The 114186-nt window shown below is 68.1% G+C and carries 105 protein-coding genes and 3 tRNA genes (2 of these 108 cut by a window edge); 68 read left to right on the top strand and 40 right to left on the bottom strand.

What is annotated here, in order from left to right; genetic code table 11:
• The 9 genes from uvrC to ACWA14_RS09360 form a co-directional block, all read left to right on the top strand.
• Positions 1–517, top strand: the end of a protein-coding gene (gene uvrC / locus ACWA14_RS09400) for an excinuclease ABC subunit UvrC (protein ID WP_463792734.1). Its footprint begins 1469 nt before the window's first position; only the last 517 of its 1986 coding nucleotides appear in the window; its start codon lies off the left edge, out of view; its stop codon occupies positions 515–517.
• 35 nt (positions 518–552) lie between these two features.
• Positions 553–1428, top strand: coding sequence for an RNase adapter RapZ (gene rapZ / locus ACWA14_RS09395; RefSeq protein WP_463792733.1), 876 nt, complete (start codon positions 553–555; stop codon positions 1426–1428).
• 68 nt (positions 1429–1496) lie between these two features.
• Entirely contained in the window at positions 1497–2474 is a 978-nt protein-coding gene (gene whiA / locus ACWA14_RS09390; RefSeq protein ID WP_463792731.1) for a DNA-binding protein WhiA, read from the top strand.
• Positions 2475–2658: 184 nt separating this feature from the next.
• Positions 2659–3285, top strand: a complete 627-nt coding sequence (locus ACWA14_RS09385) for a superoxide dismutase (RefSeq protein WP_463792729.1) — start codon at positions 2659–2661, stop codon at positions 3283–3285.
• A gap of 116 nt (positions 3286–3401) precedes the next feature.
• Positions 3402–4412 (top strand): type I glyceraldehyde-3-phosphate dehydrogenase, encoded by a 1011-nt coding sequence (gene gap, locus ACWA14_RS09380; protein WP_463792726.1) that lies wholly within the window; start codon positions 3402–3404, stop codon positions 4410–4412.
• A 10-nt stretch (positions 4413–4422) separates the two neighbouring features.
• Positions 4423–5637: a phosphoglycerate kinase gene (locus tag ACWA14_RS09375; RefSeq protein WP_463792725.1), complete on the top strand. Its 1215-nt coding sequence runs from the start codon at positions 4423–4425 to the stop codon at positions 5635–5637.
• Positions 5628–6419: a triose-phosphate isomerase gene (gene tpiA / locus ACWA14_RS09370; protein ID WP_463792722.1), complete on the top strand. Its 792-nt coding sequence runs from the start codon at positions 5628–5630 to the stop codon at positions 6417–6419. Before ACWA14_RS09375 ends, tpiA begins: the two co-directional genes overlap by 10 nt.
• 81 nt (positions 6420–6500) lie before the next feature.
• The gene (gene secG, locus ACWA14_RS09365) at positions 6501–6749 is read left to right on the top strand and encodes a preprotein translocase subunit SecG (protein ID WP_247630445.1); all 249 of its coding nucleotides are present in this window, start codon (positions 6501–6503) and stop codon (positions 6747–6749) included.
• Positions 6749–7102 (top strand): RNA polymerase-binding protein RbpA, encoded by a 354-nt coding sequence (locus ACWA14_RS09360; protein ID WP_463792719.1) that lies wholly within the window; start codon positions 6749–6751, stop codon positions 7100–7102. The genes secG and ACWA14_RS09360 overlap by 1 nt, the downstream gene beginning before the upstream one ends.
• 71 nt (positions 7103–7173) lie before the next feature.
• Here the strand turns inward: ACWA14_RS09360 and ACWA14_RS09355 are convergent, their stop codons facing one another.
• Together ACWA14_RS09355 and ACWA14_RS09350 are read right to left on the bottom strand one after the other, a co-directional pair.
• On the bottom strand, positions 7174–8388 hold the full coding sequence (locus ACWA14_RS09355; protein WP_463792716.1) for a hypothetical protein: 1215 nt from the start codon (positions 8386–8388) through the stop codon (positions 7174–7176).
• 136 nt (positions 8389–8524) lie between these two features.
• Positions 8525–8598: transfer RNA gene (locus tag ACWA14_RS09350), tRNA-Gly, on the bottom strand.
• A gap of 110 nt (positions 8599–8708) precedes the next feature.
• On the opposite strand from ACWA14_RS09350, the gene ACWA14_RS09345 reads away from it, so the two are divergent.
• The 10 genes from ACWA14_RS09345 to clpX all read left to right on the top strand — a co-directional run bounded on the left by ACWA14_RS09345 (position 8709) and on the right by clpX (position 18087).
• A tRNA-Pro gene (locus ACWA14_RS09345) sits at positions 8709–8782 on the top strand.
• 62 nt (positions 8783–8844) lie between these two features.
• Complete coding sequence (gene tig / locus ACWA14_RS09340) at positions 8845–10377, top strand: trigger factor (protein ID WP_463792713.1); 1533 nt, start codon at positions 8845–8847, stop codon at positions 10375–10377.
• Positions 10378–10449: 72 nt separating this feature from the next.
• On the top strand, positions 10450–10932 hold the full coding sequence (locus tag ACWA14_RS09335) for a tetratricopeptide repeat protein (RefSeq protein ID WP_463792712.1): 483 nt from the start codon (positions 10450–10452) through the stop codon (positions 10930–10932).
• A gap of 79 nt (positions 10933–11011) precedes the next feature.
• Positions 11012–11608, top strand: coding sequence for an ATP-dependent Clp protease proteolytic subunit (locus tag ACWA14_RS09330; RefSeq protein WP_463792709.1), 597 nt, complete (start codon positions 11012–11014; stop codon positions 11606–11608).
• A 20-nt stretch (positions 11609–11628) separates the two neighbouring features.
• Positions 11629–12270, top strand: coding sequence for an ATP-dependent Clp protease proteolytic subunit (locus ACWA14_RS09325; protein WP_463792707.1), 642 nt, complete (start codon positions 11629–11631; stop codon positions 12268–12270).
• 155 nt (positions 12271–12425) lie between these two features.
• On the top strand, positions 12426–13364 hold the full coding sequence (locus tag ACWA14_RS09320) for a sugar-binding transcriptional regulator (protein ID WP_463792705.1): 939 nt from the start codon (positions 12426–12428) through the stop codon (positions 13362–13364).
• Positions 13361–14362: a deoxyribose-phosphate aldolase gene (deoC, locus tag ACWA14_RS09315; RefSeq protein ID WP_463792703.1), complete on the top strand. Its 1002-nt coding sequence runs from the start codon at positions 13361–13363 to the stop codon at positions 14360–14362. Before ACWA14_RS09320 ends, deoC begins: the two co-directional genes overlap by 4 nt.
• Before the next feature lie 10 nt (positions 14363–14372).
• A complete protein-coding gene (locus ACWA14_RS09310; RefSeq protein ID WP_463792700.1) occupies positions 14373–15815 on the top strand; it encodes an aldehyde dehydrogenase family protein in 1443 nt (480 codons plus the stop codon).
• The gene (locus ACWA14_RS09305) at positions 15812–16663 is read left to right on the top strand and encodes an aldehyde dehydrogenase family protein (RefSeq protein WP_463792698.1); all 852 of its coding nucleotides are present in this window, start codon (positions 15812–15814) and stop codon (positions 16661–16663) included. The genes ACWA14_RS09310 and ACWA14_RS09305 overlap by 4 nt, the downstream gene beginning before the upstream one ends.
• A gap of 155 nt (positions 16664–16818) precedes the next feature.
• A complete protein-coding gene (gene clpX / locus ACWA14_RS09300) occupies positions 16819–18087 on the top strand; it encodes an ATP-dependent Clp protease ATP-binding subunit ClpX (protein ID WP_463792696.1) in 1269 nt (422 codons plus the stop codon).
• A 66-nt stretch (positions 18088–18153) separates the two neighbouring features.
• Here clpX and ACWA14_RS09295 read toward each other — a convergent pair whose 3' ends face one another.
• The 3 genes from ACWA14_RS09295 to valS all read right to left on the bottom strand — a co-directional run bounded on the left by ACWA14_RS09295 (position 18154) and on the right by valS (position 23092).
• Positions 18154–20220: a M3 family metallopeptidase gene (locus ACWA14_RS09295; protein ID WP_463792694.1), complete on the bottom strand. Its 2067-nt coding sequence runs from the start codon at positions 20218–20220 to the stop codon at positions 18154–18156.
• A gap of 62 nt (positions 20221–20282) precedes the next feature.
• Positions 20283–20498: a hypothetical protein gene (locus ACWA14_RS09290; RefSeq protein WP_463792692.1), complete on the bottom strand. Its 216-nt coding sequence runs from the start codon at positions 20496–20498 to the stop codon at positions 20283–20285.
• Positions 20498–23092: a valine--tRNA ligase gene (valS, locus tag ACWA14_RS09285; RefSeq protein ID WP_463792691.1), complete on the bottom strand. Its 2595-nt coding sequence runs from the start codon at positions 23090–23092 to the stop codon at positions 20498–20500. Before valS ends, ACWA14_RS09290 begins: the two co-directional genes overlap by 1 nt.
• A 168-nt stretch (positions 23093–23260) precedes the next feature.
• Between valS and ACWA14_RS09280 the strand changes: the two genes are divergently transcribed.
• Genes ACWA14_RS09280 through ACWA14_RS09265 form a run of 4 tightly spaced genes read left to right on the top strand, consistent with a single transcriptional unit; the run spans position 23261 to position 28245 of the window.
• Complete coding sequence (locus ACWA14_RS09280) at positions 23261–24874, top strand: ABC transporter substrate-binding protein (RefSeq protein WP_463792689.1); 1614 nt, start codon at positions 23261–23263, stop codon at positions 24872–24874.
• A 34-nt stretch (positions 24875–24908) separates the two neighbouring features.
• Positions 24909–25913: an ABC transporter permease gene (locus tag ACWA14_RS09275; RefSeq protein WP_463792688.1), complete on the top strand. Its 1005-nt coding sequence runs from the start codon at positions 24909–24911 to the stop codon at positions 25911–25913.
• Positions 25910–26722, top strand: a complete 813-nt coding sequence (locus tag ACWA14_RS09270) for an ABC transporter permease (RefSeq protein WP_463792686.1) — start codon at positions 25910–25912, stop codon at positions 26720–26722. Before ACWA14_RS09275 ends, ACWA14_RS09270 begins: the two co-directional genes overlap by 4 nt.
• Entirely contained in the window at positions 26719–28245 is a 1527-nt protein-coding gene (locus ACWA14_RS09265; protein ID WP_463792683.1) for an ATP-binding cassette domain-containing protein, read from the top strand. Before ACWA14_RS09270 ends, ACWA14_RS09265 begins: the two co-directional genes overlap by 4 nt.
• Positions 28246–28248: 3 nt before the next feature.
• Here the strand turns inward: ACWA14_RS09265 and ACWA14_RS09260 are convergent, their stop codons facing one another.
• Positions 28249–28899, bottom strand: a complete 651-nt coding sequence (locus ACWA14_RS09260; protein WP_463792682.1) for a pentapeptide repeat-containing protein — start codon at positions 28897–28899, stop codon at positions 28249–28251.
• Between the two features lie 698 nt (positions 28900–29597).
• Between ACWA14_RS09260 and ileS the strand changes: the two genes are divergently transcribed.
• From ileS to ndk, 4 genes are read left to right on the top strand one after another with little or no spacing between them, the layout of a single operon-like run.
• On the top strand, positions 29598–33017 hold the full coding sequence (ileS, locus tag ACWA14_RS09255; RefSeq protein ID WP_463792680.1) for an isoleucine--tRNA ligase: 3420 nt from the start codon (positions 29598–29600) through the stop codon (positions 33015–33017).
• Positions 33014–34366 (top strand): bifunctional folylpolyglutamate synthase/dihydrofolate synthase, encoded by a 1353-nt coding sequence (locus ACWA14_RS09250; protein ID WP_463792677.1) that lies wholly within the window; start codon positions 33014–33016, stop codon positions 34364–34366. Before ileS ends, ACWA14_RS09250 begins: the two co-directional genes overlap by 4 nt.
• On the top strand, positions 34363–34776 hold the full coding sequence (locus ACWA14_RS09245) for a DUF4233 domain-containing protein (protein WP_463792676.1): 414 nt from the start codon (positions 34363–34365) through the stop codon (positions 34774–34776). Before ACWA14_RS09250 ends, ACWA14_RS09245 begins: the two co-directional genes overlap by 4 nt.
• A gap of 1 nt (position 34777) precedes the next feature.
• Complete coding sequence (gene ndk, locus ACWA14_RS09240; RefSeq protein ID WP_463792674.1) at positions 34778–35194, top strand: nucleoside-diphosphate kinase; 417 nt, start codon at positions 34778–34780, stop codon at positions 35192–35194.
• Positions 35195–35293: 99 nt separating this feature from the next.
• Here ndk and ACWA14_RS09235 read toward each other — a convergent pair whose 3' ends face one another.
• Positions 35294–35911, bottom strand: coding sequence for a vitamin K epoxide reductase family protein (locus ACWA14_RS09235; protein ID WP_463792672.1), 618 nt, complete (start codon positions 35909–35911; stop codon positions 35294–35296).
• A gap of 283 nt (positions 35912–36194) precedes the next feature.
• On the opposite strand from ACWA14_RS09235, the gene ACWA14_RS09230 reads away from it, so the two are divergent.
• Positions 36195–38681, top strand: a complete 2487-nt coding sequence (locus ACWA14_RS09230) for an Rne/Rng family ribonuclease (protein WP_463792670.1) — start codon at positions 36195–36197, stop codon at positions 38679–38681.
• On the opposite strand, the gene ACWA14_RS09225 is transcribed toward ACWA14_RS09230, so the two are convergent.
• Positions 38646–38912: a DUF4031 domain-containing protein gene (locus ACWA14_RS09225; RefSeq protein WP_463792669.1), complete on the bottom strand. Its 267-nt coding sequence runs from the start codon at positions 38910–38912 to the stop codon at positions 38646–38648. The genes ACWA14_RS09230 and ACWA14_RS09225 overlap by 36 nt on opposite strands.
• A gap of 211 nt (positions 38913–39123) precedes the next feature.
• On the opposite strand from ACWA14_RS09225, the gene rplU reads away from it, so the two are divergent.
• The 9 genes from rplU (at position 39124) to rsfS (ending at position 45905) form a co-directional block, all read left to right on the top strand.
• Positions 39124–39432 carry a 50S ribosomal protein L21 gene (rplU, locus tag ACWA14_RS09220; RefSeq protein ID WP_463792668.1) on the top strand — a complete coding sequence of 103 codons (309 nt, stop codon included), beginning with the start codon at positions 39124–39126 and terminating at the stop codon, positions 39430–39432.
• 18 nt (positions 39433–39450) lie between these two features.
• The gene (gene rpmA, locus ACWA14_RS09215; RefSeq protein WP_045280029.1) at positions 39451–39708 is read left to right on the top strand and encodes a 50S ribosomal protein L27; all 258 of its coding nucleotides are present in this window, start codon (positions 39451–39453) and stop codon (positions 39706–39708) included.
• 99 nt (positions 39709–39807) lie between these two features.
• Complete coding sequence (gene obgE, locus ACWA14_RS09210) at positions 39808–41304, top strand: GTPase ObgE (protein ID WP_463792665.1); 1497 nt, start codon at positions 39808–39810, stop codon at positions 41302–41304.
• Entirely contained in the window at positions 41301–42083 is a 783-nt protein-coding gene (gene proB / locus ACWA14_RS09205) for a glutamate 5-kinase (protein WP_463792664.1), read from the top strand. Before obgE ends, proB begins: the two co-directional genes overlap by 4 nt.
• A gap of 70 nt (positions 42084–42153) precedes the next feature.
• Positions 42154–43407, top strand: coding sequence for a glutamate-5-semialdehyde dehydrogenase (locus ACWA14_RS09200; protein WP_463792663.1), 1254 nt, complete (start codon positions 42154–42156; stop codon positions 43405–43407).
• 51 nt (positions 43408–43458) lie between these two features.
• Positions 43459–43683, top strand: a complete 225-nt coding sequence (locus tag ACWA14_RS09195; protein ID WP_463792661.1) for a hypothetical protein — start codon at positions 43459–43461, stop codon at positions 43681–43683.
• A 7-nt stretch (positions 43684–43690) separates the two neighbouring features.
• A complete protein-coding gene (nadD, locus tag ACWA14_RS09190) occupies positions 43691–44293 on the top strand; it encodes a nicotinate-nucleotide adenylyltransferase (protein WP_463792660.1) in 603 nt (200 codons plus the stop codon).
• Positions 44290–45525: a hypothetical protein gene (locus tag ACWA14_RS09185; protein ID WP_463792658.1), complete on the top strand. Its 1236-nt coding sequence runs from the start codon at positions 44290–44292 to the stop codon at positions 45523–45525. The genes nadD and ACWA14_RS09185 overlap by 4 nt, the downstream gene beginning before the upstream one ends.
• Positions 45525–45905 carry a ribosome silencing factor gene (gene rsfS / locus ACWA14_RS09180; RefSeq protein WP_463792655.1) on the top strand — a complete coding sequence of 127 codons (381 nt, stop codon included), beginning with the start codon at positions 45525–45527 and terminating at the stop codon, positions 45903–45905. Before ACWA14_RS09185 ends, rsfS begins: the two co-directional genes overlap by 1 nt.
• Positions 45906–46009: 104 nt before the next feature.
• On the opposite strand, the gene ACWA14_RS09175 is transcribed toward rsfS, so the two are convergent.
• On the bottom strand, positions 46010–47665 hold the full coding sequence (locus tag ACWA14_RS09175; RefSeq protein WP_463792653.1) for a dipeptide ABC transporter ATP-binding protein: 1656 nt from the start codon (positions 47663–47665) through the stop codon (positions 46010–46012).
• 170 nt (positions 47666–47835) lie between these two features.
• Between ACWA14_RS09175 and ACWA14_RS09170 the strand changes: the two genes are divergently transcribed.
• The 8 genes from ACWA14_RS09170 to ACWA14_RS09135 all read left to right on the top strand — a co-directional run bounded on the left by ACWA14_RS09170 (position 47836) and on the right by ACWA14_RS09135 (position 56167).
• The gene (locus ACWA14_RS09170) at positions 47836–49044 is read left to right on the top strand and encodes a dipeptidase (protein WP_463792651.1); all 1209 of its coding nucleotides are present in this window, start codon (positions 47836–47838) and stop codon (positions 49042–49044) included.
• Positions 49044–50663 carry an ABC transporter substrate-binding protein gene (locus tag ACWA14_RS09165; RefSeq protein WP_463792648.1) on the top strand — a complete coding sequence of 540 codons (1620 nt, stop codon included), beginning with the start codon at positions 49044–49046 and terminating at the stop codon, positions 50661–50663. The genes ACWA14_RS09170 and ACWA14_RS09165 overlap by 1 nt, the downstream gene beginning before the upstream one ends.
• A 31-nt stretch (positions 50664–50694) precedes the next feature.
• Positions 50695–51657, top strand: a complete 963-nt coding sequence (locus ACWA14_RS09160; protein WP_463792647.1) for an ABC transporter permease — start codon at positions 50695–50697, stop codon at positions 51655–51657.
• Positions 51654–52553, top strand: coding sequence for an ABC transporter permease (locus tag ACWA14_RS09155; RefSeq protein ID WP_463792645.1), 900 nt, complete (start codon positions 51654–51656; stop codon positions 52551–52553). Before ACWA14_RS09160 ends, ACWA14_RS09155 begins: the two co-directional genes overlap by 4 nt.
• Before the next feature lie 9 nt (positions 52554–52562).
• Complete coding sequence (locus tag ACWA14_RS09150) at positions 52563–53741, top strand: M24 family metallopeptidase (protein ID WP_463792643.1); 1179 nt, start codon at positions 52563–52565, stop codon at positions 53739–53741.
• A gap of 79 nt (positions 53742–53820) precedes the next feature.
• A complete protein-coding gene (locus ACWA14_RS09145; RefSeq protein ID WP_463792642.1) occupies positions 53821–54720 on the top strand; it encodes an alpha/beta fold hydrolase in 900 nt (299 codons plus the stop codon).
• A gap of 23 nt (positions 54721–54743) precedes the next feature.
• On the top strand, positions 54744–55772 hold the full coding sequence (locus ACWA14_RS09140) for an Lrp/AsnC family transcriptional regulator (RefSeq protein ID WP_463792641.1): 1029 nt from the start codon (positions 54744–54746) through the stop codon (positions 55770–55772).
• A 197-nt stretch (positions 55773–55969) separates the two neighbouring features.
• Positions 55970–56167, top strand: a complete 198-nt coding sequence (locus ACWA14_RS09135) for a hypothetical protein (RefSeq protein WP_463792639.1) — start codon at positions 55970–55972, stop codon at positions 56165–56167.
• A 70-nt stretch (positions 56168–56237) separates the two neighbouring features.
• Here the strand turns inward: ACWA14_RS09135 and ACWA14_RS09130 are convergent, their stop codons facing one another.
• The 3 genes from ACWA14_RS09130 to ACWA14_RS09120 form a co-directional block, all read right to left on the bottom strand.
• Positions 56238–56423 (bottom strand): hypothetical protein, encoded by a 186-nt coding sequence (locus ACWA14_RS09130; protein ID WP_463792636.1) that lies wholly within the window; start codon positions 56421–56423, stop codon positions 56238–56240.
• Positions 56424–56507: 84 nt separating this feature from the next.
• Entirely contained in the window at positions 56508–56960 is a 453-nt protein-coding gene (locus ACWA14_RS09125; RefSeq protein WP_463792635.1) for a ribosomal maturation YjgA family protein, read from the bottom strand.
• Between the two features lie 227 nt (positions 56961–57187).
• Entirely contained in the window at positions 57188–57445 is a 258-nt protein-coding gene (locus ACWA14_RS09120) for a helix-turn-helix domain-containing protein (protein WP_463797415.1), read from the bottom strand.
• Positions 57446–57489: 44 nt separating this feature from the next.
• Between ACWA14_RS09120 and ACWA14_RS09115 the strand changes: the two genes are divergently transcribed.
• Entirely contained in the window at positions 57490–58302 is an 813-nt protein-coding gene (locus tag ACWA14_RS09115) for a hypothetical protein (RefSeq protein WP_463792633.1), read from the top strand.
• Positions 58303–58880: 578 nt separating this feature from the next.
• Positions 58881–59882, top strand: coding sequence for a DUF3644 domain-containing protein (locus ACWA14_RS09110; RefSeq protein ID WP_463792632.1), 1002 nt, complete (start codon positions 58881–58883; stop codon positions 59880–59882).
• 352 nt (positions 59883–60234) lie between these two features.
• Here ACWA14_RS09110 and ACWA14_RS09105 read toward each other — a convergent pair.
• A tRNA-Ala gene (locus ACWA14_RS09105) sits at positions 60235–60307 on the bottom strand.
• A 74-nt stretch (positions 60308–60381) separates the two neighbouring features.
• On the opposite strand from ACWA14_RS09105, the gene ACWA14_RS09100 reads away from it, so the two are divergent.
• Genes ACWA14_RS09100 through ACWA14_RS09080 form a run of 5 tightly spaced genes read left to right on the top strand, consistent with a single transcriptional unit; the run spans position 60382 to position 64756 of the window.
• Positions 60382–61527: an NAD(P)-binding domain-containing protein gene (locus ACWA14_RS09100; RefSeq protein ID WP_463792631.1), complete on the top strand. Its 1146-nt coding sequence runs from the start codon at positions 60382–60384 to the stop codon at positions 61525–61527.
• Positions 61524–62315 (top strand): hypothetical protein, encoded by a 792-nt coding sequence (locus ACWA14_RS09095; RefSeq protein ID WP_463792630.1) that lies wholly within the window; start codon positions 61524–61526, stop codon positions 62313–62315. Before ACWA14_RS09100 ends, ACWA14_RS09095 begins: the two co-directional genes overlap by 4 nt.
• Positions 62312–62842 carry a hypothetical protein gene (locus ACWA14_RS09090; RefSeq protein ID WP_463792628.1) on the top strand — a complete coding sequence of 177 codons (531 nt, stop codon included), beginning with the start codon at positions 62312–62314 and terminating at the stop codon, positions 62840–62842. The genes ACWA14_RS09095 and ACWA14_RS09090 overlap by 4 nt, the downstream gene beginning before the upstream one ends.
• Positions 62843–62874: 32 nt before the next feature.
• Positions 62875–63531: an SDR family oxidoreductase gene (locus ACWA14_RS09085; RefSeq protein ID WP_463792625.1), complete on the top strand. Its 657-nt coding sequence runs from the start codon at positions 62875–62877 to the stop codon at positions 63529–63531.
• 58 nt (positions 63532–63589) lie between these two features.
• On the top strand, positions 63590–64756 hold the full coding sequence (locus ACWA14_RS09080; RefSeq protein WP_463792623.1) for a glycoside hydrolase family 3 N-terminal domain-containing protein: 1167 nt from the start codon (positions 63590–63592) through the stop codon (positions 64754–64756).
• Positions 64757–64760: 4 nt separating this feature from the next.
• On the opposite strand, the gene ACWA14_RS09075 is transcribed toward ACWA14_RS09080, so the two are convergent.
• Genes ACWA14_RS09075 through ACWA14_RS09065 form a run of 3 tightly spaced genes read right to left on the bottom strand, consistent with a single transcriptional unit; the run spans position 64761 to position 67330 of the window.
• Complete coding sequence (locus ACWA14_RS09075; RefSeq protein ID WP_463792622.1) at positions 64761–65627, bottom strand: 3-methyladenine DNA glycosylase; 867 nt, start codon at positions 65625–65627, stop codon at positions 64761–64763.
• A 1-nt stretch (position 65628) separates the two neighbouring features.
• Positions 65629–66654 carry an App1 family protein gene (locus tag ACWA14_RS09070; protein ID WP_463792620.1) on the bottom strand — a complete coding sequence of 342 codons (1026 nt, stop codon included), beginning with the start codon at positions 66652–66654 and terminating at the stop codon, positions 65629–65631.
• A gap of 4 nt (positions 66655–66658) precedes the next feature.
• A complete protein-coding gene (locus tag ACWA14_RS09065) occupies positions 66659–67330 on the bottom strand; it encodes a DedA family protein (protein WP_463792618.1) in 672 nt (223 codons plus the stop codon).
• Positions 67331–67371: 41 nt separating this feature from the next.
• On the opposite strand from ACWA14_RS09065, the gene ACWA14_RS09060 reads away from it, so the two are divergent.
• Positions 67372–68700: an anthranilate synthase component I family protein gene (locus tag ACWA14_RS09060; RefSeq protein ID WP_463792616.1), complete on the top strand. Its 1329-nt coding sequence runs from the start codon at positions 67372–67374 to the stop codon at positions 68698–68700.
• Between the two features lie 34 nt (positions 68701–68734).
• The gene (leuS, locus tag ACWA14_RS09055; RefSeq protein ID WP_463792614.1) at positions 68735–71311 is read left to right on the top strand and encodes a leucine--tRNA ligase; all 2577 of its coding nucleotides are present in this window, start codon (positions 68735–68737) and stop codon (positions 71309–71311) included.
• A 39-nt stretch (positions 71312–71350) separates the two neighbouring features.
• Here the strand turns inward: leuS and ACWA14_RS09050 are convergent, their stop codons facing one another.
• Positions 71351–72028, bottom strand: a complete 678-nt coding sequence (locus ACWA14_RS09050) for a response regulator transcription factor (RefSeq protein ID WP_463792611.1) — start codon at positions 72026–72028, stop codon at positions 71351–71353.
• Positions 72025–73248 (bottom strand): sensor histidine kinase, encoded by a 1224-nt coding sequence (locus ACWA14_RS09045; RefSeq protein WP_463792609.1) that lies wholly within the window; start codon positions 73246–73248, stop codon positions 72025–72027. Before ACWA14_RS09045 ends, ACWA14_RS09050 begins: the two co-directional genes overlap by 4 nt.
• Positions 73249–73420: 172 nt before the next feature.
• Between ACWA14_RS09045 and ACWA14_RS09040 the strand changes: the two genes are divergently transcribed.
• The 3 genes from ACWA14_RS09040 to ACWA14_RS09030 all read left to right on the top strand — a co-directional run bounded on the left by ACWA14_RS09040 (position 73421) and on the right by ACWA14_RS09030 (position 76130).
• Positions 73421–74119 carry an ABC transporter ATP-binding protein gene (locus ACWA14_RS09040; protein WP_463792607.1) on the top strand — a complete coding sequence of 233 codons (699 nt, stop codon included), beginning with the start codon at positions 73421–73423 and terminating at the stop codon, positions 74117–74119.
• Positions 74116–75426: an ABC transporter permease gene (locus ACWA14_RS09035; protein ID WP_463792605.1), complete on the top strand. Its 1311-nt coding sequence runs from the start codon at positions 74116–74118 to the stop codon at positions 75424–75426. Before ACWA14_RS09040 ends, ACWA14_RS09035 begins: the two co-directional genes overlap by 4 nt.
• A gap of 92 nt (positions 75427–75518) precedes the next feature.
• Entirely contained in the window at positions 75519–76130 is a 612-nt protein-coding gene (locus ACWA14_RS09030; RefSeq protein WP_463792603.1) for a helix-hairpin-helix domain-containing protein, read from the top strand.
• Between the two features lies 1 nt (position 76131).
• On the opposite strand, the gene ACWA14_RS09025 is transcribed toward ACWA14_RS09030, so the two are convergent.
• The 10 genes from ACWA14_RS09025 to ACWA14_RS08980 all read right to left on the bottom strand — a co-directional run bounded on the left by ACWA14_RS09025 (position 76132) and on the right by ACWA14_RS08980 (position 88665).
• Entirely contained in the window at positions 76132–76428 is a 297-nt protein-coding gene (locus ACWA14_RS09025; RefSeq protein WP_463792600.1) for a hypothetical protein, read from the bottom strand.
• A 36-nt stretch (positions 76429–76464) separates the two neighbouring features.
• Positions 76465–78699, bottom strand: coding sequence for a glycoside hydrolase family 3 N-terminal domain-containing protein (locus ACWA14_RS09020; RefSeq protein ID WP_463792598.1), 2235 nt, complete (start codon positions 78697–78699; stop codon positions 76465–76467).
• Complete coding sequence (locus tag ACWA14_RS09015) at positions 78696–81182, bottom strand: glycoside hydrolase family 2 protein (protein ID WP_463792596.1); 2487 nt, start codon at positions 81180–81182, stop codon at positions 78696–78698. The genes ACWA14_RS09020 and ACWA14_RS09015 overlap by 4 nt, the downstream gene beginning before the upstream one ends.
• Positions 81179–82435, bottom strand: coding sequence for an alpha-L-fucosidase (locus tag ACWA14_RS09010; protein WP_463792594.1), 1257 nt, complete (start codon positions 82433–82435; stop codon positions 81179–81181). Before ACWA14_RS09010 ends, ACWA14_RS09015 begins: the two co-directional genes overlap by 4 nt.
• Positions 82432–83292 (bottom strand): carbohydrate ABC transporter permease, encoded by an 861-nt coding sequence (locus tag ACWA14_RS09005; protein WP_463792592.1) that lies wholly within the window; start codon positions 83290–83292, stop codon positions 82432–82434. Before ACWA14_RS09005 ends, ACWA14_RS09010 begins: the two co-directional genes overlap by 4 nt.
• Positions 83289–84236 (bottom strand): carbohydrate ABC transporter permease, encoded by a 948-nt coding sequence (locus ACWA14_RS09000; RefSeq protein ID WP_463792590.1) that lies wholly within the window; start codon positions 84234–84236, stop codon positions 83289–83291. Before ACWA14_RS09000 ends, ACWA14_RS09005 begins: the two co-directional genes overlap by 4 nt.
• 11 nt (positions 84237–84247) lie before the next feature.
• Entirely contained in the window at positions 84248–85609 is a 1362-nt protein-coding gene (locus tag ACWA14_RS08995) for an extracellular solute-binding protein (RefSeq protein WP_463792588.1), read from the bottom strand.
• Positions 85606–86676: an ROK family transcriptional regulator gene (locus tag ACWA14_RS08990; protein ID WP_463792586.1), complete on the bottom strand. Its 1071-nt coding sequence runs from the start codon at positions 86674–86676 to the stop codon at positions 85606–85608. Before ACWA14_RS08990 ends, ACWA14_RS08995 begins: the two co-directional genes overlap by 4 nt.
• 79 nt (positions 86677–86755) lie before the next feature.
• On the bottom strand, positions 86756–88084 hold the full coding sequence (locus tag ACWA14_RS08985) for a glycoside hydrolase family 125 protein (protein ID WP_463792584.1): 1329 nt from the start codon (positions 88082–88084) through the stop codon (positions 86756–86758).
• 80 nt (positions 88085–88164) lie between these two features.
• Positions 88165–88665, bottom strand: a complete 501-nt coding sequence (locus tag ACWA14_RS08980; protein ID WP_463792583.1) for a hypothetical protein — start codon at positions 88663–88665, stop codon at positions 88165–88167.
• Positions 88666–88890: 225 nt separating this feature from the next.
• On the opposite strand from ACWA14_RS08980, the gene ACWA14_RS08975 reads away from it, so the two are divergent.
• Positions 88891–89505: a P-loop nucleotide/nucleoside kinase family protein gene (locus ACWA14_RS08975; protein WP_463792579.1), complete on the top strand. Its 615-nt coding sequence runs from the start codon at positions 88891–88893 to the stop codon at positions 89503–89505.
• A gap of 42 nt (positions 89506–89547) precedes the next feature.
• On the opposite strand, the gene ACWA14_RS08970 is transcribed toward ACWA14_RS08975, so the two are convergent.
• Positions 89548–90171, bottom strand: a complete 624-nt coding sequence (locus ACWA14_RS08970) for a hypothetical protein (RefSeq protein ID WP_463792577.1) — start codon at positions 90169–90171, stop codon at positions 89548–89550.
• A gap of 668 nt (positions 90172–90839) precedes the next feature.
• Here ACWA14_RS08970 and ACWA14_RS08965 point away from each other — a divergent pair.
• From ACWA14_RS08965 to ACWA14_RS08950, 4 genes are all read left to right on the top strand, one after another.
• On the top strand, positions 90840–91085 hold the full coding sequence (locus ACWA14_RS08965) for a hypothetical protein (RefSeq protein WP_463792576.1): 246 nt from the start codon (positions 90840–90842) through the stop codon (positions 91083–91085).
• 117 nt (positions 91086–91202) lie between these two features.
• A complete protein-coding gene (locus ACWA14_RS08960) occupies positions 91203–92795 on the top strand; it encodes a hypothetical protein (protein ID WP_463792573.1) in 1593 nt (530 codons plus the stop codon).
• Between the two features lie 304 nt (positions 92796–93099).
• Positions 93100–93411 carry a hypothetical protein gene (locus ACWA14_RS08955; RefSeq protein WP_463792571.1) on the top strand — a complete coding sequence of 104 codons (312 nt, stop codon included), beginning with the start codon at positions 93100–93102 and terminating at the stop codon, positions 93409–93411.
• Positions 93412–93742: 331 nt separating this feature from the next.
• Entirely contained in the window at positions 93743–94156 is a 414-nt protein-coding gene (locus ACWA14_RS08950) for a hypothetical protein (RefSeq protein ID WP_463792569.1), read from the top strand.
• A 279-nt stretch (positions 94157–94435) separates the two neighbouring features.
• Here ACWA14_RS08950 and ACWA14_RS08945 read toward each other — a convergent pair whose 3' ends face one another.
• From ACWA14_RS08945 to ACWA14_RS08925, 5 genes are all read right to left on the bottom strand, one after another.
• Complete coding sequence (locus tag ACWA14_RS08945) at positions 94436–94765, bottom strand: hypothetical protein (RefSeq protein ID WP_463792567.1); 330 nt, start codon at positions 94763–94765, stop codon at positions 94436–94438.
• A gap of 217 nt (positions 94766–94982) precedes the next feature.
• A complete protein-coding gene (locus ACWA14_RS08940) occupies positions 94983–96224 on the bottom strand; it encodes a Fic family protein (protein ID WP_463792566.1) in 1242 nt (413 codons plus the stop codon).
• Between the two features lie 253 nt (positions 96225–96477).
• Positions 96478–97599, bottom strand: coding sequence for a GIY-YIG nuclease family protein (locus tag ACWA14_RS08935; RefSeq protein WP_463792563.1), 1122 nt, complete (start codon positions 97597–97599; stop codon positions 96478–96480).
• Between the two features lie 13 nt (positions 97600–97612).
• A complete protein-coding gene (locus tag ACWA14_RS08930; RefSeq protein WP_463792561.1) occupies positions 97613–98374 on the bottom strand; it encodes a hypothetical protein in 762 nt (253 codons plus the stop codon).
• A complete protein-coding gene (locus ACWA14_RS08925; RefSeq protein ID WP_463792559.1) occupies positions 98371–98751 on the bottom strand; it encodes a hypothetical protein in 381 nt (126 codons plus the stop codon). The genes ACWA14_RS08930 and ACWA14_RS08925 overlap by 4 nt, the downstream gene beginning before the upstream one ends.
• Before the next feature lie 621 nt (positions 98752–99372).
• On the opposite strand from ACWA14_RS08925, the gene ACWA14_RS08920 reads away from it, so the two are divergent.
• Both ACWA14_RS08920 and holA read left to right on the top strand, forming a co-directional pair.
• Positions 99373–101697, top strand: a complete 2325-nt coding sequence (locus tag ACWA14_RS08920; protein ID WP_463792556.1) for a ComEC/Rec2 family competence protein — start codon at positions 99373–99375, stop codon at positions 101695–101697.
• A gap of 9 nt (positions 101698–101706) precedes the next feature.
• Complete coding sequence (gene holA, locus ACWA14_RS08915) at positions 101707–102753, top strand: DNA polymerase III subunit delta (RefSeq protein ID WP_463792554.1); 1047 nt, start codon at positions 101707–101709, stop codon at positions 102751–102753.
• Positions 102754–102853: 100 nt separating this feature from the next.
• On the opposite strand, the gene rpsT is transcribed toward holA, so the two are convergent.
• The 6 genes from rpsT to ACWA14_RS08885 all read right to left on the bottom strand — a co-directional run bounded on the left by rpsT (position 102854) and on the right by ACWA14_RS08885 (position 109775).
• A complete protein-coding gene (gene rpsT, locus ACWA14_RS08910) occupies positions 102854–103114 on the bottom strand; it encodes a 30S ribosomal protein S20 (RefSeq protein WP_463792553.1) in 261 nt (86 codons plus the stop codon).
• Positions 103115–103279: 165 nt separating this feature from the next.
• The gene (locus ACWA14_RS08905; RefSeq protein ID WP_463792551.1) at positions 103280–104020 is read right to left on the bottom strand and encodes an alpha/beta fold hydrolase; all 741 of its coding nucleotides are present in this window, start codon (positions 104018–104020) and stop codon (positions 103280–103282) included.
• A 67-nt stretch (positions 104021–104087) separates the two neighbouring features.
• Positions 104088–105800: an ABC transporter family substrate-binding protein gene (locus tag ACWA14_RS08900; protein WP_463792550.1), complete on the bottom strand. Its 1713-nt coding sequence runs from the start codon at positions 105798–105800 to the stop codon at positions 104088–104090.
• A gap of 117 nt (positions 105801–105917) precedes the next feature.
• Entirely contained in the window at positions 105918–107861 is a 1944-nt protein-coding gene (locus tag ACWA14_RS08895; RefSeq protein WP_463792548.1) for an ABC transporter ATP-binding protein, read from the bottom strand.
• Positions 107858–108790 (bottom strand): ABC transporter permease, encoded by a 933-nt coding sequence (locus tag ACWA14_RS08890; RefSeq protein ID WP_463792547.1) that lies wholly within the window; start codon positions 108788–108790, stop codon positions 107858–107860. The genes ACWA14_RS08895 and ACWA14_RS08890 overlap by 4 nt, the downstream gene beginning before the upstream one ends.
• Position 108791: 1 nt before the next feature.
• Positions 108792–109775: an ABC transporter permease gene (locus ACWA14_RS08885; protein WP_463792545.1), complete on the bottom strand. Its 984-nt coding sequence runs from the start codon at positions 109773–109775 to the stop codon at positions 108792–108794.
• Between the two features lie 239 nt (positions 109776–110014).
• On the opposite strand from ACWA14_RS08885, the gene lepA reads away from it, so the two are divergent.
• The 4 genes from lepA to hrcA all read left to right on the top strand — a co-directional run.
• Positions 110015–111883, top strand: a complete 1869-nt coding sequence (lepA, locus tag ACWA14_RS08880) for a translation elongation factor 4 (protein ID WP_463792543.1) — start codon at positions 110015–110017, stop codon at positions 111881–111883.
• Positions 111884–111955: 72 nt separating this feature from the next.
• A complete protein-coding gene (locus tag ACWA14_RS08875; RefSeq protein ID WP_463792540.1) occupies positions 111956–112609 on the top strand; it encodes a DUF1990 family protein in 654 nt (217 codons plus the stop codon).
• The gene (hemW, locus tag ACWA14_RS08870) at positions 112609–113844 is read left to right on the top strand and encodes a radical SAM family heme chaperone HemW (RefSeq protein WP_463792539.1); all 1236 of its coding nucleotides are present in this window, start codon (positions 112609–112611) and stop codon (positions 113842–113844) included. The genes ACWA14_RS08875 and hemW overlap by 1 nt, the downstream gene beginning before the upstream one ends.
• 58 nt (positions 113845–113902) lie before the next feature.
• A protein-coding gene (gene hrcA / locus ACWA14_RS08865) for a heat-inducible transcriptional repressor HrcA (protein ID WP_463792536.1) crosses the window boundary here: on the top strand, positions 113903–114186 show its start. It continues 748 nt past the right edge of the window; the window shows 284 of its 1032 coding nt (coding positions 1–284); it begins with the start codon at positions 113903–113905; its stop codon lies off the right edge, out of view.

Raw genomic sequence — 114186 nt, 5'->3', positions numbered from 1 at the left:
TGATCAGACGACGATGCCCGACTCGGCGGTCGTCGCTCTGGAGGACGCCGGAGAGGCGACGGGCAAGCGCAAGCCGCGCTTCGCCTACCCGCCGCAGCTGCTGCTCGTCGATGGTGGCAAGCCGCAGGTGGAAGCCGCGGCACGTGCGTTGAAGGACGCCGGACATCCGGAGATCGCGATCTGCGGCATCGCCAAGCGGCTGGAAGAGGTGTGGTTGCCGGGAGACGACTTCCCCGTCATCCTTCCGCGCACGAGCGAATCGCTCTACCTTCTGCAGCGCCTGCGCGATGAGGCGCATCGCTTCGCGATCACGCACCAGCGCAAGAAGCGTCGCAACGACATCAGCACTGTGCTGGAGGAGATCCCGGGTCTCGGAGCGGCACGCATCAAAGTGCTCTTGAAGCACTTCGGCTCGGTCTCCCGGCTCCGCTCGGCGCAGCCGGGAGAGATCGAGGAAGTGCAGGGCATCGGCCCCGTCCTCGCGCAGAACATCCACGCGCATCTCTCCACTCGATAGGCTGGGGTCCGCGGGGGAGAAGGAGCAGGAAAGCGATGACTGACAGCAGTGACAAGGGCCAGTTCCTCATTGTCACCGGTATGTCCGGAGCCGGCAGGACGACCGCCGCGAACGCACTGGAAGACCTCGGCTGGTACGTGGTCGACAACCTCCCCCCGCAGATCCTCCGGCCGTTGCTCGACCTCACCGACATGGGCGGCAAAGCGCTTCCGAAGGTGGCCGCCGTCGTGGACGTCCGCGGACGCAACCTGTTCGACGACTTCCCCGGTGTCGCTCGTGCGCTGCGCTCCCGCGGCTCCGTGCGCGTGCTGTTCCTCGACGCGGCAGACGACGTGCTCGTCCGCCGCTTCGAGGCGGTGAGACGACCGCAGCCTCTGCAGGGTGATGGCACGCTGCTCGACGGCATCCGCATCGAGCGCGCCAAGCTCGCACCGATCCGCGAGGCCGCGGATCTGGTGATCGACACCTCCGCCCTCAACATCCATCAGCTCGCCACCCAGGTGTCCGACCTCTTCTCCGAGGAGGGCGATGCGAGGCACCGCGTGACCCTGCTGAGCTTCGGATTCAAGTACGGCCTGCCCACCGATGTGGACCTGGTCGCCGACATGCGCTTCCTGCCGAATCCGTTCTGGAACGAAGATCTCCGCGGCCTCACCGGTCAGGACGACCCGGTCCGCGACTACGTGCTGTCCCGCGAAGGTGCGTCCGAGTTCCTCGACGCCTACGCGGCGGCGCTGGTGCCCGTGCTCGAGGGCTACCAACGGGAGAACAAGAGCCATTCCACCGTCGCCATCGGGTGCACCGGTGGCAAACATCGCTCTGTGGCGATGTCCGAGGAGCTCGCCCGCCGGCTTTCGGCGATCCCGGGCGTCGCTGTGAACGTGCGTCACCGCGACCTCGGCAGGGAGTGAGCACGTCACCTGGCCGAGTAGGCTGGAGGTTTGCGTCGCGACCCGGCGCGTGAACAAAGAGGAGTGTCGTGGCACTAACCACTGACGTCAAGGCTGAGCTCGTCAGCATCCGCAACGCACCCCCGACGGTGCGCGTCGCAGAGGTGACGGCGATCCTCCGGTTCGCCGGCGGACTGCACTCGATCGCCGGTCGAGTGGCCGTCGAAGCGGAAGTCGACGCCGAGACGCTGGCGCGTCGCGTCGCCCGCGACCTCGCCGAGATCTACGGCGTGCGACCCGAGATCGCTCAGGTGCAGTCGAGCACCGCCAACGAAGGAGCACGCTGGGCAGTCCGCGTGATCGGTGCAGGCGAGACGCTCGCCCGCCAGACGGGACTCCTCGACCAGCGTCGACGTCCCGTCCGCGGTCTGCCGAACCGCCTCACCACCGGGTCCCGTGCCGAGATCGCCGGACTGTGGCGGGGGGCGTTCCTCGCCGCCGGCACCCTGAGCGAGCCGGGCCGTTCCGCGATGCTCGAGGTCGTCTGCCCGACGTCGGAGGCGGCGATGGCGCTCGTCGGTGCGGCTCACCGTCTGGGCGTCGCGGCCAAGGCGCGTGAGGTGCGCGGCATGCCGCGCGTCGTCGTGCGCGAGGGTGAGGCCATCCGCACGGTCCTCGCCGAGATGGGCGCGCACAAGACGGCCGTCGCCTGGGAGGAGCTGCGTCAGCGCCGCGAGGTGCGCGCGGGCGTCAACCGCCTCGTGAACTTCGATGACGCCAACCTCCGGCGCTCCGCACAGGCCGCTGTCGCCGCATGCGCACGCGTCGAGCGTGCCCTCGAGATCCTCGCCGACGAGGTGCCGGATCACCTTCGCGTCGCCGGGGAGCTGCGTCTGGCGCATCGCGACGCGAGCCTCGACGAACTCGGGCACCACGCCGACCCGCCGCTGACGAAGGACGCCGTGGCCGGACGCATCCGCCGCCTGCTCGCGATGGCGGACAAGCGCGCCCAGCAGGAAGGGATCCCGGGCACGGAGGCTGCTGTGCCTGCGGGTCTCGACGCCTGATCCACCCCGTCATCTCGGAAGCCGACCCTCCCGGAGGGTCGGCTTTCGGCGTCATAAGGGGGAAGGATCCCATCCGTCATGACGTTGTCGTCACTAGGATGAGTTAAGTCCGCTCTGCGTCGCACATCGGCGGTGCAGAGGATCGGCAAGCGCCGCGGCGCGGCGCGGATTGGATGAAAGCGACATGGCGACCTACACGCTCCCCGACCTTCCCTACGATTTCGCAGCTCTCGAGCCGCACATCAGCGGCAAGATCATGGAACTGCACCATGACAAGCACCACGCGACCTACGTCGCCGGCGCGAACACCGCCCTCGAGCAGCTCGCCGAGGCGCGCGACAGCGGCAACCTGGCGAACGTCAACAAGCTCGAGAAGGACCTCGCGTTCAATCTCGGCGGTCACGTGAACCACTCGATCTTCTGGACGAACCTCTCCCCGAACGGCGGAGGCGAGCCCGAGGGCGAGCTGAAGGCCGCGATCGACGAGTACTTCGGCTCGTTCGCGAAGTTCCAGGCGCACTTCACGGCTGCCGCGACCGGCATCCAGGGCTCCGGCTGGGCCGTCCTCAGCTGGGACTCGATCGGATCGCGTCTGATCATCCAGCAGCTGTTCGACCAGCAGTCGAACACGGCTCAGGGCACGATCCCGCTGTTCCAGTTGGACATGTGGGAGCACGCCTTCTACCTGGACTACCTGAACGTGAAGGCCGACTACGTCAAGGCCGCATGGAACATCGCCAACTGGGAGAACGTCGCCCAGCGCCTCGACGTCGCCCGTAAGCAGACCAACGGCCTGCTGGTACTGTCGTAATCGGGTTGCGCCCCGGCGAGTTCACGCTCGCCGGGGCGCCATCTCAGCCAAAAACCCCCCGCGCTTCGCGTATGCAGGAATGCTGCGTGCGGTGCACGAGAAACAGGGAGACCTGAGTGTCTGTCAAGATCGGTATCAACGGCTTCGGCCGTATCGGACGCAACTACTTCCGCGCGGCTCTCGCGCAGGGAGCGGACATCGAGATCGTCGCTGTCAACGACCTCACCGACAACAAGACCCTTGCCCACCTGCTGAAGTACGACTCCGTGGGCGGTGTCCTCGACGCGAAGATCAGCTACGACGACGAGAGCATCACGGTCGACGGCAAGCAGATCAAGGCATTCGCCGAGCGCGACCCCGCCAACCTCCCGTGGGGTGAGCTGGGTGTCGACATCGTCATCGAGTCGACCGGCTTCTTCACCAAGGCGGACCTGGCGCGCAAGCACATCGACGCCGGAGCCAAGAAGGTCCTCATCTCCGCACCGGGCACCGGTGTCGACGGGACGTTCGTGATGGGTGTGAACGAGGACTCGTACGACCCGGAGTCCCACCACATCATCTCCAACGCCTCGTGCACCACCAACTGCCTCGCACCCCTGGCGCAGGTCTTCAACGACGCGTTCGGCATCGACCGCGGCTTCATGATGACGGCTCACGCCTACACGGCCGACCAGAACCTGCAGGACGGGCCGCACAGCGACCTCCGCCGTGCACGCGCCGCCGCGATCAACATCACGCCGGCATCGACCGGTGCTGCCAAGGCCATCGGCGAGGTGCTGCCGGAGCTCCAGGGCAAGCTCAGTGGATCGTCATACCGCGTTCCGGTTCCTACCGGATCGATCGTCGACCTCACGCTGATCACGGACCGCGAGAACCTCACGGTCGACGAGGTCAATGAGGCCTACAAGAAGGCTGCTGCGGAGGGTCGCCTCGCCGGCTTCCTGCAGTACAACGAGGACCAGCTCGTCTCGAGCGACATCGTGCACAACCCGCACTCGTCGATCTTCGACTCGACGCTGACCAACGTCAGTGGCAACCTGGTCAAGGTCTCCAGCTGGTACGACAACGAGTGGGGTTACTCCAACCGCCTCGTCGACCTGACCGAGTACGTGGCCGAGCGCCTCTAAGCTCAGACCCATGACTCTGCGCACCCTGGACACACTGGGGTCGCTCGAGGGCAAGCGCGTCATCGTCCGTTGTGATCTCAACGTCCCCTTGCGGGATGGGATCATCACGGACGATGGCCGTGTCCGCGCCTCGCTGCCGACCCTCAACGCACTGATCAACGCGGGTGCCCGCGTCGTCGTGTGCTCCCACCTCGGACGCCCCGACGGCGCGCCCGACCCCCGCTACAGCCTCGAGCCCGTGGCGCAGCGACTGTCCGAACTGCTCGGCGCGCCCGTCGCGTTCGCCCGCGATACCGTCGGGGAATCGGCGACGGACGCGGTGGAGGCCCTCGAGGACGGCGGAGTCGTCGTGATCGAGAACCTGCGTTTCAACGCCGGTGAGACCGCTAAGGACGACGCCACGCGTTCGGCCTTCGCGAAGCAGCTCGCCGAACTCGGCGACGTGCTGGTGTCCGACGGCTTCGGCGTCGTGCACCGCAAGCAGGCGAGCGTCTACGAGCTCGCGGAGCTGCTGCCCTCGGCGGCCGGTCTGCTGATCGCGGCGGAACTCGACGTGCTCGACCGTCTCACGGAGACGCCCGAACGTCCGTACGCGGTGGTCCTGGGCGGTTCGAAGGTCAGTGACAAGCTCGGCGTGATCTCCCACCTGCTGCCGCGGGTCGATCGGATCCTGGTCGGCGGCGGCATGCTGTTCACCTTCCTCAAGGCGCAGGGCCACGCGGTGGCGTCGAGCCTGCTGGAAGAGGATCAGCTCGAGACCGTGCGCGGATACATGACGGAAGCGGCCGAACGGGGCGTGGAGTTCGTGCTCCCGACCGACGTGGTCGTGGCCGCGTCGTTCAGCGCGGATGCCGCCCACGAGACCGTGTCGGCCGACGCGATCGAGTCGACGGCGTTCGGTGCCTCCGGCATCGGTCTCGACATCGGACCGGAGACCGCGGCGCGCTTCGCCGAGGTGATCCGGAGCTCCAAGACCGTGTTCTGGAACGGCCCCATGGGTGTGTTCGAGTTCCCGGCATTCGCCGCAGGAACCAAATCCGTCGCGCAGGCGCTCACCGATGTCGACGGCCTCAGCGTCGTCGGCGGCGGCGACTCCGCCGCGGCGGTGCGTCAGCTCGGATTCACCGACGACCAGTTCGGTCATATCTCGACCGGCGGCGGCGCAAGCCTCGAGTTCCTCGAGGGCAAGAAACTACCCGGCCTGGAGGTGCTCGGATGGGCATGACAACCCGTACCCCGCTGATCGCGGGCAACTGGAAGATGAACCTGGACCACCTGCAGGCGGTCGCGTTCGTGCAGAAGCTGCACTGGACGCTCAAGGACGCCAAGCACGAGGACGGATCGGTCGAGGTCGCGGTGTTCCCGCCGTTCACCGACATCCGTAGCGTGCAGACGCTGATCGATGCGGACAAGATCCCCTTCGCACTCGGTGCGCAGGACATCTCGGCGCACGACTCCGGGGCGTACACCGGTGAGATCTCCGGTGCCTTCCTGGCGAAGCTCGACGCGAAGTACGTCATCATCGGCCACTCCGAGCGTCGTGAGTACCACGCGGAGTCCGATGAGATCGTGGCGTCGAAGGTGCAGGCTGCCCTCAAGAACAGCCTGGTTCCGGTCATCTGCGTCGGCGAGACCTCGGAGGACCTGGAGAAGTTCGGCGCCAGCGCGGTGCCCGTCGGTCAGCTCGAGGCCGCGCTGAAGGGCGTCTCGCCCTCGGCCGACATCGTCGTGGCCTACGAGCCGGTCTGGGCCATCGGCTCGGGCCAGGCAGCGACCCCGCAGCAGGCGCAGGATGTCTGCGCCACGTTGCGCACGGTCATCGCGAAGTCCCTCGGCGACGAGGCGGCCGCCCGCACCCGCATCCTGTACGGCGGATCGGTGAAGGCCGCGAACATCGCGAGCTTCATGCGTGAGCCCGATGTGGACGGCGCGCTGGTCGGCGGAGCGAGTCTGGTCGTCGACGAGTTCGCCGCGATCATCCGCTTCGAGAAGCACGTCGGCGTATGAGTGCGGCGGGGCTCCGGCCCCGCCGCACCGTATACTTGACCGTTACGGGGGCGCTCCTGCCCCATCGAAAGGCTCTTTCTCGTGGCAATTCTCGAGTTCGTCCTGCAGGTCGTGCTGGGTATCACCAGCGTCCTGCTGACTCTCCTCATCCTCCTGCACAAGGGGCGCGGCGGCGGTCTGTCCGACATGTTCGGCGGCGGCATGACGTCGGCGGTCGGCTCGTCCGGTCTCGCTGAGCGGAATCTGAACCGCTTCACCGTCGTTCTGGCGCTGGTGTGGTTCGTCGCGATCGTGGCACTGGGCCTCATCACGAAGTTCGAGGTGATCTGATGGCTACTGGCGGCAACGCAATCCGCGGCACTCGTGTCGGTTCCGGCCCGATGGGCGAACAGGACCACGGGTACCACGCCGACCGCATCGCGGTGACGTACTGGGACGGGCTCGGCAACGAGACCACCCGCCACTTCGCCGCGGGGCTCCCGGAGGACGAGATTCCGGAGACGATCGATCACCCTCAGTCCGGACTGCCCGCGGGGCGCGACAAGGCGAACCCGCCCGCGCTCGCGAAGGCGGAACCGTACAAGACGCACCTCGCCTACGTGAAGGAGCGTCGCACCGACGAGGAAGCCGTGCAGCTCCTCGACGACGCGCTCACCCAGCTGCGCGAGCGCCGGGGCCAGTGACCCTGCTCTGACGACGCGAAGGGGCCCTCACGATCTGATCGATCGGGAGGGCCCCTTCTGCGTGTCTCCGCTCACCGGCACCCCGCGGCCGCGTCGATGTAGTTCTGCGGGGGGTAGCCGTAGGCCCAGACGCCGTTCGCGTCGTCGGTGTAGCCCATGCTGATGGCCCAGGCGGTGGCCCACTTCTCGATGCTGTCCTGCGTCGAGGCGTCATACATGTCGGCGCACTTGACGCTGATCGCGTGACCGACCTCGTGCACGACGAGAGCCTGGCTGCGAGCATTGGGCCACTGCTCGGCGACGGAGTCGGACAGTTCGATCACGGCGCGTCCCGGTTCGTCCCACCACCAGGTCGTGTAGCCGCCCATGCCGCCGTCGTAGCCGTAGCCGTTCACGATGGGAGCCCAGTCGAACTCGAGCAGCACCCCCGGCGCGATCGAGCGGGCGAAGGCCTCGACCTCCAGACGCGCGCTGAGCAGGGGCCCGGCCTTCTCGGCCAGCTCGGCGTTCTCGGACTCCACGAGCCGGGCGCTCGCGACCTGGAGGGACGAGAACGCGTCGACGGCCTGCGCATCGAGCGCGACCGTCGCCGAGACATCCTCGACGGCGCCCCGCAGGGCGATCACGCTGTCGTTGCGCGCGGACACGTGCGCGGATTCCAGACCGCCGGCCGTCGCCGCGGCAGAGGCCAGAGCGTCCATCCCGGAGGCGTCGAGAGCGGTGTCGGCCGCGGCGATGTCGTCGGATTCGTCCCGGAGCTGAGCGGTGAGGTTCGCGGCGTCCGTGCTCTGCCGGGTGAGTGCGTCCGTCGCCCCGAACAGTTCCCAGAACCAGCTCGGCTTGCGGGCGGGGGAGAGGACGGGTTCGGCGATCAGCGGCTCCGCCGCAGCGAGGGCATCGGACGCCGCCGTGCCGGCCGCGGCGAGTGCCTCGGCGCGCCCGGCGTCGATCAGACCGGCGGTGTCGCTCTCGAGGAGGAGGCTCGCGGCATCCGCCGTCGTGCGGAGCTCGTCACCGGCGACGCGCACGGCCGCCTGCTCTTCGATCGCCGTCTCGGCGGTCGCCGTGTACTGCTCTTCGGCGCTGTCGTATCCGAGGTTCGCGGACAGCTGCAGTGCTCCGATCGCGACGGCCGCGGCCGTCGCGCCGATGATTCCCCACACGAGGCCGGGACGACGACGGCGGAGGGGCGCCGGCGACGGCGGCCCCGCCGAGAAGCGGGACGGGAGGAGATGGCCGCCCGGCACCGTCGGATTCGGACTTTCGACCGGGTTCACATCCGTCACGGCATCCCTCTCCGGTCGGCAGACCGGGCGGCGCTGACCTTGCGACGAGTCTAGGTGAGGAGGTCGTGGAGGAGGCGGGGGCGTCCGAGGGGAAAGCGAAGAACCCCCGCCCGGAGGCGAGGGGTTCTCTGTGAAGTGGAGGGGCTGACGGGAATCGAACCCGCATCATTAGTTTGGAAGACTAAGGCTTTACCACTAAGCTACAGCCCCGGATCCGAGCCATCTGGGCGGCTCGGGAACCGACTCTACGATCATAGCGGACTGTCGAAGGGCTTCCTGTCCGTTAGACTCGGTGGGGCTGAATCTGCGTGCGGATTCCCCGGGGCGTAGCTCAGTTTGGTAGAGCGCCCGCTTTGGGAGCGGGAGGTCGCAGGTTCAACTCCTGTCGCCCCGACACGGCTCGACAAGCCTTCAAGCCGCGTGTCTGCGCGGAGACCACAAGGAGAACACACCAGCATGGCGAACAGCACCGTCGAGAAGCTGACCCCGACCCGGGTCAAGCTCAGCATCACGGTCACCCCCGAGGACCTCAAGCCCAGCATCGCTCACGCATACGAGCACATTGCGCAGGATGTCCAGATTCCTGGATTCCGCAAGGGCAAGGTCCCGGCCCCGATCATCGACCAGCGCATCGGACGCGGTGCGGTCATCGAGCACGCCGTCAACGAGGGCCTCGACAAGTTCTTCCGAGAGGCCGCGGCCGAGCACAAGCTCCGCATCGTCGGCCGCCCGGCCGCCGACATCGTCGAGTGGCCGAACCAGAAGGACTTCTCCGGCGACCTGCTCGTCGACATCGAGGTGGACGTCCGTCCCGAGATCGACCTTCCCGACTACGCCGGGATCACGGTCACCGTGGACGCGATCGAGGCGGATGACGCCGCTCTCGACGCCGAACTCGACAACATGCGCGCACGCTTCGGCACGCTCATCCCCGTCGACCGTCCCGCCGCGAAGGGTGACTTCGTCGAGCTCGACCTGGTCGCCACGATCGACGGCGCCGAGATCGACCGCGCCGAGGGCGTCTCGTACGAGATCGGCTCGGGCGAGCTGCTCGAGGGCATCGACGATGCGATCGAGTCCCTCACCGCAGGTGAGGACACCACGTTCCGCTCTTCCCTCGTCGGCGGCGACCACGCCGGCTCCGAGGCCGAGGTCGCCGTGAGCGTCAAGGCCGTCAAGGAGCGCGAGCTGCCCGAGGCCGATGACGAGTTCGCCCAGATCGCCAGCGAGTTCGACACGATCGCGGAGCTGCGCGCCAGCCTCGCCGAGCGCGTCGCGCAGCAGGGCGTCTTCACGCAGGGCTCCGCCGCGCGCGACAAGCTCGTCGAGGCGCTGCTCGAGAAGGTGGAGATCCCGGTCCCGCCGAAGCTCATCGAGGACGAGGTGCACAACCACCTCGAGGGTGAGAACCGCCTCGAGGACGACGTGCACCGCGCCGAGGTCACCGAGGCGAGCGAGAAGCAGTTCCGCACGCAGGTGCTCCTCGACACGATCGCCGAAGAGGCCGACGTCCAGGTCTCGCAGGAGGAGCTGAGCCAGTACCTCATCCAGTCGGCATCGCAGTACGGCATGGCCCCGCAGGAGTTCGTCGAGGCGCTGCAGTCCTCGAACCAGCTTCCCGCGCTCGTCGGCGAGGTCGCGCGCAACAAGGCGCTCGCGATCGCGCTCGGCAAGGTGAAGGTCGTCGACACGAACGGCAAGAAGGTCGACCTGTCGGACTTCATCGTCACGGACGACGAGGCCGAGGAGACGCCGGAGCCCGAGGAGAAGCCCGCCAAGAAGGCTGCTGCGAAGAAGTCGGCTGCGAAGAAGGCCGCCGACAAGGCGGACGACGCCGAGGCCGCGGAGAAGCCCGCTGCCAAGAAGCCGGCTGCCAAGAAGGCTCCTGCCAAGAAGGCGGACGACGCCGAGGCGACGGAGAAGCCCGCTGCCAAGAAGCCGGCTGCGAAGAAGGCTCCCGCGAAGAAGGCCGCCGACACGGCGGAGTGACCGCGGAACGAATCGAAGAGGGGCGGATGCTGCGGCATCCGCCCCTTTTTCGGCACAGGAGGGGAGAAGCGCATGGACACGTGGGATGAGCGGATCGCGGCCATCTGGGCCGACGAGTCCCTCACCGACAGCGAGCGCATCGCGCAGGTCGATGCGGTCGCGGGCGAGCGGGACGAGCAGGATGCCCGCGCGCTGTTCGAACGCGCCGGAGCACGCGACTCGGCAGGAATCGAGAGCGAGGCGGAGCCGCTCTACCGGGCCGCTCTCGCGGCAGGCCTCGATGAGGAGCACCGCCCTCAGGCCGTGATCCAGTTGGCGAGCACCGTGCGCAACCTCGGTCGTATCGACGAGGCGCTCGAAATGCTGCGCGAGGAGCACGAGCGCGGCGGACCCTTCGCCGACGCCGCCGCAGCCTTCTACGCGCTGGCGCTGGTGTCACACGGAGACGCGCGGGAGGGGGCCGCGGTGGCGCTCACCGCGCTGGCTCCGCACCTGCCGCGCTACACGCGCTCGGTCACCGCCTACGCGCGCGAACTCGGCGCCTCGCCACGCTGATATGCCGACGGCGAACACGGCCTGCCCGTCGCGCCGTCGCCGGTAGATTCGAAGCACGAACACGGAAACAGGAGCTGAAATGGCTGCAGAACCCCTTGTCGCGACGAGCGTCTTCGACAGGCTGCTGAAGGATCGCATCATCTGGCTTGGTTCAGAGGTGCGTGACCAGAACGCCAACGAGATCTGCGCGAAGATCCTTCTTCTCGCCGCGGAAGACTCAGAGAAGGACATCTACCTCTACATCAACTCGCCCGGTGGTTCCATCACCGCGGGTATGGCGATCTACGACACGATGCAGTTCGTTCCGAACGACATCGTCACCGTGGGCATCGGCATGGCCGCATCCATGGGCCAGCTGCTGCTCACCAGCGGCACCAAGGGCAAGCGCTACATCACCCCGAACGCGCGTGTTCTGCTGCACCAGCCCCACGGCGGCTTCGGCGGCACGTCGAGCGACATCCAGACGCAGGCGCAGCTCATCCTCTCGATGAAGAAGCGTCTCGCCGAGATCACCGCAGGGCAGACCGGCAAGTCGGTCGAGCAGATCAACGCCGACGGTGACCGGGACCGCTGGTTCACGGCGGAAGAGGCCCTCGAGTACGGCTTCGTCGACCACATCCGCGAGCACGCCAGTGACGTGGCCGGCGGCGGCGGCACTGCGGACGCCGCAGAATAACCGGATTCGAAAGGACTCTCATGCACACCCCCACCTTCCAATCCGCAGGAACTCTGCCGTCCAGCCGCTACGTGCTCCCGCAGTTCGAGGAGCGCACGGCCTACGGCTTCAAGCGTCAGGACCCGTACAACAAGCTCTTCGAAGACCGTGTGATCTTCCTGGGCGTGCAGGTCGACGACGCCTCCGCCGACGACGTGATGGCCCAGCTGCTCGTCCTGGAGAGCCAGGACGCCGAGCGTGACATCACGATGTACATCAACTCGCCCGGTGGCTCCTTCACCGCCATGACGGCGATCTACGACACGATGCAGTACGTCGCGCCGCAGATCCAGACCGTCGTGCTCGGTCAGGCGGCTTCGGCGGCGTCGGTGCTCCTCGCCGCCGGTGCGCCCGGCAAGCGTCTCGCCCTGCCGAACGCGCGCGTTCTGATCCACCAGCCCGCCATGGGCGAGGCGGGTCAGGGCCAGGCGTCCGACATCGAGATCCAGGCGGCGGAGATCCTCCGCATGCGCACCTGGCTCGAGGAGACCATGGCCACGCACACGGGTCGTCCGGTCGAGCAGATCAACCGCGACATCGACCGCGACAACATCCTCTCGGCCGCGCAGGCGCTCGAGTACGGCATCGTCGACCAGGTGCTCAGCTCGCGCAAGCGGGTCTGAGAACGGCGACACGAAGGGGCGGCAGTCATGGGACTGCCGCCCCTTCGGCGTGCACTGCGACGGATGCGCAGTGGTGTTCGACGCTTCTGCTCATATGAGCAGAAGCGTGCGCGGACGGGTGAACAGCCGTACGCTGGTCACGGAAGGAGGATGCCGTGGAAGACGAACTGCTGATGGTCCGTATCGCCGAGCTGTACTACGACGAGGACAAGACCCAGGACGAGATCGGCGCCCTCCTGAAGGTCTCCCGCTGGAAGGTGGGGCGTCTGCTCACTCAGGCGCGCGAACGCGGCATCGTCCGCATCGAGATCGTGCACCCGCGCGCACGTCGGCTCGGACTCGAGCGCCTGCTCGTCGACCGTCACCCCGGACTCGCGGAGGCCGTCGTCGTCCCCGCACCGGAGGGGGACGAGGCCACCCTCGAGCGCGTGGCACAGGCCGCGGCCGACTACCTCACCGCGCTTCGCCCGGTGCCTCGTACGCTCGGCGTCAGCTGGGGGCGCACGCTGCGCGCCGTCGCCGAGGCCCTGCCGCACGGCTGGGCGAGCGGTGTGACCGTCGTGCAGCTCAACGGGGGAGTGAGCCTCAACCGGCGCTCCGGAGGGGCCGCGGGACTCGCCGTGACGATCGCGCAACGCGCGTCGGGGCACGTCTCCCTGCTGCCCAGTCCGGCGATCCTGGAGCGCGTCGAGACGAAGCAGGCGATCGAAGCCGACCGCACGGTCGCCGGCATCCTGGAGGAGGCGGCGCAGGCGCAGGCTTTCCTGTTCACCGCGGGCCCCAGCGATGCGAGCTCCGCCCACGTGGAGAACGGCTACCTGTCCGTCGAGGACGTCGAAGAACTCGCCCGGCGCGGCGCGGTCGGAGATGTGCTCGGGCGCTACGTGGACGCCGAGGGCAACATCGTCGACTCGCAGCTCGACGCCCGCACGGTCGGTGTGAGCCTGGATCGCCTGCGCGGAGCAGCGCGCGCGATCTTCGTCACCGCCGGCCGCGCGAAACATGACATCGCTCGCACAGTGGTCGCCAGCGGCCTGTGCAGCGTCCTGGTGACCGATGAGACCACAGCACGAGCATTGTTGGAGGAACAGTGACGACCCAAGAACTGAGCCGTAGGGCGGCGGTGGACGTCCTCGGCGGTGAGCCGGACGACGCCACGCTGCGCCGATTCCTGCACGGCCTGCCCGGAGTCGACGCGGTCGGGCTGGAGCAGCGCGCTGCCGGTCTCGGCACGCGATCGATCAAGACGACGTCGAAGGCCTGGGCCCTCGACACCATCATCCGACTGATCGACCTCACCACGCTGGAAGGCTCGGACACCCCGGGCAAGGTGCGGTCGCTCGTCGCGAAGGCGAAGAACCCGGACGCCGCGGATGCGTCGACGCCCCGTGTCGCCGCCGTCTGCGTGTACGGGGACATGGTGCCGGACGCCGTGGCCGCTCTGGGCGCGCTGCACGGCGACCCGGACGAGGGCCTGATCTCGGTGGCAGCGGTCGCGACCGCCTTCCCGAGTGGGCGATCCTCGCTCGCGATCAAGCTGGCCGACACGGCCGAGGCGGTCGCGGCCGGTGCCGACGAGATCGACATGGTCATCGACCGCGGGGCCTTCCTCTCCGGACGCTACGGGCTCGTGTACGACCAGATCGCCCAGGTCAAGGAGGCCTGCCGCCGCGCGGACGGCTCGTACGCCTCACTCAAGGTGATCCTCGAGACCGGTGAACTCAACACCTACGACAACATCAAGCGGGCCTCGTGGCTCGGCATCCTCGCCGGCGGCGACTTCATCAAGACGTCCACGGGCAAGGTGCAGCCCGCGGCCACGCTGCCCACCACGCTGCTGATGCTGGAGACCGTCCGCGACTGGCACCGGGGAACCGGCCAGAAGATCGGCGTGAAGCCGGCCGGCGGCATCCGCGCGTCGAAGGACGCCGTCAAGTATCTGGTGACGGTCGCCGAGACGGTGGGCGAGGAGTGGCTCCAGCCCCACCTGTTCCGCTTCGGCGCATCGAGTCTCCTGAACGACGTGCTGCTGCAGCGTCAGAAGCTCGCCACCGGCCACTACTCCGGCCCCGACTACGTCACGATCGACTAGGAACCCACATATGTCATTCCTGGAATACGCTCCGGCCCCCGAGTCCACCGCCGTCCTGAACCTCAAGGACAGCTACGGGCTGTTCATCGACGGCGAGTTCGTCGACGGCTCCGGCACGCCGTTCAGCACCATCTCGCCCGCCACGGAGAAGCACATCGCCGAGATCGCCTCGGCGAGCGACGACGACATCGACCGTGCCGTCGCCGCCGCGCGACGCGCCTACGAGAAGACCTGGTCGCGCATGAGTGGTCGCGATCGCGGGAAGTACCTCTTCCGCATCGCCCGCCTCGTGCAGGAACGCTCCCGCGAGCTCGCCGTGGCCGAGAGCCTCGACAACGGCAAGCCCATCAAGGAGAGCCGTGATGTCGACGTGCCCCTCGTCGCCTCCTGGTTCTTCTACTACGCGGGCTGGGCCGACAAGCTCGATCACGCCGGCCTCGGTGCGAACCCCCTCGCTCTCGGCGTCGCCGGTCAGATCATCCCGTGGAACTTCCCACTGCTGATGCTCGCGTGGAAGCTCGCCCCGGCTCTCGCCGCCGGCAACACGGTCGTGCTGAAGCCCGCCGAGACCACGCCGCTGACGGCGCTGATCTTCGCGGAGATCCTGCAGCAGGCCGATCTTCCCGCCGGGGTCGTGAACATCGTGACGGGTGCCGGAGCCTCGGGCGCCGCCCTCGTCCGTCACCCCGACGTCGACAAGGTGGCCTTCACCGGCTCCACCGGTGTCGGTCGTGACATCGCACGGGCCGTCGCGGGGACGCCGAAGAAGCTCACGCTCGAGCTCGGTGGCAAGGCCGCGAACATCGTCTTCGACGACGCACCGATCGACCAGGCCGTCGAGGGCATCGTGAACGGCATCTTCTTCAACCAGGGCCACGTCTGCTGCGCCGGCAGCCGACTTCTGGTGCAGGAGTCGATCCACGACGAGGTCATCGACCGGCTCAAGTCGCGTCTGTCGACCCTGCGTCTGGGCGATCCGCTCGACAAGAACACCGACATCGGAGCCATCAACTCCGCGGCTCAGCTCGCGCGTATCCGCGAGCTGAGCGACATCGGCGAGGCAGAAGGCGCCGAGCGATGGACGGCCGACTGCGCGATCCCCGAGCAGGGCTTCTGGTTCGCGCCGACCATCTTCACGGGTGTCGAGGCCTCGCACCGCATCGCGCGCGACGAGGTGTTCGGCCCGGTGCTGTCGGTGCTCACGTTCCGCACCCCGGCGGAGGCGATCGCCAAGGCCAACAACACCCCCTACGGACTCTCGGCCGGCATCTGGTCGGACAAGGGCTCGCGGATCCTCGCGGTCGCCGACCGTCTGCGTGCCGGAGTGGTGTGGGCCAACACGTTCAACCGATTCGACCCGTCGAGCCCGTTCGGCGGATACAAGGAGTCCGGATACGGCCGCGAAGGCGGACGTCAGGGTCTCACCGCGTACCTGAAGGGGGCTGCGTCATGAGCAAGCGACTGACCGTGCCGAAGACGTACAAGCTGGCGATCGGCGGGGCCTTCCCCCGCAGCGAGTCCGGGCGCACCTACGAGGTGACCTCTCCGAAGGGGGCGTTCCTCGCGAACGCCGCTCAGGGATCACGCAAGGACGCCCGGGATGCCGTGGTCGCGGCGCGCGCCGCCGTCAAGGGCTGGTCGGGCGCGACCGCGTACAACCGCGGTCAGGTCCTGTACCGCGTCGCCGAGGTGCTCGAGGGCCGCCGCGCGCAGTTCATCGACGAGATCGTCGCGCAGGAAGGCGTCTCGACCGGTTCCGCCGCCGCACAGGTCGACGAGGCGATCGACCTGTGGGTCTGGTACGCCGGTTGGTGCGACAAGTACGCGCAGGTCGCCGGGAACGCCAACCCGGTGTCGGGGCCGTACTTCAACATCTCGGTGCCCGAACCCACCGGCGTGGTCGCGATCATCGCACCGCAGGACTCGTCGCTGCTCGGCCTGGTGTCGGTCGTCGCGCCGGCCCTGGTCGCCGGGAACACCGTGGTCGTGGTCGCCAGTGAGCGGCATCCGCTCTCCGCGATCAGCCTCGCCGAAGTGCTCGCCACCAGCGACGTCCCGGGCGGAGTGGTCAACGTGCTCACCGGATCGCCCGCGGAGATCGCTCCGTGGCTGGCCTCGCACCAGGATGTGAACGCACTCGACCTCGCGGGGGCGGGCAGCCTCGACTGGGTCGACCTGCAGATCGCCGCCGCCGACACGCTGAAGCGCGTGCTCACGCCGGGAGATGTGGTCGCGTCTCCTGAGCGGATCACGGCGTTCACCGAGATCAAGACCGTCTGGCACACCAAGAGCATGGTCTGACGCCGGCTCCGAGAAGGGCCCGTGCTGCGCATCCCGCGGCACGGGCCCTTCGGCGTGCGCGACGCGGACAGGCGAGTCCGCGCCAATGCGTCCCGGTGTCGGATGCAGACGTTAGGCTCGGAGGACGATCTCTGGATCCCCCTAGGAGGACCTTCATGGCCCGTATCGGTGAAAGCGCCGATCTGTTCAAGTGCTCATTCTGCGGAAAGAGCCAGAAGCAGGTGCAGCAACTCATCGCCGGCCCCGGTGTGTACATCTGCGACGAGTGCGTCGAGCTGTGCAACGAGATCATCGAGGAGCGCATGGCGGAGTCCTCCGCCGACGGCGTGGCGGAGTTCGAGCTGCCCAAGCCGCGCGAGATCTTCTCCTTCCTCGAGGAGTACGTCGTCGGTCAGGAGCCCGCGAAGCGCGCCCTGTCCGTCGCGGTGTACAACCACTACAAGCGCATCCGCGCGCACGGCACCCTGCAGTCCGCCGAGCAGCGTGCCGAGGAGATCGAGATCGCGAAGAGCAACATCCTGCTCATCGGTCCGACCGGCTGCGGGAAGACGTATCTCGCCCAGACCCTCGCGAAGCGTCTGAACGTGCCGTTCGCGGTGGCCGACGCCACGGCGCTCACGGAGGCAGGGTACGTGGGCGAAGACGTCGAGAACATCCTGCTCAAGCTCATCCAGGCGGCGGACTACGACGTCAAGCGCGCCGAGCAGGGCATCATCTACATCGACGAGGTCGACAAGATCGCGCGCAAGGCGGAGAACCCGTCGATCACGCGCGACGTGTCCGGCGAGGGCGTGCAGCAGGCGCTGCTCAAGATCATCGAGGGAACCGTCGCGTCGGTGCCGCCGCAGGGCGGCCGGAAGCACCCCCACCAGGAGTTCCTGCAGATCGACACGTCCAATGTGCTGTTCATCGTGGCCGGCGCGTTCGCCGGTCTGGAGGACATCGTCTCGGCGCGCGTCGGCAAGCACGGCATCGGGTTCGGCGCTCCGCTGCACGACAAGAACAAGGATCTCGACCTCTACAGCGAGGTGCTCCCGGAGGACCTGCACAAGTTCGGCCTGATCCCCGAGTTCATCGGGCGTCTGCCCGTCGTGACCTCGGTGTCGCCGCTCGATCAGACTGCGCTCATCGATATCCTCACCGGTCCGCGCAACGCCTTGGTCAAGCAGTATCAGCGCATGTTCGAGATCGACGGCGTGACCCTCGAGTTCGAGGAGGACGCTCTGCGCTCCATCGCCGACCTCGCCGTCGAGCGCAAGACCGGCGCGCGTGGACTCCGAGCGATCCTGGAAGACGTGCTGGGACCCATCATGTTCGAGATCCCGTCGACAGACGATGTCGCGAAGGTGATCATCACTCGTGCCGCCGTCGATGAGGGCGCGGCGCCCACGATCGTGCTGGAACGCAAGCGCAAGAGCGCCTGACGTCCACGCCGGATCCTCGGCGTACGCGGGAGTGCCCCGGAGCGATGATCACTCCGGGCCGGGGAATCAGTCCTCGGTCGCCATCGCGAGTCCGCGGCGCTTGAGCAGGTGGGCGATGTCTGCCACACGGCCGCGGAACTCGTGGTACGCCTCCAGCGGGTCCTTCGACCCGCCGACGCCGAGCAGCCGCTCACGGAACCAGTCGCCGTTGTCGCGGGTGAGCCCGCGGTTCTCCCGGAACCATTCGACGGTGTCGGCGTCGAGGACCTCACTCCAGATGTACGAGTAGTACCCTGCGCTGTAGCCGCCCGAGAAGACGTGCGCGAAGTACGTCGAGGAGTACCGCGTCGGCACCGCCGGGTTGTCCAGACCGATGTCGGCGAGGGCGGCCGCTTCGAAGGCGGCGACGTCGTCGATGTCGGCGTCCACCCCGACACGATGCCAGGCCTGGTCGAGCCACGCAGCCGCCAGATATTCGCTCGTCGCGTGACCCTGATCGAAGGTCTCGGTCGCGCGCAGACGGTCGATGATCGTGGGATCGAGCGGCTCGCCGGTCTCGTGATGCCGCGCGTAGTTGTCGAGGACTTCGGGCCAGAGGATCCACATCTCGTTGACCTGGCTCGGGAACTCCACGAAGTCGCGGAAGACGTTGGTGCCGGCGAAGTGCGGGTAGGTGACCTCGGCGAACAGCCCGTGCAGTGCGTGACCGAACTCGTGGAACAGCGTGGTCACCTCGTCGAGGGTGAGCAGTGTCGGCTCTCCTTCGCCGGGCAGCGGCACGTTCAGGTTGTTCACCACGACGGGCGCCGAGCCGCGCAGTCGGGATTGGCTGACGATCGGGTTCATCCAGGCGCCACCGCGCTTGGTGTCGCGGGTGTAGAGGTCGAGGATGTAGAGCCCGAGAGCGCTGCCGTCCTCGTTGCTGACCTCGAACACGCGCGCACCAGGGTGATAGGCCGGGATGTCGGTGCGCTCGACGAACGTCACGCCGTACAGGCGGGTCGCGGCGAAGAACACGCCGTCCTGCAGCACGCGCTCGGCCTCGAACCACGGACGCAGCGCGCTCGTGTCGATGTCGTACTCCGCCGCGCGCACCTTCTCGGTGTAGAACGCCCAGTCATGCGCCTCGACCGGGAACGGCTCCGGCTCGATCCGGTCTACGATCGCTCGCAGCGCCTGTTGTTCCGTGAACGCGTTGAGCGCGGAGGGCGCGGCGAGGGCGCGCAGCATGTCCTCGACAGCCTGCGGGCTGCCCGCGGTCTCGTCCGCGGTCACGTAGGCCGCGTGCGAGGGGTAACCGAGAAGAGCGGCGCGCTCGGCCCGGAGGCGGACGATCTCGCGGAGGACGAAACGGTTGTCGTTCGCGTTGTCCTGCGATCCCCGCGCCTGGGATGCCGCCATGATCCGCCGTCGCGACTCGCGGTTGCGGAGCTGCGCCAGATACGGATGCCCCGTGAAGAGGGGCAGTGTGACGACGAACCGTCCCTCGAGTCCGCGTTCGCTCGCCGCCCGTGCAGCCGCGGACAGCTCCCCGGCACTCACGCCCTCGAGATCGTCCGCCGAGTCGAAGACGACGGCGAGATCGTTCGTGTCGCTGAGCAGGTTGCGCTCGAAGGTGTTGCTCAGCGCGGAGAGCTGCTGGTTCAACAGCGTGAGGTGCGCCTTCGCTTCGTCGTCGAGCGCGGCGCCGGCATGCGTCATCTCGCGGTGGTGCCGCTCGACGAGATACCGCTGCTCGGGATCGAGTTCGAGGGTGTCGAGACGATCGTGCAACTGCTGCACCCGCCAGTACAGCGCGCCGTCGAGCGTGACGGCATCGGTGTGCGCGGCCATGAGCGGGGCGAGCTGCTCGTCGACGGCCTGGATCTCGGGGGTCGCATCCGCCGAGCTGACGGTGTAGAACGCGTGGGCCACTCGATCGAGCAGGGAGCCCGCGCGCTCGATCGCCTCGATCGTGTTCTCGAACGTCGGCATCGAGCGGACCATCGTGATGCGCGAGATCTCCTGCAGGTGCTCCGTGAAAGCGGCACGGAAGGCGGGCAGGTAGTGCTCCGCGCGGATCAGCCGGTAGTCGGGGATGCCGTACGGCAGCGTCGAGGGCTGGAGCAGCGGATTCGAGGCATCGATGGTCATGATCCGAGCCTATCCACCCCGGAGCCCGCGGAGCCCCGGGAGGTCGAGACCAGCGCGGCGCGTCAGTCCTGGAAGGGGCGGGCGACGACCTCACCGGTCGCCGTCTGGAGGACTTCCCAGCCGGCGTCGAGCTCGGCGATCGCCCGGCCCTCGAGCCACGTGAGCGTCCAGTGCCCGGTGAGCCCGCGTCCCTCGACCTCGGCGATCGCGGGACGCAGGGAGGCGGGCACGGAGGCCGGAGCCTCCGTGCCGGTCGCCCAGCGGGTGCCGAGCTGCATCAGGACTCCTCCGCCGGAGCGAGCTCGATCGCCGTGACGGCCAACGCCTCGGCCTCACCGAACTCGAGCTCGGCGATCCGGCCGACGGCGCGCAGGTCGTCGGCCGCGGCCCGCAGTGCGACGAGCTTGGCGGCGGGGGCGACGATGGCGGCACGGGCGACGGGCGTCTTCTGCGAGGCCTTCGCCTCCGTCTTGGCCCGGCGGATGCCGATCAGCGCCTCGCTCGCGGCCGCGAGCACGGCGGGGTCGCCCTCGATGTCGAGCGCCTCCGGCCAGGCCGAGGTGTGGATCGAGCCCTCCTCGAACCACGACCAGGCTTCCTCCGTCGCGAACGAGAGCACGGGAGCCAGCAGGCGCAGCAGGGCGGAGAGGGCAAGGCGCAGGGCGAGTGCGGCGGATGCCTGTCCCACGTCGGTCTGGTTGTAGGCGCGTTCCTTGACGAGCTCGAGATAGTCGTCGCAGAACGTCCAGAAGAACGACTCGGTGATCTCCAGCGCTCGGGCCTGATCGTAGTTCTCGAATGCTGCGGTGGCCTCACCGATCACGCGGTCGAGGGTCGCGAGCATCGACGCGTCCAGGGCGTGGGTCACCGCCGCGCCCTCGGGCACCGGGAACGACAGCACGAACTTCGCGGCGTTGAGGACCTTGATCGCCAGGCGGCGTCCGATCTTCACCTGCGTCGGATTCTGCGGGTCGAACGCGGCATCCGTTCCGAGGCGACTCGACGCCGCCCAGTAGCGCACGGCATCCGAGCCGTGGGTGTCGAGGATGTCGGCGGGTGTGACCACGTTGCCCTTCGACTTCGACATCTTCTTGCGGTCGGGGTCGACGATGAAGCCGGAGATCGCCGCATTGCGCCAGGGTGCCCTGTCGTCTTCCAGGGTCGAGCGCAGCATGGTCGAGAACAGCCAGGTGCGGATGATGTCCTGGCCCTGGGGGCGCAGATCGAACGGTGCCGTGAGGTTCCACAGCTCCTCGTCGCGCTGCCAGCCGCCGGCGAGCTGCGGGGTGAGCGAGGAGGTGGCCCAGGTGTCGAGGATGTCGGCCTCGGCGTCGAAGCCACCGGGCACGCCGCGCTGGTCCTCGGTGTAGCCCGCGGGCACATCGATGGTCGGATCGATCGGCAGCACGGCGTGCTCGGGTGCCAGCACCCGGTCGTAGTCGCGGGCGCCGTTCTCGTCGAGCGCGTACCAGAGCGGGATCGGCACACCGAAGAAGCGCTGGCGCGACACCAGCCAGTCGCCCGTGAGCCCGCCCACCCAGTTCTCGTAGCGCACGCGCATGAAATCGGGGTGCCAGGTGAGCTCCTTGCCGCGCGCGACGAGCTCGTCGCGGAGATCGGCGTCGCGGGCGCCGTTGCGGATGTACCACTGGCGCGTCGACACGATCTCGAGCGGCCGGTCGCCCTTCTCGAAGAACTTCACGGCGTGGGTGAACTGCTTGCCGACCGCGGTCATGTCGCCGGTCTCCTGCAGCTTCTCGACGATGGCCTTGCGGGCGCTGAACACGGTCTTGCCGGCGAGCTCTGCGGCGTACCAGTCCGCGGCATCCGCATTCGCGACCGACTCGGGAGCGGCGGGCAGGAAGCGCCCGTCCAGGCCGATCGTGGTCATGTTCGGCAGGTGGTCGCCGCTCACGGTGCGCAGCTCGCGCCACCACACGATGTCGGTCACGTCGCCGAAGGTGCAGACCATCGCCGCGCCGGTTCCCTTATCGGGCTGGGCGAGGTGGTGACCGTGGATCTCGATCTCGGCGCCGAAGAACGGTGTGCGCACCTTCGTGCCGATCAGATGCTTGTGCGGTCCCTCGGGATGCGTCACGATCGCGATGCACGCCGGGAGCAGCTCGGGACGGGTCGTGTCGATCGCGATCGAGCCGGAGCCGTCCGTGAAGGGGAACTCGATCGTGTGGTACGCCGCGGGCTGGTCGCGGTCCTCGAGCTCGGCCTGCGCGATGGCGGACCGGAAGTCGATGTCCCACAGCGTGGGAGCGAGGTCCTGGTAGGCCTCGCCGCGCTCGATGTTGCGGAGGAACGCGAGCTGGCTCTGGCGGATGGTCTCGTCGGAGATCGTGCGATACGTCTGCGTCCAGTCGACGCTCAGGCCCAGCTGGCGGAACAGCGCTTCGAACTGCTTCTCGTCCTCGATCGTGAGGCGCTCGCACAGCTCGATGAAGTTGCGACGGCTGATCGGCACCTGGTCGGCGGCGCGGCTGGACTTGTTGTCTCCGCCCTCGAACGGGGGAGTGAAGTCGTCGGTGTAGGGCAGCGTCGGGTCGCAGCGCACGCCGTAGTAGTTCTGCACACGGCGCTCCGTCGGCAGCCCGTTGTCATCCCACCCCATCGGGTAGAACACGGTCTTACCGCGCATGCGCTCGAAGCGTGCCTTCACGTCGGTGTGGGTGTAAGAGAACACGTGGCCGATGTGGAGACTGCCCGACGCCGTGGGCGGCGGGGTGTCGATCGAGTACACGCCGTCGCGGCCGGACTCTGCGGCGCGCAGGCGGTCGAACAGGTACGTTCCGTTCTGCGCCCACCGGTCGTCCCACTTCGCTTCGAGACCTTCGAGGACGGGCTTGTCGGGGATTGCAGACATGAAGGTCTCCTTGCGCGATGTATGCGGCACTGTGTGAGCGTGCCTGAGTGTGGGTCCGCGGCAAGTCTACCGAGCGATCGCGGCGCCGACGTCGTCGCAACTTCGACCCGGTCCAACAATCCGCCGTAGAATGGAGGCATCCCGATCCGTTCGTCCTGAGGAATCGTCATGCCCGCAAGCCCCGTGCGCCGTCTCCTGCCCTTCGCCGCCGTCGCGGCCGCCACGGCGCTGATCCTCAGCTCCTGCGCATCGACCTCCGCCGAGTCCGGCCCGGATGCCGAGCTGGTGTGGTCGATCGAGGGAGCGAACCTCGCGGCAGGACACATGGACCCCCAGGTCAGTCAGCTCGACGTCTCGGGCATGGTGCAGCGCTCCGTGCTCGACTCGCTGGTCTTCCAGGAGAACGACGGCACCTTCAGCCCCTGGCTCGCGACCGACTGGCAGGTCTCGGACGACAGCACCGAGTACACCTTCACGCTGCGTGACGACGTGACGTTCCACGACGGGGAGCCCTTCGACGCCGCAGCGGTCAAGGCGAACTTCGACCGGATCGTCGATCCCGCCACGAAGTCGGCACAGGCCGCCAGCATGCTCGGCGCCGACTTCTACGACGGCACGGAGGTCATCGACGACCACACCGTGAAGGTCAGCTTCACGCAGCCGTACGCCCCGTTCCTGCAGGCGGCGAGCACGCCGCTCCTCGGCTTCTACTCTCCGGCGGTGCTGGCGGAGTCCGCCGACCAGCTCAAGGCGGGAGGCCCGGGTGTCACGGTCGGCACCGGGCCGTTCGAGCTCACCGAGTACACGCCCGACCAGGAGATCGTCTACACGCGCAACGACGACTACGCGTGGGGTCCGCACGGCGAGGACGCTCCCGCCTTCGGAACGCTCCGTGTGGAGATCCAGCCCGAGGCGTCGGTCCGCACCGGCGTCATCACGAGCGGCGAGTCCGACCTCGCCAGCAACATCCCGCCGAACCTCGCGAAGGACCTCGGCGACGGCATCACCGTCGACTCGATCGAGTACCCGGGGCTGCCGTACTCGCTCTATCTGAACGAGAAGTACGGCGTCTTCGCCGACCAGAAGGTGCGGCAGGCGTTCGCCCGCGGCATCGACATCGACGCGGCGGTCGAGGAGATCTTCTTCGGGCAGTTCCCGCGCGCGTGGAGCGTGCTCGGATCGACGACGCCCGGCTACGACGCCGCTCTCGAGGGCACATGGGAGTTCGACCCGGATGCCGCGAACGCCCTCCTCGACGAAGCCGGGTGGACCACCCGCGACGCGGAGGGCTACCGCACCAAGGACGGCCAGCGCCTCTCCGTCCGATGGATCGCGTACACGCCCGTGCCCGACGACCGTGCCGCGCTCGCGAACGCGATCCAGTCCGATCTCAAGGCCATCGGCTTCGAGGTCGTCCGCGAGGTGCTCGAGCCGGGCGCCTACAACGAGCAGTACGGACCGAAGACCTTCGACCTGACGGACTGGGGCTTCTCGGGCGTCGACCCGGATCTGCTTCGCAGTCACCTCCACACCGACGGATTCCAGAACGCCTCGCAGGTGTCGGACCCCGAGATCGACACGCTGCTCGAGACGGCCGTGGCCGTCAGCGACCAGGGCGAGCGCGACGCGCTCTACACGCAGCTGCAGCAGTGGAACGCCGAGTACACGGCGATCGTGCCGCTGTACAGCCCCTCGGCCATCACGGCGGTCGGCGACCGCGTCTCCGGTCTCGAGTACGACCTGTACGGTCGGCCCCTGTTCTACGATGTGACGGTCGGCTGAGCGCGGCGCAGGTCCGCGCCGGGAGGGGAGAGCAGTGAGAGCGGTGCTCCTGCGGATCGCCGGTCTCCTCGCCTCGATCGTCGTCGTGTTGTGGGGGGCGGCGACGGTGGCCTTCCTGGCGTTCCGCGTCATCCCCGGCGATCCGGTCTCCGTGATGCTCGGACCGCAGGCTCAGGTGAGCGAAGCGGTGAAAGACGGCATCCGCGCCGAACTCGGTCTCGATCGCCCCGCCGTCGAGCAGTACGTCTCGTACCTCGGGCAGCTCGTCCGCGGAGATCTCGGCGAGTCGTATCAGCTGCGTCTTCCGGTGACGGAGGTGATCGGGCGACAGATCGGCGCGACGCTGCAGCTGTCGGCCCTGGCGCTCGCCATCGCCGTGGTGATCGCGTTCTCGGTGGCGCTGCTCGCTCGAGGAGAGATCGCGCGCACCGTGGCCGCCGGGGTGGAGCTGGTGGTCCTGTCATCGCCGGTGTTCTGGATCGGACTGGTGCTGCTGAGCGTCTTCGCGTTCGGTCTGGGCTGGTTCCCGGTCTCGGGGGCGAGGAATCCCGCCACCCTCGTCCTGCCGGCGGTGACGCTCGCGCTGCCCGTGGCGGCACTGCTCGGTCAGGTGCTGCGCGACGGGCTCATCCAGGCGGAACGGATGCCGTTCGCCGAGACCGTCCGCGCGCGCGGTGCCGGCCGGAGCTGGTTCACCCTGCGGCACGGCCTGCGACACGGTGCGTCCGGTGCGATGACCTTGGCGGCCTATCTGACCGGATCCGTGCTCGGCGGGGCCGTGCTCGTCGAGACGGTGTTCGCGCGTCCTGGCCTGGGGCGGGTGACGCTCGCCGCGATCAGCGACCGCGACCTCCCGGTGATCTCGGGCATCATCCTCCTCAGTGCCCTCGTCTTCGTGCTCATCAACACACTGGTCGAGCTGCTGCATCCGCTCATCGACCCGCGGCTGCGTCGGGCTGCCCCGGCGCCGGGAACGCGCGCCGCACCCGGGGAGCGCATCGTCCCCGATCTGCCGTCAGTGCCGGAGGCACGCCGATGACGTCGGCACAGCGGGTGCTGATGGGCGCGGCGCTCGCCGTGCTGGCCGTGATCGCCCTCGCCTCGGTCGCGCCCGGCCTGCTCGCCACCCACGATCCCCTGCAGACCGACGTGCGCGGCGCCCTGGCGCCCCCGGGGGCCGAGCACCTGTTCGGCACCGATCAGAGCGGACGCGACGTGTACTCGCGTGTCGTGTTCGCGGCGGGGCGCTCGGTGGGCGTCGGCCTGCTCGCGACCGCCATCGCCGTCGTCGTCGGGCTCGCTGTCGGCGCGCTCGCCGGTTCCGCCCCGCGCGCGGTCGATGTGGGCCTCATGCGCGTGAACGACGTGCTGATGGCCTTTCCGGAGTTCCTGGTCGCACTCGTCGTGATCGCGATCCTCGGGCCGGGCCCCGTCAACGTCGCGCTCGCCGTGACCCTCGCCGCCGTGCCGGTGTACATCCGCCTCGCCCGCGTGCAGACGCGTACGCTGCGCGTCGCGGAGCACGTCGAGGCCGCGCGCATCCTCGGGGTGTCCGCCCCCGTCGCCTTCGGCCGGCACGTCCTGCCCGGTGTGTTCGGGGCGCTCAGCGTGCTGGCGACGATCGGCATCGGCTCGGCGATCCTCGCGGCGGCCGGGCTCAGCTTCCTCGGACTCGGCACCACCGAGCCGACGCCCGAGTGGGGACTCATGCTCGCGGGCGGCCGCAACGTCCTCGGTCAGGCCTGGTGGATCTCGGTGTTCCCGGGCGCGGCGATCACGCTCACGGTCATCTCCGCGACGATCGTCGGACGCGTGCTCCGGGCGCGCGCAGAGGGGCGGGGACGATGAGTCGACGCCTCGTGGTCGATCTGCAGGGTCTGCGGGTGCGCTTCGGCGACACCACCGTGGTCGACGGGGTCTCGCTCGCCGTCGCACCCGGCGAGTGCGTCGCGATCGTCGGGGAGTCGGGTGCAGGGAAGTCCCTCACCGCGCGGGCGCTGCTGGGTCTCACGCCGGTGGGCGCTCGGGTGACGACCGACAGGCTCGAGATCGACGGCGTCGACGCTCGTGATCTGCGCGATTCCGGGTGGCGACGGCTGCGAGGCGCACGGATCGCGCTGGTGTCGCAGGACGCCCTCGTGGCCCTGGATCCGCTGCAGCGCATCGGCAGCGAAGTCGGCGAGCCCCTGCGACTGCACCCCGAGGCGCGCGCCGACGGCGAGAGCATGGCGCAGAGTGTGCATCGGCTGCTGCGCCGCGTCTGGATGCCCGAGCCCGACCGCCGCGCCGCGCAGTACCCGCATCAGCTCTCCGGCGGACTGCGCCAGCGGGCGCTGATCGCCTCCGCGCTCGCGGCCTCCCCGGCCGTGCTCGTCGCCGACGAACCCACGACCGCGCTCGATGCGACCGTGCAGGCGCGGATCCTCGACCTGCTGCGGGAGATCGCCGACACCGGCACCGCTGTCGTGTTCATCAGCCATGACTTCGCCGCGGTGCGTCGCCTGGCGGACCGCGTGCTGGTGATGCGGGACGGTGCGGTGGTCGAGGAGGGGCCGGTCACGCAGGTTCTGCAGTCACCGCAGCATCCGTACACTCGGCAGCTGATCGACGCGACGATGCACGAGCCCCGCCCACGGGTCACCGGCGACGCCGAGCCGGTGCTGCAGGTCACGAACGTGTCGAAGGCCTTCTCAGGCGTGCCGGCCGTCGTCGACGCGTCCTTCGAGGTCCGGCGGGGGCGCACGCTCGGCATCGTGGGGGAGTCCGGGTCCGGGAAGACCACGCTCGCGCGCATGATCGTCGGCGTGGAGCGGCCCGACAGCGGTGAGATCGTCGGCGGGAACGGCCGACACGTGCAGCTCGTGCATCAGAACCCCCTGGGCGCCTTCGACCCGCGGTGGACGGTCGGACGGTCGCTGCGGGAAGCGCTCGCTGCGGGAGGCGTGCCGCGTTCCGCGCGTGCTCGCCGGGTGGCGCAGCTGCTGGCGGAGGTCGAGCTCGATGCGGGTCTGGCCTCTCGACGGGCCGGGGAGCTCTCGGGCGGACAACGGCAGCGCGCCGCGATCGCCCGCGCGCTCGCGGCCGACCCTGCGGTCTTGGTGCTGGACGAGCCGGTGTCGGCGCTCGACCCCTCGGTACGCGAACGCGTCCTGAGTCTCCTGCTCCGGGTGCAGCGGGAGCGGGAGCTCACCATGATCTTCGTCTCCCACGACCTCGACGTGGTGCGGGCCGTGGCGGACGAGGTGCTCGTGATGCAGGACGGGCGGGTGGTCGAGCAGGGAGCCGTCGAGTCCGTGTTCGCCGCGCCGCGGCATCCGTTCACCCGCGAACTGCTGGCCGCCGCGGGTTCGGCGGGAAGCACCCCGCCGTGAGCGTCATTCCCTGATCTGGATTCCGAGCCCCTCCGCGATCACCGGGGCGAGCTGCTGCACCTGGAAACCGGTGAGCGTGGTGCCGCGCAGACTGTTGGCGTCGAGGAAGGCGACGGCGTCGAGCCCGCGCAGATCGACGTCGGAGGCGCGCATGCCCCGGGGGTCGACCTCGTCGCAGGTGGATCGGGCGAACCGCACGCGGGCGAGCTCTGCCTGCGGCATGTCGAGAGTGCGGATGCGGCAGTCCGACACCTCGACATCGGTCGCCTTCGCGCCGCCGAGCGTGAGGTAGTCGATGCGCACGTCCTGGAGCTCGAGCTCGGAGATGCGCGAGGCGCTCAGATCCAGCGTGCCGATGCGCCCGCCCGTGATCCGCAGACGGCGGATGCCGGCATCACGCAGCCGCACGGACGCGACGCGCGGGTGCGTCATCTCGACGTCGAGGATCGCTGCCCCGGTCAGGTCCACGTCGTCGGCGTCTGCCGAGACCGTGCACTGCTCCAGCGTCGCGTGGGCGAGATCCACCGTGCCGGACAACGCAAGGCTCCGCGCGACCAGATCGGCGCTCCGCGTGGGAACACCCGGTGTGAGCTGATCGGGAAGGTCGGGCGGCGAGACGCGGGGCGGGGCGGGGGACTCGGGGAGACGTGCCATGACTCGAGGGTAGGGCGGGGGACGGACATGCCCGGTGCGCGGGGCAGGGCGCTCCGTCGGCTTCGTTCGCGTCGCTCGGCTTCGTTCGCGTCCCTCGGCCGGATTCCCGGATTCGGGCCGAGGCACGCGCGCGAGGCCGAGACTGGCGTCACAGGCCTGCGCGCGTCCACTCATCCTGCACAGGCCGCACTTCCCCCGGCTTGCTCTGGGAAGGCGGTGCCGGACCCAGGCGGGGGTACCCGAGTCGTCCAGACTGACGCGATGCGGCGGAGTATCGATGACCTCATGGCGGTGATCGCGCAGCTCGGCGGCGTGGTGCGCGCGGCTCGTGTCGTGGAGCGAGGGTTCGGACGCAGGACGGTGGATGCAGCCGTCCGGAGTGGATTCCGGGATTCCGGCCGCGCGAAGCGCACTTGGCCCAGAGAAGCGCACGGGGCCGAGGGTGACGTCCGAGGAGGCGAGGGTGGACGCACGCGCGTACACTGGGAGGACGAGCATCGATCCGGCATCACCGGGGAGCTCTCGGAAGAACAGCCGGTCCCTCCAGGGGGTCGACCCAGTAGAACCGAGCGGGGCAGGCCCGTCACAGCCGCAGTGAGAGTGGTTGCGTCCATCGGGCGCAGCACGCGAGGTGGTACCGCGGTCCGTGAGGATCGTCCTCGCAGCAGCATCCACCACGACGATCACTGCGAGACACGATGACCTACCCGCGTTCCTCCTTCGGCCCCGCCGCCGACTCCTCGACCGACGCCGTGCAGGCTGCCGTCGCACCCAGCCCCCGCTTCCCGCAGATCGAGGAGGAGGTGCTCGCCTTCTGGGCCGAGGACGACACCTTCCGCGCCTCGATCGCGCAGCGCGATGGCTCCCCGGAGTGGGTGTTCTACGACGGACCTCCGTTCGCCAACGGACTCCCGCACTACGGCCACCTGCTCACGGGGTACGCCAAAGACGTGTTCCCGCGTTTCCAGACCATGACCGGTCACAAGGTGGACCGCGTCTTCGGCTGGGACACGCATGGGCTCCCCGCGGAGCTCGAGGCGATGAAGCAGCTCGGGATCACCGAGAAGAGCGAGATCGAGGCCATGGGCATCGACGTCTTCAACGACAAGGCCAAGAGCTCCGTGCTCGCCTACACGCACGAATGGCAGGACTACGTCACCCGCCAGGCCCGCTGGGTGGACTTCGAGCGCGGCTACAAGACGCTCGACCTCGGCTACATGGAGAGCGTGCTCTGGGCGTTCAAGACCCTCTACGACAAGGGCCTCGCCTACGAGGGGTACCGGGTGCTCCCGTACTGCTGGCGCGACGAGACTCCGCTGTCCGCGCACGAGCTGCGCATGGACGACGACGTGTACCAGATGCGCCAGGACCCGTCGGTCACGGTCACGTTCCCGCTCACGGGCGCCAAGGCCGAGTCGCTCGGTCTCACGGGCGTGCGCGCGCTGGCGTGGACCACCACGCCCTGGACGCTCCCCACGAACCTGGCGCTCGCCGTCGGTCCCGAGATCGAGTACGTCGTGCTCCCGGCCGGACCGGGCGGCGCAGCCGACGTCCATCAGCCCGCCGGAACCACGGATGCCGCCGTCGAGGCCTCCGCCCACCGCTACCTCCTCGCCCGTGCCCTGCTGGGCGGATACGCCACGGACCTCGGGTATGAGAGCCTCGACGACGCGCTCGCCGCGGTCGACGCCACGATCCTCGGCGCCGAGCTGCAGGATGTCACCTACGACCGCCTGTTCGACTACTACGCCGACGCCGAGGTGCACGGCACCGAGAACGCCTGGCGCATCCTCGTCGACGACTACGTCACGATCAGCGACGGAACCGGCATCGTGCACCAGGCTCCCGCCTACGGTGAGGACGACCAGCGCGTCGCGGGCACTGCCGGCATCCCGACGATCCTGTCGCTCGACGACGGCGGACGCTTCCTGCCGACCGTGACGGATGTCGCCGGTGAGCTCTGGATGGACGCCAACACGCCTCTCGTGCGCCTCATCCGCGACAACGGGCGCCTCATCCGCCTGCAGAGCTACGAGCACTCCTACCCGCACTGCTGGCGCTGCCGGAACCCGCTCATCTACAAGGCGGTGTCGAGCTGGTTCATCCGCGTCACCGACATCAAGGACGATCTGCTCGCGAACAACGAGCAGATCACCTGGGTGCCGGAGAACGTCAAGCACGGCCAGTTCGGCAAGTGGCTCGAGGGAGCACGCGACTGGTCGATCAGCCGCAACCGCTATTGGGGCTCGCCCATCCCCATCTGGAAGAGCGACGACCCGGACTACCCGCGCGTCGACGCGTACGGGTCGCTGGAAGACCTCGAACGCGACTTCGGCACGCTCCCGCGCAACCCCGAGGGCGAGATCGACCTGCACCGCCCGTACATCGACGACCTGACCCGTCCGAACCCCGACGACCCCACGGGCAACAGCACGATGCGCCGCATCGAGGACGTGTTCGACGTGTGGTTCGACTCGGGCTCGATGCCCTACGCCCAGGTGCACTACCCGTTCGAGAACCAGGAGTGGTTCGACACGCACGCCCCCGCGGACTTCATCGTCGAGTACATCGGACAGACCCGCGGCTGGTTCTACGTGATGCACGTGCTGTCGACCGCGCTGTTCGACCGTCCGGCATTCACCGGGGTCAGCTGCCACGGCATCGTGCTGGGCAGCGACGGCTACAAGATGTCGAAGTCGCTGCGCAACTACCCCGACGTGTCCGAGGTGCTCGACCGTGACGGCTCCGATGCGATGCGCTGGTTCCTGATGTCGAGCTCGGTTCTGCGCGGCGGCAACCTCGCGGTGACCGAGGAGGGCATCCGCTCGGGCGTGCGGGAGTTCCTGCTCCCGCTGTGGAACTCGTGGTACTTCTTCGCGACCTACGCCAACGCGTCCGGCCCCGCAGGGTACGAGGCGCAGTGGCGCACGGACTCCACCGATGTCCTCGATCGCTACATCCTCGCCCGTCTCGGCGACCTCGTGCGCGAGGTGCGCGCCGACCTCGAAGGGCTCGATTCGACCACGGCGGCCGGACGACTGCGGGAGTTCGCGGAGGTGCTGACCAACTGGTACATCCGTCGGTCGCGCGATCGCTTCTGGACCGGTGTGACCGAGCCGTCGGTCGCCACGGGGCCCGGTTCGACGGAGGCTTTCGACACCCTCTACACCGTGCTCGAGACGCTGACCCGGGTGGCAGCCCCGCTCGTTCCTCTCATCAGCGAGCGCGTCTGGCAGGGACTCACCGGCGGGCGGAGCGTGCACCTGACCGACTGGCCGGACGACGCGCAGTTCCCGGCGGCGGACGAGATCCGCGACGCCATGGACGCGATCCGCGAGCTCTCCAGCGTCGGCAACGCGCTACGCAAGAAGGAGAAGCTGCGGGTGCGCCTGCCGCTCGCGCGTCTCACGGTCGTCTCACCGCTGGCGGCCTCGCTCGGACAGTTCGAGGACATCCTGCGCGAGGAGCTCAACGTCAAGACGGTCGAGCTCGTCGCGCTGCAGGATTCGACCGCCGCCGAGTACGGCATCACGCACCGTCTGAGCGTGAACGCGCGCGCGGCGGGGCCCCGGCTGGGGAAGAACGTGCAGACGGTGATCAAGGCGGCGAAGGCCGGGGATTGGTCCGACGTCGACGGCGTCGTGACGGCGGGCGGGATCGCCCTGGAGCCGGCCGAGTACGACCTCGCGCTGGAGACCTCCGGGCGCCCGGAGGGCGAGGCCCTGGCGATCGTGCCGTCCGACGGCTTCATGCTGCTGGACACGCAGACCACGCCCGCGCTCGAGGCGGAGGGCCTCGCCCGCGACGCCATCCGCGTCGTGCAGGAGGCTCGGAAGAACGCGGGGCTCGACGTCAGCGACCGCATCGTCCTCGCGCTGAACGCCTCACCGGACCACGCCGCGGCGCTGGACGCGCACGCGGAGCTGATCTCGGCGGAGACGCTGTCCATCGCTTTCGCCGTGCAGCCGACCGAGGACATGGATGCCCTGGTCGACGACGTGACCAGTCCCGGCGACGGGGTGTTCCGCGCGGGAGTTCGCGCGCTGGGGGCGGACAAGTCGCCCCTCATCGTCACGATCGACGCGACTGCTCTCGTGAGCGGGAAGGCCGGAGCATGAGTGCCACCGAACGGGCGGACGCCGTGTACGCGACCCTGCTGAGTCGAGCGGGGGAGCGCTGGGTGCAGCCGCGCAAGGAGCGCACCGCGCGCATCCTCGCCTACCTCGACGATCCGCAACGCACCTACCGTGTCGTGCACATCACCGGCACCAACGGCAAGACGTCGACCGCGCGCATGATCGAGAGCCTCCTTCGGGCGCACGGCCTCCGTACGGGGCTCTTCACGAGCCCGCACCTCGAGCGGTTCACCGAGCGCATCATGATCGACGGTGAGCCGATCGGCGATGCCGCGGTGGCGGATGCCTGGGACGAGATCGTCCCCTTCGTCGACATCGTGGACGCCGAGCTCGAGGCTGCCGGAGAGGAACCGCTGACGTTCTTCGAGCTGATCACCGTGCTCGCCTTCGTGGCCGTCGCGGATGCGCCGATCGACGTGCTCGTGCTCGAGGTGGGCATGGGCGGCGAATGGGATTCCACGAACACCGCCGACGGCGACGTGGCGGTCTTCGCCCCCATCGACCTCGATCACGCCGACCGCCTCGGCAGCACGATCGCCGAGATCGCGACGGTCAAGGCGGGGATCATCAAGGACGGCGCCGCGGTCGTCTCGGCGCAGCAGCCTCCGGAGGCTGCCGCGGTGCTGCGCCGGGTGGCGGCGGAGCACCAGGCCACCATCGCCTTCGAGGGCGAGGAATTCGGACTCACCGACCAGAAGCTCGCGGTCGGCGGACAGCTTCTCGCGATCCGCGGACTGGCGGGGGAGTACGTCGAGGAGTACCTGCCGATCTACGGCGCGCACCAGGGGCACAACGCGGCTCTCGCGGTCGCGGCCGTCGAGTCGCTGATCGGGGGTGGCTCCCAGCGGATCGCGGGTGACATCATCGCCGAAGGGCTACAGGGCGCGACCTCGCCTGGTCGGCTGCAGCTGCTGGGCATCGCACCGACCGTGGTCGTTGATGCCGCGCACAACCCCCACGGCGCGAAGGCGCTGGCGCAGGCCCTCGACGACAGCTTCGACTTCGACGAATGGGGGCTGGTCCTCGGCATCCTCGGAGACAAGGACGCCGCGGGCATCGTGTCAGAACTCGCTCCCGCGGTCGCGCACGTCTTCGCGACGTCGCCGGACTCCGACCGGGCGAGCGACGCCGACCTCATCGCCGATCTGGTCGAGCAGACCGGGCGCCGCGCCACCGTGCACCACACGCTCGACGCCGCGGCGGATGCGGCGCGCGAGTGGGCGGCATCGTCCGATCGCCGCGCCGTCGTGATCGCCGGGTCCGTGGTGCTGGCCGGTGAGGCGATCGCCCTGTCGACGGCCGAGGACTGGAAATCGGGGTGGCGTGCATGAGTGCGGATGCCGCGCCGGCCCGACGTGCACGCGCTCCGCGCACGCTGGTGCAGAAGCTCGCTCCGATCGTGCTCGGGTTCGAGGCCATCGTGGTGTTCCTCGCCGGGCTGACGATCTTCGGGCTGCGCACGCTGCCCGACGGCGTCGAACAGTGGTGGGGGATCGTCGGCGGAGCCGTCGTCGGTCTCGCCTGCATCGTGATCGCCGGCATGATCACGCGCCCGTGGGCGATCACGGCCGGCTGGGTGATCCAGGTGATCGTCGCGCTGTCGGCGTTCCTGGTGCCCGCCATCCTGCTCGTCGTCGTGATTTTCGGCGGCATGTGGGCGTATGCGACGATCATGGGGGCCCGATTGGACGCACGACGCCCGATCGAGCCCTCGACCGAGACTCAGACAGAGAGTGAATGACATGGCCACCGAAGAGACACTCGTCCTCGTCAAGCCCGACGGCGTCGCCCGCGGACTCACCGGAGCGATCCTCGCCCGCATCGAGGCGAAGGGCTACGCGCTCGTCGACATCCGCCTGGTCGAGCCCGACCGCGACCTGCTCGCCTCGCACTACGCCGAGCACGAGGGGAAGCCGTTCTACGAGCCGCTGCTCGAGTTCATGCTCTCGGGCCCGTCCGTCGCGATCCGCCTCGCCGGCAACCGGGTGATCGAGGGCTTCCGCTCGCTCGCCGGGACGACCGACCCCACGGCCGCCGCACCCGGAACGATCCGCGGCGACTTCGGTCGTGACTGGGGGCTCAAGGTGCAGCAGAACCTGGTGCACGGCTCGGACAGCCCCGAGTCGGCCGCGCGTGAGCTCGGCATCTGGTTCGACTGACCTCCCGAACGACGGAACCCGTCTGCGATCCTGATCGCAGACGGGTTCTGTCGTTGCACCGGTCTCCGTCCGCTGTCGGGAACCCCGCTGTGCCGAGAGTCAGAAGATCATGCCGATGACCTCGCCGAGGAGGTCGAGGCCGCGCACCTGGACGAGCACGATGACGACGGCGTAGGCGAGGATCGTCGCGAGCGGCACCCAGACCATCAGGCGGTTCGCACGGTCCTGGACCCTCTCGTTCCCGGTGAGCGTGCCATTGCGGATCAGGTGCAGCACGGTCGCGAAGAAGGTCGGGATCGTGACCGACCAGGTGAGCATGCACCAGGGGCACAGCACGCCGAGGTTCGGGGCGTAGATGCTCTGCGCGATCAGCCAGCACACGAAGACGAACGCGAGCAGCACGCCGCCGCCGAAGGCCGCCCAGAACCAGCGAGGGAAGCGGGCCCCGGCCAGAAGAGCGACACCGACGACGAGCGGGGCCATCCAGCCGGCGATTCCGAGCAGCGGATTCGGGAACCCGAACAGCTCGCCCTGCCACGAGTCCAGGTTCTTGCCGCACTGGATCATGACGCTCACATTGCAGCTCAACGAGGCATCGGGATTCTCCAGCAGCATGATCTTGTCGATCGTGAGCTGGAAGGCGGCGAACAGCCCGATCACACTCGCGATGATCAACCACACGGCGAAGACGACGGGGCGGGTTCTCTGCTCGCTCATATGTGGAGTATCTCAGTGACGGCTATGGATCGGACGAAAGCGCACCGGACAAAACGACGGGATCGAGGCGAGATGCCGTGATCCGGCCGTGATAGTGCGATAATGACCTGTGATGCGCATCATGGCCTGGCCGTGACACGCATGTGACGCAGACTTCGGGGTCCTATGCCCCACGCGATCAGAGCCATGAGCCGGTCGCACACCGAATGAGTTCGCGACATCCGCGGGTGTCGCATGAGATTTCGCGGAGCACCCAGTGCCCGCCACGAGGAGCACGCCAGAGATGGCCGACGAGACCAATGACAACACCATTCCCGCCCTCGATGCCTCGGCTGATGCCGCGGAGCAGGTGACGGAGCCCACGACGCCGACCGAATCCGCGTCGACCGAGTCGGAGACGACCGGGACCGATCAGGCCGAGGACACGGTGGTCACCGACGAGGAGACCGTGTCGAGCGCGGATGCTGCTCCCGCCGAGGATGATGCGCCCGCCGAGGATGCGGAAGCCGCACCGTCCATCGACGCCGAGGAAGCCGCGTCGGCTCCCGTGGTGGCTGCCGCCGAGCAGGCCGCGCCCGAGCAGGCCGCGCCCGAGAAGGAGAAGCCCGCCGAGGAGAAGCCCGCTCCGGGCCCCGTCACGGCCGTGTCGCTGGGGCTGCTGCCCGAGGTGTTCGTCTCGCAGGTCTCGACCCAGCTGCACTTCTACGCCCCCGAGGTCGTCCCGCTGCCCGCCCGCCCCGAGCGCGAGCGGGATCGCGGCTTCGACCGCAACGCCGATCGTGAGCAGCCGGACGATTCCCCTGCGGCTCGCCGTGGGCGCCGTCGTCGTGGCGGCTCCGACTCCGACGAGCAGCGCGAGGAACCGCGTCCGCGTCAGCGCGTCGTGGAGTACATCACCGAGCCCAAGGCCATCAAGGGCTCCACGCGTCTCGAAGCCAAGAAGCAGCGCCGCCGCGACGGTCGCGATGCCGGTCGCCGGCGCCCCGTGGTCACCGAGGCCGAGTTCCTGGCGCGACGCGAGTCGGTCGACCGCAAGATGGTCGTCCGCTCCAAGAACGGTCGCACCCAGATCGGCGTGCTCGAGGACGGCGTGCTCGTCGAGCACTACGTCGCCCGCAACCAGGACGCGTCGCTCATCGGCAACGTGTATCTCGGCCGGGTGCAGAACGTGCTGCCGAGCATGGAGGCCGCCTTCGTCGACATCGGTCGCGGACGCAACGCCGTGCTGTACTCCGGTGAGGTCGACTGGGACGGCGTCGAGACCGGGAACCAGCCCCGCCGCATCGAGCTCGCGCTCAAGCCCGGCGACCGCGTCCTCGTGCAGGTCACCAAGGACCCGGTCGGGCACAAGGGTGCGCGTCTGACCAGCCAGATCTCCCTCCCCGGCCGTTACCTCGTGTACGTGCCCGGCGGGTCGATGAACGGGATCAGCCGCAAGCTCCCCGACAACGAGCGCGCGCGTCTCAAGCGCATCCTCAAGGAGGTGCTGCCCGAGTCGTCGGGCGTCATCGTCCGCACCGCCGCCGAGGGTGCCACGGAGGACCAGCTCACGCGTGACGTGCAGCGGCTCACCAGCCAGTGGGAGCACATCCAGAAGGCGGTCGAGAACCAGCAGGCTCCCGCGCTGCTGCACGCCGAGCCGGATCTGCTCGTCAAGATCGTCCGTGACGTCTTCAACGAGGACTTCACGAAGATGCTGATCCAGGGCGAGGAGTCCCAGGGCACCATCCGCGGCTACCTCGAGAGCGTCGCCCCCGACCTGCTCGAGCGCGTCGAGTCGTACGAGGACGAGACCGACCCCTTCGATGCCTTCCGCATCACCGAGCAGATCGAGAAGGCGCTCGACCGCAAGGTCTGGCTGCCGTCGGGCGGATCGCTCGTGATCGACCGCACCGAGGCGATGACGGTCGTCGACGTCAACACCGGGAAATTCGTCGGTTCCGGCGGAAACCTGGAAGAGACCGTCACGAAGAACAACCTGGAGGCGGCGGAGGAGATCGTCCGTCAGCTGCGTCTGCGCGATATCGGCGGCATCATCGTCGTCGACTTCATCGACATGGTGCTCGAGTCGAACCGCGATCTCGTGCTGCGTCGGCTCATCGAGTGCCTCAGCCGTGACCGCACGAAGCACCAGGTCGCCGAGGTGACCTCGCTGGGTCTCGTGCAGATGACGCGCAAGAAGCTCGGCCTCGGTCTGCTGGAGACCTTCAGCGAGGCCTGCGAGGTCTGCGCCGGCCGCGGCGTGATCGTGCACCACGATCCGGTGGTCAAGCACCGCAGCAACGGCGGCAGCAGCAACGGCAACGGCAACAGCGGTCAGGGCAACAACCGTCGCCAGCGCGGCGGAGGCAACGGCCAGAACCAGGGACAGAACCAGAACCAGAACCAGGGTCAGAGCGCTCCCGCCGCGGCGAACGTCACGCACAGCATCCCCGAGGGTGCCAAGTCGGCGCTCGCGCAGATCGCGGCGTCCACGCGGGTGCCGAGCGCGGACGTCGTCGAGGTCGAGATCGAGACGCCGGTGGCCGAGACCGCACCGGTCGTCGAGCGTGCGAAGAAGCCGCGCAAGAAGCGCGGCGCCGACCGTCAGGCCCCCAAGTCTCCGGCCGAGCAGCTGCTCGACTCCGTTCTCGACGCGCTGCCCGAGCCGAAGGCCCCCGGGCAGGGCCGCGGGCGTCGCCGTGTCAGCACGGCCGCCCTCACCGGCACTCCGATCTCGGTGAACGGCGAGTCGTCAGCGTCGGTCGCGAGCGGGGACGCGCAGGCCTGAGGCGATCAGCCGTCGGACCAGCTCCTTGCCTCCGACACGCTGTGCGCCGCCGGCGACGAGCCGGGGGATCGACTCCTCCGGAACGTCGTAGTGGTCGCGATCGAACGCCCGGGCGGGCACCTCGTGCGCCCGCGCGAAGGCGTGCAGCTCGTCGAGACTGCGGTCGCTGACCAGGTGCGCCCAGAGCCGGCCGTGCGCCGGCCACTGCGGATCATCGACGAGTACGCTCATCCCGCCAGCCTAGGACGGGACACACCGCCGGTCTCACTTTGCGACACCGTCCCGCATCCGGTAAAGTAGTCCCTTGGTGCGTATGCCGCCCCGTCCTCGTCGGTCGGAGTGGAGAGCCTTGCGTTCGCACCCGCCGCCCTGCGGTGCATGCAAGCAACAGTCTTCCCGTGAGATTCTCGGAGCTCGTGCTCCCCAACGAAACAGGTATGAAGTGGTTTACGCAGTAGTGCGCGCCGGTGGGCGGCAGGAGAAGGTCGAGGTCGGCACGATCGTTCAGCTCGATCGTGTGAAGGCTGCGCAGGGCGAGAACATCGAGCTCGCCGCCGTGCTGCTCGTCGACGGCACCTCGGTGACCACCGACGCTGACACGCTCGCGAAGGTCAAGGTCACGGCTGAGGTCATCGGCAACCTCCGCGGCCCGAAGATCGTCATCCAGAAGTACAAGAACAAGACCGGCTACAAGAAGCGTCAGGGCCACCGCCAGGAGCTCACGCGCGTCAAGATCACCGGCATCAAGTAAGACCGAGGAGACCAGGACATGGCACATAAAAAGGGCGCAAGCTCCACCCGTAACGGTCGTGACTCCAACGCCCAGCGCCTCGGCGTGAAGCGCTTCGGCGGCCAGCAGGTCCTCGCCGGCGAGATCATCGTCCGTCAGCGCGGCACGCACTTCCACCCCGGCGTCAACGTCGGCCGTGGTGGCGACGACACCCTGTTCGCCCTGGCCGCGGGTGCGGTCCAGTTCGGCGCCAAGGGCGGCCGCAAGGTCGTCAACATCGTCGCAGCCGGCGAGTAATCGCCGCACAGCACATCATCATCCGGTTCGGGGCGGGCTTCGGCTCGCCCCGTCCGTGTATCTGCCCCCGGGTGGAAACTCAATAAAGGAGATCGAGACATGGTCAGCTTCGTCGACACCGTGACGCTGCATCTGCGCGCCGGCAAGGGCGGGAACGGCTGCGTCTCGGTGCACCGGGAGAAGTTCAAGCCGCTCGGCGGTCCGGACGGCGGCAACGGCGGTGACGGTGGAGACATCGTGCTCGTCGCCGACACCCAGACCGGCACCCTGCTGTCGTACCACCACTCGCCGCACCGCTCCGCGGGCAACGGCGGATTCGGGATGGGCGATCACCGCGCCGGCTTCATGGGCGAGACGCTCGAGCTCCCGGTGCCGCTCGGCACCCTCGTGAAGACCCCCGAGGGCGAGGTGCTGATCGACATGATCGTGCCCGGCGAGCGATTCGTCGTCGCCAAGGGCGGTCAGGGCGGTCTCGGCAACGCGGCGCTCTCCTCGCCCAAGCGCAAGGCCCCGGGCTTCGCGCTGTTGGGCACCCCGGGATTCGAGGGCGATGTCGTCCTCGAGCTGAAGACCGTCGCCGACGTCGCGCTGGTGGGGTACCCGTCAGCCGGCAAGTCGAGCCTGATCGGCGCGATCTCCGCGGCCCGACCGAAGATCGCCGACTACCCGTTCACCACACTGCACCCGAACCTCGGGGTCGTGCAGGCCGGCGAGTCGCGCTACACCGTCGCCGACGTCCCCGGTCTGATCGAGGGAGCGAGCGAAGGGCGCGGCCTGGGCCTCGAGTTCCTCCGCCACGTCGAGCGCTGCTCCGCTCTCCTGCACGTGCTCGACTGCGCGACGCTCGAGTCGGGTCGCGACCCGATCTCCGACCTCGACGTGATCCTGGCCGAGCTCGCCGCCTACGAGGTGCCGGAGGGTCAGCTCCCGCTGCTGGAGCGCCCGCAGCTCATCGCGCTGAACAAGATCGACGTGCCCGAGGCGCGCGACCTCGCCGAACTCGTGCGTCCCGATCTCGAAGCGCGGGGTTTCCGCGTGTTCGAGATCTCCACGGTCTCCCACGAGGGGCTGCGTCCACTCACGTTCGCGCTCGGTGAGATCGTCGACAAGCACCGTGCCGAGACGGTCGTGGAGGTTCCCGAGCGTGTGGTCATCCGTCCCCGCGGTTCGAAGAAGGAATTCACGATCCGTGTCGAGGGCGGCACCTACGGCAACATCTACCGCATCCTCGGTGAGAAGCCGGTGCGCTGGGTCCAGCAGACCGACTTCCAGAACGAGGAGGCCGTCGGCTATCTCGCCGATCGTCTCGAGAAGGTGGGCGTCGAGGACGAGCTCTTCCGGCTGGGCGCTGTCCAGGGATCGACCGTCGTGATCGGGGAGGGCGAGAGCATCGTCTTCGACTGGGAGCCCACCATGGCCTCCGCCGCCGAGCTCATGACAGCACCGCGAGGCACCGATCCGCGACTGGCTCCGAACTCCCGACGCACCACGTCGGAGCGCCGCGAGAACTACTACGAGCGCATGGATGCCAAGGCTGCGGCGCGAGCCGAGGTCGAGGAGCTGCGTCTCACCGCCTACCGCGGGGATGACGAGTGACCGCACGGTCTCGAGCCGATCTCGCCACCGCAGCGCGCATCGTCGTCAAAGTCGGCTCGTCCTCCATCAGCGGAGATTCGTCCTGGCGCATCCCGGTCATCGTCGAGGCTCTCGCGGCTGCGCACGCGCGGGGCGCCGAGGTGGTCCTGGTCTCCTCCGGAGCCATCGCCAGCGGCATCCCGTTCCTGCGCCTGGACGCACGCCCCACCGACCTCGCCACGCAGCAGGCCGCAGCCGCTGTCGGCCAGAACATCCTCGTGTACCGCTACCAGGAGGCCATGCGCCCCTTCGACATCGTCGCCGGCCAGGTGCTGTTGACGACCGGCGACCTCGAGAGCCCGATGTCGCGCAGCAATGCGCGCCGCGCGATGGAACGCCTGCTGGGACTGCGCATCCTCCCCATCGTGAACGAGAACGACACGGTCGCCACGCAGGAGATCCGCTTCGGCGACAACGATCGGCTCGGCGCACTCGTCGCGCAACTGATCCAGGCCGATGCGCTGGTGCTGCTCAGCGACATCGAGTCGCTGTACACCAAGCCTCCGTCCGACCCGCGGGCGGAACCGATCGACATCGTCGCGGCTGACGCCGACCTCAGCGGTCTCGAGTTCGGTGCCACCGTCGTGAACAGCGTCGGCACCGGGGGAGCGGCGACCAAGGTGTCGGCTGCGCGTCTCGCCGCGGCGTCCGGCATCGGAGTTCTCGTCACGAGCGCCGACCTGGTGCACCAGGCGCTCTCGGGCGCGGAGATCGGTACCTGGTTCGAGCCCGCCGTCTGATCCGACCGTCCCCTCCGCGTCGCTCGTCACACCCCGCGTCGTGGGTGCGCGCGGGTTCTAGACTGGGCGGATGACCGACCAGACTCCCCAGGCGCGCCTGGAACGCGCCAAGGACGCGTCCCGCGCGACGGCCGCTCTCACGAGTGATGACAAGGGCCGGATCCTGGAGGCCATCGCGGTCGCCGTGGAGACCGGGACCCGCCGGATCATCGAGGCCAACGAGCGCGACATCGTCCGCGGCCGCGCGGACGGCATCGGGGAGTCGCTGATCGATCGCCTGCGCCTCGATGAGACCCGGGTGGCAGCCCTCGCGGCGGCCGTGCGTCAGGTGGCATCCCTTCCGGATCCGGTCGGCCGCGTGGTCGGCGGCCACCGGATGCCGAACGGTGTCGCCCTCGAGCAGGTGCGAGTGCCCTTCGGCGTCGTCGGCGCGATCTACGAGGCCCGACCCAATGTGACGGTCGACATCGCCACGCTCGCTCTGCGAGCGGGCAACGCGGTCGTGCTCCGCGGCGGAAGCGCCGCCCGCGAGTCGAACACCGTGCTGGTCGCGATCATGCGCGATGCGGTGCAGGCCGCCGGGCTGACGCCGGAGGCGATCCAGTCCGTCGACGACTTCGGCAGGGACGGCGCGAAGGCCCTCATGCACGGACGCGGCTTCGTCGACGTGCTCGTCCCGCGGGGGAGTGCGGCTCTGATCGAGACGGTCGTCACGGAGTCGACCGTGCCCGTGATCGAGACCGGCGCGGGCAACGTGCACATCTTCCTCGATGAGAGCGCGCCGGACGAGTGGGCGCGCGACATCGTGGTGAACGCGAAGGTGCAGCGCCCGAGCGTCTGCAACGCGGTCGAGACGGTGCTCGTGCACCGCCAGGCAGCGCCGCGCCTGGTGCCGCTGGTCGCGAGCGCCCTGCAGAGCGAAGGCGTCGCGATCCACGGCGACGACATCGTGGCCGGGCTGATGTCCAATGTGATCCCGGCGACGGAGGAGGACTGGGCCACGGAGTATCTCGGTCTCGACATCGCCATGAAGGTCGTCGACTCCCTCGACGACGCTCTCGACCACATCCGCCGGTACAGCACGGGGCACACCGAAGCGATCATCACCACCGACACGCGCAACGCCGAACGCTTCCTTGCCGAGGTCGATTCGGCGGTGGTGATGGTGAACGCGTCGACGCGCTTCACGGACGGCGGCGAGTTCGGCTTCGGGGCCGAGGTCGGCATCTCGACGCAGAAGCTCCACGCTCGCGGACCGATGGGGGTTGCCGAGCTGACCAGCACCAAGTGGCTGGCGCGTGGGGCGGGGCAGACGCGCGGCTGAGGTCTAGACTGGGAGACGCTGTACCGCACCCGGTCATGAAACGGAGTCCCGATGAACCTCATCGCACAGATCGCGATGGCTGCTGCTGAATCCGAGCACCACGGCAACGTGGCCCTCGAGACCTTCATCTTCGGGGTCATCGCGGCGCTCCTGTTCGCCTTCCTCGGACTGGTGACGCTGTCGTACCGCAACGTCGCCAACCGTCACTCGGCGAAGGCCGACGCCTGGGCGGCGAAGCACGGCAAGGACGACCACGGGGCAGGGCACGGCCACTGAGGCCACTATGGATGCAGCGACCTCGCGTGCTCCACGCATCGGCGTGATGGGTGGCACTTTCGACCCCATCCACCACGGGCACCTGGTCGCCGCCAGTGAGGTGGCTCACTCCTTCGGACTCGACGAGGTCGTCTTCGTCCCCACCGGTCACCCCTGGCAGAAATCCGACGTCACCCCCAGCGAGCATCGGTATCTGATGACGGTGATCGCGACGGCATCCAACCCGCAGTTCACGGTCAGCCGGGTCGACATCGCGCGCGAGGGGCCGACCTACACGATCGACACTCTGCGCGATCTGAAGCGCGATCGCCCCGATGCCGAGCTGTTCTTCATCTCGGGCGCGGATGCCGTGGCGCAAATTCTCAGTTGGAGGGACCATGATGAGTTGTGGGAGTTGGCCCACTTCGTCGCGGTGTCTCGCCCAGGACACGTCCTGAGCACAGACGGGCTCCCGAGCGACAATGTCAGCCAGCTGGAGGTGCCGGCGCTGTCGATCTCGTCGACGGCCTGCCGTGAACGCGTTCGCGACGACCAACCGGTCTGGTATCTCGTCCCCGACGGAGTCGTCCAGTACATCGCGAAGCATCATCTGTATCGGAGCAAGGCATGAGTACATCGGATCAGACCGAGCACGGTCCGCTGACGCGCAAGCAGCTGCGGGAGATCCGGCTGACGGGGTCGACCCCCGTCATCACGCCGGAGGAAGCGGCTGCCGCCGCCGCGACCACCACGCCCCCGCTGCCTCCCGTGCCGGAGGCGCCCACGGAGGATGACTCCGAATCGACGGACACCGGCGGCTCCGCGCCCGCCGACGACCGACCTGTCGACCTCTCGTCCGCCCCTCTGACCCGGCGCCAGGCGCGCGCGCAGGAGCGCGTGCGCACCGGATCCGTTCCCGCGGTCGGCTCCGACGAGCACGACGCCGACATCGCGGACGCCGAGATCGTCGACCCGGACACCGGTCAGGCCGACGTCGTCGCGGACGAGCCCGATGAGCCGGTCGAACTGGCTGTCGTCGATGACGAGCAGCACACCACCGACGAGACCGTGGTGGCTGCCGTCCCTGATTTCTCCCGCACATCCTCGGTCGTCGACGACGATGACGACGAAGGCGTGGACGACGTCGAGGTCGTCGCTCCGGTGAGCGCGTCCGTCGCAGCGTCGTCGGTCGGCGAGGTGTCGCTCGACGTCGTCGACCATGAGGACGCCTCTGACCCGCGCGACGATGTCGATGCGCTCGGACTGGCGCCCGCGGACGATCACGATCATGACGACGTCCTGGCCGACGCCGACACCGACGCCGACGACGCCTCCGAGGTCGCTGACGACGGCGAACGCCCGGTCGTGAACCCGGCCTTCGGCGTCGGGCTGCTCCGCGACCCTGCGGAGAGCGCGAAGCCCTTCACCCCCTCGTTCGACGAGCTGCTCACGGTCGGCGATTCCACCGGATCGCAGCACGTCGCGCCCAGCGCGCTCATCTTCACGCCGTCTCCGGGCGAGGGTTCTCTCTCCGGGCCTGTCGCCTCGACCGGAGAGATCCTGGTCACGGGGTCCTACGAACTGCCGCGAGGCATGGGATCCCAGGGGCACGCGCACGGCACCACCGACGGCAAGGAGGTGGACGCCGTGCTGATCGACGGCGAGCTGCCCGCGTCGTCTTCTCCGACCCCCATCGCCGCGAGCTCCGCGGTCAGCACCATCAAGCCCGCCGGCGAGGTCATCCGTCCTCCTGCCCCGGAAAAGGGCAACAAACTCATGCTCATCCTGGCGATCACGGCGGGCGGTCTCGCCTTGGCGTTGGGCGTCGTGCTCATTTTCGCCTTCACCACGAATGTGTTCTGATGCAATCACCTGAAACTGCCGAAGAAATGCTGCGGCTCGCCGCAGAAGCCGCCATCTCGAAGGGCGGTGAGGACCTCGTCGCGCTGAACGTGTCGGAGCCCCTGCCGCTGGTCGACATCTTCCTGCTCGTCACCGGTAACAGCGAGCGCAACGTCGCCGCGATCGCCGACGAGATCGAGGACCGGCTCATCGAGTCCGGGCACAAGCGCGTCCGTCGCGAGGGTCGTGCCGAGGCCCGCTGGGTCCTCCTCGACTTCGGCGACCTGATCGTGCACGTCTTCCACCAGGAGGAGCGCGTCTACTACGGGCTCGAGCGCCTGTGGAAGGACTGCCCGGTCGTTCCGATCGACGTCGCGGAGACCTCGGCGGCGGGGGAGTAGCACTCCTTCCCGCCAGACGAAACGCCTGCGCACCGGAGAAGCCCCATCGGAGACGGTGGGGCTTCTCTCGTGTCTCTCTCGTGTCGGGAGAGCAGTGGCCGGCGTCAGGCGCTCAGCGGGGTCCGTCGCTGCAGCATGCCGCGCTCGGCCCTGGTCTGCGGCGGGATCGCCGAGAGCAGTGAGCGGGTGTAGGGGTGCGACGGCGTCCGGTACACCGTCTCGGTGTCGCCGATCTCGACCATGTTGCCGAGATACATCACCGCCACGCGGTCGGCGATGTGGCGGACGAGCGAGAGATCGTGGGCGATGAAGACGATCGACATGCCCAGCCGTTCGCGCAGGTCGCACAGCAGGTCGATGATCTGTGCGCGGATCGACACATCGAGGGCGGAGACGGGCTCGTCGCACACCAGCACGTCGGGGTGCAGCGCCAAGGCGCGGGCGATGCCGATGCGCTGACGCTGACCGCCGGAGAACTGGTGGGGGAAGCGCGAACCCATCTCGGGGGTGAGCCCCACGAGCTCCAGCAGCTCCGCGACGCGCTCGCGACGGCTCGCAGGTGTGCCGGTGCGTGTCGCAGCCAGGGGCTCCGCGATGATCTGCTGGACGGTCATCCGCGGGTTGAGGGACATATACGGGTCCTGGAAGACCATCTGGACCCCGCGACGCAGCACGCGCCGGTCGCGGAGCCGCCCGCGCGTCACATCCTCGTCGCGGAAACGCAGGGTTCCGGCGTCGGGGGAGTCGAGGCCGACCAGCATGCGGGCGAGGGTCGACTTGCCGCTGCCCGATTCCCCGACGATCGCGAGGATCTCCCCGCTGCGCAGTTGGAGGTCGACGCCGGCGACCGCGGCGACGCGGTGCGCGCGGCGCCCACTGCCGGAGCGGAACGTGCGTTCCAGTCCGCGCCCCTCCAGGATCGGAGCCGACCCGTCGTCGGGCGCCGCGGCGCTGACGTCCTGGGGCATCGAGTGCAGCAGTTGCAGCGTGTACGGGTGCTGCGGAGCGGTGAGCACGACGTCCGCGCTGCCGGACTCGACGATGCGTCCCGTGCGCATCACCGCGACGTGGTCGGCCACCTCCATCACGACACCGAGATCATGCGTGATGAGCAGGATGCCCATGCCGAGGCGATCGCGCAGAGACAGCAGCAGGTCGAGGATCTGCGCCTGCACCGTCACGTCGAGCGCGGTCGTCGGTTCATCCGCGATGATCAGATCAGGTTCGAGCGCGATGGCCATCGCGATCAGGATGCGCTGTCGTTGACCACCGGAGAACTGATGCGGGAAGTCGTGCACTCGCTGTGCGGGAGTGGGGATGCCCACGAGGGTCAGCAGTTCGACCGCGCGCTCCTCCGCCGCCCGGCGGGAGGTGCTGCGGTGGGCACGGATCAGGTCGATGATCTGATCGCCGATGCTGAGCACGGGGTTGAGAGCGGAGAGGGCATCCTGCATGACGAGACTGACCTGCACGCCGCGGAGGCGGCGATGCTGTTCGGCATTGAGCGTGAGCAGATCGGTGCCGTTCACCGCCAGGCGGGTGGCATCGACCTCGCCGTTGTCGATGAGTCCCATGATCGCGCGGGCGGTCATCGACTTGCCGGAGCCGGATTCACCGAGCAGCGCGAAGACCTCGCCGCGGCGCACCGTGATGTCGATGTCGTCGACCACGCGGTTCGGCCGGCCGTCGGTGGACAGGGTCACGGTGAGGCCGCGGACATCCAGGACGATGTCGTGCTCCCGCGCTGACGAGTTCTCCATAGCTGCCATCATGCCAGGAGACTACCTCTGAATTGTTTCGAACAGGAAACATCTCAGCCGAATTTGTTCATGAAGGTTGACATGTGCGCCGAAATCAACGAGATTCGAGGAAATCTCCCCGCGTCGATCGGGAAGAGTCATCCGCATCACCGAACCGAAGGAGCGCATCCGTGCTCGAAAAAGCAGACCGCTACACCGGCTACACGGCCTACGACTACCTCGAAGCGGGCAAGGACTACCGTGAGTTCCGCTACGCCAAGCAGATCGGCCGCGTGCCCGCCTATGAGGGACTGGACCTCAGCGACGCGCAGAAGGAGCGCACCGAGCGCCTGCTGCGCGAGGAGACCGTGATCTCCCTGCACGAGCACGTGCAGGTCTTCCCCGAAGACATGGGCGAGCTGCGCGACCACATCCGTCAGGGTCGCGAACCCACCGGATACCAGGGCCTCGCGCGCTCGGGGCTGACCGCGGTCTTCGACAACGGCATGGACGGCACCTGCTGCATCTCGAGCGACGCCGGATGGAAGTACCAGGACGTGCTGTTCGACCTGGGTGTGCGCATGGCGGACCTCGCGCACCAGGACTTCGTGATTAAGGCCGAGTCGATCAAGGACATCCGTCATGCGGCGGAGACCGGTCGCGTCGCGCACATCTTCGCGCTGGAGGCGTCCACCATGATCGAGAACGAGGTCGATCGCCTGGACGTGCTGTATGGCTTCGGCGTGCGGCAGATGGGCATCGCCTACTCGGAGGCGAACATGCTGGGCGGCGGGCTCAAGGAGCGCGGTGACGGCGGCCTGACCTACTTCGGCGAGCGCGCCGTCGAGCGCATGAACAAGCTGGGCATCGCGATCGACATCTCGCACTCGGGCGACCAGACGTGCCTCGATGTGATCGCGCATTCGAAGGTGCCGGTGTTCATCACGCACGCCGGAGCGCGCGGCCTGTGGCCGACGAACCGCATGAAGACCGATGAGACGATCATCCAGTGCGCGAAGCGCGGCGGCGTGATCGGCATCGAGGCCGCACCGCACACGACGATCTCGCCGCAGCATCCGAAGCACTCGCTGGAGTCGGTCATGGACCACTTCCAGTACTGTGTCGATCTGGTGGGTCTGGAGCACGTCAGCTTCGGTCCCGACACCTTGTTCGGCGACCACGTCGGCCTGCACGATGCGTTCTCCTCGAACCTGTCGCTGGGTCAGGCGCACGCCAATGTCGAGTACGAGAAGCAGCCGTACGTCGACGGTATCGAGAACCCCGCCGAGGCCTTCTACAACATCATCGGCTGGCTTGTGAAGCACGACTACTCCGACGACGAGATCCGCGCCGTCGTCGGTGGGAACACCATGCGCGTACTCGAGGAGGTTTGGGTCTGATGAAACACCGCACGTTCCTCGCACTCGGTGCGGCCGCGACACTCGTCGTCGGTCTCACCGCCTGCGCCCCGTCCGCACCGGAGCCGGGGGAGTCGTCCGGCAACGCCGGACCGAGCGACGAGACGCTCAGCATCGGCACGACGACCGACGTCGTGAACTTCAACCCGGTCCTCGGCAACAGTCGCACCGACTCGTGGATCACGAACCTGATGTACCCGCACCTGCTGAGCATCAGCGACGACGGCACCAAGGAAGCCCACGTGGCGACCGACTGGGGCTACGTCGACGACACCACCGGGTTCTACGAGATCCGCGACGACCTGACGTGGAGCGACGGGGAGCCCCTCACGGCGGAGGATGTCGCCTGGACCCTGAACGCGGTCAAGCGCGACCAGGCACCCGGCACCTTCTTCGGCCAGCTGGGCAACCTCGACACGGCCACCGCCGTCTCGGACACCCGGGTCGAGCTCACACTCACGCAGCCCGATTCCTCGATCATCGAGGAGATCGGCTTCTGGGGTGTCGTGGTCCCGCAGCACGTGTTCGAGCCGCAGGGCTCGATCGCGGAGTTCGCGAACGACGGGAGTGACGGGGGCTGGGTCGGCATGGGGCCGTTCATCATGAGCGACTTCCAGGTGGGCCAGCACTACACGCTGGACCGCGTCGAGGACTATCCGCTGGTCGACGGCGGGGTCCCCGGTCCTGCAGAGGTCGTGTACCGCGTGTACCCGGACGTGAACACTGAGATCCTGGCGCTGCAGAGCGGCGAGATCGACGTGATCGCGAACGCGCTGCCCCCGGCTCAGGTCGAGCAGCTCAGCAACAGCGAGGGCCTCCAGGTCATCGAAGCGCCGGGGCTGGGCTACGCGCACCTCGTCTACAACATGGAGAAGCCGGACCTCGCCAAGACCGAGGTGCGGCAGGCGCTCGCCCACGCGGTCGACTACGAGGCGATCCGCACGGTCGTGCTGCAGGGCCAGGCCGTCTCGACCGGATCGAGCGCGCTGATGCCGGTGCTGGCGAAGTACTACGACGACTCGGTGTCGGAGTACGAGTTCGACCCGGAGAAGTCGCGCTCGCTCATGGAGGACGCCGGATACACGGCAGGCGCCGACGGCATGTTCCCCCTCTCGTTCCGGCTGATCTACTCGCTGCAGGACAGCGTGACCAGTCAGTGGGCGCAGATGGTCAAGGACAGTGCGGCGGAGGCCGGGATCACGATCGAGCTCCAGGGCACCGAGCGCAACACCTACCTCTCGATGACCAACGAGGGCGACTACGACATCTACGCCGGCAACTTCGCCATCATGGACGACCCGGTGACGAACTTCGCGCTGTCGTACCTGCCGGGGGGAGCCATCAACTACACCCACGTGGACGACCCCGAGCTGAACGCCCTGATCGAAGAGGGAATGGTCACCTTCGATGAGGACGAGAAGATCTCGATCATGCGCGAGGCGAACAAGATCGTGCACGAGCAGGTCTACGACAACATCATGTACACGCAGAACCTGTTCTTCGCCGCCAGCGACGAATGGGCCGGCTTCATCTCGAAGCCGAGCGAACTGCTCTCGATCGTGAACCCGCTCTCGCTCGCGAGCGCGTACCCGGTTGAATAACACCACTGGAATCTCGAGGAAGGTCGCCCGGGTGTCCCGAGCATCGTTCATTCTCCACCGTGTAGGCCGAGGTCTGCTCACGATCTGGTTCGCCGTGACCGTGACGTTCCTCCTGCTGCGCCTGCTCCCCGGTGACCCGGCGCTGGCGCTGGCGAGTCCGAACATGACGGAGGCGATCCGGGCGACCATCCTCGAGCAGTACGGGCTGGACCAACCCCTCCTGGTCCAGTACGGCCTGTACATGTGGCAGCTGCTGCAGGGGAACCTGGGGATCTCCTTCACCCAGTCGATCCCCGTCGTCGACGTGCTCCTGCAGCGGCTGCCCTGGACCCTCCTGCTCACCCTGACCGCGCTGCTGCTGACGATCATCATCGGCATCCCGTTGGGGGTCGCAGCCGCCTCGCACAAGGGACGCTTCATCGATCGCGCCGTGCAGATCGTCGGCGTCACCGGGCAGTCGCTCTTCGTCCCGAGCGTCGCGATCCTGCTCCTGTTCGTGTTCGGGCTGAACCTCGGCTGGTTCCCCATCGGCGGGGCGTACACCAACAACACCTACGGGCTCGAGTGGTATCTCAGCGTCGCACGGCACCTCGTGCTCCCGGCGGTGTCCCTCATGCTCATCCAGGTCGGCTCGTACGTGCTGACCATGCGCTCCACCCTCATCGAGACGCTCGGTGAGGACTACATCCTGCTCGCCAAGGCGAACGGTCTGCGCGGCCGGCGCATCCTCTGGAAGCACGCGCTGCGCAACGCGCTGCTGCCGACGACCACGCTGATCGGACTGCAGCTCGGATTCCTGGTCGGCGGTGCCGTGCTGACCGAGACGGTGTTCGCGTATCCGGGGATCGGCCGCGGCATCTACGAGGCGGTCACACAGCTCGACTTCCCCGTCCTGCAGGGCGCTTTCCTCATGCTCGCGGCGACCGTCGTCGTCGCGAACACGATCACCGACATCGTCTACGGCTACCTGGACCCGAGAGTGAAGACCTCATGACCGCTCCGCTGCCCTCCTCCGTGCCCCTCGTGCCGACCGAGCCGACCGCCGGCGGGAGCGAGCGCGCCAGCGCACACACCTGGCGGGCGTTCCGTCGCGATCCGCTCGGCATGATCTCGCTCGCGCTGCTGCTGCTGCTCGTGATCATCGCGCTCGCCGCCCCGCTGATCGCGCCGTACCCGGCCAGCTACGGACCCGACGTGCTGCGTCCTCCGGGGGCCGACCACTGGTTCGGCACCGACGCGCTCGGGCGGGACGTGTTCTCCGAGGTGATCTGGGGCACGCAGCAGAGCGTCCTCGTCGCCGTGGCCGCGTCGGTGATCGCCATCGTCTTCGGCACCATCATCGCGGTGATCGGTGCCTACTTCCGCCGGCTCGACAGCATCATCAGCGTGATCGTCGACATGACGCTGTCGCTGCCGGTGCTGCCCCTGATGATCCTGATCGCCGCGCTCGTGGGGCCGAGCACCTCGACCATCATCTTCGTCGTCGCGGCCTTCTCCTGGCCGGAGGTCACCCGCCTGGTGCGCTCGCAGGCGCTCACGGTCGTGGGTCTGCCCTACGTCGACGCCGCACGGCTGATGACGACCTCCCCGGTCTGGATCATCTCGCGCCACCTGCTTCCCGCCGTCACCCCCGTCGTGGTCGTGTCGGTCGTGGTCACGGCGTCGCGCGCCGTTCTCTCCGCCGCGGGCCTCGCGTTCCTCGGCCTCGGCGATCCGACCACCTGGTCGTGGGGGCGCATCCTGTACGAGGCGCAGCAGGCGGGCGCGATGGTGAGCGCCTGGTGGCTCACGCTGTTCCCCTCGATCGCGATCCTCATCCTCGTGCTGTCGGCCACCCTGCTCTCGATCGCCTACAACGATGCGCGCAACCCGCGTCACCTCGCCCGTTAGGAGTACGACATGACCGCCTTCGACCAGCGTCTCGCGCCGGAGTTCTTCGACCGAGTGCAGGCCCGCGTACAGGAGCGGATGGCCGCCGAGCGATTCGATGCCTTCGTCACGGACCACCCCGAGGACATCGCCTACCTCACGGGCTTCTTCCACCACCCCTCGGAGCGCCCGGTCGCGATCTGGATCGACGGGGGCGGCCGCGTGGTGATGCTGCTGCCGGAACTCGAACGCGAGTACGCCGAGTCGCAGTCGGCGCGGGCGGAGCTCGTGGCGTTCTTCGAGTATCCGGGGGTCGTGTCGCCGTTCACGGTGCTCGCCGACGCGGTCTCGGCGTCCGGACGCGTGGGATTCACCGCGTCCATGCCGTACCACCGCCTCGCCGCGCTCCGCTCGGCGATGCCCGGCGCGGATCTGGTCGGCTCCGACCTGATCACCCGCGCCCGCTACGTCAAGTTCCCGGAGGAGGTCGTCCTGCATCGGGAAGCCGCACGCATCACCGACCGGATGCTCGAGGCGGGGGTGCAGCTGGTGAGCGACGCCGTCGCGGCCGGGGGAGACCTCCCCACCGAGGCCGAGCTCGAGCGTCACGTGACCTCCACGGGCACGACGCTCATGTATGCGGAGCACCGGAACGTGGTCGTCGCGTCGCTGTTGGCGGGCGGGCTGGTGTACTCGGGGGCGAACTCCGCATTCCCGCACGGACTCCCGTCGGTCAACCGGCTGAAGGCGGGCGACACGTTCATGCTCTCGCTCGGCTGCGCCGTGGGGGGCCGGTTCATCGAGGGGGAGCGCACGTTCGTACTCGGCGAACCGACCCCCGACCAGCGGCGATATCACGACACGATCCATGCGGCGCAGGAGCTCGGACGATCGACGATCCGGGCCGGGCTCGAGTGCCGGGAGTCGAACCGGCTGTGCCTCGACGTGATCCGCGAGGCGGGTCTGGGGGAGTTCATCCGGCACCGTCAGGGGCACGGCATCGGTCTCGGCATGCACGAGGCGCCCTGGCTGGAGGACGGCGATGCGACGCCGCTCGAGTCCGGCATGGTGGTGTCGAACGAGCCGGGAATCTACGTGCCCGGTCACGCGGGCTATCGCATCAGCGACAGCATGCTCGTGACCAAGGGCGGCGCCGAACCCCTGACGACCTATCCCCGCAGCCTGGACGAGTGTCTCATCGCTCTCTGAGCGCCCCCGACCTCGCGCCCCCGACCGGCCACGCAGCCCCCGACCTCGCGACTTCAACGACATCGAGAAAGAAGACGACATGACTTCCACGCCCCCGGTCTCCCCGGAATTCGCCGCCGCCACCAGCGCCCATGAGTGGGTAGAGATCAACGGCAACCACCTGGCCGTCGAGGTGCTCGGGCCGGAGGGGGCGCCCGTCATCATCACGCACCACGGAGCCCCGGGGCTCGGCTCGCGGGCGGAGCCGCGGGCGAGCTTCGGTCGGCTGGCGGACGAGTACCGGGTCGTGGTGTTCGACGCGCGCGGGAGCGGACAGAGCGAGGGTGAAGGCACCTACAGCCACGAGCAGTGGGCCGCCGACATCGACGGGCTGCGCGAGTGGATCGGCGCCGAGCGGATCGTGATCGCAGGAGGATCGTACGGCGGCTTCATGGCGATGGAGTATGCGCTGCGCTACCCGGAGCGCGTCGCCGCGGTGGTGCTGCGAGACACCTCGCCCGACAACGGCAACGCCCATCTCGCGCGCGAGAACGCGCTCGCCTCGGACCGCGTGGCGATCGACATGGAGAAGTTCGATCGCATCGACGTCGGCCAGGTGCGGGATGACGAGGATCTCAAGGACTGCTGGCGGGAGATCCTGCCGCTGTACGACTTCGTCTACGACCCGGATGCCGTCGAGCGCAAGGTCGAGGCGACGCCGTACCGGTATCGCGCGCACAACTACGCGTTCTCGGTGAACCTCCCGAACTACGACCTGAAGCCGCGCCTGCACGAGATCGCCGTGCCGACACTCATCACCGTGGGGCGGACGGACTGGATCACGCCAGTATCGTGTAGCCAGGTGATCGCCGATCTGATTCCGGACTCCGAGATGGTGGTGTTCGAGAAGTCGGGGCACTCGCCGCAGATCGAGGAGGCAGAGGCATGGACCGGAACAGTGCGCTCGTTCCTCCACCGGGTGTACCCGCCCACCTCGTGAGCCCGGTGGGTACGGCAAGTCCGGTGGCGGCAGCGCGCACCGGGCGCGAGGTGAGCGATCTGGATCGTCGGATCGTGGTCGCTCTGCAGCAGGACGGACGGGCGAGCTGGACGTCGATCGCCGACTTCGCCGGGGCATCCGTGTCGACGGTCACACGCCGGGGTCAGCAGCTGCTCGCCGAGGGGGTCGTGCGGGTCGGCATCGTGCCGACGCTCGGCAGCGAGGGGCATGTGGAGAGCTTCTTCGTGCGCATCAACTGCACGCCGGGTTCGCAGCTGAGCGTCGCCGAGACGCTCATCGGATCGCCGTTCGTGCGCTTCGTGACTCTCGTCACGGGGAAGTTCGACGTGTTCGCGGAGGTCGTGATCCCCGGTGATGCGGCGACCTACGCGCACGTGCTCACCGAGCTGCAGGGGATTCCCGGCGTCGAACGGTGGCGCAGTGATCTCGTGGTGCACACGTACAAGGTGAGCTTCGACTGGGGGCGTCAGCTGTACGACTCCCACGCGGAACCGACCGCTGATCCCCAGTCGTACATGCCGGCGCCCAACACGTGCGATCCCACCCACTTCGATGACGCCGACCACGCGATCGTGGAGGAGCTGAGCATCAACGGGCGCGCGTCGTTCCTCTCGATCGCCGCGAAGCTCGACATGAACGAGAGCAGTGTGCGTCGCCGCTACGAGCGGATGCGCAACGCCGGATGCCTCACGACCGTGACGATGGTGCCGGCGTCCGCCCTGGGGATGAGCGCCGAGACACTGCTCATGCTCCGCGTCGAGCCCTCGCGCCTGGCCTCGGTCGCACAGACGCTGTCGCAGCACGTGTCGGTGCGCTTCCTCGCGGCCGTACTGGAGGAGAACTCGCTGTACTGCGAGATCATCCTGCCGACGACCGAGACGCTGCACGACTTCCTCACCGGAACCATCGCCCACCTCAAGGGCGTTCGTGGCTGGAACGCGGCGATGGAGCTGGTCTTCATGAAACGCGGATTCATCGAGACGCCCTGGTGGCGTGCACAGGTGGCCACCGCCGGCGCTGCCGAGAACTGACCGCACCGCCGATCTGCCGCGACCTGTCAAGGGGCTGTCGGGATGACGCGCCTGCGCGCAGACTCGTCCCAGCGGAGGTCCGGGAGGTCTGTCACATGAGTGAAAAGCCGAGTCCGCGATGTGCGATGCATCGTGTCTCACCGTCCGAATGGGTGGTCAACGATCGGCGCTATCCGCCGGGTGACGCCCGTCATACGGTGGCACGTGTCTACGAACTCGCGCCCACCGAGCTCGAGGTCGTGTGGCTTCGCGATCTTCCGCTGGCCATCTCCTACGACAGCGCCGAAGCGTTGCTGAGCGACGTCGAACGTCTTCTCAGTGTGAGCCGGGCGACGAGGCCGGTGCCGATTCCGCACCTGCCACCGCCGACCCCGGCCCCGCGACGATTCCTCTGATCGCCTCCGCCTCCGGATACGACAACGGCCACCTCGACGACGAGGTGGCCGTTGTGGTGTGCGGTGCCGATCAGAGCGAGTCGGACTCGTCAGCCTGCGCACCGTCGGCGGCAACGCGGTCGGCATCGGCGCTGTTGACCTGGGCATCGTCGGCATCGGGGTCGACCGTGGTCTCGCCGTCGACCTCCTGCGTCGGGACGCCGTGCGTGCCGTCGTCGTCGGGCAGTGGGACCAGCGGAGGAATGGGAGTGGACATGAGCGCTTCCTTTCGTCGGATGCTGCTCACGCTACGACGCACGGGCAGCGGGCAGGAGGCGGTTGACCTCGGCGGGCCGGGCCGCTAGGGGCCCTGTCGCGGCAGGCGGGTGCTGCCGGGCTCCGCGCCGGCCGCGCGGGGGAGGCGACGGAATGCCAGGTCGCCGGCCGACGCCGCGGCAGCGCCGACGGTGTACGCCACGAGGTCGAGGGCGTCGAAGCCGCTTCCGAGAACGAGCCGCACGGGCCAGAAGGTCTCCGCCCACGCCGCCGGCAGCCCCGTCAGCTGGAACACCTCGATCAGCGTGCAGATGAGGAGGGCGAGGGTTCCGACGACCGGGATTCTCATCCGCGGAGACACGACGGCGATGAGGAGATAGACCATCACCACGTACAGCGCTTCGCCCAGAAGGTCGGCGGCGGGCCCGCTCCCCGGAAGATGCGTGGCGAGGCCCGCGGCGATGACTGCGACCACGCTGGCTGCCACCCACGTCCGTCGCGCCCGGTCGCTGCTCTTGCGGGACTCGGTCGTGGGCATTCACCCACCCTAGATCGCGGCGCTGAGTCCCGCCTCGGGTGAGACTGTAAGGTCAGCGCAGGCTCGATTCAGAAGAAATCGGGCAGCCGGGGGACAGTGGGTGCAGGCAGTCGCGCTTCCAGCACCGTGCGCACACGCCCGTGTGTCTTCGGAGACAGGTCTTCACCGGGGAAAAACTCGTTCAACAGATCCTCGGCCTGGTCGGCGGTGACGGTCCCCGTGGCGGCCTAAATCGCCGAAGTGTTCCCGGCGGCTCGCAGCCGAGCGATGATCTTACCGGCGGCACGGGCGGCGGGCGTGCGGCCGTGCAGAGCAGCGGGGATCAGTTCGATACCGATGGCGGATGCAAGGTTCTCGACGGTCGACGTCGTGCGGTTGCGGTGACCGTTCTCGATGGCACTGAGGTCGCCTGCGCCGATCCCCGTGCGTGATGCGACGTTGCGGAGCGACGCCCCGGGAGCGTTTTCTCGCTCGTCGCAGCGAATTCGTGATGCTCATACCGCGCCTCCCGTTGTCTAATGCCACAACATTGGATGATTCGACGGGCGAGTTCGTCAGCTCGATCCTGGTCAGCGAAACTTCATCGTCGCGCGCCGAGTGTCGCCCAGATGGCCTACAGACGCCGCCTCACGTTTCTGACATCGTCTTGAATAAAGACACCGGCGGGGAGCCTGCCGGAAAACTATCGGGGGGAACCGAGATGTTCAGTCGATCAAAATCAGGTAAAAGCGGGCTCAGCAAGCGATATTTCAAGAGGAAGCTAGGGGTGCTCGCGGCGGGAGTTGTCGGTGCAACAATCGCCTTGAGTGGGGCGGCGGCACCGGCTCTGGCTCAGGAGGACGAAACACCCGCGCCGGACAGCGGAACGATCGCCCCATCGGAGCAGAGCACTCAGGGTGTGTGTTCAAGCGGTTGGATGTACGTACCGCTTTCGAAGGAGCCAGACGTCCACATCGCGATCGGGCCGTTACAGGCGAACAGCAACAACACGAGCGCGGTAGCCTCTTCAACCTTCACCTCAACAGTGGGCGGTAGCTTCACCGCGCTGGTGGACGGGTCGGTTCAGGTGGGAATCAGCGCGAAGCTCGCCAGCGCGAACGCCGTTCTAGGCACGTCGTACCAGGCGAGTATCACTGCTGAGGTCAATAATGCGATCACGTACGATATCCCAGCGAACTCATACGGCTACGCACAGTACGGCATCTGGCAGAGCAGAGTCGAAGGTGAGGAGCGGAAGATCGTGGGTATCGGCATGGTGTGCAATGTTGTTGAGACGCACAAAAGCGGCTTCAACGCCCCGTTCCTCGTAGGTTGGAATATATGGACAAGCCCGATCTCCTAAGCGCCCGCGCCGCCGTCTTGCTTGGAGCGCTCACGATCAGCCTGGTCGGGTGCAGCGTTCTTGAGGGTGACACGTCACCGACCGTGGCACCCTCTCCGCAATCCTCTAGCCCCGTGGCGACGCCCTCGCCCGTACCATCGCCCGAGTCGTTGACAGCGTCGTGGCTCGAATCGGAAGTTCTCCTCGGGGAACTCTCCAGTGTTCGAGGAACGAGCGAGATCGGGCCAGTCGCGAGCGAGTCCGGCTTCGTCGTGATTTACGTCAAGTGCTACGGCACAGGGAGTATCAAGATTGAGCTGATTGGAGCTGCGAGCTTTGAGCAACAGTGCCGAACAGACGGAGAGACTCGTGGCACACGGAACCAAATACAAACGCTCGCTCCAGACGAGGTAGTCGTCCGGGGTAGCGCAGAAGACTCAAATCTTTGGGCGATCGCGGTGGTTGAGGGCGAGAACCAGAGGTAGGCCCGTCGGAAGAGAACGTAGTAGCAGGAGCTACCGTCCGGCACTAGGGTCGTCTTCGGAGCGAGTTTCCCGAGCTAGTCAACTGTTTGCAGTCCGGCCCCGAGGAGACCGTCGATGAGCGCACCGTACGTCTCAAGCAAGCGTCTGGTCGACAACTCAATCGCCGCAATGCTCGCGGCCGTCGAGGTGTACAACAAGCCGCAGATGACGTACCGAGACGAAGTCACGGTCATGCTCGTCGTCAACGCTTGGGAGCTGGCGCTGAAGGCCACCCTGCGGCAGAAAAGCCGATCGATCTTCTACCCAAAGAAGCGCGGCGAACGCTATCGGTCAATCGCAATCGACGACGCGCTCGGACGTGTTACCGCCAGCAAGCTCTGGCCGGCGGACATCGATGGCCCTGCCGTCGTGGCGAACGTCAAAGCGCTCACCGAGTATCGGGACCGGGCGATTCACCTCTACAACGCGCAGGGTCTCGGCGCGGTCATCTACCCGTTCCTGCAGCAGAACATCCTCAACTATCGGGACTTCATGGTCGCCAAGTTTAAGAAAGACCTGGCCGACTCAATGACGTGGCAGTTGCTCCCGCTCGGTGCGACGGCGCCAGCCGATGCGGTGCAGTTCATGAAGGTCGACAAGAACGCCACGATGGTTGCCGAAGTCGAGGACTTCATAACCGAGCTTCGTCACCTGATGGACGACGCTCAGGCGGCAGGCGGCGACATGGGACGCGTGGCCACGGTCTACGACATCCACATGCAATCGCAGAAGAAGATGAACAGCGCAGACCTCGTGGTTGCAGTCTCACCTACCGCTGACGGGCAGATTGCGATCCGCAAGACCGATCCCAACCAGACGCACCCGTTCAGTGCGACCAAGCTACTCGAGAAGGTCAACGAGAAGCGAACCGGGCGCAAGCTGACGAGCCGTGATCACCAGGCGCTCTGCTGGCAGGACCAGCTCCGCGAGAACCCGAAGTACGCCTGGAAGCACACCATCGGTGCTTCGCACTCATGGTCTGGGGAGACGGTCGCGTACATGGTCTCGCTGACCGACGAGCAGTACCACAGCGCCCGAAAGGGCTACAGCGCGAGCCTTCGTGGAGCCGCGAAGTGACCGGCTTGACCCTCGAACCGATTCTGCGCCGTGCCGGGATAGACCTCGTCGACGCCCTCGTGGCTCGTCATGCCTACGCGGAAGAGCACGAATACGGCGGCCTCCGAGGCATGCACGCGGAATCGACCGACGCGGAGAGGCTCGCGCACACAAACAACCAGTTGAGAACCAGGCGTAGGCACTGCGTCGGGAACGCCCTTGATGCCCCGAGATATCCCGACATATCCCGCTAGAGTCGGCGCGGAGACCGTGACGACGAATGAGGGCAGAGCGACGACAAATTGCCCGCATTCTGGGCACGCGATTGAGTCGCAGATACAAGAAAACCCGCGATTTCTCGCGGGTTTCGTTGTGGACCTGGGGGGACTCGAACCCCCGACCCCCTGCATGCCATGCAGGTGCGCTACCAGCTGCGCCACAGGCCCGAACTCTGCCCCCTGAACCGCGAGGCAACTTGAAAAGAGTACTACACGAATCTGCGCCAGCACCAATCGGGGCCGTGCACTCGGGCGTGCCGCGCCGGGCGCGGAACAACCGCGGCGGTCCGGGCGTTCCGGTGGAGGTGAGCATCCTCGACAGCCTCGTGATCGGCGCGGGACAGGCCGGACTCTCGGCCTCGTATCATCTGACCCGGCTCGGGATCTCGCACGTCGTGCTCGATGCCGACGATGCGCCCGGTGGTGCCTGGAGGCATCGCTGGGACGCCCTCACGATGCGCGACGTGCACGGGGTTGCGGAGCTGCCCGGCGACACCGCACCGCCGCGCGACGCGGAGCGCGCCAATGTCGCGGTGCCCCGGTACTTCGCCGCCTATGAGCGGGAGCACGACCTTCCGATCGTCCGCCCGGTGGCCGTCGATCGCGTGGTCGATGTCGACGGCATCCTTCTGGTCGCGGCCGGGGAACGCGAATGGCGGACCCGCACCCTCGTCAACGCGACGGGCACCTGGACGCAGCCGTTCGTGCCGCACTATCCCGGGATGGAGACCTTCGTGGGGGAGCAGCTGCACACGGTGGACTACCCGGGACCAGAGCACTTCATCGGCAAGCGGGTGCTGGTGGTCGGCGGTGGAGCGTCCGCCGTGCAGTTCATCGGCGCCCTCGCACCGATCACCGAGACGCTCTGGGCGACCCGACGTGAACCGATCTGGCGCGACGACGACTTCACTCCGGAGGCGGGCGCGGCCGCGGTCGCGCTGGTCGAACAGCGCGTCGCTCAGGGGCTGCCTCCGCAGAGCGTCGTGAGCGTGACGGGGTTGATGCTCCGCCCGCAGGAGCGCGAGGCTCAGCGCCGGGGCGCGTACGCCGCGCGCCGGCCGATGTTCGCGCGGATCGAGCCCGACGGTGTGCGGTGGGCGGACGGAACGTTTGAGCAGGTCGACGTGATCCTCTGGGCGACCGGGTTCCGCCCCGCGATCAGCCACCTCGCGTCGCTGCATCTGCGTACCTCCGCGGGCGGCATTCGGCTCGACCGCGACGGGCGGGGAACGACCGCCGTGCAGGACCCGCGCATCCAACTCGTGGGCTACGGACCCTCCGCGAGCACGATCGGGGCGAACCGTGCCGGACGAGCGGCGGCCACCGGCGTGCGGAGAGCTCTCGACGCGATGGTGTCTCCGACGCCGGTGGGTACGCTGGAGAGATGATCCGCATCCTTTCCACGGTCATCTGGCTGCTGCTGTCGGCGTGGCTGGTCATCTGGGTGGGCGAGGGACTCTTCGGGGTGGATCACCGCCGATCGATCCTGCCGTTCGCGGGGGAGGACACGCTGGCCGCGCCGATCCTGATCGGTGTGGCCTGGGGGTTGATCCTCACCTTCGGCGGGATGTTCTCCGGTCTCGGGCGCGGACGCCGGCCGAGGGGCGAGACCGAGATCGGCGTGGGGCGCATCGTGGAGGTGTCGCGCACCGGTCTCACCGTGAACGATGTGCCGCAGTACGACCTGTTCGTGCGCGTCACCCCACGGGCCGCCGAGGAGTTCATCGGCCAGATCCGGACGCTGGTCGATCCGACCGACGTCGGTGAGCTCCAGATCGGCCTGCCGCTGCCCGTGCGCTACAGCCTGACGGATCAGGACACCGTGCAGATGGCCGACCCGACGGACCCGGCCGTGATCGAGGCGATGCTCGCCTGGCGGATCGATCGCGGTCTGATCGACCCGAGCCAGGTCAGAGCCCGGACGACGGGCATCCCGGTTCCGGCATCCGTGTTGGAGGTGCGGCCGACGGGGCGCCGCCGCGAGGGGCAGAGCGAACTCGCCCTGCGGGTCCTCCTGGCACCGGAGGACGCGGCGACCTGGGAGGCGGAGACGACGGTCTTCGTGTTCCCCGACATGATCTCGCGGTTCCAGGTGGGCGCGCCGATCCAGGCGTTCTACCGTCGTGAAGACCCGCAGACCGTCGCGGTGACGCTCGAGAAGGGCCCCGTGCGATGAACCCGATGGACACGGTCGTCTGGCTGCTCAACTTCCCCGCCGCGCACGGCTATGCCGTGGTCTTCATCGCGGGATTCTCGATCCTCGGGCTGTTCGCGATGTCCGCCCGTGGGCGGGGAGGCCCCGGCGCGGCACTGCGTCGGATCCGAGAGCGCGAAGGGCTTCTGGCGCCCGGGCAGTCGGTGCGCGCGCCGGTCGGTCCGCTCCTGCTGCGCATCGCCTTCCGCGTGCTCGCATTCCTGATGCTCGGATCTCTCGTGATCGGCATCCTCAGCCTCACCGGCGTGCCCGTCACCCGCGCCTACATCCACGACAACGGCCGTCCGACCACCGCCAGCCGGGAGGGCGACTGGGTCACCTTCACCACGGCCGAGGGCGTGGAGTACACGGTCGAGAGTGACTTCTTCACCCCCGCGGTCTACCCGGACCGCGACGCCTACATCCCCACCGGTCAGCCGCTGGTCGTGCGCTATCTGCCCGGCCACCCGCAGGCCTTCGTGATCGACAGCTCGCAGACGCCCCGCTGAGATACAGCAGGGCAGACAGAGGAGGAACACACATGTCCCGCATCATCGTCTTCGGCGGCCACGGCCGCATCGCACTTCTTCTCGCCCCGCTTTTGGTCGAGCGCGGCGACGAGGTCACCGCCGTGATCCGCAACCCCGACCACGTCAGCGAGGTGGAGGAACGCGGCGCGACCGCGCTCGTCGCCGACATCGAGCAGATGGACGTGGACGCCCTGGCCGAGATCATCCGCGGCCATGACGCCGTGGTGTGGTCGGCGGGCGCGGGCGGGGGCTCCGCCGAGCGCACCTACGCGGTCGACCGCGACGCGGCGATCCGCTCCATGGACGCCGCCGTGCAGGCCGGCGTCTCCCGCTACGTGATGGTGTCGTGGCTCGGCTCCACCGCCGACCACGGCGTCCCGCCCGAGGACTCGTTCTTCGCCTACGCCGACGCGAAGTGGGCCGCCGATCAGCACCTGCGCAGCACCACGCTCGACGGCACCATCCTGGCACCGGGCGGCCTGACCTTCGACGAGCCGACCGGTCGCATCCAGATCGACCCCGAGGGGCGGGGCGAGGTGTCGCGCGCCGACGTCGCCGCGGTCATCGCGACCGCGCTTCCGGAGCCCGTCACGATCGGCCGCACGATCCGCTTCGGCAACGGCGAGGCGGACTCCGCACTGCCGATCGCCGAGGCCCTCGGCGCCTGAGCCCGGCCGAGGAGTGTGCAGGATGCGGTGGCGTCGGACAGCAGCCGTCAGTGCGGCGATGGCCGTCGCTGTCGCCGCGCTGACGGGCCCCGTCGCGCCCGCCTCCGCCGGTTCCCCTGTCACGAGCGCACCCTCGTCGGCACGGACGGCCCCCGCGGACTCTCCGCGGGGGCCGTCTGCGCAGGCGGCGGCACTGGTGGCCGAGATGACCACGGCGGAACAGGCCGCCAGCATCGTGATGGGCCACATCGGGGGAACGGATCCCGCAGCGCTCCGGGACTACATGGCGGGCGGTTTCGGGGGCTTCATCCTCATGGGCGGGAACATCCCTGACACCGAGGCGGACCTCCGCGCGCTCACCGCCGCCCTCACGGTCGACGCTTCTCTGCCGCCGTTGATCGCCGTCGACCAGGAGGGTGGGATCGTCTCGCGGCTCGACGGCGACGACTTCCCGGCCTCCACCACGCTCAAGGGCCGCCCCGTCGCCGAGACCGCCTCGGCGTTCGCGGCCCGGGCATCCCTCGTCGCCCGCGCCGGGATCACCGTCAACTTCGGCACGGTCGCGGATGTCACCGCGGACCGGCAGTCGTTCATCGACGGTCGCGCTCTCGGTACCGACCCGGCTTCGGCGGCGGAGCGGGTGACCGCGGCGACAGCAGCCCAGGAGCCGCTCCTCGGGTCGACCCTCAAGCACTTCCCCGGCCATGGCGCGGCACCCGGCGACTCGCACAGCGCCATTCCGCGCACGCCGATGAGTCTCGACGCGTGGCGGTCGGCGGATGCCGTGCCGTTCCGCGCCGGGATCGACGCGGGCGCCTCGCTGCTGATGTTCGGACACCTGGCCTACACGGCGGTCGATGCCGCCCCCGCGACGATGTCGGCCGCGTGGCATGAGATCGCCCGCGACGAGCTGGGCTTCGACGGGGTGATCGTCACCGACGATCTCGGGATGCTGCTCTCCTCGGGGGTCGCGGAGTACGCCGATCCGGTCGCGAACGCCGTGACGGCGGTCGCCGCCGGCAACGACCTGGTCCTGACGATCGCCGGTTCGACGGCGGCGACCGCGGGGGACATGGCGGCCGGGATCGCGGCCGCCGTGGAGTCGGGAGTGGTGACACCCGAGCGGCTCACGGAGGCGGCGACCCGCGTGATGACGCTGCGGCTCGAACTCTCCTCCGCCACGTCGGCCTGGACGGTCTGCGCGGAGTGCGAACCGGTCGAGTGAGCTCTCAGGCCACCGGCGACGGGGCGGCCTCGCCGAGCCAGGCGCTCAGCAGAGACACCCGCAGTGCGGCTCCGCGGTCGGCGAACTCCCGCTGCCGGCGCACGTACTCGGCCTTGCCCTCCGGGGTCTCGATCGCGACCGGCGTCACCTGCCATGCGCGGAGGTCGTAGGGCGCGGCCTGCATGTCGAGCAGCCGGATGTCGCGGGCCAGTTCGAAGGCGTCGAGGAGCAGCTCGCCCGGGACGAGGGGACCGAGCTTGGTCGCCCACTTGTACAGGTCCATGCCGGCGTGCAGGCAGCCGGGCTGCTCGAACAGGGGCTGCTCCTCGCGGGTCAGCGGGGAGCGGTTGCGCGGAACCGCTTCAGGAGTGAAGAAGCGGAAGGCGTCGAAGTGCGTGCAGCGCAGGTCATGGTTCTGGACGACCGCGTCGGTTCCCTCCCGTCCCAACCGCAGCGGAACCGCGTGCCGGTGCTCGTCCGCGCGATAGACCATCGCCCACTCGTGCAGGCCGAAGCACCCGAACTGGCCGGGGCGTGAGGCGGTGCGGCGCAGCATCCGCTCGATGAGTCCGGCGAGGTCCGCCTTCTCGGTGGCGAAGGCGGTCGCATCGGGAACGACGGCGTCGCGGGAGCTCCCGGGCCCATACCAGCGCCACCCGGCACGCTCCGGCGCCGCCGCGAGCTCGACGCCCGCCCCGGGGTGCCAGCGACGCAGCTGCGCGGGCTTGTAGCTGTAGTACGAGAACAGGAAGTCCCACACCGGATGCTTCTCACCCCGCTGCGCGCGGGCGCGGTGCGCGGCGGTGAGGGCATCGGCCCGCTCCTGGTGCGCCTGCTCGCGGTCGAGCCACTCGGTGCGTGCGAGCGCCATGTCAGTTCAGGATGCCGGCCTTGCCGAGCAGGTCGCGCAGCCCGGCGCCGTCTTCGGCACTGACCCACGGTGCGGTGTCGGGGCTGTGCTTCTCGCGGCCCGCACGCCCACCGGCCAGCACGGCCTCCGCGGGCAGCAGGCGGCGGATCGCCACGCCGGCCACCGATTCGGGGTGCTCGTCCATGAACTGCGAGTAGATCGACTCGTCGTGCTGTCCGTCGTCGCCGATCAGCAGCCACTTCACGTGGGGGAACTCGGTCGCGAGCCGGCGGAGGTTGGTGAGCTTGTGATCGCGTCCGCTGCGGAACCAGCGATCGTGCGTGGGACCCCAGTCGGTGAGCAGGAGCGACCCCGCGGGGAACAGGTGACGCCCGAGGAAGCGCCACAGGGTGGGAGCGACGTTCCACGCGCCCGTGGAGAGGTAGACCATGGGCGAGCCGGGGTGCTGACGCAGCAGTTGGTCGAGAAGGACGGCCATACCGGGCACGGGGATGCGTGCGTGCTCGTCGAGGACGAACGAGTTCCAGAACGCGATGAAGGGACGCGGGAGTGCGGTGACCATGACGGTGTCGTCGACATCCGAGACCACGCCGAAGGTCGTCGACTCGGCGACGATGAACGCGCGCGCCTCGACGGGGTCCCCTCCGTCGACCGAGACCGTGAAGGTCTGCCATCCGGGCTCGAGGTCGGCGGAGATCCTGGTGTCGATCACGCCGCCTCGATCGGCGATCACACGATGCGTCGTGTCGCCGACGTGCACGTCGACCGCGGCGAAGCTCACCGGGATGCCGACGAAGCTGCGCCAGCCCCGCACGCTGGCGAGCTCGCCGTCCTCCGTGCGCCGCTGCGTCGGGACGATCAGCACACGCCCGACGACGCGCACCCAACCGGGGCCGCCGTAGCCGGGGAAGGGCACGACGGTCGCGCTGCGCCCGCGACGGCGCGCTCGACCCTCTCGCCACACGTGGAAGCGGTGTTCGAGACGCGCGAACCAGTGGATTCGGGGCGCCGGAGGTGCGGAAGCCATTGCTTCAGTCTTTCACGTCGCTCTCGGACTGTGTGTCGGGGGCGTCGAGATGACGCGCCTCGAGACGCGTGAGCAGCTTCTTCCCGAGGTAGGTCAGCACCAGGAAGAGCGCGATCACGCCCACGAAGACGTACCCCGCGTAATGCACACGGTCGACGAGCTCGCGGAAGCTCCCGGCCGCCAGCGAGGTCACCGACACGTACGCCGTCGCCCAGAGCAGGCACGCCGGTGCCGTCCAGGCGAGGAAGCGGCGGTAGGAGAAGTTGCTCATGCCGACGGTGAGGGGGACCAGCGAATGCAGCACGGGGAGGAAACGGGAGAGGAAGATCGCCACGCCGCCGCGCCGCAGCAGGTAGCGCTCCGCACGCACCCAGTTGTGCTCGCCGATGCGCCGCCCGAGCCAGGAATGGCGGATGCGCGGACCCAGCCAACGTCCCAGGAAGAAGCCGATGCTCTCACCGATGAGGGCGCCGATCACGACGGCGGCGACCATGGCGATGCCCTCCCACAGGGAGGTGACGCCCATCGACGCGATGATGACGATCGTGTCGCCGGGGACCACGAGGCCGATCAGCACGCTCGTCTCCAGGAGGACGGCGAGTCCGGCGATCAGGGTGCGGGTGACCGGATCGATGGACTGCACGAAGTCGAACATCCACAGCAGCAGGTCATCCACACACCGAGAATACGGGAGTGCGACGGTCCTAGGCTGAGCAGGTGCCTGATCGTCTGATCGCCCGACCCCTCTCCGTCCGGGCCGACCCCCTCACGGTGTTCCGGATGCTCGAGGCGACCGCGCGCGAGGTCTTCTGGCTGGATGCCGGCGCCGACGCCGCGGAGGGGTGGAGCTTCATCGGCACCGGGGAGATCTCGGCCCTCCCGGAAGGGGTGCGCATCGACGCCCCGCACCCGCACCCGCACCCGGAGACGGGGGCGCCCCCGTTCACCGGGGGCTGGATCGGCTGGGCCGACTACGAGAGCGGAGCACACGCCGCCGGGGCACCGATCGCCGGACGCCTCGACGATCGTCCCTCCTGGATGCGGGCCACCCGAGTCGTCGCCGTCGACCATGCCCGACAGCAGACCTGGGCGCTCGCCGCCCCCGGTGACATCGACGACTGGACCGCGATCCTCGGCGCCGCTCCCCGGAGCGCTCCTGCGCCGGCCCCCGTGGACGCGACCGCGGGGGCGCCGACCGCCCACGCGCGGCACACCCCATCGGAGTACGCCGCACTCATCCAGGACTGCCGAGAGCTCATCCGCGCCGGCATCGCCTATCAGCTGTGCCTCACCACCCGCTTCACGGTGCCCGGCCGCCACGACGCCGTCGCGGCCTACCTCCGGCTGCGCGCGGACACCCCAGCCCACCACGGAGGGTTCATCCGCATCGGCGACCGAGCGCTGCTCAGCGCGAGCCCCGAGCAGTTCCTCCACGCCGAAGGCGGTGTCATCCGCACCCGTCCGATCAAGGGCACCCGCGCCCGCGGTCAGACCCCCGCGCAGGATGCCGCGCTCGCCGCAGAGCTCGCGGTCGACGCGAAGGAGCGCGCGGAGAACGTGATGATCGTCGACCTGATGCGCAACGATCTGTCGCGCGTGTGCGTGCCGGGTTCGATCCGGGTCGAGGGTCTGTGGGTCGTGGAGAGCTACCCCGCCGTGCATCAGCTGGTCAGCACGGTGAGCGGCACCGCGGCGTCGGGCACCACGGTCGGCGGCCTGCTCTCCGCGGCCTTCCCGGCCGGAAGCATGACGGGCGCCCCGAAGCTGTCGGCGATGACGCGGTTGCATGCGATCGAAGACGGACCCCGGGGGATCTATGCGGGATGCTTCGGGTACATCGGCGTAGATGGGGCGCTCGATCTCGCGATGGTGATCCGCAGCATCGTGGTCGAGCCGCACGAGGCGGTCGTCGGCGCGGGTGGGGGCATCACCTGGGGGTCGGTCCCCGCGGCGGAGGTCGCGGAGGTGGCGACCAAGGCGAGGGCGCCGCTGGCCGCGCTCGGCGCTGTCCTGCCGGTGCTCTGGGGTTCCGATATCCTGAACTGATCCCGTTTTTCCCTTCAGATTGGTCGTGTGTTCGTTGTCTGAGAACCTGTCCACCGCTCCGGCCGAGGACGAGTCGTCGTCGGCACACGCCATCCAGGCCAAATGGCAGAAGTACTGGGCAGAGAACGAGACCTTCCGCACGGGCGGGGACGACGACACCCGGCCGCGGCGCTACGTGCTCGCGATGTTCCCCTACCCCTCGGGCGACCTGCACATGGGGCACGCCGAGAACTACCTGTACTCCGACATCGTGGCGCGCTTCTGGCGTCACCGCGGGCACAACGTGCTCAACCCGATCGGCTGGGACTCCTTCGGCCTGCCGGCCGAGAACGCCGCGATCCGCCAGGGCGCGGATCCCCGCGAGTGGACGTATCAGAACATCGCGCAGCAGAAGAAGGCGTTCCACTCCTACGGGGTGTCGTTCGACTGGTCGCGCGTACTGCACACCTCCGACCCGGAGTACTACCGCTGGAACCAGTGGCTGTTCCTGAAGCTGCAGGAGCGGGGTCTCGCCTACCGCAAGAAGAGCGCCGTGAACTGGTGCCCGAACGACCAGACCGTGCTCGCGAACGAGCAGGTCGTCGACGGCCGCTGCGATCGCTGCGGCTACGAGGTCGTGAAGAAGAAGCTCACCCAGTGGTACTTCAAGATCACCGACTACGCGGACCGACTGCTCGACGACCTGAACCAGCTCGAAGGCTTCTGGCCGCACAAGGTGCTGCAGATGCAGCGCAACTGGATCGGCCGCTCCATCGGAGCCGACGTCGACTTCGTGATCGAGGGACGCGAGGAGCCGGTCACGGTGTTCTCCACGCGCCCGGACACCCTGCACGGTGCGACCTTCTTCGTGGTCGCCCCCGACTCCGACCTGGCTGCCGAGCTGGTCGTCGACGCCTCGGAGGACGTGCGCCGCCGCTTCCAGGACTACCTGACGCAGGTGCAGAAGGAGACCGACATCGACCGGCAGTCCACGGACCGCCCGAAGACCGGCATCTTCCTGGAGCGCTACGCGATCAACCCGGTCAACGGCGAGAAGCTGCCCGTCTGGGCCGCAGATTACGTGCTCGCCGACTACGGGCACGGCGCCGTGATGGCCGTTCCCGCGCACGATCAGCGCGACCTCGACTTCGCTCGCGCGTTCGACCTGCCGGTCAAGGTCGTCGTCGACACGACCGCGCCCGTCACGGGAGCGATGCGGGTGATCGAGGTCGACGATGAGGGCGTGCCGATCGACCCCGATGCCGCGCTCGACGAGCAGAACCCGGCATCCACCGGTGTCGCGCTGACGGGCGAAGGCCGCATGATCAACTCCGGCGCACTGAACGGCCTGTCCAAGCGCAACGCGATCGCCCGCGCGATCGAGCAGCTTCAGGCGTCCGGCACGGGTCGAGCGGCGAAGAACTACCGACTGCGCGATTGGCTGATCTCGCGTCAGCGCTTCTGGGGCACGCCGATCCCGATGCTGCACGCCGAGGACGGACGCATCATCCCCGTGCGGGAGGACCAGCTGCCCGTGACGCTTCCCAGCGTCGAGGGCCTCGATCTGAAGCCGAAGGGATCCTCGCCGCTGGGCGCAGCCGAGAGCTGGGTGCGCACGGTCGATCCCGAGTCCGGGGAACCCGTGCTGCGCGATCCCGACACCATGGACACGTTCGTCGACAGCTCCTGGTACTTCCTGCGCTTCCTCTCGCCGAACAGCGACACCGTGGCCTTCGACCCGGCGCAGGCCGCACGCTGGGCGCCGGTGGACTCGTACATCGGCGGCGTCGAGCACGCGATCCTGCACCTGCTGTACGCACGCTTCATCACGAAGGTGCTGTTCGACATGGGGCTGATCGACTTCACCGAACCGTTCTCCAACCTGATCAACCAGGGCATGGTCCTCCTCGACGGCGCGAAGATGTCGAAGAGCAAGGGCAACCTCGTGCTGTTCGAGGAGGAGCTCGACGCCTACGGTGCCGATGCGCTGCGCGTCGGTCTCGCGTTCGCCGGTCCGGTGGAGGACGACAAGGACTGGGCCGACGTCTCGACGACCGGCGCCCAGAAGTTCCTCGCGCGCGCGCTGCGCATCGCGAACGAGGTCTCGAGTGCGGTCGACGTCGTGTTCGACGGCGGGGACGCCGCGCTCCGGCGTGCCACCCACCGCCTGCTGGCGGAAGCCCCGGCACTGGTCGAGCAGACGAAGTTCAACGTGCTCGTCGCGCGCCTCATGGAGCTGGTGAACATCACCCGCAAGACGATCGACGGTTCCGCGGGTGCGGCCGACCCCGCCGTGCGCGAGGCTGCTGAGACCATCGCGGTGATGCTCGACCTGATCGCCCCGCACACCGCGGAGGAGATGTGGGAGATCCTCGGCCACCAGCCCTCCGTCGGGCTCGTCACGTGGCGGTCCGCCGACCCCGCGCTGCTCGTCGAGGACTCGGTCACCGCCGTCGTCCAGATCGGCGGGAAGGTCCGCGCGCAGCTCGAGGTTCCGGCGCGCATCGGCGAGGAGGAGCTCGAGGCTCTCGCCCGCGCGGACGAGCGCGTGATCCGCGCGATCGGCGAACGGGAGATCGTCAAGGTCATCGTGCGCGCGCCGAAGATCGTCAGCATCGTCGTCAAGGGCTGAATCGTCACCGGCTGAGCGGACGCGGGCTCCCGCGTCCGCTCACGGATTCCCGGGGGAGAGCAGGCCGCTCTCGTAGGCCAGGATCACGAGTTGCGCGCGATCGTGCGCGTGCAGCTTCGCCATGATGCGGTTGACGTGCGTCTTGGCCGTGAGCGGCGAGATGAACAGATCGTCCGCGATTCGCTGATTGGCGCGGCCACGGGCGACGAGCAGGAAGACCTCGCGTTCGCGCTCGGTCAGCTGGTCGTACCCCGCAGGCGGAGGCAGGTGCGCGGCGGGCACCGGGGGAGTCTGCAGCACGTACTTCGTGATGAGGTTACGCGTCGCGGTCGGCGAGAGCAGGGCATCACCGGCGTGCACGGCGCGTACCGCGTGCACGATCTCCTCGGGTTCGGCACCCTTGCCGATGAACCCGCTGGCCCCGGAGCGGAGGGCGGCCACGAGGTACTCGTCCTCCTCGAAGGTGGTGAGGATGAGGACTCGGGTCTCCGACAGGGCGGGGTCGGCGCAGATCTCCGCCGTGGCGCCGATCCCGTCGAGGTTCGGCATCCGGATGTCCATGATCACCACATCGGGGCGCAGCTCGCGCGCCGATGCCACGGCCTCCTTCCCGTCGCGGGCGTCGCCCAGCACCTCGATGTCGGCGTGGCCGCTGAGGATGTCGGTGATGGCCTGGCGGATCAGCGACTGGTCGTCGACGACGAGCACAGTGGTCATCCGGAGTTCTCCTTCGTCAGGGGGAGGACGACGGCGAGCAGATAGCCGCCGGGGGCGGGTCCGGCGGACACGGTGCCGCGCACGGCGGCGACACGTTCGCGCAGGCCGAGCAGACCGTGTCCGTTGCCGCCGCCCTCCGCCGCTGTCCGACCGCTGCCGCTCTCGCGGAGCGCGGTGTCGTGCGCCGACGGGACCGGGTTCGTGACGACGATCGACGCGTGGTCGTCGGCGACGGTGAGGAGTACATGGGCCCGCTGCTCCGCGCCGTGCTTGTGCGCGTTGGTGAGCGCCTCGTGCACCACCCGGTACGCCACCAGGGATGCCGCGCCGGTGACCGCCGCCAGATCGCCCTCGACCCGCACGTGCGCCGTGAGGCCCACCTCGCGGAACTGATCGATCAGCTCGTCGAGGTGGTCGAGTCCGGCCTGGGGGGAGGAGGAGCGCTCATCGGAACCGTCCTCGCTGCGCAGGACCTCCAGCAGGTCGCCGATCTCGCCGAGCACCGCACGGGCCGCGCTGCGGATCGAGACGAGCGCTTCGCGGGCTCGCTCGGGTCGTTCGTCGAGAGCCGAGGTCGCGACGCCGGCGTTCAGACTGATCACGGCGATCTGATGCGCCACCGCGTCGTGGAGATCACGGGCGATGCGCAGGCGCTCCTCGGTGACCCGGCGCCTCGCCTCGGCCTCCCGGGTCTGCTCGGCCCGTTCCGCTCGCTCCGTCGTGGCCGTGATGTACTCGCGGCGTGATCGCGTGGCATCTCCCGCCGCGGCCGCGAAGGCCACCGTGATGACGAACTGCACGACCCGCGGATCGAACACGCCGCCGAGCGCCGCGAACAGGCTCAGGACCGCGACGGCCACCACCGCGCAGCCGGTGATGATCAGGCTCTCGCGCCGCGATCGACGGTTGGCGACGCCGAACATCGCGATCGCCGAGGCGATGATGATGCCCGGCGAGAGGGTGCCGATGAGCGCGGCGACGCCGTAGAGGGCGATCACCGCGCCGAGCACCGCGATCGGGAAGCGCCGCCGCAGCGGCAGCAGCAGGGCGGGGGCCACCATCGCCGAGATCGTGAACGCCGTGCGGGGCTCGTGCTCCTGGCCGGGCAGGGGGACGAGGGCGAGGGCGACGATGATCGCTGCGGCCAGCAGATCGCCGACCCAGGCGGGCGGCGTGGGGAACGCGTGGGGACGGTCCTCTCTCCACGCGGTCGCCGGCATCCCCCCATTGTGTCGTGTGCGCGGGGTCCGCGGCATCCACCCACCGCAGACGTCCGTGTACCGCGATCGCGGTACGCGGAATGACCCCGCCCGGTGGACGCGCCGAGCCGGGGCCCCGGGGGAGGGTGGAACACACCAGCCCGGACACCCCGGATTCGACGAAGGAGAACCCATGACGACCCCCATCATCTCGGTACGCGACGTGCACAAGTCGTACGGGAAGGGTCCGAACCGCTTCGATGCCCTGAAGGGCGTGAGCATCGACATCCGCGAGGGGGAGAGTGTCGCGATCGTCGGCAAGAGCGGATCCGGCAAGTCCACGCTCATGCACGTGCTCGCGCTTCTCGACGCGCCCTCGGCGGGCTCCGTGGAGCTGGAGGGCGTCGACACACGCACACTCAAGGGCGCGCGACTGAACCGCACGCGCAACCGCACGTTCGGCTTCGTGTTCCAGCAGTTCTTCCTCACCGCGAACTCGACCGTGCTCGAGAACGTGATCCTGCCGCTGAAGATCGCCGGCATCAGCCGGTCCGAGCGGCGTCGGCGCGGCATGGCGGCCCTGCAGCAGTTGGAGCTCGACGACAAGGCGAAGAACAGGGCTGTCGATCTCTCCGGAGGGCAGAAGCAGCGCACGGTGATCGCGCGCGCCCTGGTCAACAATCCGCGGATCATCTTCGCGGACGAACCCACGGGCAACCTCGACACCCACACGGGAGGCGTGGTGGAGGACATCCTGTTCGCGCTGAATCGGGAGAACGGCATCACCCTCATCGTCGTCACGCATGACGAAGAGCTCGCCGCACGGTGCGACCGACGCATCCTGATCCGCGACGGGCAGCTGCTCGAGGACTCCGCGGCGGTGGCCGCATGAAGACCGTCGACCTGATCGGCTCCGCGATCGCCAACACCTTCCGTTCGAAGACCCGCACGCTGCTGACGATCCTCGCGATCTTCGTCGGCGCGTTCACCCTCACGCTCACGAACGGTCTCGGAACCGGCATCAACGCCTACATCGATGACACGGTCAGCAGCGTGGGCGCCTCCGACATCATGATCGTGACGAAGCCCTCCGAGTCGTCGGCGGCGCTCGGCGGCACGGATTCCGGTCCCGCGGAGTACGACCCCGACAGCATCGAGAGCGCCACTTCGGCCGTGCCGGGTCAGACGGTGGTCGCGTTGACGCCGGATGACCTCGACACGCTCGCCGATGTCGACGGCGTCCTCGACGTGCAGGCCACGAAATCCCTCGCGGCGGACTTCATCCAGTTCGGGGACGGCACCCGGTTCGTGGTGAACGCGGGCAGCCTCGTGGAAGGGCAGACCGTCCAGCTCGCCGCCGGATCCGCACCGGATGACGAGGCGGACCAGGCGCAGCTCGTGCTGCCGGTGTCGTATGTCGAACCGCTGGGATTCGACGACGACGCGGCCGCGATCGGCGAGGTCGTGGTGATCGGGATCACGGATGCGCAGCGGGAGCAGCACCTCGTGCAGGCCACGATCGTGGGTGTCGCCGAGGAGGGGCTCGCCTCGCCCGCGGGTGCCAGCGTCATCCCGAACGATGCGCTGACCGACGAGCTGTTCGAGGCGCAGAACATCGGCGTCCCGGCGGATCAGGTCGAGCGCTATGCGCAGGCGAGCGTGCGGTTCGATCCAGAGGCGACCGATGCCGACGTCACCGCGCTCAAGGACCGCCTGGCGGATGCCGGATACACCGGCAGCACGGTGGCCGACCAGCTCGGGGCCTTCAAGACGGTCGTCGACGGCATCGTGCTGGTGCTCAACGCCTTCGCCGTCATCGCGCTCCTCGCGGCGAGCTTCGGCATCGTCAACACGCTGTTGATGAGCGTGCAGGAGCGCACCCGTGAGATCGGTCTGATGAAGGCGATGGGCATGGGCAGCGGTCGTGTGTTCACGTTGTTCAGCCTGGAGGCGGCGTTCATCGGCTTCCTCGGCAGCGCGATCGGGGCGGTTCTGGCCGTGGTGGCCGGTACGGCGATCAGTCAGGCGCTGTCCGGCACCCTGCTGGCCGACCTCCCGGGTCTGACCCTGATCGCATTCGACCCGGTATCCATCGCGGGTGTGATCGTCGTGGTGATGCTGATCGCGTTCCTCGCCGGCACGCTGCCCGCGGCACGAGCCGCGCAGGCCGATCCGGTGGAGTCGCTCCGCTACGAGTGAGCGGGCCTGCACCGACGCAGGACGGTCGCGGTTATCCACCGCGGCCGTACTGCCGGGCGCTGAGAGTGTGTCCGCGGTCATAACCTGGCGCGATGACCGCTGCCGAGACGTCCTCGCCATCCGGGGGAACGGCCCGCCCGCGGCGACTGTCGCTGAGCTTCGGCGCGGCGGTCGTCCTCGCGCTGGTCGTGCTCTCGGCAGCGGTCGGATTCGGCCTCCTGCGCGGACAGGCGCCACCCACCGAGACCGTGCGACCCGCGGCGGCAGCGGCCACGTCCACGCCCACGGGGGAGCTCTACGTGCACGTATTGGGGGCCGTCGACCGCCCGGGCCTGTACGTCCTCGACCTCGACGCCCGACTCGTCGACGCGCTGGCCGCGGCGGGCGGCACGACGGACGACGCCGACCTCGCCTCGGTGAACCTGGCGCGGCTGCTCGCCGACGGGGAGCAGATCGTCGTGCCGGTGGCGGGGGCCACACCGGGCGGCCCCGGTGCGGCGGCTCCCACCGACGGGCTGATCGATCTCAACACCGCGGATCAGGCCGCGCTGGAGACGCTGCCCCGGATCGGTCCCGCTCTCGCCGAGCGCATCATCGCGTGGCGGGAGGAGAACGGACGCTTCCAGTCGATCGACGATCTGCTGGCCGTGCCGGGGATCGGCGAGAAGCTGCTGGAGGCCATCCGCGACGGCGCCCGGGTGTGAGTCAGGCCTCGGGGTGAGCGATGCCGCGGTTGTGCACGACGAGCGCGAGCACGGTGACCGCGGGGACGACCGCGAGGATCCCCAGCGCCCACCACCCGGCTGTCGCGCTGAGCAGGATCGCCCCCAGCACCAGCAGCGCCGCGCCGATCGCCCGCATCGCGATCGAACCCGGCGGATTGACCGCCGGGCTGCGCCAGAACGGGATGCGGGAGGTCGCGTTCGCGCGGAGCGCCATGGTCAGGGCGGTGAGGAACAGGAGCATCCCCGAGGCCGCGATCAGGATTCCGAACACGTTCATACGATCGACGGTATCAAGCATGCGCGCGGCCCGCCGTCAGACGGCGAGCATCAGAGAGTGTTCCTCTCCTCCGACGATGACGGTGAGATGCGTGACGGTCTCCGCGAGCGGTGCCCGCTCATCCGGCGGGAGGAACACCCGCTCCACGGGGATCGAGATGCTGATCTCGCGGCGCTCCTGCGCGTCGAGAGCCACCCTCTGGAAGGCGACGAGTTCGGCACGCCGGGGGACGACGACTCCGCCCGACCGCCGCGCATAGACCTGGACGACGTCCTCGGCGCCTCCGGTCCACCCGATCGAGCGCGAGACGCTCGAGAGCGCGACACGGATACGGACATCTCCGTCGACAGAGCACTCGACGATCTCACCGCGGACGGCGGCGTAACCGGCGCCTGATCCGAGTCGGCGGAAGACCGGCGTCGGCACGTCGGCGTACACGTTCTCGGTCGCGTGCCGGTCGTCGTGGTGAACGGGGGCCACGCCCGGGTGCGACGGAAGCGTGGCCACCGTGCGACCCACCGGCTGCCTCTCGCCGAACACCACCTGCGCGATCCCCTCGGCGCCGCCGGGCCCGGGATAGGCGGCGAACAGGATCGCGTCCGCATTCGCCGCGACCTCGGTGAGCACGTAGGGCCGTCCGGTGACGACGATCGCGATCACCGGAGCATCTGTGGCGCCGCGGATCGCGCGCACAAGCGAGTCCTGTCGGTGGGGGAGACGCAGGTCCGCGCGGTCGACCCCTTCTCCGGTGTCGGCGGACGTGGCGACCGCGGCGCCGTTCTCGGCGAAGACATCGCCGACCTCGCGGTGACTGGTTCCCCCGAGGACGACGAAGACCTGGTCGACGTCCGAGAGCTCCGCCCGTGCCGCGTCATCGATCTCGCCGTGCACCACCGGCGGTACGAGGAGAGCGGCGCCGCGCTCCGATGCACGCCGCCGGATCGCGGCCAGCACACTGTCCCCGTCACCCTCCCGCAACGGCGGCACGTAGTCGCCCAGCAACGCCGTCGCCTCGTCCGCGAGGAGCCCGATCACGGCCCAGCGCCCGCCGTCCTGCATCACCGGAAGGGCATCGTGGTTCTGCAGCAGCACGAGGGAGCGAGCGGCGATCTCCCGGGCAGCGGCGGAGGCACGGTCGTCGGCCGCGCGGATCGTCTCCCGCCGCGCGGAAGCCGGATCCGAGTCCCCGGAGACCGATTCGAGCAGACCGAACTTCTCTTTCACCGACAGAACCCGCAGGCACGCGGCATCGATGGCCCCCGCGAGCGCGGGCAGGCGCTCGGCGGCCTCCTCCAGATGAGCGAACGATTCGTCCCACAGGCTGAGATCGACTCCCGCCGCGAGTGCCGCCGCACCGGCGGAGAGCGGCGACCCGAGCTGTGCGATGAGCCGATCGATCGCCTTGCCGTCGGCCATGACGATGCCGTCGAAGCCCCACTCGTCTCGCAGGATGCCGGTGAGCAGCGCACGGTCGGCGATGCACGGCACCCCGTCGATGTCGGTGTAGGCGGCCATGACCCCGAGGGCTCCCTCCGCGACGCCGACGCGCGCGGGAGCGAGGTGCACCTCGCGAAGGTCACGGAGTCCGAGTTGCGCCGACTGCCCGTTACGGCCGCCGAGTCCGTCGCCCTGTCCGGCGAAGTGCATGAGCACGACACCGACCCCGGTGCCGTCGACGATCGCCGATCGGTCCCGGCCCTGCATCCCCCGCACCACGGCCGCGGTCATCTCGGCGGCCAGCAGCGGGCTCTCGCCGAAGCACTCCTCGGAGCGGCCCCAGCGACCGTCGCGCAGCACGTCGAGTGTGGACACGAGAGCGAGATGCACGCCCTGCGCCCGCATCGAGGCGGACACGGCCTCCGCGGCGGACTCGATGAGCGCCGGGTCCCAGGTCGCGCCGCCGGCGAGGTTCACCGCCAGCAGGGAGGCGCCGAGCGCCTGATGACCGTGCGGCGCTTCCTCCGAAAGCAGCACGCCGATCCCGTGTCGGGAGGCGCCGACCGCGGCCTCCTGCACGAGGGCCGCGACCTCGACACGCTCTTCCGGCCGGACGCCGCTGGTCCAGTCGCGGCCCGACCAGGCGTCCGCGCGGAAGAGGCCGTACAGTGCGCCCATGCCCGACCAGCGCTCGAGCTCGGCGTGGAACGCATCGGTCAGCTCCCAGCCGCTCTTCGTGCGCCGCACACAGTCCCAGCCGTACAGGCGCTGATTCAGCTGTCCGACTCGCTCGCGGAGCGAGAGTGAGCGCAGGATGTCGGGGGCATGACTCATCGGTGGAACTCGTTTCGGGTGGCGAGGACCGGCCAGTTCACGAGGCTCTCCGGCTCCAGCGGGCCGGCCGATCGGATGCGGAACGTGTGGGATTCCCCGGGGAGGAGGGTGACCAGGGCGCTGTCGACGACGGCGCCCGGATCGAGGCGATCCGCCTGTACGCTCAGGCCGCACAGCGCACTGCGGGCCGTGATCGTCACCTCGGTCAGGACGCCTCCGGACGGGGGACGCGACGTGACGGCGGATTCGAAGCGCGGCGACTCCCAACGGACCCCGTCGTCGAGCATGAAGGTGTGCACGGCCCGGTGCGAGCCGTCCGCCCGCGGGGCGCCCGCATCGACGACGATGATCTCGTCACGTTGCTCGACGGGCAGTGTGAGCGTGGTCGGGAGGACGAAGGCGCTCACCGAACGCGCCTCGACGCGGAACGGGATCCGCTCTTCCGCGTGCACCTGTCCCGCGAGGGCGACGCGACGAGCGACGGCCTCATCGATCCAGTCCTCGTCGGTGTCGTTGACCAGGAGCAGGGTCAGGCCGGCCTCGCGCGGCTGCACCGTGACCAGTCGATCGGCGTAGGCGCGGCGCAGCGCATACCAGCCGAGCTTGCGGCCGCCGGCGGCATCGAGCACGGACCAGGAGAGAGCCGGCCAGGTGTCATTGAACTGCCACACGATGCTTCCGGCCGTGCGCGGCCACCACGACCGGAAGTGCTCGATCGCGACGCGGATCGCCTCGGCCTGGTTGAGCTGCGTGGCGAAGTGCCAGCTCGGGCCGTCGGCGGCGATCCGCTCGGGGTCGGGAAAACGCGGGTGCAGCCGGTCCCGGAGCTTCGCCATGCCGTTCGGCTGCTTCTGGCGCGCGATCATCGTCGGAGAGTCCGGATGCATGTCGTCGGGACCCAGCGCCGCGGCGAGCGTCGACCAGTTCGCCGGAGCCTGGAACCCGAACTCCGCCGCGAACCGGGGGACGGAGTCGCGGTAGTGGGCGTAGTCGAGCCTGTTCCACGGATCCCACAGGTGCACCGTGCCGTCACCGGGGGTGTTCGGATGCACCTCGGGCGTGAGCGAGAAAGGACTGGAGGGCACGTAGATCGCATCGGGCAGATGCTCCGCGAGCGCGCCAGGCAGGATCTCGCGGTAGAGGCGTTCTCCCCAGGCATGCGTGCCCAGCCGGTCCGGCCACCCCCAGTCGTGCCACGCCAGCAGGTTCTCGTTCGAGCCGTTCCACACCGCGATGCTGGGGTGACCGCCGAGTCGTGAGACGACGTCCGTCGCCTCTGCGCCGACCTCGGCAAGCATCTCCTCCGACTCGGGGTAGGCGGCACACGCGAACAGGAAGTCCTGCCAGACGAGGATTCCCTGCTCGTCGCAGAGCCTGTGGAAGTCAGCGCCCTCGTAGATGCCTCCGCCCCAGACCCGCAGCAGCGAGACGTTCGCCGCGGTCGCCTCCGCGATGCGGGCGGCATAGCGGTCCCGAGTCATCCGAGACGGGAAGACGTCGTCCGGGATCCAGTTGACACCGCGCACGAAGAGCGCCTTGCCGTTCACCTGCAGTTCGAACGATCGGCCGAAGACGTCGGCGTCCGTGCGGACCGCGACGTGGCGGAAGCCCACGCGACCGCGGGGCGTGGGATTCTCTCCGGCGAAGCCGACAGTGACCTCCTGCAGCACGGGATCTCCGTGCCCGGCCGGCCACCACGGCTCCGGTCGCGGAACGGGGAGTTCGAGGCGGGTGCGCCCGATCGGGACCGTGCGCACCCAGCGGTGGACGCCCAGGGTCACCTCGACGTCCTGCTCCGTGGATCCGTCGCGGGTGGTGAGGGTGGTGTCCACCACGAGGGTGCCGTCCTGGAGATCGGCGGACAGCCGTGTGCTCAGATCGACCTCGAGCGAGCGTTCCCCGATGCGGCGCAGGCGCGCTGCGCGCCAGATCCCGGCCGAGACCAGCGTCGGCCCCCAGTCCCACCCCACGCTGGAGGCCATGGTGCGCAGCCGGTTGTACGGGTGCGCCCAGTCGTAGGGATAGTCGATGCCGTCGGCATCCGCGCGCGCCCGCATCTCCGCGACCGCGGAGCGGAAGAGGACGCGCACCTCGTTCTGTCCGCTGTGCAGCAACGGACTCACGTCGAACGCGTAGCGGCGGTGCATGTTCTCGGTGCGAGCGAGGGACTGACCGTTGACCTCGATCTCCGCGACCGTCTGCAGACCGTCGAACTCCAGTCGCCACCCGTCGCCGTCGGCGATGGGGGCGAGGTCGAAGACGGTTCGATACGACCAGTCCGTCTCGGCGACCCAGCCGAGCTCCTTCTCGACCGTTCCCGAGTACGGGTCGGGGATGACGCCCGCGGCGAGGAGATCGTCGTGCACACACCCCGGCACGACGGCGGGGAACCCGGCATCGGCGGCATCCGGTGCGTCTGCCGGAAGAGCGCCGTACGGTCGGACGGTCCAGGGCAGGCCGCCGAGGTCGATGATGTCGTTCATTCGTCGAGCGGTGCCGTCGTCGGTGCCACGTACCCCGCCGGCGGCTGGGGGATGCTCTCATGACCGGTGCGGTATCCGATCACCTCGGTCACCAGCGCCCCGTCGCCCTCGGTGGTGATGTGGATCTCCTCCGTCGACGTCGCCGGGAAGGCGTGCAGACGGCCCTGCCCGATCGTGAGAGCCTCGGCGACCGTCTCCCCGGCGATCCGCACCGCGTGCCGCGTGACCCGCTGGCCGTCGCGGAGCTCCTCCCGGATCCTCACGTGATCGATCCGGACCGGAGCGGGGAAGCGCGCGACCCATCCGTCGGCGACCCGCTCGACGCGCGCCGGAATCGGATGCGCGAAGCGCGCATCGAGTTCCGCCCGCAAGTCGTGCAGCCTCTGCACGTCCGCCGGGTCGAAGACGCCCTGCGGCGTCGGCGGCACGTTCAGCAGGAGGTTCGCGCCCATGCCGATCGAGGCATAGTAGATCGCGGTGAGGTGATCGACTGTCTTCGCCTCGTCATCCGGATGCCAGAACCAGCCGCGGCGCAACGACACGTTGCACTCGGGCGGCATGTACAGCTCCTCCCGCACGTCGAGCGTCTCCGCGGTGTAGTTGCTGAGCTGGGTCTGCGAGACGACGTACTCGACCGGGTCGCTGGCAAGGCCGTTCTCGTTGCCCACCCAGCGGATCGTGGGCCGTCCCATGTTGAACACCATGGCGTCGGGCTGGTGCTCGGTGATGACGCCCGCGATGCGCTCCCAGTCGTAGGTGTACCCGTCCGACCCCGCGCCGTCGAACCAGATCTCGGTCAACGCCCCGTACCGCGTGCAGAGCTCCGTGAGCTGGCGGGCGTAGAACTCGCTGTAGGCGCGCTCGTCGGAATAGCACTCGGCGTTGCGGTCCCACGGCGACAGGTAGATGCCGAACCCGATGCCCGCCTCGCGGCAGGCGTCGGCGACCTCCGCGACGACATCGCCGTGGCCGTCCTTCCAGGCCGATGCCGCGACGGAGTAATCCGTCGTCTCGGTCTGCCAGAGACAGAACCCGTCGTGGTGCTTCGCGGTCAGGACGATGTAGCGCGCGCCCAGCTCGACGGCCGTGCGCGCCCAGGCGCGCGCGTCGAGATCCGTCGGCTCGAAGCTCGCGGCGGGCAGGGTCCCGTTGCTCCATTCCTTGCCGTGCACGGTGTTCAGACCGAAGTGCACGAAGAGGCCCATCTCGGCGCGCTGCCAGGCAAGCTGTCCGGGGGTGGGGAGGACTGTCATTTGATGGCTCCAGATTCGATACCGCGGAAGAAGTGGCGCTGCAGGAAGATGAACAGGATGACGATCGGCACGATCGCGACGACGGCTCCCGCCATCACGACGCGGGGGTCGAACGCCAGCGAGGAGGCGTTGAGCCGCGAGAGGCCCAGCGCGAGGGTGAACATCTCCTCGCTGCGCAGCACGATGAACGGCCAGAGGAAGTCGTCCCAGGTGCTGATGAAGGAGTTGATCACGACCACGACGAGGGAACCCTTCACCTGCGGCAGGAAGATCCGGCGGAAGCGGCTCCACTCGTTCGCGCCGTCGAGCATCGCCGCCTCCTCGATCTCATCCGGCACGGCACTGAAGGCGGCGCGCATGATGAGCACGTTGACCGCGGCGATCGCGCCGGGCAGCCAGACGCCGACCGGATTGTCGTCGATGCCCATCGAGCTGACCATGGTGTACAGCGAGACCATGATCGTCTCGAGGGGGAACATCATCGACAGGATGAGGAGCCAGTAGAACCCTCGGGAGCCACGCCAGCCGCGTCGGGACAGCATGAAGCCGGCCAGGGTCGGGAAGACGATCTGCGAGGTGACCGACAACACGCACAGCACGAGGCTGTTGAAGATGTATCGCGCCATCGGCACCTGGTCGAAGACCGTGAAGTAGGCGTCGAGCGTGGGGGACTGCGGAAGGATCGTGGCGTCGGAACCGAGAACAGCCTCGTCGGGGCCCTTCAGGGACGCCGACAGCTGCCAGAGCAGCGGTCCGACGGTGAGGAACAGCACGATCACGCACAGTGCGTACCGGATGATCAGCGCGCGCGAGCGCGCCGTGGTGAGTCGGCGCCGGAGCGGCTTCGTCGACGTCATCGTTCGTCCTGCTTTCCCGAGAGCTTGTGCGCGGCGATCGCGAGTCCGATGGTCAGGACGAACAGGGCTACGGAGACGGCGGATCCGTATCCGGTGCTTCCGCTGATCGGATCGAACGCGGCGTCCCTGATGTAGAACGGCAGCGTGCGTGCCTCGCCTCCGACCCCGCCGGTCGCCCCTCCGAGCACGTAGATCTCGGTGAAGACGCGCAGCGATCCGGTTCCGGCCATGATCGCGACGAGGAGCATCGTCAGCTTCACGCCGGGAACGGTGATGCTGAAGAACCGGCGGATCGCACCGGCCCCGTCGAGCTCTGCGGCCTCATGCAGCTCCTTCGGCACGTTCGCGAGCGCCGCGAGGTAGAAGATCATGTACCAGCCGAGCCCTTTCCACACCGTCAGCGCGATCGAGCAGAGCAGCAGGAGCGTCCCGTCCGACAGGAAGGGGATCGGGCTGTCGATCAGCCCGATCTGGGCGAGAGCCGTGTTGATCGGCCCGCGGTCCGCGAAGAGGTTCTGCCAGACGAGGGCGACCGCCACCATCGAGGCGATGACCGGCATGTAGAACGCCGTCCGGAAGAACCCGATACCGGGTGCGTGCTTCATGACGAGCTGGGCGAGCAGCAGGGGAAGTAGCACCAGCAGAGGCACGGCGACGATCGCGTAGAAGATGCTGTTGCCCGTCGCCCGCCAGAACGCGGGGTCGGCGAACATCCGCTCGTAGTTCGCCGTTCCGATCAGCCGGCCGCCACCGAGGGGACGCGCGTTGCTGAACGAGAGCACGACCGTGTTGAGGAAGGGGAAGATGCCGAACACGGCGATGAGCACGACGGTCGGCGCCGTCCAGAGCAGCGGCACCCACCAGCGTCGGTAGAGTGCGGCACCGCTGCGCGCGGTCGGATCCGGTCGGCGACGTGACGTCGTCGACGGCTGAGAGAGGGACATCGTCGTCATGGTCAGTCTTCCGTCTGGAGGATCGTGTTTGCTTTGCGCTGCGCATCCTGGAGCGCCTGCTCCGGACTCTTGCGTCCGGCGATCGCGAGCTGCAGTTCTGCGAGCACGGCGGAGTTGATCGAGTCCGACCACGGGTAGAGCGCACTGCTCTCGGCATCCTTCGCCAGCTCCACCGAGACGCGCAGGGCCTCATCGAGCGGCGCGGTGCCGTTCACCTCGGTGAACTTCGGAATCTCCATGGACTCCGTCGTGGAGGGGAAGTTGCTGATCCGCGGGTCGGAGACGAAGGCGGACTGGTTCTCGGGACTGAGCAGGAACGTCGCGAAGGCCACCGCCGTCACGGGGTTCTTGCTGGTCGTCGGCACGGCGATGAGCTGACTGTCGACGAGCCCTCGGCCTCCGGTGTCGACCAACGGCGCCGCGCCGGTCTTCTCATAGACGCTCGCGTTGGTCTCCTGCACGTAGCGGAGATACGAACCGTTCGTCGATCCCCACACGAGGTCACCGGTCGAGTAGAGCTGGGTGACATCGGTGTCGGACGAGAGGGTGTCGGTCGGGAGACCGCCGGAGGCGAATGCCGCCCGGAACTGGGTCAGCCAGTCGATGACCCGCTGATCGTCGCCGAAGGTGAACTCGGTCTGATCCTCGTTCATGATCTCGGCTTCCATCATCTGCCAGTCGCTGGGGACCCGGGTGCGCGGGTTCGCGACGAACGCGGTGTAGGCGCCGCCCGCGTCGGCGCCGATCTTCTCGGCGGCGGCGAACTGCTCGGCGAAGGTCGTCGGAGGATTCTCCGGGTCGAGCCCCGCCTCGAGCATCAGCTCCTTGTTGTAGGTCTGCAGTCCGAGCAGGCCCCAGTACCACGGCATCACGTAGTGGTCCGCGTCATCGGGGAAGAGCAGGCTGTCCCAGAGCGAGGGGAGGAAGTCGTCGCCGACCTCGGGCGCGGCGGTGGAGAGATTGAGCAGGAAGTTGTACTTGTAGAGCGCGTAGGCCGTCGTCGTGTTGAGGTTGACGACGTCGGGGAGACTGCAGCCCATGGCATCCGTGACGAGGCGCTGGGTGAACGACGCATCACCGGGGTCGTCCTGCCAGACGATCTCGGTGTCGGGGTACTTCTCCTCGAACGCGGCGATGACGCCTTCGAAGTAGTCGCTGAAGTCCTGCTTGAGTGCCGTGGTCTGGAAGACGATCCTGCCGGAGGGCTCGCCCGTCAGCGCAGTTCCGTCGGCAGCGGGGCCCGTGATCGTGCAGCTTCCCGCCCGATCGGGCGACGGCTCGGTCGGGCCGAGGCCGCACCCGCTGAGTGCGAGCGCCGCTACGGCGATCACCGCGGCGAAGCCACGTCGCGTGCGTGCGGTCATCGTCCTGCCTCCTCGTGCTGTTCGCGAGCATCCTCGGCCGCCCACCGGGTCAGCACGCGCGGGGTGAGCTGCTGTTGTGCGGCGATGTCGCCGTAGCAGTCCACGCGGGCGTGATCGAGCGCGGAGGCGATCGCTCCGGCGATGACGCCGCTCCGACGGAAGCCGGCGGCCTCCACATCCGGTCGGAGAGGCGAGGCCGCCACCAGACGCGCGCGCACCTCGGACAGGAACGATTCCCCGAGTGCCGTCGCCGCGTCACCCGCGAGCAGGATCCGCTCCGGATCGATGACCGCGCAGACGGTGAGGCACATCCGAGCGGCGCGTGCGACGAGGTCGACGTGGTCGGGGTCGTCGTTCAGGACGAGTCCCAGCTCACCGGCGTAGCCGTGGGTGCCCCGGATGAGGCGTCCGTCGAAGACGATGGAGGCGCCCGGGCCCTCGGGCCAGATGACCGCGAGGGTGTCGACGTCTCGGCCGTTGCCGGCGCGGCACTCGGCGACCGCGACGAGGTTGAGGTCGTTCTCGAGTCGGACGTCGCAGTCCAGTTCCCGTGCCAGTGCGTCAGCGAGTCCGGTGCCCCAGCCGACGTGGCTGTCGACGAAGACGAGCTCGCCGTCGCCGTCGACGATGCCCGGGGTGGCGACGACGAGATGGGAGATCGCGCTCCGGTCCACGTCGCCGCTGGTCACCGCGGCGTCGAAAGCCCGCAGCAGGAGGTCCAGCGGCTCGGCGCGCTCATCCTCGATGCGTCCACTGTCCGCCCGAAGTTCGCCGGCGATGTCGGTGAGGCATACCCGCGCCCATCCCGGCTGGACCTCGGCGGCGGCGATCACGGTCAGGGACGCCACCGCGGCGTACTGGCGGGCCTGAGGCCCTCGTCGGCCGGTGTTGCCGTCGACGCCGGCCTCGGTGACCACGCCCGCGCGTTCGAGCCGACCGATCAGGTCCCGCATCGCGGGCTGCGAGATATCCACCATCTCACCGAGCTCACGCATGGTGAGAGGACCGCGGACGAGCAGCTGAGCGACCGCCGCGTACTCCCGAGAGGAGAGACTGCGTTGAGACAAAGGAACCTCCATTGGTATTTGAATAGGAAGCTTACTTATAAATTAGAAAGCTGTCGAGACCCGATTTCCTTCGCCGAGATCAGGCGCTGTCGACGGCGCGCAGCGCCGCACTCAGTCCTTCGCCCGCCGACTCGAAGGCCAGCAGCGCGAACATGGAGTCCGCCCAGGAGAACCACGGCCGGGTGAACCTCGTCGGATCATTCACGTCGAAGCTCTCATGGAACCGATCGGTACCGCCGGTCGTCCGGGCGAGCAGCAGGCACATCGCCCGCTGGTTGTCCCGATCCGGGTCGGTGAGACCTTCCACCGCGAGTGCGATCGGCCAGACGTAGTCCGGCCAGGTGTGGGGGCTGCCGATGCCGGCAGCTTCCGCGCCTCGGTAGTAGTACGGGTTGCTCTCGGAGAGGACCATCGCCCGCGTGCGCATGTACAGCGGATCGTCGAGACGCAGGGACGTCATGAGCGGCAGACCGAGGAGGCTGGGCAGATTGGCGTCGTCCATCAGGAGGTGGTTCCCGCGTCCGTCCAGTTCGTACGCGAGGACGGTGCCGAACTCCTCCGTGTCGACCTGCGCATGGCGGAGTGTGGCCTCCTGCAGTTCGTCTGCCAGGATCCGGGCGCGCTCCGCCAGGGCGGAGTCGGAGGTGAGTTCGGCGAGCTGTCGCAGGGAGCTCGCGGCGAGGAGGTTCGCCGCGGTGTTGTAGCCGTAGACGCACGCGTCGTCACTTGGACGGAAGCCCGACCAGGTCATGCCGTTCTCCGCGACCTCGCTGCCGAGTCCGTCGCGGGCCAGCGTGTCCAGCGCGTTGGCGCCCTCCCGGATGAATCGGTACGACGACTGCTGCTCGTGTCGGCGCTCGCGCGACAGCGTCTCGACGACGAGCGTGAACGCCTCCTCGGCATCCGGTCCGAGGACGTCGTCCCGACCGGTCAGGCGCCAGAAGCGATGCGCGAACTGCACGGGGAGGCATAGCGAGTCGATCTCGTACTTGCGCTCCCAGACCATCGGATCGGGGTGCAGATCGTTCGGATCGTGAGCCCGGGCGTTCGGCTCGATGTTGAACGCGTTCGCGTAGGGGTCGTGGCGGATGAAGCGGAACTGCTGCCGGATCACGCCGGCGATCACGTCGGCGACGGCGCCCTGCGGACGCTCGGCCGCCAGCAGCAGATACGGCCAGAACTGCGTCGACGAATCGCGCAGCCACATGGCCGGGATATCGCCCGTGAGCACGAAGATGCTCCCGTCGTCACGGACCGTGAGAGTGTCCGTGAGTGTGCGTGCCAGGCACTCGCGCACCAGCCGGGGGATCTCCGTGCCCGAGAAGGCATCGTCGACGCGGAGCAGCAGCGCGCTGTCCCGGGTCTCCTGCACGGCATCGGGAACGAGTCTCGTCAGATCAGAAGTCATCCGATTCACGGTAGCGGCATCGTGCGCGAGTCGCGTGCGGGTGCCCGAGAGGGGCGTGTCCGGTGTCGCTGATCTCTGCGCTATACCCGGGGGAGGCCGTAGAACAACATCAGCAGGATGGTGAGGACGTTGACGGAAGCGAGCACCACGATCGCAGAATCGCGCCACACGTGTCCCGTGCGCGACGCAATCCACGTCGTCGTCGGAATCGCGACAAGCACGATCGGCGTGAACCAGATCAAGGTGTACAGGATGTCCGCCGAACGGAGCGCCGCTCCCAGGTTGAACGTCGCGGCCGCCAGCAGCATCACCCCGACAAGCGTCACGACCCCTGCGGCAGCCGATCCGTACCGGACCCGACGAGTGAGAGCGATCGCGGGGACGCTCACGATGACCCCGATCATCAGCGTCACGAGCGAGAACGGCGGGACGAACGGCCTGAAGCCACCACTCAGTGTCAACTGGGACAGCACGATGAGCCAGTCGACGACGTTGCCGACCAGACCGGACAAGAGGATGGCAGTCGCCCATTCGCGGTGTCTTGCGCGAGTGCCTTCGCAGCCGGATCCATCGACGGTCACCGGCCAAGACTACGGGCATCGTGCAGCACCACGACGTCACTTGACCGTTGACCTTCGGTCGGATCGAGCGGCACCTCGATGCCCGTGTCCTCGAACGGCCGCCACATCACCGGCATTACCGAACCGTCTGACTCGGTGAGTGTGCGACCCAGACGATCGCTTGTGATTGCCCACTGAATCCCGGGAATGCTGGTGGCGGCGAGCGGGATCGGGCACGGTGGTGGAATGGATGCCCGCGCCGTACCTCTCGCTCTCGTCATCGTCGCCGGGCCGCAGGCGTCGGGTAAGAGCACCGTGGCCGCGGCTCTCAGCGCAGAGTTGCGCCTGCGAGGTGAGCGAGTCGCGGTGGTCGAACTCGATCAGATCGCGGCGATGGCTCTTCCGACGCTTCCGAGTTGGGAGGCAGCGCACCTCGTCTTCGAAGTGACGGTCGGCCTCTGGGCGCGAACGGATCTCACGTGCGTCATCGCCGAGGGGTCCGGCTCTGAGCACGAGGTCTCGCGACTCCGGGACCAGGCCCCGCCTGACGCGGTGGTCGTCACGCTGGCGACCACCGCCACCTTCGAGACGGCATTCGCTCGAGCTCAAGCGGACCCGTCGAGAGGAGTGTCGAAGGAGCACGACTTTCTCTTCCCGGTCTACCAGCGCTGGGCCGACGAGCTTCGCCGAATCGATCCCGACGTGGCGATCGACACGACCCTTCTCGAGATCGACGAGAGTATCCGACGCGCCAAGGCCGCGATCGAACGGGCGCGAAGAGGAGGCACAGGCAGCTCTCGACAGCCCGGGGCAGGAGGCCCGGCGGAATCGACCCGCGTTCCGTTCTCGGGTACGGGATGATCAACGAAGGTCCGCGGCCTGCTGCAGATGGTGGAGGCGAGGTCACAGGGAGCGGTATACCTGGACACTTTCAGGCCTCGATCGGGCCGCGATGATGAGGGCGATGATGCCCAGCCCCAGTGTTCCGGCGAGCGCCGCAAGCGTGCCGAGGATCTGCACCACGTCCGCGAAAGACTGAACGTTCCCGGGACGCACCGACACGAAGATCGTCTGCGAAGTGACCCAGACGAGGGTCTGCGCGGCCAATACCCATGCTGGCGCCCACCGCCAGGGAGCAGGGACGGTACTGCTCCGCGCGATCTGCACCGCCGCGACCAGGCCCCCGGCCGCCGGAACGAACAACGCGATGTACCCATAGGCCATCCACGCGTCGTCGTCGGGCGGTACTCCAGCACCCATCGCCCGGCTGACCGCGAAGGCGAGGAGGGGCCAGATCGCCACGATCGCCAATGCCGTCACACCCGACGGTCGGCGGGACACGACGCTGGCGTCACGCGACAGCCCCACCGCGAACAGCAGGATCGATGCCGCGAAGAGCACGTCGGCGATGACCTGGAGGGGTCCTGCCACGACGCCTCCGTTGAGAGGAAGGACGCCCAGCACGCCGCACCCGATGAGGCCCAGGCCCCCGAACATCCAGGTCCGTTGCCGAGTACGCCTGGTCATGGAACAACCCTAACGACGACGCACTCGCTTTCCACAATCTGCCCGGTGCGGAACTGCTGCTCCGGCTGTCGAGCCTCCACTGAGGCCGGCCACGTGCCCGTCGCTCTCGACGGGGCCGTCGTCGAGAACTGGCGATGCCCAGCCGAAGGACGGAAGTCACAACGCTGGGCATCTGCTCTCAGCTCTTTCATGATCGACGCGCACATCCTTGTGCCCGCCGTACGTGAGAGGTGTGACTCACGCTAGGTCGTAACGCGGATCGGGCCAACGGGGTCGCATTTCGCGTCACTTGCGCCTAAGCTCCGCTGTCGCATCCGATGTGTGTGGCTCTTCGTCGGCAGGGGACAGGGTTGTCTTCCGGCACCAGCTCGGGTGCTCCGTCTGAGGCGCTTGCGGGCCGACCGCGATGCGAGAGTTCCCGCGTCATCGAGCGTGTCGGTGATGAGATCAGCAGTGACCTGACCAGCGCCCTGCAACGGCCTGCATGGCAGCGGCCTGCATATCGACCGATCTGCACAGTGCACGGTTCTCGCGGGTTCTCGACGGTCGACGGAATCGTGGCCAGGCGTGCGGATGGCGCGATCGTATGGTGTTCCGATGTCCGAGACAGTCGAGAAAGACGATCCGAGCGAGGCGATGCTCCTCCGTAGCCCTGACGGGGTGGGTGTGTGAGGCGCGATCTGCGTCTTCTTCCCGTCGCCGGGGGAGTGTGGGCGGCGGCGCTCCTGTGCGTGTTCGCGCCCGCGGCGGCGGGGTGGTGTGCGGTCGTGGCGGCGGGTGGAGCGGCCGTCGTAGGCGGGCTCGTGCTGCGATGCGCGCATCGCGCCGCATCCCGTGCCGCGCTCGTGCTCGTCGTGTTCGCCGCGATGGCCGCGGTGTCGATCACGGCCCTGACTGCCGCCCCGGGGTCATAGCGGCGATCTCCGCCTTTCCACCTCACCGGCCGTGCAGGAGAAGCTCGAGCCGTAAGCGTTACCGCTACCGTGGGACGCACCTGTTTTAGTCGCAGATAAGATCTGGAGGGAACGTAAATGGCGTTCATACCCGCCAGTCTTGCGGAAGCCGTCATGGAGAGAATAGTCACCCTGTTCTCTCCGACGCGCGGATGGAACACTCGATTGTGGCGATCAAGCCCCGTCGACGCGTTCAAGCACTGCCTCGATCTCATCGAAGGCGGCGCCCAAGACGGCGCCAAGAAGTACGCCTTGAATGAGGCCAAGAAGCGTGTGCAGAGCGACCTCTTCATACCAGGGCGCGACCGCGGGGGAATTCTTCCCCAGATGAACATCGCTCCCGAGAGGCTGGTTCACGGCTCGACGGCCCATTATGCGCTCACGAGCCTTGGCGACGAGCTGGAGAGCAAGTACTCGTCCTGGGTTCAGGCCTACCTCGACGTGCTGGACGCGGATGTTGATCTCGGCGACAGCCCGGTGAGCGGCGAGGCACTGGCGTGGCAGCTTGCGGCTTTTCTTCGTTCAGAGGGCATGTCTGATCAGTGGATCGTGAACTTTGCCACGTACTACCTCCGTCATGACAAGGAAGTGACGACCCTCGCAGCTGCGATCTTGGTCGCAAGGACTGCTGCCGTGGCTGAGCCCGGATGGACGGTCTTTGTGCCGATTGTTCGGAGGAGGGGTTTCAACGTCAACGCACCGCCAATGTTGCGGCAGCGTGAGTTCGAGGAGCGCTTCCAAAGCCTCTTGCCGGACGTGCCCCTGCCGGAAAATCGTGGTGGACTCGAGGTCAGGGTGACCTCTATGGATAAGTACGCCGCGATCTCTGAGGCGCAGCTTGTGATGAGGCGTGTCGTAGAGCGTCACCGGGCATCGCATAGTAAGCGTGCCTTTTCGTTCGCACACGAAGCGTGGGTTTCGCCGGGCGCGTGGTCTGCGCCCGTGTCACTCAAGCCCGACCTTGCAATCCAGGTGCGGGAGCTTGACAGCGGCGGGGGAGAGGACATGTTCACGGCTTCCTCGGAAGAAATCGAGGCGGCACTTGACCTCCTGACCGCCGCTGATCAGACTTCCTCTCGCGCTGCTGCGATCGCGGCTTGGGGAACCCTCGAAACGCTGTTTGCAGACGGGGCTGATTACGGGGGCCTCGCTAGTGTGGCTGATCGTGCCGCCGACGTGTTGACCTGCATGTACGTCCGAGACACGTTCACTGCTCTCGCGACCAAGCACGCTCGCGCAGGGGAGGATGAACTTGCAGTAGTTCTGAAGATCGCGACTCGGGCTGACGCGGCGGTACTCGTCGAGGCTGCACTCCCTGGCCATTCGATGTCGGTAAGTTCGGGTCGGGGACGTCTCGCTCGCGAGCGAGCATCGTCGTTGAACCCTCGAGAGATTGACCTTGTGCGGAATCAGCTGGCCGCCGTGTTGCGTCGTCTCTACGACGTTCGTAATCAGATCGTTCACGCAGGTCGTATGGCGCCGTACGGGTTGCATCGAACATACGTTGAATCGGCGGTCCTGTTGTCAGCGTTGTTGGACGAGCTTCTTCGGCAACATCGAGACACCAGGAGGTCCGCACGGCAAGTCGCTGGCCGCGCCGCATGGTTGCTCAGCCGCGTGGCGAACGACCAAGCGACGCCCGCCACTCTCGCGCAACTCGGAGAACCCTAAGTCCGATCGTGACTGGGCAGAGCTCCCGGTCTAGTTTGAACGCATCGACCGATCACAGTCCCGATGCGTGCGCGGAGGGGCTATATCCCGCGATCGGAGTGTCGACCTCCGACAGTCGCGTCCCGAAGTACGGAAAAAGGGGGTTCGCGCCGGTAGTCGGGATAAGTGGTCTTATCGTGGCCGATGGGCCAGACGTTGAAGTGAGATGGGTCTGAGTAGGTATCTGGCGTCTGAGCAGTGCTCGAGCGGGATCGCGAGGGCTTGAGCGTCTGCAAAGTAGCGAGGCCGTCAGTAGGCTCGCTGCATGGCGCAGGCACAGCACTTCGAGCAGGGCTCGAACTGGAGGGCGAAGAACGCCGCGAGCATCCGTCTCCGGGTCGGCGACGGAAAGAAGCACTCGGTCGCCGAGTCGAGCGTGGACCCGGCTCTGACGCCGTCAGAGCGTGAGGGCGCAGACGCGCGTCGCCAGCTGGAACGGGAGAGGTTGGCGCGCGAGCACCAGGCCCGCGAGGGGCGTGAGCGCGGCGCGCGTCGAGACGCGGCGATGGACGCGAAGCACGGTGTCCTCCGCGATGCCGTGCCTCGAAACGCTGGCAACGATGTCGTGCACCCCTAGGAACGCGAGCTTCCACTGCACTATGGATATGGTGCTGTGGGAGACGTCCAGCAATCCGCGGAACCAGTACTTCGGGTGGACGTTCCGGTCAGCGTCGGGTCATGTTGACGGCCCCGGCTCCACAGTCACATTCCTCCTCAGCCCTTCCTGGGACGCTGGGGCTACCACCACCAGATCCGCGCTCACCGTGGACGCGTGGATCACCAACGACAACCCCATGGGAATCGGCCAGCCTGCGTATCAGGCCGGCGCTTACTTGAACTGGCAGACTTTTGCCTTCAACTTGCGAGCTGCGTAAACATGCTCACCCCCTAAGAAAGGTGGCAGTCCGTTGATCGATTCACGCGTCGCCATACGGACGCGACGAGAGGTTCTCGTCCCTGTCATCGCCGCCCTGGTCACAAGCGCGATCGGGACAGGGGGGTTCTGGGTGATCGGGCTGTACTCCTGGTTCCTGTTCGCGATCCCTGGTGCGCCCCTCGCATGGGTGACACTCTGGTGGTGGCGACAGAAAAAGGAACAGGTGAGTCACTTCGCTATGGCTGGTGCACTGACCACAATCTGGGTCCTCTCCGGGGCGATCGCCCTGGGGCTGAATATCGGCCTATCCGTCCTGCAAAGCGGCGGGTATGACCCCTCAGGCCTCGGGCTGTTCTGGTACATCTGGGTATTGAGCCCTGCGGCCGCGACCATCACCACCTGGATACGCGCAGCCTACGCACACCACACAAGCACGGCTGACTGACCCGGTGAGCGAGGCACCGTCAACGCCTCGCTCACCGCGGCAGCACCGCCCGAATCACCACGACCCTGGCAAGCTCCCAACCGAAAACGACCGTTATCGAGACGGCGCGGAGTCTTGTTCGACATTCCCTCCACAGAAGCCGTCTGCCCGAGCGCACAGGAGCGCTCGATTGCTGGGGGTCTCTGCCGAAGTGCCCCAGCAACCGAGAGCGGGCAAACGCACTAGATCCGCGAGATTCCGCGGAAGTCGATCCCCGCACGGGACGGTCGTCGAAGACCTCTAGTAGACGGTGGTGAGTCTTCCGCTGGCCAAGACAGCCAGAACAGCCAGGATCGGCAGCGACGCGGCGAGCAGTCCCCACTTCGAAGCAATGATCGACATCACCGCGATCGCAGCTACGACCCCGAGAGTGATCCAGACACGGAGCATGATGCCCGCTGCCTCCTCAGCAGTCATTCCGGCGCCGAGGGCGAGCCCGAGACCGGCGAGGAGTATCTCGATGACCGTCACCACCACGATCGTCGTGGCAATAGCGAGAACCGCCCATCCGATCCGACCGCAGGTCTCTCGCCACTCGCGCGGAGCCTCGGTCTCGATGGGTTGGGTCATGCGCTCACCGTACCCCTCCTGGCTCTAGTCGATCTAGCCGCGGACTTTTCATCCATCGGCAGTTCTCGTCCGTTCGATTGCTGGGGGTCTCCGTCGAAGTGCCCCAGTAACCGAGCGCACGGAAGCGCACGAAATCCGCGAGATTCCGCGGAAGTCGGATCGGGGGTCATAAGCAGTGGCGACCCGCCGGGGCTTATGACCCCGCGCTGGCGCGCGGCTAGCCTCGAGCGGTCATCCGGCGGATCTGCTCGGCGTAGCCGTCGAGGACGTCGAAGATCCCGCGGTGCTGCCAGACGCGGTTGCGTCCTTGGCCGGTCGTCTCGGTGAGGACCCCGCGGTCGGTGAGTGTGTCCAGCGCGCGCAGGGCCGCCATCTCGCCGAGTCCGAGCGCGCTCATGAGGTACTTCGTGTTCACCGCGGGCTGTCCGACGAGCGCGGGAAGGATCTTCCAGACCGCAGCATCCGAGCGGACGCCCTGGAGCAGAGCGCGGGACGCGTCCAGCTGCGCGACGAGGTCGTCGACCAGCTGCGTCCCTGTGGACGCGGCGATGCGACTCGCCATAGCGAACTCGCGAATGATCGGACCCGCGTCGCCGGCGCGGAAAGCGGTCAGCGCCCGGAAGTAGCGCCCGGTGTTCACGAGCAGTCCCGCAGAGATCGGTACGGCGGTTGAACCGACGAGACCTTTGTTGCGCAGGATCGACTGCGCGAGAGCGCGACCGGTACGGCCGTTGCCATCGACGAACGGGTGGATGGTCTCGAACTGGGCGTGGGCGACAGCGACCTGAACAAGCACAGAGATGTCCTGGCGCTGCACGAATCTGACCAGGTCACTGATCGCGCCGGGAATCCGGTCGTGGTGGGGCGCTATGAACTCTGCCTGGCGGGGGCCGGCGTTGCCCGGGCCGATCCAGACCTGTTCCTGGCGGTAGAGACCGGCTTCGTGCTCGAGGCCGGGCTGGTGGCGCAGCAGCGCGTGATGCATCTGCAGGATCGATCCCTCGGAGATCTCATCCGAGAGCGCGAGGGCGGCCTCCATAGCGCGGACGTTGCCGATGACGGTGAGCGCGTTGGCCTTATCGCCTTCATCGATCTCGGCGAGAGCGAGCTGCTTCGCCGACGTCGTCAGCTGCTCGATCTGCGAGCTGGACGCGGACTCTGTACGCAGCAGGATCGCGGTCATCGGGCCCAACGCGGGGTTGTCGGTGCCCAGAGTTCGCCGTGCATGCTCGTCGAACGCGACCAGCTGGCGCGTAGCGTCCTCGACGTCAGCGGCGTCTTCGCTCGGGACCTGAGGGCTCCACTCGGCGATTGGAGCCGTGACCGTCGCCTCGTACGGCCCGGTCTGACGCACAACCTCGGCCCGTGAGAACATCTCCGGTGCGCGCGGCGCCCAGTCCAGGGTCTCGCTCGAGACAGCATCGATGGGGATGCGGGTGCTGGGCGAAGACGTGGACATCGCATCATCCTACCAACACTTATGCAACTAGGTGTTGGCAAGGAGTAACCCCACCCGCGTCTGGCGCGAGGTACTGTCGTCGACGAGATCGTGTCGCCGGATGAACTCGAGTGTCTCTTCGGTCGTGAAGGTTCGACCGCCACGTTCGGCGAGAGCCTCGATCCTTAGCTCCTCCATGCCTTCTCGGATCTCCTGGAGACGTGCGAGACGCGCCTGCTCTTCTGGGTCGGTCACAGTGTCTCCGTTCAGGTGCTCAGGTGGTCGCAGTATCAGGAGTCGAGTCTGATGTCCCCGTCGGTTCTACATCCAGCTCGGGGTCGGTCTCGCGCGTGCGCATCACAGCTTCGATGCCGAGAAGGCCTGCAAACCGCACGGCATCGTTCCCGCCCATGAAGCGGTTCAGCGCGAACTTGGGTGGGAACTGCGCGAGGACAGAGACCTCCTCATCGAAGTAGTCCGTGGTCATCATGGCGAAGATGCGCGTGGTGTCCAGGGCGCGGAAGCTGTCGATCGACAGGATCGATGTCTTCACGCTGCCGAAGATGAGTCGGTCGAACTGCTTCTGATTGGTCCAGTGCTGTCGGATGCGCTTGGCAATCCCTGCGGACTCGGAGGAGGCGCCGACATAGACCTGCCGGTACTCGTCGAGCACCATGACGTAGACACCAGGGACGCCATCCCATTCAGTGAGATCTGTCACCTCGACCATGTCCGGGTGGCCGTCGAGTGCCAGCTGCAGAGTGGCTTCGAACTCGACCGGGTCAAGCGAGGCGAAATGGGCCATGTTCATGTCGAAGTTCGCCAGCGCGTCGGCCTGGTGTCCTTCGCACCACTCATCTGTGAGGATGCGGTGCTCGTTGTCGTCATAGAAGCGACTCTGCCGGTCCCACGCCGCCGGGTTGTCATCTCGGGACCAGCGAGGCATCGAAGAGCGCTTGTTGATCGTCGCGTAGACGTCGCGAGAGATCTTGAGGCCGAGTCCACGGGTGCTGCGGACGGTGGTGCCGAAGTGCGTCGCAGTCTCGGTGCCGCCGGCGCGCGGCCTCCCGCGGCGGGGGATCGCCACGGGGACGCCCCAGACCTTCCGTGCGAGCCGCGTCTGCCATCGGTGCCAGATGAGCGAGTGCCCGGAGTCGACCAGTGCATGCAGGGACGCGTTCGCATCAGCGCCGATGCCGACGTCGAAGATGCGCGCGGGGTCGAACTCGAGGTGCTCGCCTTCGGGCATGAGACCGGCGCTGGTCAGCTCGAACGGGTCGGCATCGCGCACGAGGTAGCCGGCCTCGGTGAGATCGTGGCGCAGCTCTTGCGCCACCTTGGACGACTGCGCCCACGCGAGTGTCTCGCGGGGCGTGACGGTGATCTCGAGTTCCATGGATGCGCGCCACTCAGAAGACGCGGATGCGGAAGCGATCGGCGACGCGCTTGAGCTCATCGTCGGTGACGAGGATCGGTTCAGGGCTGAGGGCGATCAGGTCGCGAGCTTCGGGGTGATCTAGCCGGATCGCCTTGCACCAGGCGGCGCCGTGCTTGCTGCCGAAGTGGACCCCGAGTGGCGTCGTACCGTTGTCGAGGGTCACGCCGTGCAGGAACTCGGCGATCGCAGTGGTCACGGGTCGGTCTTCGCTTCGCAGCGGGGCGGTCGTGAGGCTCGTGACTCGGTGTGCCGCCAGCACGTCCTCGAGCTCGCGCTCGATGTGAGAGATCGAGTCCGGGTGCTCGATGTCGATGAGCCATCCGGGATCCGGCAGCGAGATGGGCGTGATTCCGCGGTCATAGCGCCAGCCGGCCGGGATCGCTCCGAGGCCCATGAAATCTCGCTCAGACCACTCGCGAGCGACCTCTTCGACATAGGCCGCCAGAGACAGCCCTGCGAACTCCGCATCCTTCGCGAGAGTGTCGCTGGCACCGTTGGCGCGCTTGAAGAACGCGAGCACCTCGGCGTACGCGCACTCGCGATTCTCGGCGACGTAGAAGGTCTGACCGGGGATGTCATACCGCCCCCACGTCTGACGCCCCTTCTCGGAGGCATCGCGGGGCGCGGCCGACAGTGGTGGATACTCGGTCTTGCTGACGTGGAAGCCGTAGACGTCACTCGATTCCGAGACGAGTCTGAGACCGGTGACGGTGCAGGTCCTCTCAGCCCTCACGCGTCGACGGCCCCGCCGATGAACTCCGCGACGGCCTCAGCGACCTCCCCATGGCGGCCTTCGCGAATCGCGGTGATCGGGGTGTCCTCCCGCAGGTGGGGGTTCCCGCCGATGAACCACTGCCGGGCCACGTGGTCGCCATCGGCCGCGGACAGGAGCGCCCACTGCCGGTGTGCGAACGTCAGTCGGTTCGAGGCATCCGAGCGTGGCTCGGGGCCGTCAGCCTTGGCCCAGCGGATCGGGAGCTTGCGGTCCTTCGATCCGGCCAGTCCCGCCACAAGCGTCGGTCCGAGAACCGCGTTGAGCTCGCGCACGATGTCATGGATATCCATCCGCATCGTCCGGCCGTGCGCTGTGGTGGGGGTCAGGGATTCCATGACAGCAGTTTACCTCCTTGCTGCCCGATAAGCCACCCTAGTTACACCCATTGCGCACTAGAGTCGTCGGTCTCAGGCAACAGGTTCCAGCAGACTGGGATCAGTGGGGTCTACTTTGCCGGAGTTGCTGACCTTCCGGTCGACGATGTGTTCACGGATGGTCGAGGCGAAGTCGCTCGACGTGTGTTTCGAGCATCGCGAGCGTCTCCATCTTGCGGTCGCCGGTGAGTGGCCGACGGGGTCGCGCTACGCGTCACTTGAGCCTAAGCTCCGCTGTCGCATCCGATGTGTGTGGCTCTGCGTCGGCAGGGGACAGGGTTGTCTTCCGGCACCAGCTCGGGTGCTCCGTCTGAGGCGCTTGCGGGCCGACCGCGATGCGAGAGTTCCCGCGTCATCGAGCGTGTCGGTGATGAGATCAGCAGTGACCTGAGCGGCGGCCTGCAGCGGTCTGCCTGTCGACCGATCTGCACAATGCACGGTTCTCGCCGATTCTCGACGATCGACGGAGTCGTGGCCAGGCGTGCGCATGGCGCGCTCGTACGGTGTTCCGATGTCCGAGACAGTCGAGAAAGACGATCCGAGCGAGACGCTGCTCCTCCGAAGCCGTGACGGGGTGCGTGTGTGAGGCGCGATCTGCGTCTTCTTCCCGTCGCCGGGGGAGTGTGGGCGGCCGCGCTCCTGTGCGTGTTCGCGCCCGCCACGGCGGGGTGGTGTGCGGTCGCGGCGGCGGGTGGAGCGGCCGTCGTAGGCGGGCTCGTGCTGCGATGCGCGCATCGCGCCGCATCCCGTGCCGCGCTCGCGCTCGTCGTGTTCGCCGCGATGGCCGCGGTGTCGATCACGGCCCTGACTGCCGCCCCGGGGAGGGACGGTGCGGCGTCGTGGGACGGTCGCGTGGTCGAGGTGACGGGGGAGGTCACGTCGTCGGCGTCGGTGGGGCGCGATGGGCGGTTGTGGATGGAGGTGCAGCTCACCGGTATCGGGTCGCCGGGTGAGGTGCGGACGGCCGTGGCGCCCGTGCGCATCGGGGTGGAGCCGGGCGACGGGTTCGATCTCGGGGCGGCGGTGCGGGTGACGGGTGAGGCGGTGGCGACGGATGCGGGGGAGAAGGCGGTGCTCGTCGTCTTCGCGATGAAAGCCGTGGTGGATGCGCCGGCCTCCGGGGTGTTCGCGGTCGCCGCCGATGCCCGCAGCGCGTTCATCGATCGGGTGACGCGTCTGCCCGAGCCGGGAGCGGGACTGTTGCCCGGACTCGCGGTCGGTGACACCCGCGCGGTCTCCGAGGAACTCGACGACGACATGCGCACCAGCGGACTCAGCCACCTCACCGCCGTCTCGGGCGCCAACTGCGCGATCGTGGTCGGTGCGGCATTCTGGATGACCGCGCTCTGCGGTGGAGGGCGAGCACTGCGGGTGGTGGTCGCCGCGGTGGCGCTGGCCGGTTTCGTGGTGTTGGTGACTCCCGAGCCCAGCGTGATCCGTGCGGCCGTCGTCGCGGGAGTGGCGATGATCACGGTGCTGCTAGGACGCCCGCGCGCCGGAGCCGGCATGCTTGCCCTCGCCGTCGTGGGGATCCTGGTGGCCGATCCCTGGCTGGCGGCCACGCCCGGCTTCGCGCTGTCGGTGGCCGCGTCCGCCGCGCTGATCCTCTTGGCGCCGCCGCTGACGCGCGGCATGAGTCGGTGGATACCGGAACCGGTCGCCCTGGCCGTCGCCGTGCCGCTCGCGGCCCAGCTCGCGTGCGGCCCGATCATCGCACTGTTCGCCGAACAGCAGTCGCTGATCGGGGTCGCCGCGAACCTGTTGGCTGCTCCGGCCGCACCGCTGGCCACCGTGCTCGGGCTGCTCGCCTGTCTGACGGCTCCGGTCGCACCGGTTGCTGATCTGTTCGCGGCCTCGGCGTGGCTGCCCTCCGCCTGGATCGCCGCGACCGCCACCACCGCGGCCGAACTGCCGCTCGCGCAGATCCTGCTGCCGCCCGGTGTCGGCAGCGCTGTGCTGGTGCTGGTCGTGAGCGTGGCGGCGGCGGTCGTGATCCTGCGGCCGCGGAGCGTCGGACCGCCCCGAGTGATCCCGGTGGCGGCAGTCGTGCGGGGCAGCAGTGCGGGGGTGCTGATCGTGGTGCTGAGCCTCGGCATCTCCACGGCGCTTCTCGACGGGCCGCTCGCGACCGCGACGGTGCCCGAGCGGTGGGCGATCGCCGCCTGCGACATCGGACAGGGAGACGCTCTCGTGGTGCGTTCGGAGGCATCGGTCGCGGTGATCGACACCGGTCCGGAACCTGCCGCCCTCACCTCCTGTCTGCGCTCGCTCGGGATCGATCGGGTCGAACTGCTCGTGCTCACGCACTTCGACGTCGACCACAGCGGCGGCGTCGATGCCCTGCAGGGGCGCGTCGACACGGTGCTGCACGGGCCACCCGCGGAGCCGGACGATCAGCGTGTGCTCGATGTCCTCGCCGCCGGCGGTGCGACGCTCCGCGCTGCCGACGCCGGTCAGCGCGGGCAGCTCGGCGCCAGCGACTGGCGCGTCCTGTGGCCACGGCGGCTGTCGTCGGCATTCCCGCCGGGGAACGACTCCAGCGTCGTCGTCGAGTTCGACGGCGGAGGAGTCCCGAGATCACTGTTCCTGGCAGATCTCTCCGCCGCATCGCAGCGGGTGCTGTTGCGCACCGCCCGACTGGTCGGCGGTTACGCCGTCGTCAAGGTCGCCCACCACGGCAGTGCCGACCAGGAGCCGGCGCTCTATCAGGCACTCGGCGCGACGATCGCGCTGTACAGCGTCGGTGCGGACAACGACTACGGCCATCCACGTCGGGAGACGCTCGATCTGCTGGCATCGACCGGGGCGCAGGCCTTCCGGACGGACGAGCAGGGGAGAATCCTGATCGGCCTGCAGGACGGTGAGCTGCAGGTCTGGACAGAGTCGAGCGTCGGTGCCCCCGGGTAGTCTGGAGGCATGGCTGCTCCGCGTACCTCATCCCGTGGCGGAGCCAAGCCCACCAAGGTTCCTCAGGTGTCGTGGCGCGACCCACGACCGGCACCCGTCGTGCTGGTCTCCGGCCCTGAAGAGGTCTGCGCCGAGCGCGCCATCGCCGGTGTGCGGGACTATCTGCGTGCCGAAGACCCGGCCCTCGAGGTCACCGATGTCCGCGCAGACGACTATGGGCCGGGCACCCTGCTCGCCCTCACCTCGCCGTCTCTGTTCGGGGAACCGCGACTGGTGCGCGTCTCGGGCGTGGAGCGCTGCTCCGACGCGTTCATCCAGGAGGCTGTCTCCTACCTCGACCACCCGCAGGAGGGCGCGACCGTCATCCTGCGCCACACCGGTGCGAGCGTTCGGGGCAAGAAGCTCCTCGACGCGATCCGCGCCGGGACGGGCGGCGGAATCGAGATCGCCTGCCCCGCGATCAAGCGCGACAGCGACCGCGTCGACTTCGCGGCGGGGGAGTTCCGCTCGGCGAAGAAGAAGATCGCTCCGGCGGCACTGCGGGCGCTCGTCTCGGCGTTCACGGATGACCTGACGGAGCTCGCCGCCGCATGCCAGCAGCTGATCGGTGACGTCGAGGGCGACATCACGGAAGACATCGTCACCAAGTACTACGGCGGGCGCGTCGAGGTCTCGGCGTTCGTCGTCGCCGACACCGCCATCGCGGGCCGCTACGGTGAGGCGCTGATCGCGCTGCGTCACGCACTCGCCTCCGGCGCGGACCCGGTGCCGATGGTGGCCGCCTTCGCGATGAAGCTGCGCACGATGGCGCGGGTGGCCGGCAATCGAGAGCCCAGCCGTCAGCTCGCCCAGCGTCTCGGCATGAAGGACTGGCAGGTCGATCGAGCACGACGCGATCTCGCCGGATGGAACGAGCGCTCGCTCGGCATGGCGGTGCAGGCGACGGCCCGGGCAGATGCCGAGGTCAAGGGTGCGGCCCGCGACCCGATCTTCGCGCTCGAGCGCATGGTCACGGTCATCGCGACGCGCCAGGCCTTCGGCGAAGAGCCCGCCTGACGGGCTGTTCACCGCGCGGACGTCACGAGCGCGGCGACACTCGCACACACGAAGAAGGCCCGCTCCGTAACCGGAGCGGGCCTTTCTCAGAAGCGGTGGCTCAGAGAGCTGCGACGTGCTTGGCGAGAGCCGACTTGCGGTTCGACGCCTGGTTCTTGTGCAGGACACCCTTGCTGACGGCCTTGTCGAGCTTGACGGACGCCTTCTTGAAGCTGGCCTCAGCCGCCTTCTTGTCGCCGGCGGTGATGGCCGTGCGGGTGGAGCGGATGAGGGTCTTGAGCTCGCTCTTGACCGCCTTGTTGCGCTCGTTCGCCTTGATGTTGGTCTTGTTGCGCTTGATCTGCGACTTGATGTTTGCCACGTGTGGACGCTTTCTGTACAGGAGTGATTCGGAATGCCGGCAGCAGAAGAGGGCTGTTGCGCGGCGATCGTGAGGGAAGAACCCACACGCAAGCCAAGAACCAACTCTACCAGCAGTGCACCGGTTCGCGCGAAACGGTGAGCGCGGTGGGTCGTCGTCGCACGGTCACGTCGCCTCGGTGGTCGTCGGGACCGCGTCGAGCGTCGCGATCGCGAGCCGCAGCACGGCGTTGAAGATCCGCGGGCGCATCGCCGTCACGAGGTGCGTCGTGCGAGGCACGACGATGAGCTCGGCATGCGGGGCGAGACGGCGGAAGAGAGCTTCGTTCACCCGCAGCTGGTCGTACTGCCCGTTGACGAACCAGAGCGGCACGGTGATGCGCTCGACCGCGGCGGCGATGTCGAGCGTCGCCAGGCTGGCCAGCGCCGAATCCTGTGTGTCGAGCGCATAGCCCCCGGCGGCGAAATCGGCTCGGGTCTCGAGGGGGATGGTCGCGGCGAGCATGCCGCGCGTGATCCACATCCCGCGCCCGGGAAGCGCATCCACGGCCCGGAACAGCATCCGGTAGGCGTGCAGGCCCGCGCCTCGGGGGAGCGACGTGCAGGCGGCCGCGATCAGCCCCGCCACGGGTGTCGGCTTTCCGCCCCCGACGTAGGCGAGGCTGAGGAGTCCGCCCATGGAGTGCCCCACGAGCAGCACAGGGCCGCGTTCGGCCGCGGCGCGCACGGCGACATCGATCGTGTGCAGCGCCTCCTGCAGCGTGAAGTCCTCGTCCATCCGGGTGCCGTGCCCGGGCAGATCCACCGCGGTGCACCCGAAGCCGTGTTCGACGAGGTAGGCGACCTGCGACCGCCACATCGTGGCGGAGGTGCGGATGCCGTGCACGAGGACGATCTGAACACTCACCGCTTCAGCATACGAAAGCGGGGCCGGTGGATGAACCACCGACCCCGCATCCGAGTGACAGGAGTGCTTACTTCTCCCAGCCCACGTTCTCCACCGGCGAGACGCCGAAGAGGTCGAGGCCCACGTAGGGCTCGGGGGTCAGGTTGGCGAGACCGTCCTTCGCCGTGAAGATCGAGGGACCGTTGTAGAGCGGGATGACGCCCCAGGTCTCCTTGATGATCTCCGGCTCGAGCTTCATCGTCGCCGCGGTCCAGTCCTCGGCCGTCGTCTGCGTCTCGACCTCGTTCTTGATCTTCTCGTCGATCTCGGCGGTGCCGGTACCCGAGAGGTTCAGGCTGCTGTCGGAGCAGTAGAGCTGGCAGAAGTACAGCGGACCGAACGGGTCGGAGTCCGTGAAGCGCAGGGAGAAGGCGTCCCAGTTCTTCGTGCTGAAGTCGGTCGAGAAGTCCGCGGGAGCGCGCTTCTCGATCTGCAGGTCGATGCCGACCGCCTTCTGCTGCTGCTGCAGCGCCTTGGCGAGGGCCTCGATGGTCGGGTCATCGCTGTGCACCGGGTACGAGATGGTGAGCTTCTCGCCGTCCTTCTCGCGGATGCCGTCCTCGCCCTCGGTCCAGCCTGCCTCGTCGAGGAGTGCCTTGGCGGCGTCCACATCGAACTTCAGGCCGGCCTCGCCGAACGAGTCCGCGTAGCCTTCCTGGAAGTCGTACATGTTGAGCGAGCCGGCGGCTGCCTCTTCGTAGTCGAGGCCGTTCCAGGCGATCTGCTTCTGCTGATCGATGTCGATCGCCATGAAGAACGCCTCGCGCACCTTGATGTCGTTCAGGACGGGCTTCTCGGCATCGAGGATGACGATCGTCTTCGCGGTCTGCTGCGAACGGTAGGTGACGACGTCTTCCATGTCGGCGACCTGTGCGAGGCGGTCCTTCGTGTTGGTGCCGACGATGTCGATCTCACCGTTCTTGAACGCGTTGATCGAGGCGGCGGCGTCGAGGCCGGTGAAGGTCACCTTGTCGAGCAGCGGCTTGTCGCCCCACCAGTTCTCGTTCGGCTCGAACGTGACCGACTGGCCGTTCAGGTCGAAGTCGGTGAGCTTGTACGGTCCTGCGCCCCACTCGGGGTGCGCGTTCTCGATGTAGGCGGTGTTGAAGACCTCGGCCGAGTTGACGGCCGGGTTCAGGATGCCGTTGAGGAACGGCATCTTCGGCCAGGCGAACTCGCCCTTGAAGGTGACGATGACGTCCTTGTCCGTCTCGCCCTTCGTGACCGACTCGATCTCCTTGTAGCCGTCCGTCGAGCTGGTCTCGTAGGCCTCGTCCTCGCCGCTGTTGGCCTTCCACGTGGTCTCGAACGCGGTGTAGTCGATCGGCGTGCCGTCGTTCCAGACCGCCTTCTCGTTCACCTTCATCGTGATGACGGTCTTGCCGTCCTCCGTGGTGATGTCCCACTCGTCGAGGTATGCGGGGTTCGCCGAGACGTTGCCCTCGGGGTCCATCAGGAACACCTGCGGGTTGTACCACTGCGCGAGGCGCGTCGTGTCGGCGCTGGCGTTGCCGTTGAACGGGTTCATCTGCGGCGTGACCTCGTTGATTCCGAAGTTGACCACGCCGCCCTCCTTCAGGTTCTCGCGGGGCTGCGGGTTGTAGTCCGCGGCCTTCGTCTCCTGGGGCTCGTTGCCGCCGTCGCCTCCGTCGGTGCCGCCGCCCGCTGCGCAACCGCTGATCACGAGTGCGAGAGCGCCGCTGAGGGCGATGATGCCTGTCAGCTTCGTGGTGCTTTTCATGGTGCTCCTTTCGCCTTTCGGCGTAGTCATAAAGGGGAGGTTAGTTCGCTTTCGTCCGAAAGGCTCGGACGCACGAGTGAATATCGCCTAACCGTTATCGGACGGTGACCGGGAGCTTCAGGAGACCAAGGGCTGTGTCGTCATGGTCTTCGCGTCGAAGACGACGCGCTGCCTCGTGCGCTCGATATCCGGGTCGGGAACCGGGATCGCCGACAGGAGTGCCCTCGTGTACGGATGCTGCGGGTTGTCGAAGACCTCGTCGACGTCGCCGTGCTCTACGAACTCGCCCAGATACATCACGGCCACGCGGTCGGCGATGTGCCGGACCACGGACAGATCGTGCGCGACGAACAGGTACGAGAGGCCGAGCTTGACCTTGAGCTCGTCGAGCAGGTTGATCACGCCCGCCTGGATCGAGACGTCGAGCGCGGAGACCGGCTCGTCGAGCACCACGATCTTCGGGTTGGTCGACAGCGCCCGGGCGATGCCGATGCGCTGACGCTGCCCGCCCGAGAACGCGCTCGGGAAGCGATCGAGGTGGGCAGGGTTGAGTCCGACGAGGTCCATCAACTCCTGCACGCGCACGTAGGCATCGGCGCGGGAGGTCCCGATCGCGATCATCGGCTCGGCGATGATGTCGGCCACCGTCATGCGGGGGTCGAGCGCGGCCATCGGGTCCTGGAACACGATCTGGATGTCGCGTCGGAGTTCGCGCTCCTGGCGACCGCTCGTGATGTCGCCGACACTCGTGCCCGCGATCACGATGTCGCCGTCGACCTGCTTCTCGAAGTCCATGATCTGCAGCAGGGTCGTGGTCTTGCCGGAGCCCGACTCGCCCACGATGGCCATGGTCTCGCCTTCGCGGACATCGAAGCTGATGCCCTTGACGGCGTGGACCTCTCCGACCTTGCGCTTGAACACCGCCCCCTTCATGAGGGGGAAGGTCTTGGTCATGTTGCGGACCTCGAGGGTGGTCGGGCGCTCGTCGCGCGGCGTGCGCGTGAGCTCGCTCTCCGGGATGACCGGGACCGGGTACACGGGAAGACCGCCGATCAGGCCGCCGTCCTCGATCTCGTTCGCGCGGATGCAGGCCGCGCTGTGCGCGGTGCTCGTGTCGGTGGACACGGGGAGCAGCTCGGGCTCCTTGGTCAGGCACGCGTCCATGACGATCGGGCAGCGGTCGGCGAAGGGGCACGCGTCCGGCAGGCCGATCAGCAACGGCGGGTTGCCCTTGATGGGCACGAGCGGCTGCTTCTCGGCCTTGTCGACGCGGGGGATCGCCCCCAGCAGGCCGATCGAGTACGGCATCCGCGTGCGGTGGAACAGCTCGCGGGACTCCGCGTGCTCCACGGGCTTGCCGGCGTACATGACGATCACGTCGTCGGCCGTGCGCGCCACCACGCCGAGGTCGTGCGTGATCATGATGACCGCGGCGCCGGTCTCGCCCTGCGCCTTCTCGATGAGGTCGAGGATCTGCGCCTGGATCGTGACGTCGAGCGCGGTGGTCGGCTCGTCGCAGATGATGAGCTTCGGGTTGTTCGCCATCGCGATCGCGATCACGACGCGCTGACGCATACCGCCCGAGAACTCGTGCGGGAAAGCCTTCATGCGCTTCTCCGGCTCGGGGATGCCGACCAGGGAGAGCAGCTCGACCGAGCGGTCCCAGGACTCCTTCTTGGAGAGCTTGCGGTGCACGGTCAGCGCTTCCACGAGCTGGTCGCCGATCGTGAAGACCGGCGTCAGCGACGTGAGCGGGTCCTGGAACACCATCGTCATGCCGTTGCCGCGGATCGTCGACATCTGCTTGTCGGTCTTGCCGAGGAGCTCCTCGCCGTCGAACACGACGGATCCGGTGATCTTGGCGTTGTCGTCGAGCAGACCCATGATGGCGAGCGAGGTGACGGACTTGCCCGACCCCGACTCGCCGACGATGCCGAGGGTCTTGCCCGCCTGCAGGTCGAAGGAGACGCCGCGGACGGCGTCGACGCGACCGGCCTCGGACGGGAAGCTGACGTGGAGATCGCGGACGGACAGGACAGTGGATGCAGGTGTGGTGCTCATGCGCGGCCTCCAGCCGCTGACGTGGGATCGAGGGCGTCGCGCAGGCCGTCGGCGACGAGGGCCATCGAGACGGTGAGCAGGGTGAGCGCTGCCGCGGGGAAGTAGAAGACCCAGGGGGCGCTGGTGATGGTGTTGGCGCCGCTGCCGATCAGCGAGCCGAGCGAGACATCCGGGATCTTCACGCCGAAGCCGATGAAGGAGAGCCCGGTCTCGGTGATCACGGCCGCCACGACCCCCAGCGTGAAGTTGATCACGAGGAGCGAGCCGATGTTGGGCAGCAGATGACGGAGCACGATCTTCATGCCGCGCACGCCCATGTAGCGCGCCGCGTGCACGTACTCGCGCTCGCGCAGCGAGAGCGCCATGGTCCAGATCACCCTCGCCTGGAAGAACCAGCCGACGAAGATCAGCGCGAGGGCGATGACCCGCCAGTCCCCACCGGCGCTGTTGGAGACGAGCGCGAGGATCAGGAACGTCGGGATCACCATCAGGAAGTGGATGACCAGGAGCGTCCCGCGCTCGAGACGACCTCCGAAGTAGGCCGCGGCCGTGCCGACGATCGCCGAGATCGCGGTCGTGCCGATCGAGACGGTCACGGCGATCATGAGGGAGCGCTGAAGCCCGATCGAGACCTGCGCGAACAGGTCGTTCCCGGCCGGCGTCGTGCCGAACCAGTGCTCGGCCGAGGGGCCGGTGCCGAGGTTCAGGAAGTCGAGGTAGATGTGGTCGTACTTCGCCACCAGCGGGCCGACGATCGAGAACAGCACCAGGGCGAGGAAGATGATGACACCGAAGACCGCCGGGCGGTTGCGCATGAACCGGCGGTAGTAGAGCCCGAACACGGACGTGCGCTTGCGCTGCGCGATGACCGGTGCGGCAATCTCCGACTGCTCGGGGTGGAGCGTCGGGTCGATCATTTCGGTGCTCATGTCAGCTCACTCTCACTCGAGGATCGAGGACGACGACGGCGATGTCCGCCAGGATCGCGCCGATGGCGGTGAGCACGGCGCCGAAGGCCGCGATCGCCACGACGCCGTGCACGTCGTTCTTGCCGATGGTGTCGACGAAGTACTTGCCCATCCCGTTCCAGCCGAAGATCGTCTCGGTGAGGATGGCGCCGGTGAACACGGTCGGGATCGTGAACGCGAGCTGCGTGGCGACCGGGATCAGCGAGGGACGCAGGGCGTGCTTGCGGATGGCCTGCTGCTTGGTGAGGCCCTTGGCGCGCGCGGTGCGCACGTAGTCCGCCTTGATGTTGTCCAGCAGCAGCGACCGCTGCAGCAGGTGGTAGCTCGCGTATCCGGTGAGCACGAGGGCGATCGTCGGCAACGTGAGGTGCTGGAACTTGTCGACGATGTAGGGGATGAACCCCTCGACGTCTTTGCCGCCGGCCCCCGTCACGTAGAAGATGCGGACGCCGACCCACTCGTTGAAGGCGATCGCCAGGAGGACGATCCCGAGCGCGGCGACCACGATCGGGATGTTCATCGTGATGATCGAGGTGGCCTGACCGATGCGGTCGCCGAGCTTGTACTGACGCGACGCGGTGTAGACGCCGAGGCCGATCCCGAGGAGGGCGCCGAGGATGGTCGCGCCGATCACGAGTTCGCCCGAGATCAGGGCGCGGTAGGCGATCTGCGCATTCACCGACTGACCCACAGGACTCTGACCCCAGTCCCACCGGAACAGGATGCCGCTGAACCACACCCACCAGCGCTCCAGGAGCGGCACGGTGTCGCTGAGATTGAGCGGTTCGAGCATCCGCGTGATCTCGTCGGTGGAGAGCGGGGGTCGGCGCCCGACGTAGTTGCTCCGCGGATCCAGGAACGACCAGGCCAGGAAGTACGTGACGTTGGTCGCGACCACGATCATGAGCAGCCAGCCGAGTGAGCGGCGCACGAGATACTTGATCAAGGTGATGAGTCTTTCTCTTCTCCAGACGCGCGCGGTTCTGCCGACGCAACGCTGAGCCGGGGAGACAGTCAATCACCATCTGCCGTTCTGCGCGACGTGACGCCCCACGTGGTCTGTGACGGAGTCCTATCGCCCACGGGATTCGGTGTCACGAATTGGTCCCGGGCAACTTCGGGAGACTACCACCCAGAAGTGGGGGAATCTGCATTGGCCGCGCCTCACCGTAGAATCGACGGGACATGTCACCACGCGCTCTCACTCCGCTTCAGCCTGCCGCGACGCCCGCGAAGCAGATCCGCAACTTCTGCATCATCGCCCACATCGATCACGGCAAGTCGACCCTCGCCGACCGCATGCTCCAGATCACGGGTGTGGTCTCGGATCGAGACATGCGCGCGCAGTACCTCGACCGGATGGACATCGAGCGCGAGCGCGGCATCACCATCAAGAGCCAGGCCGTCCGGATGCCGTGGGCCCTTCCTCAGGCGCAGGGACCGGACGAAGTGTTCGCGCTCAACATGATCGACACCCCGGGACACGTCGACTTCACGTACGAGGTCTCCCGGTCGCTCGCGGCGTGCGAGGGAGCGATCCTGCTCGTCGACGCCGCGCAGGGCATCGAGGCGCAGACGCTCGCGAACCTCTACCTCGCCCTCGAGAACGATCTGCACATCATCCCGGTGCTGAACAAGATCGACCTTCCGGCCGCCGACCCGGAGAAGTACGCCAAGGAGCTCGCCTCCCTCATCGGCGGAAAGCCGGAAGACGTGCTGCGTGTCTCCGGCAAGACGGGCGTCGGCGTGGAAGAGCTGCTCGACCGTCTCGTGAAGGAGATCCCGGCCCCGGTGGGCGACGCCGACGCTCCGGCGCGCGCCATGATCTTCGACTCGGTCTACGACGCCTACCGCGGCGTGGTCACCTACGTCCGTATGGTCGACGGCAGCCTGTCGCCCCGCGAACGCATCCAGATGATGTCGACGGGCGCGACCCACGAAGCACTCGAGGTCGGCGTGTCGAGCCCCGAGCCGGTGCCCTCCCAGGGGCTGGGCGTCGGCGAGGTCGGCTACCTCATCACGGGCGTGAAGGACGTGCGTCTGTCGAAGGTCGGCGACACGATCACCACGGCGCGCAAGCCGTCGACCCAGCCGCTCCCGGGATACACCGACCCGAAGCCGATGGTCTTCTCGGGCCTCTACCCGATCGACGGCAGCGACTACGCGGAGCTGCGGGAGGCGCTCGACAAGCTCAAGCTCTCCGACGCGTCCCTGGCGTACGAGCCCGAGACCTCGGTCGCTCTCGGCTTCGGGTTCCGCTGCGGATTCCTCGGCCTGCTGCACCTCGAGATCATCACGGAGCGCCTCGAGCGCGAGTTCGGGCTCGACCTGATCACCACCGCGCCGAGCGTGATCTACGAGGTGCTCACCTCCGACACCGGCGAGACGGTCTCGGTGACGAACCCCAGCGAGTACCCGGACGGCCGCATCGGCTCGGTCTCCGAGCCCATGGTGAAGGCCGCGATCCTGCTGCCGAAGGACTACGTCGGCACGGTCATGGAACTCTGCCAGTCGCGCCGCGGCACTCTGCTGGGCATGGAGTACTTCTCCGAGGAGCGCGTCGAGCTGCGGTACAACATGCCGCTCGGCGAGATCGTCTTCGACTTCTTCGATCAGCTCAAGTCGAAGACGCAGGGGTACGCCTCGCTCGACTACGAGCCCTCCGGGCAGCAGGAAGCCGATCTGGTGAAGGTCGACATCCTGCTCCAGGGTGAGAAGGTCGACGCCTTCAGCTCGATCGTGCACCGCGAGAAGGCGTACGCGTACGGCACGCTCATGACGGAGCGGCTGCGCAAACTCATCCCTCGTCAGAACTTCGAGGTGCCGATCCAGGCGGCCATCGGCGCCAGGATCATCGCGCGGGAGACCATCCGTGCGCTCCGCAAGGACGTGCTCGCCAAGTGCTACGGCGGTGACATCAGCCGCAAGCGCAAGCTCCTCGAGAAGCAGAAGGAGGGCAAGAAGCGCATGAAGATGGTCGGTCGCGTCGAGGTCCCCCAGGAGGCGTTCATCGCCGCGCTCTCGGGTGACGTCGACGGCAAGGACAAGAAGTAGGCGCACCCGCGCACCCGACCCCGTACGACGATGCGGGTGACCACTCAGGCAACCCCCAGTAGGCTGGAACTCATGCGGCGCGGGACTTTCCGAGACGACACGGTGAACTATGCGGCCGTGGGTGCGACCCACGCGCCCGATCTGATGCAGTATCCGCCGGAGCGCAGCGTTCCCGCTGAGCAGTCCTGGCGGATCGGCAGTGGACTCGAACGCTTCCAGACGGCCGGCGAGGCGCTCCTCTCCTGGACCGCGCAGCGGGCGTCAGGACTCAGCATCGAGGATGTGCGGCCCGCTCCCGGTCCGGCCTATGCCGGCGTGAGCTTCGATGCCGAGGGCAACCCCATCGCTCCGAGCAAGCACGACGTCGAGCCCCGCTACGACGCCGAGGGCACGCCCTTCGTCGGCCCCGGCATGACGCTGCACCTGCGCGGACGCGTGGGCAGCATGCGCGCCGATGCGGAGCTGCGCGTCATCTCGGTCACCGAGGAGACGCGGCGGATCGGCTTCGTCCTCGGGACGGTCGGCGGTTCGGTCGTCAGCGGCGAGGAGTCGTTCGACGTCGAATGGCGCGAGGACAACGACGAAGTGTGGTTCACGGTCCGCGCCTTCGACGCGCCCGACTCCCTGCTCTATCGCGTGATCCCTCCGCTCGTGAAGCGTCGGCGTCGCGAGCTGTTCGCCCGCTATCTGCGGGCGATCTCGCCGCTGTACGCGACACCCCTCTGATGGCGGGACCGCTTCCGCTGGGCGATCCTGCTCCGACCGACGGCCGTCTTCCCGACGACCTTCCGATCGACACGTCCGTCCCCTTCTCGGCATATCTGCACATCCCGTTCTGCCGGGTGCGCTGCGGCTACTGCGACTTCAACACCTACACGGCGAGTGAACTGCACGGCGCCAAGCAGGAGGACTACGCCTCCACCCTGGTGTCCGAGATCGCGCTCGCTCGACGCGTGCTCGAAGACGCGGGAGCGCTCCGTCCCCTGGACACGGTGTTCTTCGGCGGCGGCACCCCGACCCTCCTGCCGGCCGCCGACCTGGCGCGGATGCTCGACACCGCGGTGTCCGCGTTCGGCATCGTCGAGGGCGCCGAGGTCACCGTCGAGGCGAACCCCGACACCGTGACTCCGGAGGTGGCACGCATCCTGGCGGATGCCGGCGTCACTCGCATGTCCATCGGCATGCAGTCGGCCGTGCCGCACGTGCTCGCGGCGCTCGACCGCACTCACCAGCCGGAGAACGTCCGCACGGCTGTCGATGCGGCGAGGGACGCAGGCCTCGCGGTGAGCGTCGACCTGATCTACGGGGCACCGGGGGAGTCGCTGGCCGATTGGGAGGCCTCTCTCGACGAGGCGCTCGCGCTCGAATCCGACCACATCTCCGCGTATGCGCTGATCATCGAGGACGGCACCAAACTCGCGCGTCAGATCCGCCGGGGCGAGGTGCCGCGGCCGGACGACGACCTCCAGGCCGACATGTACGAGCTCGCCGATGCCCGTCTCGCCGCTGCCGGCTTCGACTGGTACGAGGTCAGCAACTGGGCGCGTCCGACGACGGACGGGTCTGCCGCGGGGAATCAGTCTCGACACAACCTCGCGTACTGGCGCGGAAACGACTGGTGGGGCTTCGGGCCGGGAGCACACAGCCACGTCGCCGGTCTTCGCTGGTGGAACGTGAAGCACCCGGCGGCGTACGCCCAGCGTCTCGGCGCGTCCGAATCGCCCGCCGCCGGCACCGAGCGCCCGGACCCCGCGGCCGACCTGCTGGAGCGCGTCCTGCTCCGCAGCCGCCTGTCGGAGGGCATGGCGGTCGCCGAGCTGCCCGCGGGGAACCGCTCGCGCGTCGCCGGACTCATCGCCGACGGCCTCGTCGATGCCGCAGCCGCACTGCGCGGACGGGTGATCCTGACCCTGCGCGGACGTCTGCTGGCGGACGCCGTGGTCCGGGAACTGACCGACTGAGCGCGGCCGGGGTAGAATTGGCACTCCGAGTATCCGAGTGCCAGCGGAAGGGAAGTCGATGGTCACTGATCGAGGACTCCAGGTTCTCCGCGCGATCGTGCAGGACTACGTCGAGACCCACGAACCCGTCGGCAGCCGCTCCATCGTCGACCGGCACTCCTTCGGCGTCTCGGCGGCGACGATCCGCAACGACATGGCCCTGCTCGAGGACGAGGAGTTGATCGTCGCGCCGCACACCTCATCCGGGCGCGTGCCGACCGACAAGGGCTACCGGGTCTTCGTCAATCACCTCGCCCAGCTGCGACCGCTGTCGTCGGCTCAGCGCTCCGCGATCGAGTCGTT

It is taken from the genome of Microbacterium sp. TW_SC_2, from assembly GCF_055361165.1.
The sequence above is the reverse complement of the archived record's forward strand: the minus strand, read 5'-3'. Positions and strand labels throughout refer to the sequence as shown.

Excerpts from the sequence above, each read along its gene's own strand:
- ACWA14_RS08890 (WP_463792547.1), bottom strand. The coding sequence starts at position 108,790 with ATGAGCACCGAAATGATCGACCCGACGCTCCACCCCGAGCAGTCGGAG.
- ACWA14_RS09150 (WP_463792643.1), top strand. The coding sequence starts at position 52,563 with ATGACCGCCTTCGACCAGCGTCTCGCGCCGGAGTTCTTCGACCGAGTG.
- ACWA14_RS09325 (WP_463792707.1), top strand. The coding sequence starts at position 11,629 with ATGCACACCCCCACCTTCCAATCCGCAGGAACTCTGCCGTCCAGCCGC.
- ACWA14_RS09185 (WP_463792658.1), top strand. The coding sequence starts at position 44,290 with ATGAGTACATCGGATCAGACCGAGCACGGTCCGCTGACGCGCAAGCAG.
- ACWA14_RS09020 (WP_463792598.1), bottom strand. The coding sequence starts at position 78,699 with ATGAGTCATGCCCCCGACATCCTGCGCTCACTCTCGCTCCGCGAGCGA.
- ACWA14_RS09195 (WP_463792661.1), top strand. The coding sequence starts at position 43,459 with ATGAACCTCATCGCACAGATCGCGATGGCTGCTGCTGAATCCGAGCAC.
- ACWA14_RS09165 (WP_463792648.1), top strand. The coding sequence starts at position 49,044 with ATGAAACACCGCACGTTCCTCGCACTCGGTGCGGCCGCGACACTCGTC.
- ACWA14_RS08875 (WP_463792540.1), top strand. The coding sequence starts at position 111,956 with ATGCGGCGCGGGACTTTCCGAGACGACACGGTGAACTATGCGGCCGTG.
- ndk (WP_463792674.1), top strand. The coding sequence starts at position 34,778 with ATGGCCACCGAAGAGACACTCGTCCTCGTCAAGCCCGACGGCGTCGCC.
- ACWA14_RS09005 (WP_463792592.1), bottom strand. The coding sequence starts at position 83,292 with ATGACGTCGACGAAGCCGCTCCGGCGCCGACTCACCACGGCGCGCTCG.
- ACWA14_RS09010 (WP_463792594.1), bottom strand. The coding sequence starts at position 82,435 with ATGACAGTCCTCCCCACCCCCGGACAGCTTGCCTGGCAGCGCGCCGAG.
- ACWA14_RS09360 (WP_463792719.1), top strand. The coding sequence starts at position 6,749 with ATGGCTACTGGCGGCAACGCAATCCGCGGCACTCGTGTCGGTTCCGGC.
- ACWA14_RS09270 (WP_463792686.1), top strand. The coding sequence starts at position 25,910 with ATGACGTCGGCACAGCGGGTGCTGATGGGCGCGGCGCTCGCCGTGCTG.
- ACWA14_RS08995 (WP_463792588.1), bottom strand. The coding sequence starts at position 85,609 with ATGACCGCACGCACGCGACGTGGCTTCGCCGCGGTGATCGCCGTAGCG.
- ACWA14_RS08940 (WP_463792566.1), bottom strand. The coding sequence starts at position 96,224 with ATGTCCACGTCTTCGCCCAGCACCCGCATCCCCATCGATGCTGTCTCG.
- holA (WP_463792554.1), top strand. The coding sequence starts at position 101,707 with ATGGCTGCTCCGCGTACCTCATCCCGTGGCGGAGCCAAGCCCACCAAG.
- clpX (WP_463792696.1), top strand. The coding sequence starts at position 16,819 with ATGGCCCGTATCGGTGAAAGCGCCGATCTGTTCAAGTGCTCATTCTGC.
- ACWA14_RS09130 (WP_463792636.1), bottom strand. The coding sequence starts at position 56,423 with ATGTCCACTCCCATTCCTCCGCTGGTCCCACTGCCCGACGACGACGGC.
- ACWA14_RS08925 (WP_463792559.1), bottom strand. The coding sequence starts at position 98,751 with ATGGAATCCCTGACCCCCACCACAGCGCACGGCCGGACGATGCGGATG.
- ACWA14_RS08975 (WP_463792579.1), top strand. The coding sequence starts at position 88,891 with ATGGATGCCCGCGCCGTACCTCTCGCTCTCGTCATCGTCGCCGGGCCG.
- ACWA14_RS09035 (WP_463792605.1), top strand. The coding sequence starts at position 74,116 with ATGAAGACCGTCGACCTGATCGGCTCCGCGATCGCCAACACCTTCCGT.
- ACWA14_RS09045 (WP_463792609.1), bottom strand. The coding sequence starts at position 73,248 with ATGCCGGCGACCGCGTGGAGAGAGGACCGTCCCCACGCGTTCCCCACG.
- tpiA (WP_463792722.1), top strand. The coding sequence starts at position 5,628 with ATGGGCATGACAACCCGTACCCCGCTGATCGCGGGCAACTGGAAGATG.
- ACWA14_RS08945 (WP_463792567.1), bottom strand. The coding sequence starts at position 94,765 with ATGACCCAACCCATCGAGACCGAGGCTCCGCGCGAGTGGCGAGAGACC.
- rpmA (WP_045280029.1), top strand. The coding sequence starts at position 39,451 with ATGGCACATAAAAAGGGCGCAAGCTCCACCCGTAACGGTCGTGACTCC.
- ACWA14_RS09375 (WP_463792725.1), top strand. The coding sequence starts at position 4,423 with ATGACTCTGCGCACCCTGGACACACTGGGGTCGCTCGAGGGCAAGCGC.
- ACWA14_RS09025 (WP_463792600.1), bottom strand. The coding sequence starts at position 76,428 with ATGAACGTGTTCGGAATCCTGATCGCGGCCTCGGGGATGCTCCTGTTC.
- ACWA14_RS09155 (WP_463792645.1), top strand. The coding sequence starts at position 51,654 with ATGACCGCTCCGCTGCCCTCCTCCGTGCCCCTCGTGCCGACCGAGCCG.
- ACWA14_RS08900 (WP_463792550.1), bottom strand. The coding sequence starts at position 105,800 with ATGAAAAGCACCACGAAGCTGACAGGCATCATCGCCCTCAGCGGCGCT.
- ACWA14_RS09090 (WP_463792628.1), top strand. The coding sequence starts at position 62,312 with ATGAACCCGATGGACACGGTCGTCTGGCTGCTCAACTTCCCCGCCGCG.
- ACWA14_RS09030 (WP_463792603.1), top strand. The coding sequence starts at position 75,519 with ATGACCGCTGCCGAGACGTCCTCGCCATCCGGGGGAACGGCCCGCCCG.
- ACWA14_RS08970 (WP_463792577.1), bottom strand. The coding sequence starts at position 90,171 with ATGACCAGGCGTACTCGGCAACGGACCTGGATGTTCGGGGGCCTGGGC.
- ACWA14_RS09015 (WP_463792596.1), bottom strand. The coding sequence starts at position 81,182 with ATGAACGACATCATCGACCTCGGCGGCCTGCCCTGGACCGTCCGACCG.
- ACWA14_RS09125 (WP_463792635.1), bottom strand. The coding sequence starts at position 56,960 with ATGCCCACGACCGAGTCCCGCAAGAGCAGCGACCGGGCGCGACGGACG.
- ACWA14_RS09075 (WP_463792622.1), bottom strand. The coding sequence starts at position 65,627 with ATGGCGCTCGCACGCACCGAGTGGCTCGACCGCGAGCAGGCGCACCAG.
- obgE (WP_463792665.1), top strand. The coding sequence starts at position 39,808 with ATGGTCAGCTTCGTCGACACCGTGACGCTGCATCTGCGCGCCGGCAAG.
- tig (WP_463792713.1), top strand. The coding sequence starts at position 8,845 with ATGGCGAACAGCACCGTCGAGAAGCTGACCCCGACCCGGGTCAAGCTC.
- ACWA14_RS09050 (WP_463792611.1), bottom strand. The coding sequence starts at position 72,028 with ATGACCACTGTGCTCGTCGTCGACGACCAGTCGCTGATCCGCCAGGCC.
- ACWA14_RS09280 (WP_463792689.1), top strand. The coding sequence starts at position 23,261 with ATGCCCGCAAGCCCCGTGCGCCGTCTCCTGCCCTTCGCCGCCGTCGCG.
- ACWA14_RS09385 (WP_463792729.1), top strand. The coding sequence starts at position 2,659 with ATGGCGACCTACACGCTCCCCGACCTTCCCTACGATTTCGCAGCTCTC.
- ACWA14_RS09230 (WP_463792670.1), top strand. The coding sequence starts at position 36,195 with ATGGCCGACGAGACCAATGACAACACCATTCCCGCCCTCGATGCCTCG.
- ACWA14_RS09110 (WP_463792632.1), top strand. The coding sequence starts at position 58,881 with ATGAGCGCACCGTACGTCTCAAGCAAGCGTCTGGTCGACAACTCAATC.
- ACWA14_RS09225 (WP_463792669.1), bottom strand. The coding sequence starts at position 38,912 with ATGAGCGTACTCGTCGATGATCCGCAGTGGCCGGCGCACGGCCGGCTC.
- ACWA14_RS08895 (WP_463792548.1), bottom strand. The coding sequence starts at position 107,861 with ATGAGCACCACACCTGCATCCACTGTCCTGTCCGTCCGCGATCTCCAC.
- valS (WP_463792691.1), bottom strand. The coding sequence starts at position 23,092 with ATGTCTGCAATCCCCGACAAGCCCGTCCTCGAAGGTCTCGAAGCGAAG.
- ACWA14_RS09335 (WP_463792712.1), top strand. The coding sequence starts at position 10,450 with ATGGACACGTGGGATGAGCGGATCGCGGCCATCTGGGCCGACGAGTCC.
- ACWA14_RS09040 (WP_463792607.1), top strand. The coding sequence starts at position 73,421 with ATGACGACCCCCATCATCTCGGTACGCGACGTGCACAAGTCGTACGGG.
- ACWA14_RS09080 (WP_463792623.1), top strand. The coding sequence starts at position 63,590 with ATGGCCGTCGCTGTCGCCGCGCTGACGGGCCCCGTCGCGCCCGCCTCC.
- ACWA14_RS09145 (WP_463792642.1), top strand. The coding sequence starts at position 53,821 with ATGACTTCCACGCCCCCGGTCTCCCCGGAATTCGCCGCCGCCACCAGC.
- ACWA14_RS09305 (WP_463792698.1), top strand. The coding sequence starts at position 15,812 with ATGAGCAAGCGACTGACCGTGCCGAAGACGTACAAGCTGGCGATCGGC.
- ACWA14_RS09095 (WP_463792630.1), top strand. The coding sequence starts at position 61,524 with ATGATCCGCATCCTTTCCACGGTCATCTGGCTGCTGCTGTCGGCGTGG.
- ACWA14_RS08955 (WP_463792571.1), top strand. The coding sequence starts at position 93,100 with ATGGCGCAGGCACAGCACTTCGAGCAGGGCTCGAACTGGAGGGCGAAG.
- ACWA14_RS09200 (WP_463792663.1), top strand. The coding sequence starts at position 42,154 with ATGACCGACCAGACTCCCCAGGCGCGCCTGGAACGCGCCAAGGACGCG.
- ACWA14_RS09330 (WP_463792709.1), top strand. The coding sequence starts at position 11,012 with ATGGCTGCAGAACCCCTTGTCGCGACGAGCGTCTTCGACAGGCTGCTG.
- ACWA14_RS09310 (WP_463792700.1), top strand. The coding sequence starts at position 14,373 with ATGTCATTCCTGGAATACGCTCCGGCCCCCGAGTCCACCGCCGTCCTG.
- ACWA14_RS09265 (WP_463792683.1), top strand. The coding sequence starts at position 26,719 with ATGAGTCGACGCCTCGTGGTCGATCTGCAGGGTCTGCGGGTGCGCTTC.
- ACWA14_RS08960 (WP_463792573.1), top strand. The coding sequence starts at position 91,203 with ATGGCGTTCATACCCGCCAGTCTTGCGGAAGCCGTCATGGAGAGAATA.
- lepA (WP_463792543.1), top strand. The coding sequence starts at position 110,015 with ATGTCACCACGCGCTCTCACTCCGCTTCAGCCTGCCGCGACGCCCGCG.
- ACWA14_RS08935 (WP_463792563.1), bottom strand. The coding sequence starts at position 97,599 with ATGGAACTCGAGATCACCGTCACGCCCCGCGAGACACTCGCGTGGGCG.
- ACWA14_RS09245 (WP_463792676.1), top strand. The coding sequence starts at position 34,363 with ATGAGTGCGGATGCCGCGCCGGCCCGACGTGCACGCGCTCCGCGCACG.
- ileS (WP_463792680.1), top strand. The coding sequence starts at position 29,598 with ATGACCTACCCGCGTTCCTCCTTCGGCCCCGCCGCCGACTCCTCGACC.
- ACWA14_RS09070 (WP_463792620.1), bottom strand. The coding sequence starts at position 66,654 with ATGGCTTCCGCACCTCCGGCGCCCCGAATCCACTGGTTCGCGCGTCTC.
- ACWA14_RS09235 (WP_463792672.1), bottom strand. The coding sequence starts at position 35,911 with ATGAGCGAGCAGAGAACCCGCCCCGTCGTCTTCGCCGTGTGGTTGATC.
- ACWA14_RS09250 (WP_463792677.1), top strand. The coding sequence starts at position 33,014 with ATGAGTGCCACCGAACGGGCGGACGCCGTGTACGCGACCCTGCTGAGT.
- ACWA14_RS09085 (WP_463792625.1), top strand. The coding sequence starts at position 62,875 with ATGTCCCGCATCATCGTCTTCGGCGGCCACGGCCGCATCGCACTTCTT.
- ACWA14_RS09175 (WP_463792653.1), bottom strand. The coding sequence starts at position 47,665 with ATGGAGAACTCGTCAGCGCGGGAGCACGACATCGTCCTGGATGTCCGC.
- rsfS (WP_463792655.1), top strand. The coding sequence starts at position 45,525 with ATGCAATCACCTGAAACTGCCGAAGAAATGCTGCGGCTCGCCGCAGAA.
- ACWA14_RS09290 (WP_463792692.1), bottom strand. The coding sequence starts at position 20,498 with ATGCAGCTCGGCACCCGCTGGGCGACCGGCACGGAGGCTCCGGCCTCC.
- nadD (WP_463792660.1), top strand. The coding sequence starts at position 43,691 with ATGGATGCAGCGACCTCGCGTGCTCCACGCATCGGCGTGATGGGTGGC.
- ACWA14_RS09000 (WP_463792590.1), bottom strand. The coding sequence starts at position 84,236 with ATGTCCCTCTCTCAGCCGTCGACGACGTCACGTCGCCGACCGGATCCG.
- rapZ (WP_463792733.1), top strand. The coding sequence starts at position 553 with ATGACTGACAGCAGTGACAAGGGCCAGTTCCTCATTGTCACCGGTATG.
- ACWA14_RS08985 (WP_463792584.1), bottom strand. The coding sequence starts at position 88,084 with ATGACTTCTGATCTGACGAGACTCGTTCCCGATGCCGTGCAGGAGACC.
- ACWA14_RS09295 (WP_463792694.1), bottom strand. The coding sequence starts at position 20,220 with ATGACCATCGATGCCTCGAATCCGCTGCTCCAGCCCTCGACGCTGCCG.
- hemW (WP_463792539.1), top strand. The coding sequence starts at position 112,609 with ATGGCGGGACCGCTTCCGCTGGGCGATCCTGCTCCGACCGACGGCCGT.
- ACWA14_RS09260 (WP_463792682.1), bottom strand. The coding sequence starts at position 28,899 with ATGGCACGTCTCCCCGAGTCCCCCGCCCCGCCCCGCGTCTCGCCGCCC.